Origin of the sequence: Nostoc paludosum FACHB-159, assembly GCF_014698835.1 — a bacterium.
Lineage (GTDB): Bacteria > Cyanobacteriota > Cyanobacteriia > Cyanobacteriales > Nostocaceae > Nostoc > Nostoc paludosum.
Map to the genome: position 1 here is coordinate 115,344 of NZ_JACJTU010000003.1, position 115,343 is coordinate 230,686.

General features: G+C 42.2%; 94 protein-coding genes and 1 pseudogene (2 of these 95 cut by a window edge). 42 read left to right on the top strand and 53 right to left on the bottom strand.

All coding sequences use genetic code 11. The annotated features are described in order from the left end of the window. Window positions 1-454, top strand: the 3' portion of a protein-coding gene (locus H6H03_RS04315) for a CoB--CoM heterodisulfide reductase iron-sulfur subunit B family protein (RefSeq protein ID WP_190953914.1). 452 nt of this gene lie to the left of the window's left edge; 454 of the gene's 906 nt are visible here — the last part of the coding sequence; the start codon falls outside the window, past its left edge; it ends in the stop codon at window positions 452-454. A 126-nt stretch (window positions 455-580) separates the two neighbouring features. On the opposite strand, the gene H6H03_RS04320 is transcribed toward H6H03_RS04315, so the two are convergent. The 3 genes from H6H03_RS04320 to lpxD form a co-directional block, all read right to left on the bottom strand. Further along, complete coding sequence (locus tag H6H03_RS04320; RefSeq protein WP_190953915.1) at window positions 581-1,015, bottom strand: hypothetical protein; 435 nt, start codon at window positions 1,013-1,015, stop codon at window positions 581-583. A gap of 111 nt (window positions 1,016-1,126) precedes the next feature. Next, window positions 1,127-4,495, bottom strand: coding sequence for an Ig-like domain-containing protein (locus tag H6H03_RS04325; RefSeq protein WP_190953916.1), 3,369 nt, complete (start codon window positions 4,493-4,495; stop codon window positions 1,127-1,129). Window positions 4,496-4,947: 452 nt separating this feature from the next. Continuing rightward, window positions 4,948-5,994, bottom strand: a complete 1,047-nt coding sequence (lpxD, locus tag H6H03_RS04330) for a UDP-3-O-(3-hydroxymyristoyl)glucosamine N-acyltransferase (protein WP_190953917.1) — start codon at window positions 5,992-5,994, stop codon at window positions 4,948-4,950. Window positions 5,995-6,253: 259 nt separating this feature from the next. Here lpxD and H6H03_RS04335 point away from each other — a divergent pair, with 259 nt between their 5' ends. Beyond that, window positions 6,254-6,976, top strand: coding sequence for a hypothetical protein (locus tag H6H03_RS04335; RefSeq protein WP_190953918.1), 723 nt, complete (start codon window positions 6,254-6,256; stop codon window positions 6,974-6,976). Window positions 6,977-7,045: 69 nt separating this feature from the next. Here H6H03_RS04335 and H6H03_RS04340 read toward each other — a convergent pair whose 3' ends face one another. The 3 genes from H6H03_RS04340 to H6H03_RS04350 form a co-directional block, all read right to left on the bottom strand. Then, on the bottom strand, window positions 7,046-7,933 hold the full coding sequence (locus H6H03_RS04340) for a hypothetical protein (protein WP_190953919.1): 888 nt from the start codon (window positions 7,931-7,933) through the stop codon (window positions 7,046-7,048). Window positions 7,934-7,981: 48 nt separating this feature from the next. Continuing rightward, entirely contained in the window at window positions 7,982-8,491 is a 510-nt protein-coding gene (locus H6H03_RS04345; protein WP_190953920.1) for a hypothetical protein, read from the bottom strand. Window positions 8,492-8,675: 184 nt separating this feature from the next. Next, a complete protein-coding gene (locus H6H03_RS04350) occupies window positions 8,676-9,329 on the bottom strand; it encodes a class I SAM-dependent methyltransferase (protein WP_190953921.1) in 654 nt (217 codons plus the stop codon). A gap of 445 nt (window positions 9,330-9,774) precedes the next feature. Between H6H03_RS04350 and H6H03_RS04355 the strand changes: the two genes are divergently transcribed. The 7 genes from H6H03_RS04355 to H6H03_RS04385 all read left to right on the top strand — a co-directional run bounded on the left by H6H03_RS04355 (window position 9,775) and on the right by H6H03_RS04385 (window position 17,429). Then, entirely contained in the window at window positions 9,775-11,436 is a 1,662-nt protein-coding gene (locus H6H03_RS04355; RefSeq protein WP_190953922.1) for an ArnT family glycosyltransferase, read from the top strand. A gap of 15 nt (window positions 11,437-11,451) precedes the next feature. Continuing rightward, window positions 11,452-11,595, top strand: coding sequence for a hypothetical protein (locus H6H03_RS04360; protein WP_190953923.1), 144 nt, complete (start codon window positions 11,452-11,454; stop codon window positions 11,593-11,595). Window positions 11,596-11,635: 40 nt separating this feature from the next. Continuing rightward, window positions 11,636-12,103, top strand: coding sequence for a MarR family winged helix-turn-helix transcriptional regulator (locus tag H6H03_RS04365; RefSeq protein ID WP_190953924.1), 468 nt, complete (start codon window positions 11,636-11,638; stop codon window positions 12,101-12,103). A gap of 176 nt (window positions 12,104-12,279) precedes the next feature. Further along, on the top strand, window positions 12,280-13,737 hold the full coding sequence (locus H6H03_RS04370; protein WP_190953925.1) for an HlyD family secretion protein: 1,458 nt from the start codon (window positions 12,280-12,282) through the stop codon (window positions 13,735-13,737). A 128-nt stretch (window positions 13,738-13,865) separates the two neighbouring features. Further along, on the top strand, window positions 13,866-15,116 hold the full coding sequence (locus H6H03_RS04375) for an MFS transporter (protein ID WP_190953926.1): 1,251 nt from the start codon (window positions 13,866-13,868) through the stop codon (window positions 15,114-15,116). 87 nt (window positions 15,117-15,203) lie between these two features. Further along, window positions 15,204-16,799 carry a DHA2 family efflux MFS transporter permease subunit gene (locus H6H03_RS04380; RefSeq protein WP_190953927.1) on the top strand — a complete coding sequence of 532 codons (1,596 nt, stop codon included), beginning with the start codon at window positions 15,204-15,206 and terminating at the stop codon, window positions 16,797-16,799. Window positions 16,800-16,847: 48 nt separating this feature from the next. Then, window positions 16,848-17,429, top strand: coding sequence for a Uma2 family endonuclease (locus tag H6H03_RS04385; protein ID WP_190953928.1), 582 nt, complete (start codon window positions 16,848-16,850; stop codon window positions 17,427-17,429). On the opposite strand, the pseudogene H6H03_RS04390 reads toward H6H03_RS04385, so the two are convergent. The 3 genes and pseudogenes from H6H03_RS04390 to acs form a co-directional block, all read right to left on the bottom strand. Beyond that, window positions 17,426-18,205, bottom strand: a pseudogene (locus H6H03_RS04390) (Uma2 family endonuclease). The gene H6H03_RS04385 and the pseudogene H6H03_RS04390 overlap by 4 nt on opposite strands. Window positions 18,206-18,524: 319 nt before the next feature. Beyond that, window positions 18,525-19,193: a tetratricopeptide repeat protein gene (locus H6H03_RS04395; RefSeq protein ID WP_190953929.1), complete on the bottom strand. Its 669-nt coding sequence runs from the start codon at window positions 19,191-19,193 to the stop codon at window positions 18,525-18,527. 87 nt (window positions 19,194-19,280) lie between these two features. Then, on the bottom strand, window positions 19,281-21,254 hold the full coding sequence (gene acs / locus H6H03_RS04400) for an acetate--CoA ligase (RefSeq protein ID WP_190953930.1): 1,974 nt from the start codon (window positions 21,252-21,254) through the stop codon (window positions 19,281-19,283). Between the two features lie 302 nt (window positions 21,255-21,556). Between acs and H6H03_RS04405 the strand changes: the two genes are divergently transcribed. The 4 genes from H6H03_RS04405 (at window position 21,557) to H6H03_RS04420 (ending at window position 24,368) form a co-directional block, all read left to right on the top strand. Further along, window positions 21,557-22,204, top strand: coding sequence for a restriction endonuclease subunit R (locus H6H03_RS04405; protein WP_190953931.1), 648 nt, complete (start codon window positions 21,557-21,559; stop codon window positions 22,202-22,204). Window positions 22,205-22,231: 27 nt separating this feature from the next. Beyond that, window positions 22,232-22,981, top strand: coding sequence for a Uma2 family endonuclease (locus H6H03_RS04410; protein WP_190953932.1), 750 nt, complete (start codon window positions 22,232-22,234; stop codon window positions 22,979-22,981). 187 nt (window positions 22,982-23,168) lie between these two features. Next, on the top strand, window positions 23,169-23,861 hold the full coding sequence (locus tag H6H03_RS04415; RefSeq protein ID WP_190953933.1) for a hypothetical protein: 693 nt from the start codon (window positions 23,169-23,171) through the stop codon (window positions 23,859-23,861). Window positions 23,862-23,930: 69 nt separating this feature from the next. Then, window positions 23,931-24,368, top strand: a complete 438-nt coding sequence (locus H6H03_RS04420) for a hypothetical protein (RefSeq protein WP_190953934.1) — start codon at window positions 23,931-23,933, stop codon at window positions 24,366-24,368. A 234-nt stretch (window positions 24,369-24,602) separates the two neighbouring features. On the opposite strand, the gene H6H03_RS04425 is transcribed toward H6H03_RS04420, so the two are convergent. Then, entirely contained in the window at window positions 24,603-24,872 is a 270-nt protein-coding gene (locus H6H03_RS04425; RefSeq protein WP_242057723.1) for a DUF5615 family PIN-like protein, read from the bottom strand. Further along, window positions 24,869-25,105: a DUF433 domain-containing protein gene (locus tag H6H03_RS04430; protein WP_190953935.1), complete on the bottom strand. Its 237-nt coding sequence runs from the start codon at window positions 25,103-25,105 to the stop codon at window positions 24,869-24,871. Before H6H03_RS04430 ends, H6H03_RS04425 begins: the two co-directional genes overlap by 4 nt. A gap of 449 nt (window positions 25,106-25,554) precedes the next feature. On the opposite strand from H6H03_RS04430, the gene H6H03_RS04435 reads away from it, so the two are divergent. Further along, a complete protein-coding gene (locus H6H03_RS04435; protein ID WP_190953936.1) occupies window positions 25,555-26,280 on the top strand; it encodes a TerC family protein in 726 nt (241 codons plus the stop codon). A gap of 100 nt (window positions 26,281-26,380) precedes the next feature. On the opposite strand, the gene ndk is transcribed toward H6H03_RS04435, so the two are convergent. Beyond that, on the bottom strand, window positions 26,381-26,830 hold the full coding sequence (gene ndk, locus H6H03_RS04440; protein ID WP_190953937.1) for a nucleoside-diphosphate kinase: 450 nt from the start codon (window positions 26,828-26,830) through the stop codon (window positions 26,381-26,383). 333 nt (window positions 26,831-27,163) lie between these two features. Between ndk and speA the strand changes: the two genes are divergently transcribed. Next, the gene (gene speA / locus H6H03_RS04445; protein ID WP_190953938.1) at window positions 27,164-29,182 is read left to right on the top strand and encodes a biosynthetic arginine decarboxylase; all 2,019 of its coding nucleotides are present in this window, start codon (window positions 27,164-27,166) and stop codon (window positions 29,180-29,182) included. A gap of 283 nt (window positions 29,183-29,465) precedes the next feature. Here the strand turns inward: speA and H6H03_RS04450 are convergent, their stop codons facing one another. The 3 genes from H6H03_RS04450 to H6H03_RS04460 all read right to left on the bottom strand — a co-directional run bounded on the left by H6H03_RS04450 (window position 29,466) and on the right by H6H03_RS04460 (window position 32,149). Then, entirely contained in the window at window positions 29,466-30,635 is a 1,170-nt protein-coding gene (locus H6H03_RS04450) for a sugar phosphate nucleotidyltransferase (RefSeq protein WP_190953939.1), read from the bottom strand. A gap of 218 nt (window positions 30,636-30,853) precedes the next feature. Beyond that, a complete protein-coding gene (locus tag H6H03_RS04455) occupies window positions 30,854-31,699 on the bottom strand; it encodes a segregation/condensation protein A (protein ID WP_190953940.1) in 846 nt (281 codons plus the stop codon). Window positions 31,700-31,954: 255 nt separating this feature from the next. After that, window positions 31,955-32,149 (bottom strand): hypothetical protein, encoded by a 195-nt coding sequence (locus H6H03_RS04460; protein WP_096536363.1) that lies wholly within the window; start codon window positions 32,147-32,149, stop codon window positions 31,955-31,957. Between the two features lie 467 nt (window positions 32,150-32,616). Between H6H03_RS04460 and H6H03_RS04465 the strand changes: the two genes are divergently transcribed. Beyond that, window positions 32,617-33,174 (top strand): SRPBCC family protein, encoded by a 558-nt coding sequence (locus H6H03_RS04465; RefSeq protein ID WP_190953941.1) that lies wholly within the window; start codon window positions 32,617-32,619, stop codon window positions 33,172-33,174. Between the two features lie 183 nt (window positions 33,175-33,357). Here the strand turns inward: H6H03_RS04465 and clpB are convergent, their stop codons facing one another. Continuing rightward, window positions 33,358-35,976 carry an ATP-dependent chaperone ClpB gene (gene clpB / locus H6H03_RS04470; protein WP_190953942.1) on the bottom strand — a complete coding sequence of 873 codons (2,619 nt, stop codon included), beginning with the start codon at window positions 35,974-35,976 and terminating at the stop codon, window positions 33,358-33,360. A gap of 268 nt (window positions 35,977-36,244) precedes the next feature. On the opposite strand from clpB, the gene H6H03_RS04475 reads away from it, so the two are divergent. The 3 genes from H6H03_RS04475 to H6H03_RS04480 are packed head-to-tail and all read left to right on the top strand — an operon-like array spanning window position 36,245 to window position 37,025. Beyond that, window positions 36,245-36,619 (top strand): hypothetical protein, encoded by a 375-nt coding sequence (locus H6H03_RS04475; RefSeq protein ID WP_190953943.1) that lies wholly within the window; start codon window positions 36,245-36,247, stop codon window positions 36,617-36,619. 26 nt (window positions 36,620-36,645) lie between these two features. Then, window positions 36,646-36,774, top strand: coding sequence for a histidine kinase (locus tag H6H03_RS39745; RefSeq protein ID WP_199338740.1), 129 nt, complete (start codon window positions 36,646-36,648; stop codon window positions 36,772-36,774). After that, entirely contained in the window at window positions 36,771-37,025 is a 255-nt protein-coding gene (locus H6H03_RS04480; protein WP_190953944.1) for a TIGR02450 family Trp-rich protein, read from the top strand. The genes H6H03_RS39745 and H6H03_RS04480 overlap by 4 nt, the downstream gene beginning before the upstream one ends. A gap of 213 nt (window positions 37,026-37,238) precedes the next feature. On the opposite strand, the gene H6H03_RS04485 is transcribed toward H6H03_RS04480, so the two are convergent. The 4 genes from H6H03_RS04485 to H6H03_RS04500 all read right to left on the bottom strand — a co-directional run bounded on the left by H6H03_RS04485 (window position 37,239) and on the right by H6H03_RS04500 (window position 40,588). After that, complete coding sequence (locus H6H03_RS04485; RefSeq protein ID WP_190953945.1) at window positions 37,239-37,964, bottom strand: Uma2 family endonuclease; 726 nt, start codon at window positions 37,962-37,964, stop codon at window positions 37,239-37,241. A 181-nt stretch (window positions 37,965-38,145) separates the two neighbouring features. Further along, window positions 38,146-39,723 (bottom strand): photosynthetic/respiratory NAD(P)H-quinone oxidoreductase subunit D1, encoded by a 1,578-nt coding sequence (gene ndhD1, locus H6H03_RS04490; RefSeq protein WP_190953946.1) that lies wholly within the window; start codon window positions 39,721-39,723, stop codon window positions 38,146-38,148. 491 nt (window positions 39,724-40,214) lie between these two features. Further along, window positions 40,215-40,400 (bottom strand): type II toxin-antitoxin system HicA family toxin, encoded by a 186-nt coding sequence (locus H6H03_RS04495; protein ID WP_190953947.1) that lies wholly within the window; start codon window positions 40,398-40,400, stop codon window positions 40,215-40,217. Further along, on the bottom strand, window positions 40,397-40,588 hold the full coding sequence (locus tag H6H03_RS04500; RefSeq protein ID WP_190953948.1) for a type II toxin-antitoxin system HicB family antitoxin: 192 nt from the start codon (window positions 40,586-40,588) through the stop codon (window positions 40,397-40,399). Before H6H03_RS04500 ends, H6H03_RS04495 begins: the two co-directional genes overlap by 4 nt. Before the next feature lie 328 nt (window positions 40,589-40,916). Between H6H03_RS04500 and H6H03_RS04505 the strand changes: the two genes are divergently transcribed. Continuing rightward, on the top strand, window positions 40,917-41,201 hold the full coding sequence (locus H6H03_RS04505) for a hypothetical protein (protein ID WP_242057724.1): 285 nt from the start codon (window positions 40,917-40,919) through the stop codon (window positions 41,199-41,201). 39 nt (window positions 41,202-41,240) lie between these two features. Here H6H03_RS04505 and H6H03_RS04510 read toward each other — a convergent pair whose 3' ends face one another. Beyond that, on the bottom strand, window positions 41,241-41,399 hold the full coding sequence (locus H6H03_RS04510) for a hypothetical protein (RefSeq protein ID WP_190954094.1): 159 nt from the start codon (window positions 41,397-41,399) through the stop codon (window positions 41,241-41,243). A 12-nt stretch (window positions 41,400-41,411) separates the two neighbouring features. Between H6H03_RS04510 and H6H03_RS04515 the strand changes: the two genes are divergently transcribed. Continuing rightward, window positions 41,412-41,579 (top strand): hypothetical protein, encoded by a 168-nt coding sequence (locus tag H6H03_RS04515; RefSeq protein ID WP_242057725.1) that lies wholly within the window; start codon window positions 41,412-41,414, stop codon window positions 41,577-41,579. A gap of 44 nt (window positions 41,580-41,623) precedes the next feature. Here H6H03_RS04515 and H6H03_RS04520 read toward each other — a convergent pair whose 3' ends face one another. The 5 genes from H6H03_RS04520 to H6H03_RS04540 form a co-directional block, all read right to left on the bottom strand. After that, complete coding sequence (locus tag H6H03_RS04520; protein WP_190953949.1) at window positions 41,624-41,920, bottom strand: type II toxin-antitoxin system RelE/ParE family toxin; 297 nt, start codon at window positions 41,918-41,920, stop codon at window positions 41,624-41,626. Next, window positions 41,917-42,147 carry an addiction module protein gene (locus tag H6H03_RS04525; RefSeq protein WP_190953950.1) on the bottom strand — a complete coding sequence of 77 codons (231 nt, stop codon included), beginning with the start codon at window positions 42,145-42,147 and terminating at the stop codon, window positions 41,917-41,919. The genes H6H03_RS04520 and H6H03_RS04525 overlap by 4 nt, the downstream gene beginning before the upstream one ends. A gap of 178 nt (window positions 42,148-42,325) precedes the next feature. Then, window positions 42,326-44,425, bottom strand: coding sequence for an NAD(P)H-quinone oxidoreductase subunit 5 (locus tag H6H03_RS04530; protein WP_190954081.1), 2,100 nt, complete (start codon window positions 44,423-44,425; stop codon window positions 42,326-42,328). A gap of 239 nt (window positions 44,426-44,664) precedes the next feature. Next, on the bottom strand, window positions 44,665-45,051 hold the full coding sequence (locus H6H03_RS04535; RefSeq protein WP_190953951.1) for a thioredoxin family protein: 387 nt from the start codon (window positions 45,049-45,051) through the stop codon (window positions 44,665-44,667). A 644-nt stretch (window positions 45,052-45,695) separates the two neighbouring features. Next, window positions 45,696-46,418 carry an NnrU family protein gene (locus tag H6H03_RS04540; protein ID WP_190953952.1) on the bottom strand — a complete coding sequence of 241 codons (723 nt, stop codon included), beginning with the start codon at window positions 46,416-46,418 and terminating at the stop codon, window positions 45,696-45,698. Window positions 46,419-46,631: 213 nt separating this feature from the next. On the opposite strand from H6H03_RS04540, the gene H6H03_RS04545 reads away from it, so the two are divergent. The 3 genes from H6H03_RS04545 (at window position 46,632) to H6H03_RS04555 (ending at window position 50,483) form a co-directional block, all read left to right on the top strand. Then, window positions 46,632-47,645 (top strand): LysR family transcriptional regulator, encoded by a 1,014-nt coding sequence (locus H6H03_RS04545; RefSeq protein WP_190953953.1) that lies wholly within the window; start codon window positions 46,632-46,634, stop codon window positions 47,643-47,645. A 356-nt stretch (window positions 47,646-48,001) separates the two neighbouring features. Continuing rightward, window positions 48,002-49,393 (top strand): serine/threonine-protein kinase, encoded by a 1,392-nt coding sequence (locus H6H03_RS04550; RefSeq protein WP_190953954.1) that lies wholly within the window; start codon window positions 48,002-48,004, stop codon window positions 49,391-49,393. A gap of 28 nt (window positions 49,394-49,421) precedes the next feature. Beyond that, window positions 49,422-50,483 (top strand): PstS family phosphate ABC transporter substrate-binding protein, encoded by a 1,062-nt coding sequence (locus H6H03_RS04555; RefSeq protein ID WP_190953955.1) that lies wholly within the window; start codon window positions 49,422-49,424, stop codon window positions 50,481-50,483. Between the two features lie 54 nt (window positions 50,484-50,537). On the opposite strand, the gene H6H03_RS04560 is transcribed toward H6H03_RS04555, so the two are convergent. After that, window positions 50,538-51,695 (bottom strand): extracellular solute-binding protein, encoded by a 1,158-nt coding sequence (locus H6H03_RS04560; RefSeq protein WP_190953956.1) that lies wholly within the window; start codon window positions 51,693-51,695, stop codon window positions 50,538-50,540. Between the two features lie 354 nt (window positions 51,696-52,049). Between H6H03_RS04560 and H6H03_RS04565 the strand changes: the two genes are divergently transcribed. Continuing rightward, window positions 52,050-52,424, top strand: a complete 375-nt coding sequence (locus tag H6H03_RS04565) for a hypothetical protein (RefSeq protein WP_190953957.1) — start codon at window positions 52,050-52,052, stop codon at window positions 52,422-52,424. Between the two features lie 266 nt (window positions 52,425-52,690). Here H6H03_RS04565 and H6H03_RS04570 read toward each other — a convergent pair whose 3' ends face one another. From H6H03_RS04570 to H6H03_RS04580, 3 genes are all read right to left on the bottom strand, one after another. After that, window positions 52,691-53,947, bottom strand: a complete 1,257-nt coding sequence (locus H6H03_RS04570; protein ID WP_190953958.1) for a nicotinate-nucleotide--dimethylbenzimidazole phosphoribosyltransferase — start codon at window positions 53,945-53,947, stop codon at window positions 52,691-52,693. Window positions 53,948-54,018: 71 nt separating this feature from the next. Further along, window positions 54,019-54,756 carry a DUF2232 domain-containing protein gene (locus H6H03_RS04575; protein WP_190953959.1) on the bottom strand — a complete coding sequence of 246 codons (738 nt, stop codon included), beginning with the start codon at window positions 54,754-54,756 and terminating at the stop codon, window positions 54,019-54,021. Window positions 54,757-54,770: 14 nt separating this feature from the next. Continuing rightward, a complete protein-coding gene (locus H6H03_RS04580; protein ID WP_190953960.1) occupies window positions 54,771-55,436 on the bottom strand; it encodes a Crp/Fnr family transcriptional regulator in 666 nt (221 codons plus the stop codon). A gap of 1,033 nt (window positions 55,437-56,469) precedes the next feature. On the opposite strand from H6H03_RS04580, the gene H6H03_RS04585 reads away from it, so the two are divergent. After that, the gene (locus tag H6H03_RS04585; RefSeq protein ID WP_190953961.1) at window positions 56,470-60,432 is read left to right on the top strand and encodes a hypothetical protein; all 3,963 of its coding nucleotides are present in this window, start codon (window positions 56,470-56,472) and stop codon (window positions 60,430-60,432) included. 395 nt (window positions 60,433-60,827) lie between these two features. Further along, window positions 60,828-61,475 carry a sugar transferase gene (locus H6H03_RS04590; protein WP_313931787.1) on the top strand — a complete coding sequence of 216 codons (648 nt, stop codon included), beginning with the start codon at window positions 60,828-60,830 and terminating at the stop codon, window positions 61,473-61,475. 120 nt (window positions 61,476-61,595) lie between these two features. On the opposite strand, the gene H6H03_RS04595 is transcribed toward H6H03_RS04590, so the two are convergent. The 7 genes from H6H03_RS04595 to H6H03_RS04625 form a co-directional block, all read right to left on the bottom strand. After that, window positions 61,596-62,432 (bottom strand): carbohydrate ABC transporter permease, encoded by an 837-nt coding sequence (locus H6H03_RS04595; protein ID WP_190953962.1) that lies wholly within the window; start codon window positions 62,430-62,432, stop codon window positions 61,596-61,598. A 316-nt stretch (window positions 62,433-62,748) separates the two neighbouring features. After that, entirely contained in the window at window positions 62,749-63,762 is a 1,014-nt protein-coding gene (locus H6H03_RS04600) for a catalase family protein (RefSeq protein WP_242057726.1), read from the bottom strand. A 39-nt stretch (window positions 63,763-63,801) separates the two neighbouring features. Then, entirely contained in the window at window positions 63,802-64,377 is a 576-nt protein-coding gene (locus H6H03_RS04605) for a 5-formyltetrahydrofolate cyclo-ligase (RefSeq protein WP_190953964.1), read from the bottom strand. 115 nt (window positions 64,378-64,492) lie between these two features. Beyond that, on the bottom strand, window positions 64,493-65,437 hold the full coding sequence (locus H6H03_RS04610; protein WP_190953965.1) for a GDP-L-fucose synthase family protein: 945 nt from the start codon (window positions 65,435-65,437) through the stop codon (window positions 64,493-64,495). Between the two features lie 23 nt (window positions 65,438-65,460). Next, a complete protein-coding gene (gene gmd, locus H6H03_RS04615) occupies window positions 65,461-66,540 on the bottom strand; it encodes a GDP-mannose 4,6-dehydratase (protein ID WP_190953966.1) in 1,080 nt (359 codons plus the stop codon). Window positions 66,541-67,123: 583 nt separating this feature from the next. Then, window positions 67,124-67,882: a sugar transferase gene (locus tag H6H03_RS04620; RefSeq protein WP_190954083.1), complete on the bottom strand. Its 759-nt coding sequence runs from the start codon at window positions 67,880-67,882 to the stop codon at window positions 67,124-67,126. Window positions 67,883-67,982: 100 nt separating this feature from the next. Beyond that, window positions 67,983-69,137, bottom strand: coding sequence for a glycosyltransferase (locus H6H03_RS04625; protein WP_190953967.1), 1,155 nt, complete (start codon window positions 69,135-69,137; stop codon window positions 67,983-67,985). A gap of 76 nt (window positions 69,138-69,213) precedes the next feature. On the opposite strand from H6H03_RS04625, the gene H6H03_RS04630 reads away from it, so the two are divergent. From H6H03_RS04630 to H6H03_RS04650, 5 genes are all read left to right on the top strand, one after another. Further along, a complete protein-coding gene (locus H6H03_RS04630) occupies window positions 69,214-69,369 on the top strand; it encodes a hypothetical protein (RefSeq protein ID WP_190953968.1) in 156 nt (51 codons plus the stop codon). A gap of 29 nt (window positions 69,370-69,398) precedes the next feature. Next, window positions 69,399-70,343, top strand: coding sequence for an NAD-dependent epimerase/dehydratase family protein (locus tag H6H03_RS04635; protein ID WP_190953969.1), 945 nt, complete (start codon window positions 69,399-69,401; stop codon window positions 70,341-70,343). A 668-nt stretch (window positions 70,344-71,011) separates the two neighbouring features. Further along, window positions 71,012-71,896 (top strand): SMP-30/gluconolactonase/LRE family protein, encoded by an 885-nt coding sequence (locus tag H6H03_RS04640; RefSeq protein WP_190953970.1) that lies wholly within the window; start codon window positions 71,012-71,014, stop codon window positions 71,894-71,896. 153 nt (window positions 71,897-72,049) lie between these two features. Next, window positions 72,050-72,412 (top strand): hypothetical protein, encoded by a 363-nt coding sequence (locus H6H03_RS04645; protein WP_190953971.1) that lies wholly within the window; start codon window positions 72,050-72,052, stop codon window positions 72,410-72,412. Window positions 72,413-72,978: 566 nt separating this feature from the next. Continuing rightward, the gene (locus H6H03_RS04650) at window positions 72,979-76,860 is read left to right on the top strand and encodes an nSTAND1 domain-containing NTPase (RefSeq protein ID WP_190953972.1); all 3,882 of its coding nucleotides are present in this window, start codon (window positions 72,979-72,981) and stop codon (window positions 76,858-76,860) included. 303 nt (window positions 76,861-77,163) lie between these two features. Here the strand turns inward: H6H03_RS04650 and pgsA are convergent, their stop codons facing one another. Next, entirely contained in the window at window positions 77,164-77,685 is a 522-nt protein-coding gene (gene pgsA / locus H6H03_RS04655) for a CDP-diacylglycerol--glycerol-3-phosphate 3-phosphatidyltransferase (RefSeq protein WP_190953973.1), read from the bottom strand. Between the two features lie 20 nt (window positions 77,686-77,705). After that, window positions 77,706-78,269: a Uma2 family endonuclease gene (locus tag H6H03_RS04660; protein WP_190953974.1), complete on the bottom strand. Its 564-nt coding sequence runs from the start codon at window positions 78,267-78,269 to the stop codon at window positions 77,706-77,708. A 365-nt stretch (window positions 78,270-78,634) separates the two neighbouring features. Here H6H03_RS04660 and H6H03_RS04665 point away from each other — a divergent pair, with 365 nt between their 5' ends. Beyond that, a complete protein-coding gene (locus H6H03_RS04665; RefSeq protein ID WP_190953975.1) occupies window positions 78,635-80,050 on the top strand; it encodes an aspartate ammonia-lyase in 1,416 nt (471 codons plus the stop codon). A gap of 78 nt (window positions 80,051-80,128) precedes the next feature. On the opposite strand, the gene H6H03_RS04670 is transcribed toward H6H03_RS04665, so the two are convergent. Beyond that, the gene (locus H6H03_RS04670; RefSeq protein WP_190953976.1) at window positions 80,129-82,876 is read right to left on the bottom strand and encodes a cation-translocating P-type ATPase; all 2,748 of its coding nucleotides are present in this window, start codon (window positions 82,874-82,876) and stop codon (window positions 80,129-80,131) included. A 174-nt stretch (window positions 82,877-83,050) separates the two neighbouring features. Between H6H03_RS04670 and H6H03_RS04675 the strand changes: the two genes are divergently transcribed. Next, entirely contained in the window at window positions 83,051-84,133 is a 1,083-nt protein-coding gene (locus H6H03_RS04675) for an ATP-binding protein (protein WP_190953977.1), read from the top strand. Between the two features lie 50 nt (window positions 84,134-84,183). Further along, complete coding sequence (locus tag H6H03_RS04680; RefSeq protein WP_190953978.1) at window positions 84,184-85,155, top strand: DUF362 domain-containing protein; 972 nt, start codon at window positions 84,184-84,186, stop codon at window positions 85,153-85,155. Between the two features lie 694 nt (window positions 85,156-85,849). On the opposite strand, the gene H6H03_RS04685 is transcribed toward H6H03_RS04680, so the two are convergent. From H6H03_RS04685 to H6H03_RS04705, 5 genes are all read right to left on the bottom strand, one after another. After that, complete coding sequence (locus tag H6H03_RS04685) at window positions 85,850-87,184, bottom strand: lamin tail domain-containing protein (RefSeq protein WP_190953979.1); 1,335 nt, start codon at window positions 87,182-87,184, stop codon at window positions 85,850-85,852. Between the two features lie 264 nt (window positions 87,185-87,448). Next, window positions 87,449-88,444 (bottom strand): endonuclease/exonuclease/phosphatase family protein, encoded by a 996-nt coding sequence (locus tag H6H03_RS04690; RefSeq protein ID WP_190953980.1) that lies wholly within the window; start codon window positions 88,442-88,444, stop codon window positions 87,449-87,451. 369 nt (window positions 88,445-88,813) lie between these two features. Beyond that, window positions 88,814-89,041 (bottom strand): hypothetical protein, encoded by a 228-nt coding sequence (locus H6H03_RS04695; RefSeq protein WP_190953981.1) that lies wholly within the window; start codon window positions 89,039-89,041, stop codon window positions 88,814-88,816. Between the two features lie 106 nt (window positions 89,042-89,147). Further along, window positions 89,148-90,035: a 16S rRNA (cytosine(1402)-N(4))-methyltransferase RsmH gene (gene rsmH, locus H6H03_RS04700; RefSeq protein WP_190953982.1), complete on the bottom strand. Its 888-nt coding sequence runs from the start codon at window positions 90,033-90,035 to the stop codon at window positions 89,148-89,150. A gap of 407 nt (window positions 90,036-90,442) precedes the next feature. Then, entirely contained in the window at window positions 90,443-92,353 is a 1,911-nt protein-coding gene (locus tag H6H03_RS04705; RefSeq protein WP_190953983.1) for a M48 family metallopeptidase, read from the bottom strand. 556 nt (window positions 92,354-92,909) lie between these two features. On the opposite strand from H6H03_RS04705, the gene H6H03_RS04710 reads away from it, so the two are divergent. The 4 genes from H6H03_RS04710 to H6H03_RS04725 all read left to right on the top strand — a co-directional run bounded on the left by H6H03_RS04710 (window position 92,910) and on the right by H6H03_RS04725 (window position 97,086). Next, on the top strand, window positions 92,910-94,094 hold the full coding sequence (locus tag H6H03_RS04710; protein ID WP_190953984.1) for an NAD(P)H-quinone oxidoreductase subunit H: 1,185 nt from the start codon (window positions 92,910-92,912) through the stop codon (window positions 94,092-94,094). Between the two features lie 489 nt (window positions 94,095-94,583). Further along, complete coding sequence (locus H6H03_RS04715) at window positions 94,584-95,363, top strand: hypothetical protein (protein WP_190953985.1); 780 nt, start codon at window positions 94,584-94,586, stop codon at window positions 95,361-95,363. A gap of 574 nt (window positions 95,364-95,937) precedes the next feature. After that, window positions 95,938-96,474 carry a GAF domain-containing protein gene (locus H6H03_RS04720; RefSeq protein ID WP_190953986.1) on the top strand — a complete coding sequence of 179 codons (537 nt, stop codon included), beginning with the start codon at window positions 95,938-95,940 and terminating at the stop codon, window positions 96,472-96,474. A gap of 222 nt (window positions 96,475-96,696) precedes the next feature. Then, a complete protein-coding gene (locus tag H6H03_RS04725) occupies window positions 96,697-97,086 on the top strand; it encodes a VOC family protein (RefSeq protein WP_190953987.1) in 390 nt (129 codons plus the stop codon). A gap of 23 nt (window positions 97,087-97,109) precedes the next feature. Here H6H03_RS04725 and H6H03_RS04730 read toward each other — a convergent pair whose 3' ends face one another. Further along, window positions 97,110-97,553 (bottom strand): type II toxin-antitoxin system PemK/MazF family toxin, encoded by a 444-nt coding sequence (locus H6H03_RS04730; RefSeq protein ID WP_190953988.1) that lies wholly within the window; start codon window positions 97,551-97,553, stop codon window positions 97,110-97,112. Continuing rightward, entirely contained in the window at window positions 97,547-97,789 is a 243-nt protein-coding gene (locus tag H6H03_RS04735; RefSeq protein WP_190953989.1) for an AbrB/MazE/SpoVT family DNA-binding domain-containing protein, read from the bottom strand. Before H6H03_RS04735 ends, H6H03_RS04730 begins: the two co-directional genes overlap by 7 nt. Window positions 97,790-98,126: 337 nt before the next feature. Here H6H03_RS04735 and H6H03_RS04740 point away from each other — a divergent pair, with 337 nt between their 5' ends. Both H6H03_RS04740 and H6H03_RS04745 read left to right on the top strand, forming a co-directional pair. Next, on the top strand, window positions 98,127-99,374 hold the full coding sequence (locus tag H6H03_RS04740) for a class I SAM-dependent methyltransferase (RefSeq protein ID WP_190953990.1): 1,248 nt from the start codon (window positions 98,127-98,129) through the stop codon (window positions 99,372-99,374). A 419-nt stretch (window positions 99,375-99,793) separates the two neighbouring features. After that, complete coding sequence (locus H6H03_RS04745) at window positions 99,794-100,672, top strand: NAD(P)-dependent oxidoreductase (RefSeq protein ID WP_190953991.1); 879 nt, start codon at window positions 99,794-99,796, stop codon at window positions 100,670-100,672. Window positions 100,673-100,832: 160 nt separating this feature from the next. Here H6H03_RS04745 and H6H03_RS04750 read toward each other — a convergent pair whose 3' ends face one another. Both H6H03_RS04750 and hslO read right to left on the bottom strand, forming a co-directional pair. Then, the gene (locus H6H03_RS04750) at window positions 100,833-102,899 is read right to left on the bottom strand and encodes a chromosome segregation ATPase (RefSeq protein WP_190953992.1); all 2,067 of its coding nucleotides are present in this window, start codon (window positions 102,897-102,899) and stop codon (window positions 100,833-100,835) included. A gap of 152 nt (window positions 102,900-103,051) precedes the next feature. After that, window positions 103,052-103,957, bottom strand: a complete 906-nt coding sequence (hslO, locus tag H6H03_RS04755; protein WP_190953993.1) for an Hsp33 family molecular chaperone HslO — start codon at window positions 103,955-103,957, stop codon at window positions 103,052-103,054. Between the two features lie 192 nt (window positions 103,958-104,149). Here hslO and H6H03_RS04760 point away from each other — a divergent pair, with 192 nt between their 5' ends. Beyond that, a complete protein-coding gene (locus tag H6H03_RS04760) occupies window positions 104,150-104,536 on the top strand; it encodes a hypothetical protein (protein WP_190953994.1) in 387 nt (128 codons plus the stop codon). A gap of 310 nt (window positions 104,537-104,846) precedes the next feature. On the opposite strand, the gene H6H03_RS40105 is transcribed toward H6H03_RS04760, so the two are convergent. The 4 genes from H6H03_RS40105 to H6H03_RS04780 all read right to left on the bottom strand — a co-directional run. Next, complete coding sequence (locus H6H03_RS40105; RefSeq protein WP_190953995.1) at window positions 104,847-108,911, bottom strand: DNA-directed RNA polymerase subunit beta''; 4,065 nt, start codon at window positions 108,909-108,911, stop codon at window positions 104,847-104,849. A 97-nt stretch (window positions 108,912-109,008) separates the two neighbouring features. Continuing rightward, window positions 109,009-110,886 (bottom strand): DNA-directed RNA polymerase subunit gamma, encoded by a 1,878-nt coding sequence (locus H6H03_RS41135; RefSeq protein ID WP_190953996.1) that lies wholly within the window; start codon window positions 110,884-110,886, stop codon window positions 109,009-109,011. A 123-nt stretch (window positions 110,887-111,009) separates the two neighbouring features. After that, the gene (rpoB, locus tag H6H03_RS04775; RefSeq protein WP_190953997.1) at window positions 111,010-114,309 is read right to left on the bottom strand and encodes a DNA-directed RNA polymerase subunit beta; all 3,300 of its coding nucleotides are present in this window, start codon (window positions 114,307-114,309) and stop codon (window positions 111,010-111,012) included. A gap of 768 nt (window positions 114,310-115,077) precedes the next feature. Beyond that, a protein-coding gene (locus H6H03_RS04780; protein ID WP_190954084.1) for a TatD family hydrolase crosses the window boundary here: on the bottom strand, window positions 115,078-115,343 show its final stretch. Its footprint extends 520 nt past the window's final position; 266 of the gene's 786 nt are visible here — the last part of the coding sequence; its start codon lies off the right edge, out of view; its stop codon occupies window positions 115,078-115,080.

A 115,343-nucleotide genomic window follows, 5' to 3' on the forward strand; every position in this document is an offset into this window, starting at 1 on the left:
ATTAACTGGATTAAAATGCGCGGCTTTTTATGGCTGTTATCTTCTGCGCGCTCAAAAGTCCATGCCTTATGACGATCCTTTCCAACCAGAAGCGATGGAAAATGTTTTTCGGGCGGTGGGTGCAACACCAATTTATTACCGAGGCCGGACACAATGTTGTGGTTGGCCGCTTTCTAGTTATGCCACTACCCAATCTTTCAAGATGGCGGGGATGCATATTCAAGAAGCCTTAGCTTTAGGTGCTGACTGTATGGTTACACCTTGTCCTTTGTGCCATTTAAATTTAGATTCCCGCCAGCCAGAGGTAGAAAAGGTAATCGAACAAAGGCTAGGTTTACCAGTGTTACATTTACCCCAGTTGATTGCTTTAGCTGTTGGAGTCAGTCCAAAAGAACTGGGTTTAGAACGTCACATTGTTTCTACAAAGCCAGTGTTAGAGAAATTGGGTTTTTAGTTGAAAATTGTCCAAGTTTCGAGTTCTAAACTTTAATTGTCGAATTCAGAACTTGAATGTTGCTGTTTTTGTTTAAATTAAAGATGGGCTATGGTAGCACAGCTGTGCTACCATACTAAACCGCAATTAATCCGCACCGAAGCGATCGCGGAACTCATCAGCTAAGGCATCACCAGCAGCCCCCACCAGTTTACCAACAATGGGATGAATTACAACCCCAGTTACTGCCCCCGAAAGGCTGGGCAAGTTCTTAATAAACCATTTTTTGACGTATGCCATTGTATCTAAATCGGGTTGTTTGGCAGTGACGGCTTCTTCTAGTTCTACCACCCGTTGTAAAGCAGCTTCTTTTTTTTCTGGGGGTGCTTCTGACTCTACTTGTCCTTTGACGTTAGCCAGTAACCGCCGCAATACGGCTAAATCATCTTCTGTGACTTCTGGCTGTGGTACAGAAGTGATAGTTTGGTCTTGACTGATTTGTTTGCCTACGGCTACTTGTCCGCTAACACCACCGGAGATGTTAGCACTGATATTGTCTCCAGCTTTTTGTTCTTCATTCATGGTGTTTTACCTGCAAACTCAAAGTGTTTTGTGATTCTCTAATACCAAATCCCGTTCTGTAACCCCTGTTTCTTCTCTCCCTGGCTTCTGTGCTTTTTTAAAACAGACCAGTCAATTAGGAATTTCTATAATCTCGGTTGAACTGATTTTCACGGTAACCGTAGCCTCATCAGTTGCGCCATTAGCATCCTGAATTTTGTAAGTAAATGTATCTGTAACGTTGGAAACTTTAGGATTTACTATATAACCCAAAGTTCCATTTTTATTTCCACGGACAACTTTGCCATATTGACCTTGAGTGAATTCAATAATTCTGAGTTGCTGTGGATTACCACTAGGTTCAATGTCATTACTTAGCACATCGATACTAACTATACCATTAGGTTTTGTGTCTCGTTGGTCGTCAACTGCTTGGAGTTTTGGTCTAGATGGTGCTACCGTCACCTGCACAGTAGCCGTTACCGTGGCACCTCTAGCATCGCGAATGGTGTAAGTGAAAGTATCTTCACCAGAAAAACCGCGATTAGGCTGATAAATCAGGCTTTTCGGGTCATCTGCACGTGAGATTCTGCCATTAGTTCCTTGTGTAAAACTAATAATGTTAATGGCATCGCCATCTGGGTCGCGATCGTTATTTAATACAGGAATAGTAACTCGCTCAAAGTAGCCAGTCTGTGATGTATCGGCATTTGCGACTGGAACTTGGTTAGCCTGTTGTCCTACTGTCACCTTCACTGTAGCCGTTGCCGTTGCACCGTTAGCATCCTGAATCGTGTAAGTGAATGTATCTTCACCAGAAAAATCACGGTTTGGCTGATAAATCAGGCTTTTTTGGTCATTAGCGCGTGATACTCTACCATTACTTCCTTGTGTAAAATTACTGATGTTAATCACATCGCCATCTGGGTCGCGATCGTTATTTAATACAGGAATAGTTACTGGTTGAAAGTAGCCAGTCTGGGATGTATCGGGATTTGCGACTGGAACTTGGTTAGCCTGTTGTCCTACTGTCACCTTTACAGTAGCCGTTGCTGTAGCATCGTTAGCATCCTGAATCGTGTAAGTGAATGTATCTTCACCTGAGAAACCACGACTGGGCTGATAAATCAGAATTTTTGGGTCATCAGCGCGTGATACTCTGCCATTAGTTGCTTGCGTAAAATTACTGATATTAATGGCATCGCCGTCTGGGTCGCGATCGTTGTTTAATACAGGAATAGTTACTGCTTGAAAGTAGCCAGTCTGTGATGTATCGGGATTTGCGACTGGTGCTTGGTTTGGCTGTTGTCCTACCGTCACCTGCACAGTAGCCGTTGCTTTAGCACCTTTAGGATCTTCAATAGTATAAGTGAATCTATCTTCACCAGAAAAACCACGGTTGGGCTGATAAATCAGACTTTTTAGGTCATCTGCGCGTGAGACTCTGCCATTCGTTCCTTGTGTAAAATTACTGATGTTAATCACATCGCCATCTGGGTCGCGATCGCTGTTTAATACAGGAATAGTTACTGCTTGAAAGTAGCCAGTCTGGGATCTATCAGGATTTGCTATTGGTGCTTGGTTATTTGAACTAAAACCCTCACCCGTTAGCTGCACAAGATGTGGTTTATCAGTGGTATTGTCAGTAATACTGAGGTTAGCATTACGCTTGCCGATATCTGTAGGTTGAAAGCTGATGCTGAGAGTACAGTTTGCTTGCGGTTGGATAGAATCTTGAGAGCAGGTGTTATTGGCAATTGTAAAATCATTAGACTCACTGCCAATGATTTCAATTTTTCTTGTGATTTTTAACAGTCCTGAGCCGCTGTTTTGAAGGGTAAGAGTTTGCGGTTGGCTAGGAAGTTTCACCTGTTGACGGCCAAAGTTGAGGTTATCGGGGCTAAGGCTGAGGCGGGGTGTCGGTCGAAACAACAAAGACCAAACGAACCATCCTGTTAAGCCCACGAGCAAAAGGGCGAGGAAAGTTTTCAGCCAAAATGAAGTTGCTTCAATCTGCGGTGATGTAGTTGGTATTGTAAGGAGATTGAGATTGTGACGGGTCACAGCTGCGCCAATTTCATCACCCAAGGACTCGCGGATTTGTAAGGCTTGAGTCAGGTAATTTTCGGCTGTGGTCGTATCCTCTAAACAGAGGGCGCGACTACCCAATTGATGCAAAGCCCAAGCTTCGGCCGCTTTGTCCCCCATTGCTTGGGCTGCTTGCAGTCCCCATTGCAATAATTTTTCCCATAAACCCCATTGCTTACTCAAAGCAAAAGCGCCCTCTACAGCTTTCACTAACTGCAAAATCTCTGCCCACCGCCCAACCCCAACCGCCCAGATCAAGGTTTGGAAAATTGCATCGGTTTCAGCTAACAAAAGACTATGTGCTGTTTGATACTGCTGTGTCCAATGTCTGAAATATTCAAGAGCGTTCTCTCGCCACGGCGTTAAATCCCAGTCTTGTTGTATAGCTTCAACTAGGCTTTGATTGAGACTGTAGCGATCGCCTTCCATTTCAACCAAATTCGACTTGACTAAGGTCTTCAAAATCACCTCAGTATCCGGTAACTTACTCATAGCTGCGGCCTGTGTCATCAACAGCGCTACACCACCCAAGGCAGCTAAAACCGCTAATATCACCAATTGCGGCTTTGTTTGTAATTTTAAAATCTGCTTGATTAGCGAGTTACTTCGTTGAGAGGACTGGAGTTGCTGGACTACCTCGCTAAGCGATCGCTGTTCTTCTTGCACAGTTGCGATCGTTAGAATCAATTGTAGAGGATGCCCCTCTAAAACAGTGCAAAGAGTTTCTGCTAGCTTTTGTTCTTGAGTGGTTAGCTGGCGTTGCAGTTCCCTTTCAACCAAGGTGATAGCATCTTGAATTGGCAGTCCTACCAATTTCATTCCTTGTCCCTCTCCCCAGAGGTGACGTTCTGGAGAAGCTAACAGAAAGGTGCAACCAGGAGTAGCATCGAGCAGTTCTGCAAGATCCTCCCGTGTTAATTTTTGATCGTCGAGGATGATTAAAGCTTGTTTATTTTGTAGAGCTTGGCGGATTTGGGTATTAGTTGGTTTGTAGGCAATATCGGTTTCGTAGAATGCTTCAAAAAAACATTGCAGTAGGTCAGCTACAGTTTGATGACGTACAGTAAAACTGATTGCCCCATCAGCAAAAGCCCCACTAATTTGGGGATGATAAGCTAAATAACGCAGCAGAACTGACTTGCCTAAACCAGCTGCGCTGTAAAACTCTACCGATTGCCTAGATTCTAGAGTAGCGATCGCACTTTTTATCTCATCCTTGCGCCCAATCAACTCTGGAAAGGGACGCGGTAATAAAAAGACTGGTGTCGCAATAGCTTTTTGCCGTGGTTGCTCTTGTGGTGAGGCAATGTTCACTACACCGCCGTGGACTGAACCAATCTGAATAATGCGACTCCCAACGGCTATTTGACCACTAATTTCTCCTTGAATTTGGGCTGTAATATTAGAAGTCATCGAAGAAGCTTAATTTATTATTTATCTACCGCGTGACAAATAGCAAAATTAGAAAATTAACCTAAAAAGATTAAGATACTCAATCTTAGATGACTTATATTTTGGCAGTTTTTACATACTGTGGAAGTACCCTAGAGGGTACTTTATTTTTCTTTTGAGAAAGATATTTTATGAATTTAGTTTTGGTTAAAGGGTAAATATTTTTCTTTCTATTCGCTTTGCCCTTTTGCCCTTAAGGGATTACCAAAAAAATTATCCAATCTTGTGGGGTGGGCGTCTTGACCCACCCTATAAGAGGAGTTGAATGTTTTTTATTTGCAAACCCCTAACCGACAACTATTGAGTCAGAATCCAGAATATTGGGAAAATCAAGCTTGCTATAATTTCCTAATTTTCTAAAAAATTAAGTTTGCATATCAAAATATTCTGAATTCTGAATCCCTAATTCTGGCCTAGCTATTGTTCAATTTACGTTGCAATTGTTTTAACGATTGATAGATATCTGGCAGGCGATGGTAAATAGCAGATGCCTTAAGATACACTTTATGGGGCATTGCGGGAGTTCCTGAGACAATTTCTCCGGGTGCAACATCACTGAGAATTCCAGTTTGGGCAGATACGATCGCCCCATCTCCCAACTTCACTTTATTGGCGATTCCTACTTGTCCAGCTAAGATAACGCGATTCCCCAGTTTGACACCTCCAGACAAGCCGGCTTGACCTGCGATCGCACAACCAGCACCTATTTGAGAACCATGACCGATTTGCACTAAGTTGTCAATTACTGTGTTGCGTCCTACTCGTGTTTCTCCCACCGCTGGACGGTCAATGGCGCTGTTGCAGCCAACTACCACACCATCTTCTAACACGGTATAGCCGGATTGTTCCATTTTTAACCAACCAGTGCGGGTAGGAACAAAACCAAAGCCTTCTGCACCGATGACAGCGCCACTAAAAATTACGCAATCTGCGCCGATGTGGGTGCGTTCGTGGATGGTGCAATTGGCGTGTAAGATGGTGCGATCGCCTATTTTGACATCTGGATAAACCACCACATTGGGATGAATAATTACACTATTACCAACTTCTACCCCTTGTTCAATGACAACGTGAGGGCCAATATAAACATCACTACCAACTTTCGCCGTAGGGTGAATTACAGCGCTAGGATGAATTTCTGGAACTGGGCGATATGGTTGGTAAAAAATTGCGATCGCTTTAGCAAACAACAATCGCGGTTCTGGAGTGCTTAGCCAAACGATACCACGTTCTTGTGCAAGTGCCTGTAAATTTTCATCCTGGGGCAAAATTAAAGCACTCGCATTGGTCTTAGCGATGGAAGATCCAAATTTTGCTCCCTCCACGTAGCTGAGATTACCGTTATTAGCCTCATCAATAGCCGCTACTCCGCTAATCTCTGGATCGTGGTTGGGATTCACACTTAGGCTATTAGCTGTAGCTGCGTCGCCGAATTTCTGTAGGATTTCGCTGAATTTCATTAGTAAAAAACGCAAATCAAGTTCTAGGATTATTACATCAGTAACACGCTAAGATACCATTGCGTTTGTCAATCCAGTAAAACTAATAGAACCTAAATGTATAGCAGTTAAAGCAGAGTTTAAGACAAAAGCCGATCGTAAAATCGACGCAATAACAGACTTTCTTTGCCTGTCGCCTATTCACTGTCGTATCTAATTTAATTACGAATTACAAATTATTTCATCATTGTATAATCCTTAGCTTTAAATTTTTACGAAAATGTTACGACTTTATCATTTAATACTAGGTTTGATGTTGGCGCTATTAATACCACTGGGAGCAAAATTTCTTCTCCCACGGCTTTCTCCAAAAAAACCGCCAAATCCACCTGCTGTGTCAAAACTTGCCAACCCTAGCGAGGGGAACGTCTGGCAGAAAATTCTTGGAAATACTCCTGCTCCAACTAACTGGCAAGTTGCTGTTTGTAATGAAAATGCAGCCTTGTTGTGTATTTCCTCTAAGGGAAAAGTTTTAGGTACAGTTGAGATTAACGTTTATCCACTAGAAAAGATTCCAGATTTTCAAAAGAAACTTGCAGTTGCGGGTGTTCCTACTAATTCTCCAGTTGACTACCAAAATTCTAAATACCAAACTCAGGTATTGACAGCCCTCAAGGCTTGGGTAGCAGACAAATATGCTACTGTTGCCAAAGACCGTCAAGCCCAATATGGAAGGGACATTATTTTCTCAGACTACCCAACACAACCAGTATCAGTTGGGAAACTTCAGGGAATCCGCTATGGCTTTGCTGGACTTAACCAACAAGGTGGAGTACAAGAGCAACATATCGGTCATGTTGCCTTTGACGGGGCTAGACTTTACGTAATTACGACTGCCTTTGATTCAGCTACGCAAACAGGTAAGTTTGAAAAACTGGAAAATTTAGCTATTTTTCAACCTTATTTATACGCGATCGCCGCAGATTTGCGTTTACCGCAATAGGGATTGGGGACTGGGGATTGGGGATTGGGTCTTGAGTATTAGAAAAACAGGCCCCAGTCCCCCATCACCTTAAATCTCAGCCACCGCCCGTTCAATTAAGCGACGTGCCAAAGTTTGCGTACCTGTATGTTCGTAATAATTAGTTGATACATCTAAGAACGCGGCTAGGTAGTCTAACTTGTCATCGGCAACATCCACAAAATTTTGTAAGTGATGGGCAACTTTTTGTGGTGTTAAATTATTAGCGTCAACTAATCCGCTCATCCAACCTTTAACTGAGTCAAAACTTTCGCCGATAAAGTTAAGTTTACTGCCAGCATTGTTACCTGGAATCACATCTTTGATGTTTTGGAAAGTTGAGTTTTGCTCTAACTCTTGCGGATTTGTTTGATTCAATCCAGATATTGCTTTGCTGATGAAGTCTGGGCCTAGAGGTATCAAACCATCAACGCAAACTAATGCCACCATACGGATGAGCGACTCACCGCTATATTCTCCCAAAGAGGCAACAAAGTCGCCAATACTATCTCCAGGAATGCCATTAATTTGGCAGAAAGCAATTAATTCAGCGACTAATTTTAATGTCAAATCGATGGTTTGGGCTTTGTCAGCTTTAGGAGTGACGGAGTTTAAAAAACCCAACAAAGGAATTTTCTCACCAACTTTGTTAGCTAAAGCTGCTGCACCAAGGGCTTTATCTGTATTATCAACGGTTTGATATAGCCACAAAGCTGTTTGATATCCCTGAGATTTATCGTTGAATAGATAAATTGCTCGTTCGCCAATTTGTTGAATTAAATCTTCGTCAGTTTCAAGAGTAACTGTTTTAATAGTGTTAACAAAGCCGACAGTATTTTGCCACTGGCCAGGAGCAACAAAATCGAGGGAATTTAACAGCGAAACAGTTAAGCCCCCGGTTGGTAATTCATCAACTAACTGAACAATCGATTTGCTCACAAAAATCTCCTTATTTCACGTTTGTTATGCTGATGTTGGCAATGCGGCTCAATTGAGTTTGGCTAGACCTTTGAGATTAAATTTTTCTATCCAATCTGCGCGATCGCTAGCTGTAAATGACGGATCGCGGGAAAGGACTTTTACTTGGTATTTACCTACTAAAATTGCAGTTTGCGTGTTACCTAGTTCGACTGCTGGATAACCCCCAATTTTTTTGGTGCTTTTCGAGAACTTTGCTGCTGTTGCTGGTACGCTACTGGTATCAGAAACAGATAGCAACGCGATATCTTTACCGCCTTTTTTCAACTTCGCTTCAGCAAAACCTTTTTTCTCTTGGGTATAGACGCGCTGGTAACCATCACTAGCATCTGGGAAAAATTTGTTAAATTCGCTACCTTGAGTTGCAGTTTTCGCCACTGCTTGACCGCTTTTTTGCTTAGTGCTATCTTGTTGTGCCTGGTCAAAACGTCCCGGTGTTTTTGCACTACAGGACGTTGTTAGTAATATTACTGACAGCAGTAACGCAGCCAAAACTCTACGCCCACGGTGTAAAACCATTTTTAGATTCTCCTGATACTTGAGCTTTGAGGCAATTATCTGCGGTGCTAGCGATTTTGACTCAGAAAATTTACTTTTTGATAATGATTGCTCAAGAGGCAATGGGCAATGGGCAATAGGCAATAGCCAATGAAAGTCTTTTGATGTCAGGGTTTTACAATCGGTTTATGTTCTAAAATTTGCTTCAACTGCTAGAACTGCGGTAGGCAATAACAGCATAAAACGGATCTCCTCCGGGTGCGCCTAGCCACTGTAAAAAATTCGGTACTGTTGATTTCTGAACGATAACTTCTGGGGTGGTAAATCCCGGTACTGCGGCGAAGTAACTCTTGACTAATTCCACTCGTTGTGATTCTGAAGCGTCCCGCCAGGCTTGAATTGCCTTTTGGAAGAACATCCGGTTAGAAAAGCTGATAATGGCGACACCACCGGGTTTGAGGATGCGGTGAATTTCAGAAAATATCGCTTCTGGATATTGGATATATTGCACAGATACGCAATTGAGAACCGCATCAAAATCTTCATTTGGCAAAGGAAGCTGGGGATTTTCGTTGATATTTTGCACAAAGTAACGATCGAAGCGGGGATTGCGTGCTAGTTCTTCGGCGTTGAGTCCGTGTCCCTCTATATGAGAAAATTGAATGTCTTCTGGCAGATGGGAGACCCAGCTGCTCATCATATCAAAGATGCGGGTGTTGGGTTTGAGGCGATCGCGATATAAGTCTGTTAGCTGTTGAATAAATCCTTCATCTACATGGGTGACGAAGCGAGGATAAGCATAGAATAAGCGATCGTCTGTGTCGTCTAATTTTAGGCGTTGATTTGGTTTTAACTGCATAAGTCTCTCGTGTAGATAACTTTTTTCCAAAATTGGGGCAATTTCAGGTATTTTTAAACAAGCACTCTGTAACATATTTTAATAATAGTAAGAAGCATACGGCAGAATTCAGAATTCAGAATTCAGGACTCAGAATGGCCTACGCGCCGCTGCGCTAACAGAACTCAGAAGTAAAACAAGTTTTATGTCTGGCTTTTAGGGCTAGTTTGTGGTAAGAATTCAGGAGTTAGGAGTTAGTAGGAGGTAGTGTGGTTTTGGGGGTTTATATTATGAGAAACTGCTGTTTAGAATAGTTGAAAAATCAATGATTATATACATATTTGATTTTTATTAAATTATCGAGTTTGAGTATTTAAACTTTAATTAATTCTAATACTCTTACAGCAAATTTTAAAATATATCATCAATCAATCCAGATTGCAGCATCTATTTTTGATAAATTTCAATGTTCTACAAATTACATTTCTTACAGTATATCTGGCGAAAAATCCTGCTTTTAGCAGCATCACCCTATTTCAGTTTGTTAGTTTGGATACTACCTTTATTAATATTCAGTTCTGGTTATAGCAGCCTAATAGCACATGATGAAGCGCTTTACGCTTCACGGGCACGTCTGATGTTCGATTCTGGGAATTGGATAGCACCTTGGGAAAAGGCACATCATAAAACTCCTGGCCCTTATTGGTTAATTGCCAGTTTCTATGAGCTATTTGGTATCAATGATATTAGTGCGCGTCTTCCTAGTATGATTACAGGAATTTTGTGCTTATGGATTGTATATGAAATTGGCAAAATTATCCTGGGTAAAAAATTAGCTTGGCTAGCCGCTGCAATTTTAAGTGTGGAATTTCTCTGGTTGCAATCTTGTCGTTTAAGTACACCTGATGTACCTCTAGTTTTATTGGTACTTTTAGCTATTTGGTCTTTGATAAAAGCAGAAATAAATCCTAGAAAACGCCAATTTTGGAGTTTTATTGCTGGTTTAAGTTTAGGTTTAGGCTTCTTAATGAGAAGCTTTATGATTTTTATACCAATCATAGCTTTATTGCCTTATTTAATTGGCGATCGTAGGCGTCACGGTCATCTGAGTAACCCGATTTTATATTTAGGGTTTTTCGTCGGTTTAATTCCTAGTTTTGTTTGGCTATGGCTTTGTTGGTTACATTATGGAAATCAAAGTTTTGAAGAGTTGTACAAGTTTGTTATATATCAAAGTAGTAATGGTAATGATAATTATCACACGAATTTTTTATTCTATGTATGGAATATTCCTCTCAAAGCATTTCCCTGGGCTTTTTTCGGAATTCTAGGACTATTTTTGGCTATCCGTCGCCCCTTTCGCTACAAATTGTTATTAGTTGGATTTCCAATTATCTTATTTACTGAAATTAGTATTTTTACGACTCGTTTCTCTCACTATAGTCTTTGCCTTTATCCCTTCGTTGCCTTGTTTGCAGCCGTGGGTTTAAACTGGCTGGGCGAAATTTACCAGCTAGGAATTCCCTCTCAATCCACTGTTCAAAAACGTAAAAAAAATATATTAAACTTTTTTGCCAAGCAGAATCTTCCGCGAAACCTAAGTTATGGCTTTGGCGGGTTCGGTGTTTTACTTATCATCGCCAGTATTGTAATTTTTGCTTGGGGTAGTTCTGATATCCGCAAGTATGCAATTATTGGCTTGGCTATGGGATTAGGTTGGTTAATTTTACCTGTAGTGTGGATTGGTCGTTATCACTTTGGTAAAAAGTTTCTCACAACTGGTTACTGGGTTGCAGGTTGGTTAATTCCCTGTTGGTTAGCTTTAGCCGCGATGGGTAGCACAGGTATGTTAAGTGACTATAATCCGGCTTTAAGAATTTTTCTGCAACAAAGTGCGATCGCTTCAATTTTGAAAACGAATCCGATATACTTTGTGCAAATAGATGATAAAGTCCAAGTACTGCTCGATTTCTATATTGCTATTGACGACAAACGAGTAGTCTCATTTTCTCAAGTACCAGCTTTTAGCTATGCTTGGACTGATCAAAATCAATCCCCTAAATTATCCAGACCTCACCGCATTCTGGGTACTGTCAAAGAATATCAGTTTATTCAAGTACTTAATTAATGGGCATGGGGAGGTGTGGGAGGTGTGGGAGGTGTGGGAGGTGTGGGAGGATGGGGAAGAAATCTTTCCCCCCACGCTCCCCACACTCCCCCATCTCCCCACACTTCCCCATCTCTCCAGTCCCCAAAAAAGAGCTATTGCAAAAATACTGGAAATTAGATAGTATATAAATATTACGTATACTAAATAAATTTTTCAAATGATTTCTACATCCAATCAATCCCCAACTTTAGAGTCGTGGCAGCAAAATCTGGCACCATACAATTTAGGATACAGAATTAAATTACTCTCGCAACTACTTAGCCGCAGGTTTACTGATAGACTAGAACCCTTTGGATTGACGCCATTTCACTGGTTGGTGTTGTGCTGTCTTTGGCAAGAGGATGGTTTGCCTACTTCTAGTATTGGGGACAAACTCAAACAAGTAGGCGGTACTTTAACTGGGGTATTAGACCGTATGGAGGAACGCGGCTTGGTACGTCGGGAACGGGACACTCAAGATCGCCGCATCTGGCGAATCTGGCTAACGGATGCAGGTAAGGAACTACAAATTGTCCTACCTCCAATCGCCGCAGCAGTGCGGGATGAAGCAATGGATGGTATTTCCGTTGCCGATCGAGAATTCTTTTCCCAGATTTTGAATCAGGCGATCGCTAACCTCTCTTAGCTAACCTCTGTTAAATATTCTCCCACAATCACCCAAGCGGGGGAGGCAACATTAAGTTTTATTTTGAGATAATACTACGCATACTAAATAAAAGATGAGCAAAGGCTCGTAACTAAATATTACGCATTCTAAATAAACAAGAGTGAATCGAATTATTCTGCAAGGAGTTGAAAATTATGGCCGCCAATACTTTAAACGGACGCAAGGATAACAAAACCCCAGTTTTAGAACCAGAATTGCTTACAGATTCAGAGACTTTAGAAGCTGTGACTACAGAGACAGCACAAGCACCTGTTGTCACTCCCAACACAGAGAAAGAAGTTCCACCGAAGCGTAAAAAACCGATTGGTTTAATTTTGGCAGGATTGGGTGTAGGTGCGATCGCCGCAGGTGCTTTTGGTTATAACTACTGGCAATATTCCTCTACCCACCAGGAAACAGATAACGCCACCGTTGTAGGAAACATTCACCAAGTTAGTAGCCGCATTCCCGGAACCGTCACTCAAGTGTTGGTGGATGATAATCAACTGGTGCAACCGGGACAGTTGTTAGTGAAGTTAGATCCGCGGGACTATGAAAGTAAGGTACAACAAGCGCAAGCAGCCTTAGAAAATGCCCGTGGTCAGGCGCAAGCCGCCCAAGCAAATATCGCCCTAGCTTCACAAACCACCACTGGTAAGACAACTCAGGCGCAAGGGGATGTCAGCAATGCTGTGGCAGCAATTTCTACTGCCCAAGCAGCAGTCCAAGAAGCGCAAGCGGGGATACCTGCGGCGCAAGCAGAGGTGAAATTAGCCCAAGCCGGCATTCCCGCAGCCCAAGCTCAGGTAGCCCAAGCAAATGCCAACTTAGAAAAAGCCCAAGCAGATTACAATCGTTACAACGAATTGTATAGATCGGGTGCGATCGCTCGTCAGCAATTAGACACAGCCAAAGCAGCGTATGATGTAGCTGTAGCGCAGAAAAATGCTGCTGTTCAAGGAGTAGAACAAGCCCAAGCCAGATTAGCCTCAGCCAAAGTTGGTGTCGCCAAAGCCCAATCTCAGCTAGCACAAGCCCAAGAAAATGTAATCAGCGCCCAAGCGAAACTGGCTGCATCCAAGGGAGGATTGCAACAAGCCACAGCCGGGGGACAAGATACAACAGCAAAACGCAGTCAATACGAAGCAGCAAAAGCAGCGATCGCTCAATCAGAAGCATCTCTTAAAGATGCTCAATTGCAACTATCCTACGTTAATATTACCGCTCCTAGTGCCGGACGAATAGGCAGGAAAAACGTGGAAGTTGGTAACCGAGTTGCAGCGGGAACACCGTTAATGGCGATCGTAGATAATCAGAATTGGGTAGTTGCAAACTTCAAAGAAACCCAATTAGAAAACATGCGGCCGGGAGAATTAGTAGAAATTAAACTGGATGCCTTTCCTCATCATAGTTTTGTTGGTCGTGTTGACAGTATTTCGCCAGCTTCCGGCGCTCAATTTGCCTTATTGCCACCAGATAATGCTACAGGTAACTTTACCAAAATTGTACAGCGCATCCCGGTCAAAATAGTTTTTGACCAAAAGAGTATTCAAGGATACGAATCGCGGATTACTCCTGGGATGTCTGCGGAAGTTGCAGTGGAAGTTAAGTAATACCAAATTGTCTGTAAATAGATGAAAAACCTCTTTCTAACTATGACTTCTCCTACATCTATGGAGAGGCGTATAAAGATGAGGTCAGATGATATCTATGAAAGCAGATTGGTATAAAAAAAACTGACATGAAAAAACCGCTGCTCCCTGCATTAAGGTCAAAAAACTACCAGCTGTTTTTTGCCGGACAAGGTATTTCCCTGATTGGGACATGGATGACGCAACTCGCTACGATTTGGCTAGTTTATGACTTGACTCACTCTGCTTTAATGTTAGGAGTTGTCGGGTTTTCTAGTCAAATTCCGAGCTTTTTTTTAGCTCCCTTTGGCGGAGTATTTGTAGATCGCTTTTCGCGGTATCGTACCTTAATTGGCACGCAAATCTTGGCGATGATCCAGTCATTAACATTAGCAGCACTGGCGTTGACTGGTGTGATTCAGGTATGGCAAATTATTGCTTTGAGTTTGTTTCAAGGATTTATTAACGCCTTAGATGCACCAGCACGGCAAGCATTTGTGCCTGAATTGGTTGAAAGTCGGGAAGATTTAGCCAATGCGATCGCCATTAACTCTACAATGGTTAACGGTGCGCGATTAATTGGGCCGGCCATCGGGGGTTTACTAATTGCTGGCGTTGGCGTTGCCTATTGTTTTTTAATAGATGGTTTGAGCTATATTGCCGTCATCGCTGCTTTATTGGCGATGAAAGTTAAACCTTGGAAAAATTCAGTAACAGATGGTAATCCCTTGCAAAAAGTCAAAGAGGGATTTGTATATGCCTTTAGCTTTCCGCCGATTCGAGCAGTTCTATTGCTATCAGCTTTAGTTAGCCTTCTTGGACTACAAAATACTATTTTAGTACCAATTATTGCAGAAAAAGTTCTCAAAGGTGGCGCAGAAACTTTAGGATTTTTGATGGCCGCGTCTGGAGTTGGAGCCTTATCTGGTGGTATTTATCTCGCTACACGCCAAACAATTTTGGGAATAGGTAAATTCATAGCTTTAGCTCCGGCAATTTTAGGAATTGGTCTGGTTAGCTTTTCCTTATCCCGATTTTTGCCACTTTCTTTGTTTAGTATGTTATTTGTTGGTTTAGGAACAATTCTGCAAATTGCTGCTAGCAATACATTTTTACAAACAATTGTTGAAGAAGATAAACGCGGAAGATTGATGAGCTTATACACAATGTCATTTTTGGGAATGATTCCTATAGGTAATTTATTAGGAGGTGTATTAGCAAATCATATTGGTGCTACTAACACTTTACTGTTTGATGGTATAGCTTGTATTGTCTTTTCTATAATTTTTAGCAGACAGTTGCCCGCTTTAAGACAAATAATGCGACCCATTTATGAGCAAAAAGGCATCTTTAATAAGTAATAAAACTTAGGATCGATAACGCGCATAAATGTATAAAATGCAATTGCAAAATCTTTTTACTACTTAACCTTGAGTTGAAACAACGCTATGGCTAATACAGGTGTAATTCGTCAGCCAGGGCAAAATCCTGCTCTCCCACCAGATCGTGTACCGCTAAGAACTTGGATTGGTGTATTGGCAAGTATGCTTGGTGCATTCATGGCGGTATTAGATATTCAAATAACTAATGCTTCTCTACAAGATATTCAAGCAAGTTTAGGGGCAACTTTAGAAGAAGGTTCTTGGATTTCTACCGCCTATCTCGTTGCAGAAATTGTAGTCATCCCTCTAACAGGATGGTTATCAAGGGTCTTTTCTCTGCGACGTTATCTGTTAGTAAATACTGCACTATTTATTTTATTTTCTATATGCTGTGCTTGGGCGTGGAATTTGAATTCTATGATTATGTTCCGCGCCTTACAAGGTTTTAGTGGAGGAGTATTAATTCCCACCGCTATGACAATTGTTTTAACGACCTTACCGCCGTCTAAACAATCAATAGGATTAGCAGCGTTTGGTTTTAGTGCAGTTTTCGCTCCATCAATTGGCCCGACATTAGGAGGTTGGTTAACTGAAAATTTTGGTTGGGAATACAACTTTTATATCAATATAATTCCAGGGGCATTAATGCTAGCTGGTGTTTGGTATGGAATTAAGCAAGAAGCATCCCAAATTAGTTTATTAAAACAAGGTGACTGGTGGGGAATTATTGCAATGGCCATCGGATTAGGTTCCCTGCAAGTTGTTTTAGAAGAAGGTAGCCGCAAAGATTGGTTTGGTTCGGCGTTAATTGTGCGCTTAACTGTAATTGCAGTAATTTTTTTAGCAATATTTTTCTTTATAGAATTAACTCGTAAACAACCATTTATTAATTTGCGGCTGTTGTTTAGGCGTAACTTTGGTTTAGCCAGTATTGTGAATGTATCTTTGGGAGTAGGATTGTATGGCTCGATTTATATTTTACCGTTATATCTTGCCCAAATTCAAAAATATAATGCCCTACAAATTGGTGAAGTATTGATGTGGGCTGGGATTCCACAATTATTTATTATTCCTTTTATACCCAAATTGATGCAACGTTTTGATGTGCGCTTCATGGTGGCTGTTGGGGTGACTTTATTTGCCGTGAGCGCATTTATGAATTCTGGAATGACTAATGAAACAGGATTAGATCAATTACGCTGGTCACAATTTGTGCGTGCAATGGGACAACCTTTAATTATGGTACCGCTGAGTTCTATTGCCACTGGTGGTTTAAGTCCAAAAGAAGCAGGTTCAGCTAGTGGTTTATTTAATATGATGCGGAATATGGGCGGTTCTATTGGTATTGCTTCTTTAGCAACTTTATTAACGAATAGAGAACAATTTCACTCGAATAGATTGGGTGATGCAGTATCTTTATACGACCCAACAACTCAACAGCGAATCGACCAAATGACACAATATTTTATCAGCCGAGGAGCAGATTTAAGTACAGCACAAAATCAGGCGATCGCATCTATATCAAATATTGTCCGTCGGGAAGCATTTGTCATGGCTTTTAACGATTGTTTCTACTTTATTGGCATTGCGTTGTTACTGAGTGGAATTGCTATTTTATTCTTTAAAAAAGTTAAAGCAAGCGGTAGTGCTGTCGCTCATTAAAGTTATTGGATGAGTTAAAATATTTGATAAAACTACTCAGGTACTAACATGGTCATTAGCCAAAATGAGTACTATATCTCCCCAGAAGAATATTTAGAAGGCGAGAAAGTAAGTGAAATAAAACACGAGTATATTGATGGGCAAGTCTATGCTATGGCAGGGGCGAGCGATGGTCATGTTACAGTTAGCATGAATGTATCTATGTTGCTACGAAACCATCTCAGGGGTAGTGGTTGCCGTGTCTACATGTTAGATATGAAAGCCCGAATTGATGTCATAAATCGCTATTTCTATCCTGATGTGATAGTTACTTGCGATACACGAGATAGAGAATTTGAATATTTTAAGTGCTATCCTTGCTTAGTGGTGGAAGTGCTTTCTGAATCAACAGAAGGCTATGACAGAGGTAAAAAATTTGCTAGTTACAGACACTTAGAATCATTACAAGAATATGTGCTAATTTCCCCAGACCGAATGAGTGTCGAATGCTTCCGTCGTAATGAAGAAGGACATTGGGTACTTTACCCTTATGAAAAAGGAGAAGAAGTACATTTAGCTAGCGTTGATTTTCGTTGTGCGATCGCAGCAATATATGAAGATGTATCATTAGCAGACGATAATAATTTTTAATCCAACATTTCTGGGTCAATTCCTAAAGCATTGAGTTGTTCCACAGAAAGATTACGCAATTTCTCTGTAATTAATAGCCGCTTTTGTCGCTCAACTTCAGCACGTTCTTCACCTGTTAAGAGTAAATTTCCTTGTGCATCCCACCACCGCAACCAAGGTAACTCTGCATTCTGATACAAACCCTGCCAAATTCCCAACTCTACCCCTAAAGGAGCGATCGGGTAATGTCCTCTTTCATTGGGTTTCATCAGTTGATAGGTAAAATCGATGAGGTGATATACCTCAACCTGGGCTTTTGCTACTTCATAAATTCCATAATAAGGCACTCGAATTGCCTGTTCATAAACCCAAAATTTGCCAACATTTCCACCTTCTGCTTGTGATGGCGGCGTTTTATCTCGTTCTTCTGAACCATCTCCAGAGACAAATTCCAAGACAATTAAAGGTGCAACGTACTCCTTCCACAGCACATAAGAACGTCGCATTTTACCATCGAGAGTAGGCGGTACATTCGGTACATAAAACCAATCTGGTGCCTCGGCACCCTTTTCAGGAGGATCTGTTAATCGCCAGTAAATACCAGAATCTTGTCCAATACAATATTGTCCATCAGGATGGCGTTGTTCTAGAACAGGTTTAATTGAATCTGTAATTAAAATACTTTGTGGATGCTCCTAAAGATTTTTGCCTCCGGCACGCTTCGCGAACACGAATGTACCATCTGAATCTGGTAACTGGATATGGCCAGGTAAAGTTAATGCCGATAAAGAAGTCATAGGCTTTAACCAAGTGTTGATCTGAACTATTATTGTAGATTGCTATTTTTTACAGATGCAAGAGTAAGCAGCAACCTCTGAATAATCTTCTTCAGAGATCGCATTTTTGGCAAAGCATCCCGAAAGTAAATCTTGTTAACTTTTCTCTCGTGATAAATCAATACGGTTCAGTTAAGGACAGGACTTAGCCAAAATTAAGAAATAACGAACCGCAAAGGGCGCAAAGAACACGAAGGAATAAGAGCAAGAGAGAGTTTTTGCACAAGTCCTGAAAGGTTTTTGGCGCTAACTGAACTGTATTGCGTGATAAATTTGATTTTCAAGAAATACTAGGATCGTCTGTTTTTTTGATTTCTTCCAAGATTTTTTGAACTTGATTAACTTTTTCTTTTCTATTCTGTTCTTTGAAGATATTTAAAGCTTTTTCTAAATAAGATATTGCCTCATCTTGTTTGTTTGTTTGCCACATTGCTAAAGCAAAATTAGTCATTGCTTCGGCATAATTAGGATTAATTTCTAAGGCTTTCTGATATTCAGTAATAGCTTCTTGCCAGCGGTTTTCGCTAGCATAGACCATACCGATCGCATTGTAAGCTAGAGCATATTTTGACTGGAGGCGAATGGCTTCTCTGTAGGCGCTAATTGCTTCCTCTGATTTCTTTTGCCGAAAAAGTACGTTTCCCAGTTGAAAGTGTCCAAAGGCATCTTTAGGGAATTGTTTAATTAATTTGCGTAAATTTTCCTCTGCACCTTTCATGTCTCCTTGATTGTACAAAGCATTGGCTTGTTGGAGAATCTGCGATCGCTCTGATGGCCCTTGGTCTGAAAATTGCGCTAGTTTCTCTACTTGTCTTTGAGTATACTGTTGAGGCGAATGTAAAGAAACTGCTAACACCGATGGTGATAGACCAATGGCAGCGATCGTACTCAGTGCTATGCAGCTAAAAGGTTGAACAAATGCTGATTTCAGTTTGCTGTTCAGTTTCATCGCCCTGAATGCCTCAATAGTGTTCTAATACTTATGATAAATTGCGGGTGCGTTACGGTGTAACGCCCCACGATTTATCTAAAATTGCTACGCCCCTTCCCGCAGTTTATCCAACACGCTTCTATCTTCTAAGGTTGAAGTATCTCCAGATACTTCTTGCCCAGCAGCCAAATTTCGCAATAATCGCCGCATGATCTTACCAGATCGCGTTTTCGGTAAAGCGTCGGTAAAGCGAATTTCTCCGGGACGGGCGATGGCACCGATTTCTTTGACGACGTGTTGCTTGAGTTCTTTACTCAATTCTTCACTGCCTTGATAAGTGCCTTCTAATGTCACAAAAGCAACTACTTCTTCACCTTTGAGTTCATCTGGCTTACCCACTACCGCTGCTTCTGCAACTGCTGGATGGGAAACTAAGGCTGATTCTACTTCCATTGTACCGAGTCGGTGGCCTGATACATTGAGTACGTCATCGACCCGACCCATTACCCAAAAATAACCATCTTCATCGCATCTAGCGCCATCACCCGCAAAATAAGTATAGTTACCATCTTTGGGGGGGATGTGTTCCCAATAGGTGCGGCGGAAGCGTTCCGGATCGCCGTAGACTGTCCGCATCATTCCCGGCCAGGGATGGCGGACTGCTAGATAACCGCCTTCGTTGTTGGGTACGGTGTTTCCTTCCAAATCCACGACATCTGCGATAATTCCAGGGAAGGGAAGAGTTGCGGAACCTGGTTTCGTGGGAATTGCCCCTGGTAGCGGGGTAATCATGATACCGCCAGTTTCAGTTTGCCACCAAGTATCGACAATTGGACAGCGATCGCCACCAATTACTTTGTGATACCACATCCAAGCTTCTGGGTTAATAGGTTCGCCGACGGTTCCCAGCAATCGTAAGGAAGACAAGTTTCGCGCGTTGGGATGTTGTTCACCCATCTTTATAAATGCCCGAATTGCCGTAGGTGCAGTATAAAAAATATTGACGCCGTATTTTTCAATTACATCCCAGAAACACCCAGGATTAGAAGCACGGGGCGCACCTTCATACATCACCGTGGTTGCACCGTTAGAAAGCGGCCCATAGACAATGTAGCTGTGTCCAGTAATCCAACCCACATCTGCGGTACACCAATATACATCTGTGTCTTGCAGGTCAAAGATCCACTTGGTGGTCATGTGGGTATACAAATTATAGCCAGCAGTTGTATGCACCACACCCTTTGGTTTGCCTGTACTGCCGGAAGTGTAGAGGACAAACAGCATATCTTCGCTGTCCATTGGTTCGGCGGGACAATCAGCGGATGCATCTTTTTGTAGATCGTGCCACCAATGGTCGCGTTCCCCCAACTGCATATAAGTTTCTTGTCCAGTGCGCTTGACAACCAGGACATTTTCTACACTGGGAACAGCGCCATCAGCTAAGGCTTTATCTACCTGTTCCTTCAGGGGAACGATCGCATCTTTGCGCCAACCACCATCTGCTGTAATTACCAACTTGGCTTTGGCATCAATTAAGCGATCGCGCAAAGCTTCGGCACTAAAACCACCAAATACCACACTGTGAGGTGCGCCAATTCTCGCACAGGCTAACATGGCAATGGCAGCTTCGGGAATCATCGGCATATAAATACCAACGCGATCGCCTTTTTGTATGCCTAGTTGCTTCAACACATTGGCAAACTGGCAGACTTCCCGATGTAGTTGGGCGTAGGTGAGGGTACGCGAGTCTCCTGGTTCTCCTTCCCAAATCAATGCAGCTTTATTTTTGCGCCAAGTAGTGAGGTGTCTGTCAAGGCAGTTGTAAGAAATATTCATCTTACCGCCAACGAACCACTTAGCAAAAGGCGGTTGCCAATCTAGTACTGTATCCCATTTTTGGAACCAAGCTAATTCTGTAGTCGCCAAATCTGCCCAAAATTGCTGCGGATCGGCTTTAGCTTTGTCGTAGAGGCGCTGATAGTCTTCTAAGCTTTTGATATGGGCGTTTTGTGAGAATTCCGAACTAGGATGGAAAAGGCGATTCTCTTGTAGGATCGATTCTATGGTTGGTTGAGACATAGTTTATAAGCGCGATCGCTATTGTTACTAAAAACTATTCTTAGCCCAGTTACGCTGTACTGTGTTTAGATTTTCATTAAGCTGGGTGGAAATTGCCCAGTCATCTCCCGATTGGTGAATTTCGGGCGTTGCTGATTGAAAATATGAATTTGTCTCACGCAAAGTCGCAAAGGCGCAAAGGTACAAAGAAAAGGAAAGGTAATTTTGGCATTTCATATTCTGATTCAGCAACGCCGAATTTCGACTACGCGGTAATCGAGCGAAGTCGAACCACATCTCCCTCACTCCCTTTTCCAAAAACTATGCCACTTATTCTCGAAGCCAGTAGTTTATCTCTCAACGATGTTCATCGCTTTCTCAAACTCGAAAAGCTTCTCAATGGTTTATTTACAAACTTCTTAAATCTAGAACCACTCTCTGAGTTTGAACAGCAGGATTTATTGCGAATCAGAAATGACTTTGATCGTTACTTAAGCGCAGGTAAAATTTCTGAAGGGTTAGTTAAATTTTTGACTATTGCGCCATTAATGCGGTTAGCAGGATTTTATGATGTGCCGATTCGGTTGACAATGGAAGATAGCGTGGCGATCGCTGTCGAAGATGAAGACAAAAGAATTACCGGACGCATGGATATTTTAGCACTCAATAATCCTCAAACTAATGCTGCATCAACTTTTTGGATTTTAGTAATTGAAACGAAAAATAGTGCGATCGAAGTGGGTGAGGGTTTACCTCAATTACTCACTTATGCTTTTAAAAGCTTAGAACAACAATCATCTGTTTGGGGTTTGGTAACTAACGGGCTGCGTTATCAATTTGTTTATTTAAGACACCAACAACAGCCAACTTATCAATTAATGCCATTATTAAGTCTCAATCAATCTCCCGATGCAATTGAGTTATTACAAGTTCTTAAAAGCATCTGCAAGTTAGTCAATTTTCAGGAATAATGAATGTAAATTGCGGGGCGATCGCTTATGTCTGAACCTGCTACTTTAGAATTTATCTCTGATAATACCTCAGAAGATGAAGTTATTTTTCCTCCTGGCGATATACTGAGTGACGAACCACCCTTGGAAAGTGACCTACACCGAGACCAAATCGATTTGCTGATTCGCCTACTGAAATCGTGGTGGCGAGAAAGACAAGATTTTTATGCTTCTGGAAATTTGACAATTTATTACAGTCCCAACCAGAAAAAATCAGAATACTTCCGAGGCCCAGACTTTTTTGTAGTTTTGGGAACCGAGAAAAAAGACCGTAAAAGTTGGGTAGTTTGGCAAGAAGACGGCAAATATCCAAATGTAATTGTGGAGATTTTGTCGAATTCAACAGCAGCAGTTGATAAAGGCTTTAAAAAAGAAGTTTACCAAGATACTTTCCGCACACCCGATTATTTCTTGTTTGACCCCATAACAATGGAATTACAAGGATTTCATCTTGTAGATGGTAAGTATCAAAATATTCAATCCACTACTGATGGACGTTTATGGAGTCAGCAGTTAGAACTTTATTTGGGAGTTTATGAAGGTAAATTAAGATTCTTTACTGCCGAAAATCAATTGATACCATCATCAGAAGAACTAGCCCAACAGGAAAGTTTACGCGCCCAACAGGAAAGTTTACGCGCCCAACAAGCAGAAGAACGCGCCCAACAAGCAGAACAAGAAATTGCTAGGCTGCGTGAACTTTTGCGTACACAGGGGATTAACCCTGAGAATATTTGATGAGATGGGCAAATTTACATAGACACTTTACAGGTAAAATTGGAGAAGAATACAAACTTCAGAATTCACAATTGAGAATTCAGAATCAATTTATTCATACCCCAGGCACACAGAATGAAATCCGGACTCCTGACTCCTGAATTCTTTCTTATTAAAAAAGCGTTAGTATCTGAAAGTAGGGCCTCGTTTGCAAGCAAAAGAGATTAAGGATAAATTGAAATCCCTCATCGAGCAAGCTTCCTCGATAGATCCTAATCTAGCGAGAAGATTAGATGAAATCAACCGTTGGGTAAAAAATATTAAACCGGGTTCCCTGACGGCTAAACCTTTTGTCCTTGCTTTTCTCTTAGAAGTAATTACGGATTCGACAATTTGGTTAATAATAAAATCCTCACCTTCACAAGAAGAACAAAAAGCCAAATTTGAGGAAATGACACCCATTGAAAGATATTGGTATGGTTACCTTTTTCCCAAATGGATTAATGCAAATGATTCCAAGTTTTATATTTGGAAACAAAAATTAATGGCAGGTGAGTTTAATCAGGGTGATGATGATATTATTAGAAATATAGCCCAAGATGTTGTTCAGCGAGAAGGTAGTTTTTGGCAGCGTTATATTGCCGACCTATCAATGGCAACGGATTTAATTGTTAGTAGTCGTAACAATCAACCACTCTGCATTCAAGTTACCAGTGTCAGTGAAGAACTCAATCAACAAAAGTACCAAGCTTGGCAAAATACACTGCGATCGTGGGAAATAGAGAGAGGATTGTTCCTAAGTTACAATCCCAAGGATACTAATTTTGTTAACCAGTTAGTCAACGTGGCACTGTATAACAGTGATTACCTCTCTGGTGGGAAATATTTAAAATTTTCCTGATTATTTCTGGATTTGGATGTACAAGATTTGTATTCTAGCCTACATACTTACCTGCTCATTACAGCTTTTATGGCTCACAAAAGAGAAACTCACACCTGCAACAATGTTAATTTTGCCGAAGCTTTAGCAACAGCTAGACAAATGCAGCAGAACTGGTTAACTTACGGCGTTGATTTTGTGAATTTTTATGTTGAAGATGTAAATGGAGACTGGTTAGAAACCTGGGGAAATGATGAAATCTTAGGGAATTCTCGATTAGATGCTATTAAAGAATTTTTGGTAAGTGATGATAATGTAGCTGTAAAAGTTAGAGAGTATTTAGGAGAGCGATCGCTGTTCGATTTTGCAGTAAGTTTAGAAGAATATTGGAGAAGTCCTGAAGTAGACGACAGGTTAATTGCTGTGACAAATCTATTAGCTGGTGGTGAAAATATTGTTGATACAGATGATATTAGCTTAGTAGATTTAGCAAATAGTCTGTTGGTGAAGTTGGCAGATATTTTATAAAATTTTGAATCACTCCAGATTTTAGCCTAATTGAATACAACGTTTGTAGGGTAGTACAATTGTGCTGCCCTACACTTATCTCAACATTTAAGAAATTAAAATAAAAATTAAGCGATGAGCCTACGTGTGATCTTAGGAATTTTTATAGAGACTACTGATGCACAATAATAGCTTCTCGATTTATTTCAATATAGGAATGCTGCTTAAACAATTCAACTACAGATTGGAAGTTTCCTATAAATAGTGTTTCCATTCTGAGTTTTTAATATTGCCTGTCGTAATTAAAAGTAGTTTATAAGGTTGCTGAATTGTTAAAAAAGAGTTGACAAAATCCACATCTTTAGTAATTAAAATTCGATCTTCTGCAATTGATATGACATTAATCTCATTATCTGGAGTGGCATTTTGGCTTGGTAAGTCTCTAGTGTGGATTGCATCGTAACCTGAAGCTTTTAGAAAACGAGCAAGACGAACAGGTAACTGAGCATCGACAAGAAATTTCATGAGGCAATCCGATGAATACTTTTGACTTGGCTGAGTCGAGCAGCAAACAACAAGACAGCGAAAATATCTTCAGATTCTAAGTCGTCATAATCTGCCAATATTTCCTCATTAGTCATACCAGAACTCAGCAGTTCTAAAATCAATTCAACTGGATAACGAAGTCCTCTAATACATGGTTTGCCGTGGCATATATCTGGATTATGAGTAATGCGTTGTAGAAGTGTGTTATCCATAAAAAATATTCATGAATTATTACTTTACTGTGCCTGAGTTTTTCTCATAGGTTGGTTCTTTTGACGTAGTTGCTATTGTATATTTAAAAAATTATTTTTTCGAGAACGGCTTTAGGTTTACTTATAGAAAAACGAAAATTTCCAGCAAAAATCTCCAAAGCATAAATAAAACTTAGATGTTATTTATAACTAATTATAGTTTACTTATTAAAGGATGAGTTTTTGTAAGCGATCGCCTTAAGACTTCCCAAAAACGAATATTAAAACTTTTGGTGTATTGACTTACACGGCAAATACCCCAGTAGTAGGGCAATCGCACCAACTCAACCCTCTTCAGAATGCACCAGAACCACGTTAAGCTGGATCAAAGTGGCAATTTGCTGCGCTCTTGAATAAGAAAATCTCTGTTAGAGTCAAATTTTAACTTTTTCCTGCTTGAGAAACTTGGAATGCTAGACCGAATTTTTGATTACCTCCACTTTCATTTCAGCGTTGAAGCCCCGATAGTCTTGCTGATACTAATATTTTTAGAGGCGGTGCTATCTGCTGACAATGCGATCGCCCTCGCAGCCATCGCCCAAGGGCTAGAAGACAAAGAACTTGAGCGTAAAGCTTTGAACTTTGGTTTAGTAGTAGCCTACGTGCTGCGAATCACCCTAATTCTAACCGCCACCTGGGTACAACAATTCTGGCAATTTGAATTATTGGGCGCTGCCTACTTGCTATGGCTGGTATTCCAACACTTTACCTCAGAAGAAGGCAACGACGATCATCATCACGGGCCGCGTTTTAATTCCTTATTGCAAGCCATCCCCGTGATTGCATTTACAGATTTGGCATTTTCCTTGGATAGTGTCACAACTGCGATCGCAGTTTCTCAAGAAAAATGGCTAGTGCTAACGGGTGCCACAATTGGTATTATCACACTGCGATTCATGGCGGGATTGTTTATCCGTTGGCTAGACGAATATGAAAATCTAGAAGATGCAGGCTATATAACTGTTGCTTTTGTGGGTTTGCGACTCTTATTAAAAGTAGTGAACGATAGTTTAGTCCCACCAGAATGGCTAATGATTACAGCCATCTTCCTAATTTTAGGCTGGGGATTTTCCAAACGCGTTGGCGCCCCCGAATTACCCCAAGTAGAACCGGAAAAAACAGAAGTACCCAAGTAAGAAGAGGGGCATTGGGAGGTGTGGGAGGTGTGGGACGATGGGGAAGAAATCTTTCCCCCCACACTTCCCACACTCCCCACACTCCCCATTCCCTAATTTCTTACTCGCGCAACCAGGGTGTTAAATGCGGTTGCCAATTGACTAATTCTTCATCCTTAAACCACAGGGCTACTTCTCGTTGGGCGGTTTCTGGAGCATCGGAACCGTGAATTAAGTTACGACCAATATTAACGCCAAAATCGCCGCGGATTGTTCCTGGTTCGGCTGATAAGGGGTTCGTTGCACCAATGATTTTTCTCGCAGATGCAATAACGCCATCTCCTTCCCAGACCATCGCTACTACGGGACCAGAGGTAATAAATTCAACTAAGCTTCCAAAGAACGGACGTTCCCGGTGGACATCATAATGTTGTTCGGCTAGTTCCCGACTGACTTGCAGGAATTTTAAACCAACTAGGGTAAAACCTTTAGTTTCAAAGCGACGAATAATTTCGCCTACCAATTTGCGCTGTACGCCGTCAGGCTTAATTGCTAAGAATGTGCGTTCCAAAGCTATCTCCCAAAACTTAATAAAGTTTTTATCTAGTCAATTGTCCATTGTCTTTTGTCGTTTGTTCAAGGGTTTTGCACTCATGACTGATGACAAATGACATGACAAATATAGCGGTTCAAGCATAGTTTAGGATATAAGCTGACCGTAAAATCCAGATAGCAAAAGACTTTCTTTGCCTATTGCCTGTTGCCTATTGCCTATTGCCTGCCATAACACATGACTCTTGACCAATCAGAGTTTATCTCAGAAATTAACCTTGGGTGCATATCGGTTATGAAACGAATGCGCTAAATTGTTAATTCGTGGGTGAAACACAGAGGTTAGGAAGAAATGGGTGTTGAGTCAACTGCTACATCTGACGAGGTGGTACTACTACCGTCCAATGGACAGAAATCTGAAGTGAAAAAAAATCAACAAAAAAAGCTGTTACCACCAAGTACTACCACAGGAGATTTACCTCGCTCCTGGAAAATTGAGGATAGCGAAACACTATATCGCATTGAAGGTTGGGGACAACCTTATTTTTCCATTAATGCTGCTGGTCACGTTACCGTTGCCCCCAAAGGCGATCGCGGGGGTTCTCTAGATTTGTTTGAATTAGTCAATGCCTTGAAGCAGCGCAATTTGGGACTACCCTTGCTGATTCGCTTTTCCGATATTTTAGAAGACCGGATTGAGCGGTTGAATGCTTGTTTTGCCAAAGCGATCGCCCGTTACAACTACCCTGGTGTCTACCGTGGTGTGTTTCCTGTCAAGTGCAACCAAGAACGCCATTTAATTGAGGATTTAGTCAAATTCGGCAAGCCTCATCAATTTGGTTTAGAAGCGGGTTCCAAGCCCGAATTAATGATTGCTCTGGCTATTCTGGATACACCAGGAGCATTGTTAGTTTGCAATGGCTACAAAGACCAGGAATACATTGAAACGGCAATGTTAGCCCAAAGACTAGGGCAAACACCAATCATCGTCTTAGAACAAATTGAAGAGGTGGATTTGGTGATTGCAGCCAATCGCCAGTTAGGGATTAAGCCGATTTTGGGCGTGCGCGCGAAACTCAGCACCCAAGGTATGGGACGTTGGGGAACTTCCAGTGGCGATCGCGCTAAATTTGGCTTGACTATGCCTGAGGTCATCGAGGCAGTTGACAAGCTACGGGAAGCTAATCTGCTGGATTCTTTACAGTTGATGCACTTCCATATCGGTTCGCAAATTTCTGCCATTAATGTAATTAAAGATGCCATCCAAGAAGCCAGCCGCATTTACGTAGAATTGGCAATGCTGGGGGCAGACATGAAATACCTCGATGTCGGTGGCGGTTTGGGTGTAGATTACGACGGTTCCCAAACCAACTTCTACGCATCGAAAAATTACAACATGCAGAACTATGCCAACGATATTGTGGCAGAGTTAAAAGATACCTGTGCTGAACGGCAAATTCCCGTACCAACACTGATTAGTGAAAGTGGAAGAGCGATCGCTTCCCATCAATCAGTGCTGATTTTCGACGTTCTCAGTACCAGTGATGTCCCCCTCGATCCGCCAGAACCGCCCCAAGAGGGAGAATCCCCAATTATTAATTACCTCTGGGAAAGCTACCAATCCATCAACAAAGAAAATTACCAAGAACTGTACCACGACGCGGCACAATTCAAAGAAGAAGCCATCAGCCGCTTCAACTTGGGAATTTTACGCCTCAGAGAACGAGCCAAAGCCGAACGGCTCTACTGGGCTTGTTGTCAAAAGATTTTAGACATTACTAGGCAGCAAGAATACGTACCGGATGAACTGGAAGACCTAGAAAAAATCATGGCTTCCATCTATTACGTCAACATGTCAGTGTTTCAATCAGCACCAGATTGTTGGGCGATCGACCAGTTATTCCCCATCATGCCAATCCACCGCTTGGATGAAGAACCAACGCGGCGGGGAATTTTAGCAGACCTCACCTGTGACAGCGACGGTAAAATCGACCGCTTTATTGACCTGCGCGATGTCAAATCTGTTTTAGAACTCCACCCCCACAAAGCAGGAGAACCCTATTACTTGGGTATGTTCCTCAATGGAGCTTACCAGGAAATCATGGGTAACTTGCACAACTTATTTGGCGATACCAACGCCGTTCACATCCAATTAACGCCCAAAGGCTACCAAATCGAACACGTAGTCAAAGGCGACACCATGAGTGAAGTGGTGAGCTACGTTCAATATGACTCCGAAGATATGGTGGAAAACATCCGCCAGCGCTGCGAGAAAGCTTTAGAAGAAAAGCGTATCACTCTAGCAGAATCTCAGCGACTTCTACAAACCTACGAACAGAGTCTCAGAAGATACACTTATCTAAATAGTTAGGATTGAGGAATGAAGATAAGAGTTAAGAGATGAGAGATGAGAGATGAGAGTTGAGAGTTAAGAGTTAAGAGTTAAGAATAAAAATCATAATTCCTAACTCCTAACTCCTCATTTTTAAATAGTTAAGAGTTAAGAGTCAAAACTCCTAACTCCTAACTCCTAACTCCTAACTCCTAACTCCTAACTCCTAACTCCTAACTCCTAACTCCTAACTCCTAACTCCTAACTCCTAACTCCTAACTCCTAACTCCTAACTCCTAACTCCTAACTCCTAACTCTGATTTTAATTCGCGCTTGTCCCCAATAATTCCTCTATCGCTTGTCGCTCAAGAGGAGTATGGGATGGTACTGTCTGACGAGCATCGGTAATTAGCCAGTCTAAAGCTGCGGCTTGAACATCAATTGCAGCACCGGTTTTATCGACGCAATAACGTCCAAACACTAGCTTATCCACTAAGCGGACGCCCGGACCGAGGCGTGACCATTCAAAAATGACGCTGTTTTCTACAGTTGCGCCACTACATATCCAACAATTGGGGCCAATCATCGCTGGGCCGACGATTTTAGCTCCGTCTTCTATTCTTGTCATCCCACCAATGTAAACTGGGCCTGTGATATCCACTTTGTCCCAATTGACCGCAACATTTAAGCCAGTGTAGATACCAGGGGCGACTTCATGGCCAGGAATTTGTACATTTTTGATTTCACCCAACAGCACACCGCGAATCGCCCGCCAATAGTCTGGTACTTTACCAATGTCTACCCATTCAAAGTCCATAGGAATGGCATAAAAAGGAGCTTTGATTTCCACTAGTTTGGGGAACAATTGGCTACCAATGTCGTATTCGACGCCAGAGGGGATATAGTTAAATACCTCTGGTTCAAAGATATAAATACCGGTGTTGATGTTGGTACTGAGGGCTTCTTCAGTTGAAGGTTTTTCTTGGAAAGCTTTAACCCGACCATCTTCGTCGGTAACAACCACACCGTAGCTAGAAACTTCTTCTTTGGGGACAGTTTTCGTAATAATAGTAGCGATCGATCCTTGAGCTCTATGCCATTTAACTGCCGCAGTTAAATCCAGGTCAATCAAAGCATCACCGCACAATACAACGAAAGTGTCATCAAAAAACGGTGAAAAGTCTTGAATGCGGCGCATTCCTCCAGCTGAGCCAATGGCTTCACCTACCAGTTTACCGTCGTCGTCTATTTTCCCTTCAAAAGAATAGGCAATTTGTACGCCAAACCGCTGACCATCACGGAAATAGTTTTCTATTTCCTCAGCCAAGTGACTCACGTTGACCAGAATCTGGTCAAATCCATGTTGGCGTAACAGTTCCAGCAAAAACTCCATCACTGGCTTTTGCAGGATGGGCATCATCGGTTTGGGCATAGTGTACGTAATTGGACGCACGCGAGTACCCTTGCCAGCCGCTAGAATCATCGCTTTCATAAAAGTTTATTCCTCAACCACAAGCCAGTTTACTTTCTTTAGAGTGATACTTAATCATCAGTTTTTATTTCTGCTCTAAGTTATCCCTCCAAACAGGGATAACAATAATTTAGTGGTTATTGCAACCATAGGTACACTTAGATGACAAGCGATCGCTTATCTTTTCAATTTACTCGGATTTGGAAGCTGACGCAAAACTGTCTCAACTATCTGTAAAGCTAGTTTTGACTTGCTGAGTTAATTGGCTGCTCACAACCTGGGGAACTGTTAGCTGAATCTGTGAGTAAGCGAACTTTAATCTCATCGTAAAATTCCTCTTGAGATAGCTCTACTTTGGATTGAGCCGAGAGTAGTAATAGCGCCCAGAAAACGCTAACTAGATGACTGTGTTCAGACTCGTGTCCAGACCCATTTTGAGATGATTGCCTCCTCTGAGTCCACAATTCGACGAGTTGTTCTAAATTCAACCAATTTTGTTCTAAACATAGTTCTTTTGCGGATAATTTCAACACCTGCTCTAGTTCTTTTGCCACTTCTGTCAGATTTTCTTGGTGAGCCAACTCTAGAGCCTGCCGCAGACTTTGAATGCTAGGCTGACGCTTGGGACGTACAGGTTTGCTGGTTTTCTCTACGAGTTTGAGCTGGTTCGCCATAATCTGTAATTGCTCAATTAACTCTTGTAGAGTTACCCGGCGTTTTGGCGGTGGCATTGCTGCTGGACGACGACGCAATTGTCGTTCTAATGGTAGCCGAGGGCCATGGTGGAATGCACCATCTTCATCTGCCAACAAAGCATCATCTAATACACCATCCTGTGCATCTTCTACTGTTGACAATTGCATTAAAGTATTAGCTTTGAACAATACCAGCATTGATGCTGATAAAAAGGCTTGCCCAGATTGAGATAAGTCTGTTTCATAGCCTTTCCTTATTGCCTCTGGTGCCATCAGTTCTAAGTAACGGTCAATCACCTCAATCACTTGCACATCCCAAGGGTCAATTTCCCCCTGCTGGGCTTGATGAATCAGGAGTGTAATTGTTTCTAACAGCTCGGAAGCTTCCATCAGCAGGTACTAAGTTAATTAAATGGGGCATGGGGCATGGGGCATGGGGCATAGGGCACTTGTACTGAGCTTGTCCTGAGCGTAGTCGTTGGCGCAGCCTCTCGTAGAGAAGGGCGCAGCCGTTGGCGCAGCCTCTCGTAGATAAGTATGGGGCATTAGATATGGGGAGATGGGGAGACAAGGGGAAGGGGACAAGGAGGACAAGGGAAGGGGCAATTTTTCTCTCTTGTTTTTTTATTGCCCCATAGAGAATAATTAAAAACGCCACCAAGTTCTTTGAGCATAACTAATAATCCCGATCGCGATCGCCCCCAGTAATAGTAGCCAAATAATTCCACCCGGAATAAAAGTCAGAATACCAAAGCCTCGGAGTATCCAAACCGCGAAACTGATACCAAGAAGGATTCCGAAAATCTGAATTAATCTACGATTTAAAGATGATTGACTCACTTCAGTTTTCCTCTCAACTCAACAGACATTAGACTTAGTATTGATATTCAAGTATGAAGATACGGTAAAGTTTCACTTTAATCAGAAATAATACGCAAAAATTCGCAGATGTTAATTACTAAAAGTCCATAAAGTAGACACAGTGATTACCGTGAAAACTTCTAGAATAACTCTTGGCACTTGATATTAGTTGGTGTTTGTGCCATTTTAGCTGTTAAAAAGTTGATTTTTTATTTATGAGTATTGCTTTGATAAATTTTTACTTAAGTGTTGATTGTGTTAATTGTGTTCAGAAATACAGTTTTCCCAGTAAAGTAACTGAAATAATTATCGAAAAATGAGTATTTCCGGAAAGAACAATTACTAAACTGGAACTAAAATTGAGTGGGTTAGAGTTGAATCAAGTTTTGATAGCTTGTAGTTTCAACATTTTTAGGTGGATGAGTTGAGGAGTTACTGAAATCATTATGTCTGCGTCTCATATTTTAAGCTCAATTATTGCAGGTTCAGATATGGCTTGGAGTCAAGACAAGCAAAGTTTACTGGTACAGGGCGAAATTTTAGTAGAAACCCGATCGCATAAGGCGTGGGGTGGCGCTGTCACAGCTTGGATGTATTTGCCGATGGTGCGATCGCAAGTCTGGCAGCAATTAACTGATTACCCACGCTGGGTACAATATTTTCCCGATATTACCAAAAGCGAAGTAATACATAGAGGCGAAGCCAAGCGCCTGTACCAAGCAGCACAAAAAGCCTTTCTGTTTTTCACGGCTCAAGTGGAAATTTACCTCAATGTTGTAGAAGTACTGGGGCAACAAATCCAATTTCGTATGGAAAAAGGAACTTTTGAGGATTTTGACGCTCATTTAGAACTCAAAGACTGCGGTAATGGCACTTTACTCGCTTATACTGTGCAAGCTACACCTAATATCCCGATTCCATCAATTTTCATTCAACAAGCAATGAACTTTGAATTACCAGCGAATATGCGTAAGATGCGACAAGTACTTTGTAAAGGTCAGTAGGTATAACAGGCAATAGGCAATAGCCAAAGAAAGTCTTTTGGTATTACAGTTTGACGGTAAGCTTATGTCCGAAACTACGCTTCAACCGACATCCTAAAAAAATATTTCATAAAAAAACGCAAAGAAGCTTTAGCCTAACTTTGCGTTTTTGCAATGTACACTTTTTGAGAATCCAAAATCCGATCAACTGCTAAAGATCTCAACTGGTAAACGGCTAAAGGAAAGACGCTCATTTTGCACATCGACAAAAATGGTGTCACCGTCGTTGAATTCGCCACGCAAGATGGCTTTGGCAATTTGCGTTTCTAACTCGCGCTGAATCGCTCGTTTCAATGGACGCGCCCCAAACACTGGGTCATACCCTACTTCTGCTAAAAAGTCAAGAGCAGCATCGGAGAGTTTGAGAGAAATCTTGCGATCGCCCAGTCTTTGCCGTAATCTTTCTACCTGCAATTTTACAATTTGACGTAACTCCTGCTTGTTCAAACCGTGGAAAATGATGATTTCATCAATCCGGTTCAGGAATTCTGGACGGAAGCTATTTCGCATCGCCTCCATCACCCGACGGCGCATTTCGTCATAGTGGGCATTATCGCCAGCAATATCGAGAATATACTGAGAACCGATGTTGCTGGTCATGATGATAATAGCGTTCTTGAAGTCCACGGTATGACCTTGGGCATCGGTAACGCGACCATCATCGAGAATTTGCAAGAAGATATTGAATACATCGGGGTGCGCTTTTTCGATTTCGTCGAAGAGAATCACCGCATAAGGACGACGACGGATTGCTTCAGTTAATTGTCCGCCTTCTTCATAACCTACGTATCCTGGGGGTGCACCGATAAGTCTTGATACGGCGTGTTTTTCCATATATTCCGACATATCGATTCTTACTAGCGCCTCTTCAGTGTCGAACATGTAAGCCGCCAAGGCCTTCGCCAATTCAGTTTTACCGACACCTGTGGGCCCCAGGAAAATAAAACTAGCAATGGGACGATTTGGATCGGCTAATCCAGCACGCGATCGCTGAATTGCATCGGCTACAGCTGTGACTGCTTCTTCTTGTCCAATCACGCGACGGTGCAATTCATCTTCTAAATGCAGCAGTTTTTCTTTTTCTGATTCCACCAACTTGCTAATGGGAATTCCTGTCCATTTAGAAATCACTTCGGCAATATCACCTTCGGTTACTTCTTCACGTAACAGAGATTTTCCAGTTTTTTGGGCGTTTGCTAATTCGCTTTCTGCTGCTTCTAATTTGCGATGCAAATCTGTTAATTTACCATACTTCAATTCAGCAGCCCGGTTGAGGTCGTAATCGCGTTCTGCTTGCTGAATCTCCAAATTCACCCGTTCAATTTCTTTTTTAACGGACTGAATTTTGTTAATGATATCTTTTTCAGATTGCCATTGAGCATTGAGAGTACTTTGTTCTTCTTTGAGGTCAGCAATTTCTTTTTCTAGTCTTTCAAGACGTTCGCGGGAAGCTGCATCACTTTCTTTTTGTAGTGATAGCTTCTCCATTTCCAATTGCAGAATCTTGCGGTCAATTTCGTCGAGTTCTTCTGGTTTAGAGGTAATCTCCATTTTTAACCTAGCGGCGGCTTCATCTACTAAGTCAATGGCTTTATCTGGTAAGAAGCGATCGCTAATATAACGACTCGATAATATGGCCGCTGCAACTAAAGCACTATCGGAAATCTTCACCCCGTGGTGGTTTTCATAGCGTTCTCTCAAACCGCGCAAAATCGAAATTGCGTCTTCGACACTCGGCTGATCGACATAAACTTGTTGAAAACGTCTTTCCAGTGCCGCATCTTTTTCGATATATTTGCGATATTCATCCAAAGTTGTCGCCCCAATACAGCGCAATTCGCCCCGCGCCAACATTGGTTTTAACAAGTTACCAGCATCCATCGCCCCTTGGGTAGCGCCAGCACCGACAACGGTGTGAATTTCATCAATAAATAAAACAATATTACCGCCAGATTCGGTGACTTCTTTTAATACTGCTTTGAGACGTTCTTCAAATTCACCCCGGAATTTTGCCCCGGCAATTAAAGCACCCATATCTAATGCAATTAACTTGCGGTCTTTCAGGGATTGAGGGACATCACCGGCAACAATGCGCTGTGCTAATCCTTCGGCGATCGCAGTTTTACCAACACCTGGTTCGCCGATTAATACTGGGTTATTTTTTGTACGGCGAGAGAGAATTTGTACAGTCCGACGAATTTCATCATCTCGTCCAATCACTGGATCTAGTTGACCTTTTCGGGCTGCTTCTGTGAGGTCACGCCCATATTTTTCCAGTGCTTCGTATTTGCCTTCTGGATTTTGGTCGGTCACTTTTTGGCTCCCACGAATTTGTTTAATAATATTTTTTAGTTTGCTTTCATTTAAAGCGAATTCTTGAAATAAAGCTTTGCCAAAGCGGTCATCTTTAGCATAAGCCAGCAATAAATGTTCAATTGAAATATATTCGTCTTGAAATTCCTGGCGATATCCGTTGGCGCGGTCTAGGAGTGTATCTAAACTGCGTCCCAAGTACACGGAGGTGCTGCTACCAGAGACTTTCGGCTGACGTTGGATAAATTGCTCGGTGCGATCGCGGAGTTTTTGCAAGTTAACACTGGCTTTTGTTAAGACACTGCTAGTTAGCCCATCTTGTTCTAGCAGTGCTTTCATCAAATGTTCGCTTTCAATCTGCTGTTGTTGATATTGTTTAACAATATCCGGCGTATGGGCGATCGCTTCCCAGGCTTTTTCCGTAAATTGGTTAGGATCGGTAGGTTGCATAAGCTATTCGATAAACCACTTGAGGGCACAAGGCATACAGAGCAATATTCTCTGATAAAAACATTGTAAAAATAGGTAAGCAGCTAGTTGGATCGGTCATCACGTCTTCCTAGAGTAGTAGTATTACCGCCTTTGATGGTTTTTTGTCTTCTGTTGCTTGGCAAGTTAAGAATTCTTTTCCTTGCCCCCCTTATCTCCTCCGCCCCTTTGCCCTCCCTGTCCCCAGACAGAGTTACCATAATTCCAGGTCGCCTAGTGGACGCTGAAAATGATTGACCCCTACGACTTTGAGGATGATAACTTTGACTTTGAGGATGAGGATTTATTTGAAACAAAACCCATCAGCAAGATGACTGAAGGAGAAAAGCTACAGCGATTTAAGCATTTCTTCGACAGCAGTAGCCGTGCTATGTTGCAAGACTGCCTATTTCGCATCATTGATCGCGAAGATGGTTTCGGTACTTTGGAAATTCTTTGCCCTAATGAAGTTGTAAGGCAACGCCTTTCTAAAAAAAAGCGCAAAATTACCAACAATATCAACACCTGTTGGAGTCATATCAGATGGTTTTCCCTATGTATACAGCAAGATGGTGAATTGGATTGTCAAAAGTTTACCCGCAACGGTAATTTAGTAACGCGTTAAGTAAAGCCAGTGGAAAGATTAGGAAAATGGGGCAGAGGCGTACAAGGGAAGTTGCAATGAGTCTTTCCCCTCTACCCTCTATCACCTTGGCTCCCCATGCCCAATGCCCCATGCCCAATGCCCAATGCCCAATGCCCAATGCCCAATGCCAATGACTAAAAAACAAAAATTTCCTTATTTACTCGGTTCTAAGTGGACAGCACAACAAAAAGTTGATGGATGGAGACACTTCCAAGTTGTCAACCGTAAAAATCAGGGTAAGTGGGTATACGCTGAAATGGTGGCTGCTTGCGATCCTAAAGTTCGTTTCTGGATAAATGCCAAATTATTACAAGATAACTCCCAGTGGCAAGCGGGGTGGCAAACATTACAGCAAATCGAGGAACTAGAAGATGATGTGTCTTGATTGCCTCAAATAGATAAACTCAAATGAATCTCAAGTAATATATCCCTTTAGTTACTTGACATTTGGCCTAGTATTTTGATTTGACATTAACAATCAAATTTAGGCGATCGCACACCAAATTTCAAGTTGGTGAAGCATACAAATTAAGTCCAATAACCAGGAATAAAGCCCAATTTAATCTGAATTATGACTTGGAGAATTCTGCTGTAAATTTTACATTAAAGTTTCTGGATCGACACCAAAGGCTTTTAACCTTTGTGCCAAAATTTCTGCCCGTTGTTCTTCAAAAACTGCGCGTTCTTCCAGTTCCTGGATGCGTTCTTCTGGTGTCAGCAATCTCTGTCCTTCTTGGTCATACCAATATAACCACTCCCGCGCTATACCTTGATAAATTCCTTGTTCTCGCCCAATTCCTAAACCAATTTCTGGTAACCAAACGGGATTTCCCGACATGAGAAGATATTCTCCTTCAACCAAGTGATAGACTTCCAAGCTCGGTTTTTTTCGCCGCAGGGGATTGTATATAACGTAGTATAAAATTCCTAATTCTTTGGCATAGAATTGCTGCTTGGTGCTATATTCTCCTCGATGGATTTGGGAAACAACTTCTAGTACCAAAATTGGCAACTTTTTTTCTTCCCACAATACATAACTCAGGCGGAAGTCTAATCCTTGGGAGAAGGCTCTGCCTACATCAATGAAACGTTGTACTCCTAAGCTGAGAAAACCATCGGGGACAATAGCTGCTTTATCTGGGTGATAATAAATACCCATATTAACGCCAAAGAACCAATCCCAGCGATCGCACCAAGCTAAAGCCAGTATCGTTTTCAGCAAACCAGGAATTGAATTTTGTAGTTCATTATCCACAGCAGTATCATCTGAGTCTAGTAGTTCTTCGGAAGAAGGCAAGCAGTGGAGCAGATTGTAGTTTAACATGAGCTATTTTGCTACATCTGATTTTAAATTGTAGAAAATCTGTTGATGTGCGATCGTATATCTGGAGATAGGGCATGGGGAGATGAGGGAGATGAATTAATAACCAATGCCCAATGTCTAAAAAAAGGCAGGTACAAAACCCGCCCTCAAAGCAATATTAATTGAAATTAGCGATCGCTATCTAATTAGCAATTTCCGGCGCACTCAAAGAAACTTTTGGTGCTTCTGGTTTTTGTTGCGCTAATGTCGGCACTGAATTACGCAGTCTTGCGGTCAATTGTACAGTTGTAGAGTCGTACATTTGAGTGAGCAATTTTGGATAGAAACCAATACCAATAATTGGCACTAACAAACAAGCAATGATAAATACTTCACGGGGTTCGGCATCTATCAAAGCTTGATGAGAAACTAATTCTTCGTTTTCTTGACCGTAGAAAATTTCTCGCAACATCGACAGCAGATAAATCGGAGTTAAAATCACCCCAACTGCCATCAAGAAAACTACAATAACTTTGAAGGTAGAGCTATAAGCATCGCTAGTAGCAAAGCCAACAAATACCATTAATTCTGCTACAAAACCGCTCATTCCTGGTAATGCCAAAGATGCCATTGAACAGGTGGTGAACATAGCGAAAATTTTCTGCATTCTCTTACCGACACCGCCCATTTCATCTAACATCAGGGTGTGTGTTCGGTCATAAGTTGCACCTACGAGGAAGAACAAACTCGCCCCAATTAACCCGTGGGAAACCATTTGCAATACTGCTCCACTTAAACCCAAATCGGTAAAGGAAGCAATCCCAATGGTAACAAAGCCCATGTGAGAAATTGAGGAGTAGGCAATTTTTCGCTTCAGGTTGCGCTGGGCAAAGGATGTTAGGGCGGCGTAGATGATATTTACTACCCCCAAAACCACCAACACAGGTGCAAAATAAGCGTGGGCGTCAGGCAACATTTGGGCATTCATCCGAATCAGAGCGTAACCGCCCATTTTCAGGAGAATACCTGCTAGTAGCATGTGTACAGGGGCTGTAGCTTCACCGTGGGCATCCGGTAGCCAGGTGTGCAGGGGAATAATCGGTAGCTTAACGGCGTAGGCAATTAGGAAGCCAGCGTAAACCAAAAGTTGGAAATTGAGGGCGTAGTCTTTTAGTCCAAGCGATCGCATGTCAAAAGTGACTGTATCGCCATAAAATGCCATTGTCAAAGCACCGACCAAAATAAACAGCGAACCGCCAGCGGTGTACAAAATAAACTTGGTCGCTGCATATTGCCGCTTTTTGCCTCCCCAAATTGCCAGCAGCAGGTAAACCGGAATCAACTCCAATTCCCATACCAGGAAAAACAGCAGCATATCCTGGACGGCGAAGACGGCAATTTGACCGCCATACATCGCCAACAGCAAAAAGTAAAATAGCTTCGGCTTGAAGGTCACAGGCCAAGCTGCTAGAGTCGCTAGGGTGGTAATGAATCCAGTCAAAATAATCAGAGGCATGGACAAGCCATCAGCCCCTACTGACCAATTCAAATCGAGCTGTGGTACCCAGGGGTAACTCTCCACCAACTGCAAATCTGGATTGGAGAAATCGTACCCAGTATAAAAAGCGTAAACAATCAGTGCAAAATCTATCAGCCCGATAACCAGGGAGTACCAGCGCACTGTTTTGCCATCTTTATCTGGGATGATGGGAATCAGTAGTGACGCCGCTATCGGAAACAGAATAATCGTCGTCAGCCAGGGGAAATTAGCTGTATTCATCGCAATTCGTCTGCTATCAAAATCATGTTTGGCAAAAAGTCACTAGTTATTAACTAACAGCTTTTTGGAGATTTGGTCTTGCTCGTTAGGTTGATTTAATTAAATTCCCAATCCCCGATTTTTCTCTTGGGAGTCTTTTTTGACACTTGGAGATGCGGAATGTGGGTAGGATACTCCGAGTCAAGTCAAAAATTTACCCAAAAAAAGCCGCTAAACTAGGGTTTTAAAGATGCGATCGCCTAGTCTAACCCAGGGGTCGCTAAAAATACACTATGTTGTTTGGTGGTTGTCGAAAAAGCGATTTGGTGCAATAAAGCATGATATGAGAAACAACCCTATGATAATGGCACAAATTGAAAATCAGATTCGTTATGTCACAAACGTGGATTAAGAAACAACAGACGTACTCATCCCTATAAAACTTTGGCAACAGCTTATCAGTTCTATAAATTCTGATAATACCAGTGGTTTAACTTGGCTTTAACGCACTGTTACCCTGCTTCATCGCTAAGCATCTTAATAATATGTTTGGCAAGTTGCTCGTTGATTTCTCTATGTCTGGGAACGGCTTGAGAAATTTTTGTTATTGGATTTTGATACCAATCATGTTTGCCACCATGACGAATGAAGATACAACCCATTTCTTCAAGCTTACTGATTAAGTCTCTTCGTTTCATGAGACTTCAAGTTCTGCAACTCTGCGAATATTTTGGATAGTTCCACTTGTTAATTCACTATAAATATCGAGTAGATTTTCTCTTAGCTCATCTTCTGTTTCACCCTGAGTCCAATAATCAGGATATTCTTCGAGATAACCTAACCACATATCATCATCTTGCCAGTAAATGTATTTCTTCTTGATCATTCGCCTATTCGCTGCCTTTTTCTGAACTAGGGAAATTTAACCTACTGATGCTTAGATCCTCTATTGTTAGATTACCTCATCGATCTTAAATGACGATTAAATTCTTTAAACCAACTTTTTTGTCAAGTGGCCTTGGGGCATGTAGCTTGCTTCTTCAAAGGAGTACTGAAATAATCTAAAATCTGCACGGTTAAGTCAAAAATTTACCCGAAAAAAGCTGCTAGGCTAGACTTTTAGGGATGCGATCGCCTAGTCCAACCCAGGAGTCGCTAAAAGTACACAATGCTGTTTGCTGGTTGTCGAAAAAAGCGATTTGGTGCAAAAAAGCATGACAGGAGAAACAACAATAATGATAATGGCACAAATTGAAAATCAGATTCGTTATGTCATTAACGCAGATGGAGAAACAACAGACGTACTCATCCCTATAGAACTTTGGCAACAGCTTATCAGTTCTATAAATTCTGATAACGCTAGTGGTTTAGCTTGGATTGATGAACAAGAGCCAAAAGCACAAATACTAGCCGATTTGCAAGAGTCTGTGCAACAACCAGCAGCAGGACAAACTTCCCCCGTTTCAGACTTTTGGGACTACAGTAGGCGATTTGATTGAGTTTTTTTTAGTAAAATAAACTACATATCTAATAATCTCCTATTCTGCTCTATTATTAACAGCTAACTCTGCTTTTTCTAAAACCTTTTCCGTAACTGCATCACTTAAATAATATTCACCGAAGTTATCACAAATTTCTGATGGAAATTTTTTTAATAGAATAATACATTCATCTCTTTCTAACCAGTTATTGCCCAAAATCATCCTTGGGTGATAGTAAAAACTGTAGTTATTACCCAATCTCACACTGTCGCCCGTTTTGCTAACCGCCAAGATGCAGACGACCATTTAAGATTTTTGCGTCGAACTATTCCCAATGGAGGTTTTGATATTATGTTTGAACCGCCAGATAATGTAAAAAAAGACTTGAATATTTAACAAAATTTAGGGGGTTTAAATCCCCTACTATTAATTTCTGAATTCTATTCTCGACTAATCCAGTACAGAGGCTTACGTTTGTGATGTGCTATGGCTAGAATCCGAATTAAATCATCATCAACAACACGGTATAGGAGTGAATAAGGAAATTTAGGCAAAATCAGCCGACGAACAAATCCTTGAACCACTACACCAGCAGCAGGGTAACGCATAAGGAGATTGACTGCATTTTCTACTTCTGTTAGGAAATCTAGCCCAAGCCCCTGATTTTTTTCTTCATAATAATTTGTGGCATCAACCAGTTCTTGCTCTGCCGATGGATGAAATACAATTCTTATCATTGTAAAGATGCACGAACTCGTCGAAATACTTCTTCAGCGGCAATACCAGTAATTTGATTTGTGTTCATAGCTTCATCACGCTTCTTAGCTTCTTCTGCCCAAATAGCTGCGATTTCTTGATCTATTTCACTTTCTTGACCCAATCGTTCAAGTAATCGTGCCAATAAAATTACTTGAGCATCTTTTGGAAGTGCAAGAACTTCGGCTTCCAGTTGTTCAAGAGTCATAGTGGTTCTCTAATAAAGTAGTTATTATTTTACTGGAAATAAACATCATAAGACTTCTTGTTAATTCTAAACAATTCAGATATTGAATTACTGAACTATTAGTCAAAAAAAAGGAGTCTAATTTAGACTCTCAAAGTTGAAAAACTTAAGGGCGGACAACCGCCCACCCCTATGAAAATCAAGTCACACCAAAAACGATCGCTAAACCCAAAACAGCCCCAAACACAATTAAGGCATAGAATTGAGCGCGACCGTTTTCTAAATATTTCAAACCTTCGCCGCTGACAAGGGTGAAGAAGCCTGTGAGGTTAACTGCACCATCGACAACGCGGAAGTCAACTTCCATAACTTGTCTGGCTACGCGACGCAAGCCGAGGACAAAAACGCGGTGGTAAATGTCATCAAAGTACCACTTATTGAGGGATAACTCGTAAAGTGGTTTGATTTTAGCTGCGATCGCCGCCGGGTCAATTTTACCCCGCAAGTACATTAACACAGCCAAGGTAATGCCCACCACAGAAATTGCCACTGAAGCACCCGCCATAATATAAAACTCTGTCGGGTCGAACTCGGCAGTTTTTTCTAGAACTTCTGAGAGGGTTTCGCTTGGTGGAAAGATAAACTCCTCGAAGTAATTGGCAAAGGGAGTTCCTAGCAAACCAATCAAAATCGAAGGTATTGCCAAAATTGCTAATGGCAGAGTCATTGTCCACGGCGATTCGTGGGGAGAATCGCTGTGATGTCCGTGGGAATCATGGGAGTGATGGTGGTCGCCAGTTGCGGCCAATTCTCCTTTTTTCATTGCCCCAGGGCCATAATTCGGGACTGGTTCTTCTGACTCTAACTCTAGGACGATTGTCGCCGCCTTCTTGAGCTTTTCCTTGATTTTCTCGTCAGTTCCCCGGAATTTGCCTTCAAATGTCATGAAATACATTCTGAACATGTAGAAAGCAGTAATACCGGCGGTTACCCAGCCAATTAACCAGAGGAATGGGTTAGCTTGAAAAGCTTGTCCCAGAATTTCATCTTTTGACCAGAAACCAGCGAAGGGGGGGATACCAGAAATTGCCAAGCAACCAATTAAAAAGGTAGTTGCTGTGACTGGCATATACTTCCGCAGTCCGCCCATCATCCGCATATCTTGGGCTAAAGCTGGGTCGTGACCGACGACACCTTCCATACCGTGAATTACTGAACCTGAACCCAAGAACAGCATCGCTTTGAAATAGGCGTGGGTCATCAGGTGGAATAGTCCAGCACTGTAGGAACCTATTCCCATTGCCATCACCATGTAACCGAGTTGGGAAATGGTGGAATAAGCCAAGCCTTTTTTGATGTCGTTTTGGGTAATGGCGATGCTTGCCCCCAAAAACGCCGTAAATGCCCCAGTAAAGGCAATAACGGTCATTGCTGCTGGAACATGTTCAAATACTGGGTACATCCGGGCTACGAGGAAAACACCCGCTGCCACCATTGTTGCCGCGTGAATTAAGGCAGAAATGGGGGTGGGGCCTTCCATTGCATCTGGTAGCCAGACGTGCAGAGGGAATTGGGCAGATTTGGCTACTGGGCCCAGAAAAACTAAAATCGCAAACAGGACAGCGAGAAAATTGCTGATAGAACCTGTTTCTACGAGTTGGGCGAGGCGATCGCCCATAATATTAAAATCAAAGCTTCCTGTTGCCCAGAACAGCCCTAAAATCCCCAACAAAAGACCAAAGTCGCCCACGCGGTTGGTTACAAATGCTTTTTGTGCGGCATCTGCGGCTGACTTGCGATCGTACCAAAAGCCGACCAGCAAGTAGGAACACATCCCGACAAGTTCCCAGAATATATAAATCTGTACTAGGTTGGGGCTAAGCACCAAACCTAACATTGAAGAGCCAAACAAACTGAGATAAGCATAAAACCTCACGTAACCGGGATCGTGAGCCATGTAGCCATCGGTATAAACCATGACTAATAAGGCTACTGTTGTCACAATCACCAGCATTAGGGCTGTCAGGTGGTCAACAGTGTAGCCCATGCTCAGGTGAAAATTGCCTGCCGCAGCCCACTCCAGGGTATGGGTATAAGTCGGATGTCCTTGAACTTGACTCCACAACAAGGCAAACGATAGCGCCATAGCAGCTCCCATTAGGGAGATAATTACTACAGCGTTCAACTGCCGCAGGCCGTTTGTCACCTGATTCAACGATATTAACCCTAGACCGACCAGCATTGCCCCGAAAAGAGGTAATACCGGAATCAGCCAGGCATACTGATAGATTACTTCCATCACTGACGCCTACTTTTAGAATTCTTGACTAGCGTGTCGGAACTGTTAACAATTGTGACACACACCCTTTAGGATAAAATAACCCACCCAAGGCTTATTGGGTGGGGTATTAAGCATGGTTTTAGATTTGGGCATGGGGCATTGGGCATAGGGCATTGGGCATAGGGTATGGGGCGGCATTTGTCTGTTGTGCTTTTTCTGCCCTCTGTGCCCCTTTGCCTCTAATCTCCCCATTCGCCTCAAGCTGACCAATACTCTAAGTCGGCCGTTTTAGAACCCTTGTAGATTTTAGGGCAACTGGTGTAGCTGACTTTGATGTCTTCTAACGCCAGACGTAAATCTTCTCGGCCGCGAAAACCTTCTAAGCGGTGTCGAATGCTGCCATTTTCAATCAAAAGTAAAGTCGGCAGTGACTTGAGCCTATAAGCTGTAGACAATTTAAAATTTTGATCTGCATTAACCACCACCAATTTAATTTCCTCCCCGCATTGGGCTTGAAATTGCAATAAAAGTGGGTGGATAATCCGACATAACCCACACCAAGGGGCTTCAAAATTAACTAAAACAGGAATTGGAGATTCTAAAACTTCTTGAGTAAATGTCCGCTCACTAACCGACAACACCATGACGCCTCTTGGATTATAGGGTTTTATATCAAACTAGCTATTTGCAATGAATTCAGTAGTGCTGGATTTCGAGTCCTGAGGAGCCACTGCGGTCATTTGGCCTCCAAATGTGGAGTCAGTGGCGTTGCTGAGTGGAATTCCATACTAAATTGTTTTTGTTTACGACTCAAGTGGGGGCTGGGGACTACTTGCCAAGTAATAAATAATATTGTGATTTTTTTAACACAGTATTTAATATTCATTGCTTGGCACAGGTTCGCTGAAAGATTATCAAGCCGATAAATTGCGTTGGCAAAGTTCAACCTAGACATTGCTGCTTTGAGGACACAAATTCCAAGACACAGAGTGATTTACATATAACTTAGCGGGTTTATGTGTCTGCGATGGAAAAGCTAGCACAACTTTTAAGGTGGCTTTTTTGGATATTCAATTTCCCATTGCCTTTGCTGTTTGGGAATTGAGACTCAATTGGGTATTTACTCCCCAGATTGGCAACTGGCCAACACCTACCGATATCAAATTTCAATTTGACTGAATGTACCCCCACTGAATAAATGTTTGAATTTATCGTACATTGATTCGGGGGCAATTGATAAGCTGAAATTTTCATCGACTTTGAATTTTATGTTGACACTGGGGATCGATTAAAATTCCCATTTTATCGTACCAGTTGCTTCCAGCAATAGAGGGTGCGACCACCAAAGCAAAGCCACAAAAATCGCAACTCCTAAATAGGCAGGGCGGAGAAATTCCTGCCATTTGATAGATTGACGGCCGTCAAGAATTGCTTTAAAGGGAATAATTGAAGTTCGCTGTTTGGCCATTTCAAAGGCTGACCCATAGCGCAAGCCCAAACGGCGATCGCCATGCCAAACCCCGAACAAGTGATGCAATACTAAGCCAATGGAGGTCACAAGGGTAAAGGTAGTACCGAGCCAGAGAGTGTGGGCCATACACCAAATTATTTGTCCTACCATCTGGGGGTGACGAGTAACCCGAATAATTCCTGTTTCATAAAGATGAACTTCAGGCTTTTGAATAGCTGCAATTTCTAGTAGATTGAAGGTAGCAGGATACAAAAACAAAAACGAGATTGCTGACAGCAGCCAAACAAGTTCTCGCACTCCCGGTACACCCTGTACCTGCCAAAGTTGCAAACCATCATAGCGATGGCGAAAAAAGTAAATAATTAAGATCGTAGCCAATGGTAGGCTGACTAATGCAAAAATAATACGATAAAGCCTCGGCCCAATGTATTTTTCTGCCCAAGGGCGCAAAGCAGCGCCTCCACTGTGAGCGATCGCAAAAACTATTTCTAACCCCAGTATGACAAAATGACTGGGTGTCAACCAAGAAATCGGCATCATAATACACGGGTGAAGTAATTTAAAGAAAACTGAATTCAGTACAACCAATACCACAAAGTATTCAAAAGGGGACTTTAGTCAACATGTTGTGCTACTGTCTTTTTCGAGTCAAGCCGTCAAGTTTAAGATGCAACAAATCACGCCCAGCCAATTGCTGGTAAAGGTGAAAAGTTGCTCCCATCCGCTCCTTTCAAAGTTTGTGGGTTGAGCCTTATGTCTGACCTTCCTTTCACTTTAGATCAGTTACGTATTCTCAAAGCGATCGCTGTAGAAGGGAGCTTCAAGCGCGCTGCTGATAGTCTTTATGTCTCCCAACCTGCCGTCAGTTTGCAAGTGCAAAATCTCGAACGGCAGCTCGATGTCCCTTTATTTGACCGTGGAGGACGACGCGCCCAGTTAACCGAAGCTGGGCATTTACTCTTAAGCTACGGCGAAAAAATCCTCAGTCTGTGTCAGGAAACCTGCCGCGCCATTGAAGATTTGCAAAATCTCCAAGGCGGTACTTTAATTGTCGGTGCTTCTCAAACCACTGGCACTTATCTTTTGCCCAGAATGATTGGTATGTTCCGCCAAAGATATCCAGATGTAGCAGTGCAATTGCACGTCCACTCTACTCGACGGACTGCTTGGAGTGTCGCTAACGGACAAGTCGATCTCGCCATTATCGGTGGTGAGATTCCCGGCGAACTAGCAGAATCGTTGGAAGTTATTCCTTACGCTGAAGATGAACTAGCGCTGATTTTACCCGTCTTTCATCCCCTAGCCAAACTTGAAAAAATCCAAAAAGAAGACCTATATAAATTACAATTCATTGCTTTAGATTCCCAATCAACAATCCGCAAAGTAATTGACCAAGTGTTAGCACGTTGTGAAATTGATACCAGGCGTTTTAAAGTTGAAATGGAACTCAATTCCATTGAAGCCATTAAAAATGCTGTGCAATCTGGTTTAGGAGCTGCATTTGTCTCCACTAGCGCCATCGCTAAGGAACTGCAAATGGGCGTTCTTCACTGTGCCAACATTGAAAACGTTGTTGTCAAACGAACGTTATGGCTGATTTTTAATCCCAACCGTTATAGATCCAAAGCGGCAGAAGCCTTTAGTCAAGAAATTCTGCCCCAGTTCGCTAACCCTGGATGGAACCAAGATGTGTTAACATTGACACAAAAAAACATAGTTCTAACTACATTGGATATAGCAACGCCCACCCCCCTCGGCGAAGACTAAAATCTGGTCATTAGTCCTTATCTTTACCTACAGGACGCTTGTCTGCCACACGCTGTGCGAAGGCGGAGCTTGCTTCGACCCAGAAGTACGAAAAGCCGCCCTTCCAGCGTCCATGTCCTTTGTTTTTTGTCAATGACCAAATAATTCGTAATTCGTAATTCGTAATTCGTAATTCGTAATCATTAACCCCAAGTGCTGTAGACAAGTTAGGGATTTGACATAAAGAAAAATTTTCCTGTTCTTGATAAAGAAATTTAGTTTCTCTGTAAGCTGAAATAGTTAGGAATTACGTTAGCGTAGCGGGGCGTAGCCCATTATCAATTACGAATTATTTTGACCAATGACTAATCACGAAAATGGAAGTTTATTGTACTCGCCCACGTTGCCCACGCCCACAAAACTATTTTGCCGATTTAGATGATATTACAACGCTAAAAACAACGCAGCAAAAGTACTGTATTAGTTGTGGTATGCCACTGTTGCTTGATGGTCGATATGTGACCATGAAATTGTTGGGAAGAGGTGGATTTGGAGCAGCATTTTTGGCACGCGATCGCCGAATTCCGGGAATGCGTCAATGCGTTGTGAAGCAGTTTCAACCAGCGGGAAATTTAACCTCAACTCAACTGCAACAAGCACAGCTAATGTTTGAGAGAGAGGCAGAAGTTTTAGCCCAGATAGGCAACGAACACGAGCAAATTCCTGATTTATTTGCCTTTTTTCCAGTGATACTTAATAGCTTGCAACCAGGACAGCAAGATCAATTTTTTTACTTAGTACAAGAATATATTGATGGGCAAAACTTAGAAGAAGAATTAACTCAACAGGGGCAGTTTTCTGAACAAAAAGTCTCAGAAGTATTGCAAGAAATTCTGAAGATACTTAAGTTTGTTCATGAGAGAGGCATTATCCACAGAGACATCAAACCTTCTAACATTATGCGTCGTCGTGATGGAAAACTCTTCTTGCTAGATTTTGGTGCAGTCAAGCAAGTAGCAAATGTAGCATCAGGCGCAGCGTCTTCCACAGGAATTTATTCTCTGGGATTTGCACCACCAGAACAAATGACTGGCGGCCAAGTATTTCCATCTACGGACTTATACGCCTTGGCTGTCACGGCCATTACCTTGTTGACAGATAAAGAAGCAACTCAACTTTTTGATGCCTATAGCAACCAATGGAAATGGCGGGGGCAAGTTAATGTCAGCCCCCGCCTTGCTGATGTTTTAGACAACATGCTTCTACCCGCTGCCAATCAACGCTTCCAATCAGCCCAAGAAGTCCTAGATGCGCTTAACTCACCGTCTTTAGCCTCAACACAAATTAATTCACCCTCTGTAACGCCCCAATCATCTCAAAGCCCTAGTCATCCTGTTCCCCAGACTCCAGTAACTCAACCGATGTTTTCGACATTGGAATTATTGGGTGGGGCAGCTTTTAGTGGATTTGAGGGTGCATTAATAGCGATCGCCCTCTTCAGTTTAGTAAAATCACCAATCATTACTTTAATTGTGGCATCCGTCATTTTGGGGTTGCTGATATTTGCCCAAACCAGGCGATGGATTGAAAAGTTTGATTTATTAATTATTCCGGCAATTACTTTTGCTATTATTTTTTTCCTACCCTTTTTACAAGGTGGTCTTGATATTCAGTCAGTAGTTCTTTTAGCAGTTGCAGCTAGTTTAGTCGCCATTTCCCTAACAGCTGTATTTCGACTTATTTATAAATTACTATCTCTCATACTTTAAAAAAGCTCTTGGTGCTAACACCTAACTTATGTCTCAGAAAAATGAAACGGTTACTCTTTTATTAGCCATTATCATCACCACTGGCTTAATTTTTGGTGGCTTATGGTTTTTTATGGAACGGTGGGCGCAATTAAATAAACCTATCGCGAATCAATCGGTAAATAACAATTCCAGAGATGTTATTCCTGTTCCTAATTCTACAGAAACTAACAATCGTAAATGTGACCTGCCAAACTTACCACAGGGGACATTTAATTACGGTGGAAGCACAACCTGGGCACCTATTCGTAAAGACGTAGACTCCGTATTGCCAAGCCTATGTCCTCAATTTAGTTTACGTTACACTCAACCGATTAATCAAAAGCCAGGATCTGGTACTGGTATTAAGATGTTAATAGCTAATCAATTAGCTTTTTCTCAATCTTCTCGTTCAGTTAAAGCCGAAGAAAATACAGAAGCTCAACAAAAAGGATTTAGTTTAAAAGAAATTCCAGTAGCGATTGATGGAATTGCGATCGCAGTTAATCAGAATCTGAATATTCCTGGTTTAACTGTCGCCCAACTCAAGGATATTTACACAGGTAAAATTACTAACTGGCAACAAGTGGGCGGAAAAAATTTACCAATTACAGTCTACTCCCGTAGCAAAGAAGCTGGCGGAACAGTGGAGTTTTTTGTGGAAAATGTTCTTAACAAAGATGATTTTGGTGTCAACATTAATTATATTGGCACTACTACTGAAGCGCTGCGAAAATTAGCTGCAACTCCCGGCGGAATCTACTATGGTTCTGCTCCAGAAATTGTACCCCAGTGCACGATTAAGTCGCTACCGATAGCACGCACAAGTAATCAATTTGTGGCTCCCTATCAAGAACCTTTCGTCTCTCCATCTGAGTGTCCTAATAAACGGAATCAATTAAATAGTCAGGCGTTTCGTAGTGGTGAATATCCCATTACTCGCAATTTATTTGTCATCGTTAAGCAGAATAATCAAACAGATCAACAAGCTGGAGAAGGTTATGCAAACTGGCTGCTGACATCTCAAGGTCAAGAACTCATTGAAAAGGCTGGATTTGTCAGAATAAAATAATCATTTTCAGGAGTCAGAATTCAGAATTCACTTACCCATGCCCTGTTTGGTCAATTAAACCTTAATTTTGGCAAATAAAGATTCGTATTCTTTGGTTGCTGAGGGAGATAAAGGAAGTAAAAATTCGCTTTTATCTAAAACTGAGGAATCACTTTGCAATAAATTTCTTAAAGGCTTCTGGATATCAGAAGCCGTAATATTTGTAGAAATTGGCGAATTACTTTTGGTTAGTAAAGAAATTTGCTCAGCAATGCTTGGTTGCCAACAAAAATCAATCCATTGTTCTGATAAATTATTTGTAGTAATACCTACGGGACTTACCCACAAATCTGCCCAAATTGCAGTTCCTGACTGGGGAATAACTGCTACAAGTTGCGGGTAGCGTCCTAGAATTGGTAGTATATCGCTTGACCAACCAACTGCTACCCAAGTATCACCCATAATTAGAGGTTCTAAGTAATTAATAGAACTGTAGAACTTCACTTGTTGGTTTAATATCTGTAATTCTTTTTCCAAGTCTGGCACTTGGTCGAGATTTTCTGTGTTGTAAGATTTTCCTAGTTTCTTTAAAGCCAAACCAATAACTTCTCGTGATTGATTGAGTAGGGAAATACGTCCCTTCAACCCATCGCGCCACAAATCACTCCAATCTGTAGGCGTCCATCCTAATTCTTGTAACTTGTCACGGTTATAAACAATCGCTGTAGTACCCCAGCGATAGGGCGCACCCCACACCTTTCCTTGAGCATCCAGGTTACCTTGGTCGTTGCGCGTTACCAGTTTTTTCCACTTTTCATCTAAACTAGACCATTGTTTTAGTTGGTTTCCTTGTAACTGTTGCAGTGGTTGAATCAATTTCTGCTCAATAGCTGCTTTTAGCCAATAATCTCCCAATGTTACTAAGTCAGCTGGAGGAGTTTTTTCAGCTTGGCTAAACGGTATAAAGCGTCTCCATCCCTGCTTATCAGTGGCTATTGGTTTCTGTTGCCAATTTTGTAATTGCTTAAATAAATCCTGTATCTGCTCCACAGGAGCAAACTTCAGTTCCACCTGCTGCTGCAAACCTTTGTGAAATTCATTAACTACCTGGCCTGGTATGGAGCCTTTTAATAACTGTACTTTTAATTGAGTCTGCTTGTTTCCACTACAGCCAAAAAGCAGTTGTGAAATCGTCAGTGTACTTGTGCCTAGCAAAAAAGACCGTCGATCCATTGATTTTGGATTTGAGATTTCTGATTATACCTATATTTAGCAGAGATTTACAGAGACTGGCTGTCTCAAAAGTAGAGTTCTAAAATTTTCAGCATTTTTTGTTGGTAATGTCGATAAATTTGAACATTTGACTCAAATTGCCTAGCTTTTATGCAAATAACTACGTCCAGATTAATCTTTCTCAATAATTTTCCTTAGTTGTACTTGTGCTAAATCTTTACTTAATATTTAGAAGTGATGATTTAAATGTCACATTGCCACAAAAAATATGAATACTTAAATAATTCATAAGTATAGTTAAGATTATCAGTAAATTGAATAACATATAAATTAATGTGCCGATGAGGGTATTGAATGGAGCCATTACAAAAGCAAATCCTGATTCTGAGCCAAAAACTGGATGCCCTCTGCCAAGTAATTGAGCAGCTTGACATTAAAGTCGCTCAAGCTTTTTCAGAGTGTTCCTTAGCGAATACACAAGCAAGGGACAATTATCAGGAAAATAGCGGTATTGGAGGGAACCAGTTAAGAGGACGTATCAGTTCAAGTCCAGAAATGGAACACAAGGATGTATTAACAGATGGCATTTATATAGATATGCATCGTCAGGGTGGAGATAATAACTTAACACCAGAAATTCAAATACAACGACTAACAGCGCAATTAACAGCAGCATACAATCGCATTGCTGCCTTGGAAGAGCAATTACTTAGAGAAAGAATTCATTAAAAGAGAAGTCATAATTCACCAATTGAGAATTCAGTAATGCTTGAAGTTGCGGGTTTATACCCACCAACTAGAAGCACCACGAAATTTAAAATTTGGTGTGGTGCTTCACAGTTGTATTCTTAGAACGAAGCAGGCTAGATTCACCAGCCGTACTCCAATTTAATTTCTTTTTATGACTGCTGAACCCTGAATTCTTTATTGCTAATTTAGTCAATATTGATGAGTTCAAAGATAAACCGGGACTTTATAAGTTTCCGGTTTTGTTATTAGTAATTGGCCAAGCTCAGTCGTTCGAGTTGGGCTTCGATGGCTGTTAAAAGTTGGTGTTGCTGCCAATCTTGACTCAGATGAGCAGCTATGCAAGCTGCTCCAGCACCCATGCCTTCTTTAACAAAGCCCTGCTCATAAGCTCTCAATTGGGGATAACGAGAATCAGTAAAGTTAAGAGCAGTTGCTAATAGAGGGGGAGTTGCTGAAATTTGAGTTGAACTGGCTTTACTTAAGCTTAGGGCTAAGTCAACAGTAGCGCCAGTAGAATCTTCTGCCACCCAGCGCGTTGTACCCACAACTACTTCTTCTGGTTGCCATGATAGAGCGTTAGCTTGAGCGATCGCACTCATTAGCGCATAAACCGCTAGCATTTGCGTTCCTCCAGCCAGCAGAACACCACACCTGCGACTAGCAGCGATCGCCATTCCAGCCACTACCACTTGCATGGGATCGCCGACTGCGGCAACAAGTTTTAAGGGATCAAATAAAGACACGGGGATGCGGGGATGGGGGGATGCGGGGAAATAACTCTCTGCGTCTTCCGAAGTTCTGTTCGCTGCAATCCAGCGCTCAGATTTCTCCCCGTGTCTCCGTGTCTCCGTGTCTTTGTGTCTCTTCATCCTTTGCAGCCCAGCTTGCACTAGTGCCCACTTTTGGGCATGGTTACAAACAGGATGGCTACTGTTGACTTTTCCAGCAGCTTCTATGCCTAAACCAGTTAAAATTGCCTGAGCAGTTGTAGTACCTCCAACGACGCACTCACCAATAATCAGATATCTTTGTTGGATATTGGCAGCAAGGCGTTCTCCCCAAAGTAATCCTTGTTCGAGCAAGTGGTGTACCGTTGTAATTTCCATTGCATTACCTCCACTTAAACACCTGGCAGGAGTGCCGGCCAAATCAATTACTGGCACAGCAGGAGTCTGGGGTAAGCCAGCATTAAACAAATGTACTGGTATTTTTAGTGACTCACAGACAGCACGAGAAATTAACACAGGCGAAGCGCCAGCCGCCAATGGTGGTAAGGGATATTGGGGTTTATGTTCCGGGCCATAGTACAAAAATTCGGCATCAGCACAAGCAGTGTATTTCCGATCCTCTGGAGTGCGACCAGCTGCTGAAATCCCTGGGATCAAAGCAGTTTCAGTAAATCCTAAAACACAGGCAAATACAGGTAGACAACCACGATACCGTCGCAGCCATTCCTCACCCTGTTGTTTTTTGGTATAAATGCGAATTTGGGAATTGGGCATGGGGCATGGGGCATGGGGAGATGGGGGAGATGAGGAGAATAATTAACTCCTACACTCAACATTCTTAATAACTACCCTTCATAATCCATAAGGACTTGCACCCAATGTGGTGGGCGGGGAATGGGGTTACCGAGGCGGTCGAAAAGCAACCATGCTGCTAGGTGTACAACAAAAAGGTAGATAAAGTTGTTGAGTATAATCAAAGCGATCGCGCCTATTTGAATCAAAAACACACTGGGAGTCGTCAATAAACTCAGCTTCAGAAATACCCACTCGATAAACTCACTCACCTGGGTAATGACATAAACCCAAAGGTCTTCACCTGATAAGACAGACAATAACCACAACCGAAAAAAGACTCCTAAAGTACCTAACAGCGTACCCAAGGTGATGGAAACCATCCAAGGAACACGACGACGATACCATGCCGCACCCAAAAGCACGCCCATAAACCCGTAAGGCATGACAAATAGCAAACTGCGGGCTGGGCCCATGAGTACCGTCAGCAATAATCCAGAAGTGAGTGCTGCCATCCATGCTGCTCGTCTGTCCCAACGGAGATAAACTAGAGCGATCGGTACTGGAAAAAATATCCGCAAAACTGGGCCTAAAGGAAAATAAAAATTAATAAACCAAATTAGGCTAGCAGTACTGGCTAAAAAAGCTGTTTCCACCATTCTCAACGGCGTATCAGCCTTGAGTTGAGGACGGGTTAACTCTTGTTTGTCTACCCAATGATTGCTAGGAGTTTGAGATTCCGGCGATGGTTCTTCCTCTGGCTCATCTGGTAGAGAATTTAAAATGCTCATATTTTGACAAGTTGTTAAACAATCATTCTTTCTAAGGCTGACATATCAGGAATACAGATAATATCTTGATCCCGTTTAATCAAGCCTCTTCTTTCCAGCCTTGTCAATACTCGTGTCACCGTTTCCCGTGCCAATCCGCTCAAACTACTCAATTCGCGATGAGGTAAATTTGGGATTTCGGTTCCGGTTTGCCCTTTTTTTCCCTGTCCTTCTGCCAAAAACAGCAATGTATCTGCCACCCGTGACTGACTATGAGATTCCCGCAAGCGTAATCGGCGATTCACTTGCTGTAAACGCTCTGCCATCAGTTTTGCTAATCTCAGTCCTGCCAAAGGTTCTATTTTTAGTAAATTGCTAAAATCTGAAGCAGGCATACTGCCAATTACCGTTGGCGTCAGGGTAATCACATCAGTAGTTCGGCGTTTTTCACTTAAAACCGCCATTTCACCAAACAATTCCTCTTTGCCAAGAATGTTCAGTGTTACCTCTTTCCCTTCTAAATTATAAGTACGAATTTTTACCCATCCTTCTCTGATAAAATATACAGCACCGCCCCAGTCATTTTCTAGTACGATCACTTGATTAGCTGGGTGAGTGCGGGTTACAAGATGGGTAAGGGCTGTTTCCACAACAGCATCTGGCAAACCCTGAAAAAATGAGGGCACATATCGGTCTTCCATCAGGACATTTTTATTCAAGCTGCTATATACACACGACATACAAGAGCATTTTTAAGCCTAAGCTATCAAAGCACAGCCACCTTTTAACAATAAAAATAACCCATAGTACACAAGAAAGTGAGAACAGGGGTTTTCTAAGCAATTTTTACCTATGGGTTTAGATAGGGCAAAAATTTTACAAAAACTAGTTAATAGCCTGCTTAAGTATTACTTAGGGGCTAACTGTACTGCAAACTTGATTACTCTTGATTACTTAAAAATATAGGCAAACAACATTCATCATACTCAAGCTAGTAAAGTACCTGCACTGATCTTAAGGTACAGTCTAGGTTTGCGGACTCATTCGCCATTGCCTGACTAAACCGATGTTTAATTTGGTCTAATACAGGGTCTGGAGGTCTTACGATTTTTATCTCCTCAAGGGAGAACACAGGCACAGCCGCCCATCTTTCATAGGCAGTTTAATTGTTTTGTGTACAACATCTCTTAGATTTACTGCTCTTGGCTACCAGCTAGATGTTTTTCCCGGATCTAGTGATGTGTCTGCGGCAAGTCTGACTATTTTGAAGTTAGCCTTTCTGTTCCATACAAGCGGGTAGGTCAACGACCATGTGTATTATATCAGACCAGACAAACGCTTCTAGAGATTTGTTCGTCTAGTGGCTGGTATTGTTCGTCTTGGTACGACCCAAGACGAACAATACCATTACTTATGTGACTCATAATTGATGAGGCAGGGTTAACAGAGGTTTCCTAACTTCTAGTGAATGCTGCCTCAATACTGACCGGCGCTGGTATGGTGTGAGTCTTCTTGCTGTTAAAGGTTAATTATTGCTCACATATTTTAGCGGTTTTGAGCAATCAAGCTAAGCTTGTTAAACAAACACTGACTGAAGATTGCCACTCCTCCCAGTAATCCATAACATAATGACAGTCACAAGTCCAAGTGACAGCTGTTGTCACTCAAAACTTCAATGACTGTAAAGTAATTGTCACATTAGTTGACATATTGTTGTAGCTAAGGTAAGTGAAAGTGACTTCCAGTGCAGATGAAATTCAAAAACTGATTGCAGACATTGACAACTTACTTGCCAGTGGCGGCAAGCGTCTGTCTCGATTTTTACCTAGTCAGGGGCAAGACCCGAAAGAGGTTTTAGAAGAAATTCGGGATTTTTTGGTGAGGCTACGAGAAAAAGAAGCATTAGAGGACGGCGTTGAAAATCAATTTCCCAGAGAACCGCGATCGCCTTTGTTAACAAAATTTATCGATGGAGATCGCAACCAGCTTTTACTGCCACCATCCCAACCCAATCAAGAATCTACTGCTGTTGAAGCAGGAGAATTAAAAACTGAATTTTCCAGATTGATGCAGCCGTTACGGGCGGAATTAGAAGGGCTATTGCAAGAAAGAGCCACTCTCGTCCAAGAAATTCGGCAGCTAGAACAAAAGCGATTGCAAAACTACTCCCTGGCACAGCAGTTGACAAACCAAGAACAGATGATTACCGAGTTTTTACAGGTACTCATGAGTCGGCTTGTACCAAATTTGACGCCACTGCTAGCACAAACTTTGGCCAATTCCTCCTTTTCTTCAGCAGGAATCGATCGCCCAAACTCAGAACCACTATCTTTTGCAAGCCAACCTTTTTTAGAGTCCCCAGAACGTGTAGAGCGATTAACGCAACTGGCTCAGGAGTTAGATCGACGCCTACTATCACTAGATGGGACTGTCAATGTTGTTTTTGAGGCATTACAACGCAACATTAATACGTATTACGAGTCTTTATCCCAAGCACTAGCAAGAATGCATAGCAAGGGAATCCAAGGCGAACAGCTGATAGCCAACTTTCTCAACAATTTGACGGAGTATTTGCAGCAACAATCCCCTAGTACCGAGTCATCTTTGTTAGAGGGAGAAGCCCAGACATTATCTGCATCGCCGACTCAGCCAACTGATATCAATGCTGAATTTCCACTTCCCCTTTTAGAACTGATACAGCCAGAAACTTCCTCAATTAATCCTGAGCCACAAACTACTACCCTCACAGAAGATTTAGATGCAGTACTGTTGCAACTTGGCTTAGACTCATCTGAATCTTCTGAAAGTCCAGCTGAATTACCACAAGAGATTTCTACGTTAATTGCTGATGAAGTAGATCAACTTTATGCGAGTTTGTTTGGTACTGTTAATGATTCACCAACTTCTGTTATAGCTTCTCCATCAACTTTGAATACCCCTGAGGAGACACCTGTTGTTCCTGCAACTGTGGATTCTGAGATTGCGACACCTGATACATCATTTGCAGAGCCAGACATCGATTTTTTCGATCTGAGCAATGCTCAGGCTACGGTAGAAACTACCGATTCAGGAGAAGAACTATTTTTTGCAGAGGATACTAACCTAGCCTCGCCACCAGAAATTTCGCCAGAAGACAGTTTGCTTGCAGAACTCAGCACTCAGCCAGAAGTTAATGATACAATTAGCACCTTAACTGATTTATTGCCTGAGGTAAGTACTGAGGAGAAACTTCTGGAAGTGCCTGTGATTAATGCTATAACTACACCACCAGTCACTCCAGAAATACCAGAAATTGAGTTAGCAAAGCCAAGGGAAGTTATCGCCACAGAGACTACAAGCGATCGCCAAGAATCTTCTTTAGAGAACTATATTCCAGCTTCACCACAAGAAAATCTACTTTCTCTAGAGTCAAATCAAGCTCCAGTCATCCCCGATATTTCCTTAGATGAAGAACAGTTGCAACAATTAGACCTGGATTTAGCTAATTTTGATCGCCAGCTAAATTCTGATGTGCAACCAGCTACAAACTTAGAAATTTCTCAGGAATCTGTTGCAAAAAGCCAAGAGATAATCCCCACAATTTCCCCTGAGCAACAACCAGAAAATTCCCAAATATTAACCAACGTTTTGCCAGTTTCCGAAGTAGAAACTAACTTATATTTAGAGACAAAAACTGAAAAAAAAAAGCAAGAGACAACTTCCGTTTCAGAAAGCTATTTACCTCCAAATTTCAACTCGATAAACAATACAGAAGTTTCAACCAACGTTCTCCAATCAGTCTGGTATTTAGGAATTGATTTGGGTACAACAGGAATTTCTGCGGCTTTATTAAATAGTTCCTCTTTAGTTGTACATCCTATCTACTGGTCAGCAGAAAGTTCACCGGGAACAACTTCTTTTCAGCAATCGTTTCGTTTACCAACAGAGGTTTATCTGCCTACAGCTTCTATACCCCAAAGTGAAAATGACACCATTGAAGCGCAGGAACAGACAGCACCCGCAGCTGTCGCCCAAGATAAGAATCCTACGCCAGCGACATCGGATGCAACAAACAATCTTTACTCAGCACAACTCAAGCCTTATTTACAAATAGCTATTCCCTATAAAAGTGAACGACAAAAATGGGAACCTGTTTTACAATTAAATGAATTTTCGGCAGGGCCATTAATTTGGGTTGTACGATCGCTCTCTAAATTACTGTTAACTCTTAAGTGCGATCGAGGTAGTACCACCCCTAGTTTAATTGCTGCTGCTGTTGGCATCAGCGAACAAAACTTTTCTCAGATTATTAATAATATTGCTGGTGTAATTTGTACTTGTCCATCTAGTTGGTCAGAACAATATCGCTTCAATGTCAGAGAAGCTGTACTCACTAGCAAACTTGTCCAACATCCCCAGCAGGTCTTTTTTGTCGAAGAAGCGATCGCCAGTCTACTCCCCGAACTCGATGCTGCTAACGGTGAGCAAATAAAATTAAAATTAAACGAAGATCGAGATTCTCATCCTGCAAAAACCAGCGAAAATTCCCTTGTGGGCAACACCCTTGTCATTAATATAGGGGCAGCTGCCACAGAAATGTTACTAGTCGATGTGCCAGAAACCCTAGCCCAATTGACATACAATGATTTCATGCTCCACAGTTTTGCTTATGCTGGCAAGGGAATTGAACAAGACATTATTTGTCAGCTGCTTTTGCCACCCAAATCTCGGCAACCACGTTTAGCAACCCAAAACGAAAGTAAAACTGCTACCACTAATCCCTGGCAATGGCAACCGTCGATTCCCGGTTTAGACCAAATGCATTGGCAGAGTTTAGGGTTAGAAGAATTACAACTACCTAGAGTCGGCGAACCAGATATCACCGCTCGGATTCGTCTCCAGCAGCGTCTAGAAAGTTCGTTGCTGGGACAGGCGATATTAGATGCAGCACTCGCTCTGAAGCTGATTTTACAACACCAAGACTCTTTTACCTTAGAGTTAGCCGATCAGCGATGGATTTTACGGCGGCGAGACTTAGAAAGCCAAGTATTTATCCCCTTTGTCCGCCGCTTGAACCGCGAACTCAACAAATTATTAGTAGCTCGTGGTATTCCCACAGAAGCCATTAATCAAGCTATCTTGACTGGTGGCGTGGCATGTGTAGGGACGGTGAATCGTTGGCTACGACAAAAACTCCCCAGCGCGAAAATTATCCAAGATTTATATCTCGGCGAAAACGGCGCTCCTAATTGCAGTCGAGTTGCCTATGGTTTGGCGATGCTACCTTTGCATCCCCAGGTATTAGATATACCTAGACAACAATACACTGATTATTTTCTATTTACAGAATTGCTGCGCCTGTTACCAGAGCGATCGTTATCTTTCGGGGAAGTTATCCAGTTATTTGAAGGTCAAGGTATCAACACCCGCACTTGTCAGCAACGCCTATTAGCTTTTTTGGAGGGTGAATTACCTTCGGGTTTGATACCTTCAGTTACAGACTCAACTTGGCTCACCCAGAGTTCTCAAGAAAATCCTGACTATGAAGCGATCGCCACTGCACCACTTTTTGAAAAACAAGGCAGTCTCACCTACCGCCCCAATTCCCAACAACTTTTGGCTTTGCGCCGCTATCTCAATGAGATCAAGGCTAGTAATCAGCAATCACTGGAGGAACCATTTATAGTAAATTTCGCCTTAGAGCTTCATAGTCATTAGGTATGGGGAATGGGGCATGGGAAGGGTGGGAGGATGGGGAAGAAATCTTTCCCCCCTGTCTTCCAACACTCCCTCATCTCTGGATCTCCCGACTCGCCAAATTAAATTTATTAAGAGCAGTCAGCTTGCGAGTAAAACTATTGTTTTTTTATAAAATTGATACCTAGTGATTATAGCAATTTTTCTTGTGTTTTACAGTATCTTACTGTAAATTTACAATATGGATAGTTAATTGAAAGATTTTGTAAACTTTAGGTCTTGAGTTTTTTTCTACTTGTGCTTTTGTGTATATTACTACTCAGTAGTGAAGATAAAAACATTAAAACTCTTATAAAAATTATGTCTATGTCTACACTACTGATGCAAAAATTCCTGTTGTAGATAATTTAGCTATTGTGATTTATTCTTATTCCCTTGATTGCTCGCAACAGCCTTCACATCCCTCAACTGTAAGCTTTGCAAAACGATTAATTGATATTATTGGAGCCATTATCGGGCTGATTATCACATTTTTGGTTGCGATTCCTGTAGGAATTGTTACCTTAATTTACGATCCAAATCCAATATTTTATTCCCAAATTCGCTGCGGTTTGAATGGAAAACCCTTCCGGATATGGAAATTCCGTTCTATGGTTATGGATGCCGATAAACTCAAGCATTTAGTTGATAACCAAGCCAAAGGTCACATCTTTAAATCTATTGACGATCCTCGAATTACTCCTGTGGGCAAATTTTTGCGGCGTACTAGCTTAGACGAATTCCCCCAGTTTTGGAATGTTTTGCTAGGCGACATGAGTTTAGTTGGCACTCGTCCACCCACCCTTGATGAAGTCAAGAATTACGACCCACACCATTGGGATAGGTTGCGAGTCAAACCAGGCATTACTGGAGAATGGCAAGCTAATGGTCGTTCGAGCATTACAGATTTTGAAACCATCGTCAAGATGGACATAGATTATCAACGTAAGTGGTCTGTAACTTACGACTTGAGTCTAATTATGAAAACAATCTGGGTAGTTTTGAAAAAGACTGGTGCTTATTAAATTGGGCATAGGTCATGGGGGAGCCACTGCGTTGGGCGGCTCTGCCGACTTGAAGCAAGTGGCGTCATTGGGCATTGGTTATTCCCCGCGTCGCCGCGTCTCTCACTCTCCGCGTCTTCTTCACCCCTTGACCCCGCTACCAGTTTCCGTGGGTACAATGTAACGTTGAAGAAACAAAAATAGTAATAATACTGGGGCGATCGCAATTACAGAACCAGCCGCTACCAACCGCCAATCAAGGGAAAATGTACCTGCTAGCTTGGCGACTCCCAAGGGAAGGGTGTATAAATTTTCATCTTGGATGACAATTAAAGGCCATAAAAAGTCACTCCAAGCACCAATAAATACAAAAATTGCTAAAGTTACTAATGCTGGGCGAATTGCTGGTAACATCACATACCACCACAAACCCAACTCCGAGCTGCCATCCATACGGGCAGCTTCTTCTATTTCTTTGGGAACGCTCATAAAAGCTTGCCGCAACAAAAAAATCCCAAATGCAGAAGCTAAACTCGGAAAAATCATCCCTAAATAAGTATTTCTCAAACCCAACTGGACTGTCAAAATATAAAGAGGAATCATTACGATTTGGAAGGGAATCATAATCGTAGAGACGACGGCGACAAAAATCCAGTCTCGCCCCACAAATGATAACCTTGCCAAGGGATAGGCAGCTAAAGCGCAAAATAGTAGATTTAAACCAACAGTCAGCACTGACACCAAGGTGCTGTTGTATAAATATTGTCCAAAAGGTAAAGATAGCCAAACACGAGAAAAGTTATCTAGTGTAGGTGACGCAGGCAACAACTGTGGCGGCGACTGTAAAATATTTTCTGTAGGTGATTTTAAGGCTGTACTGATTAGCCACAGCAAAGGAAAGAGCATCACCAGTGCGATCGCTCCCAATAGCGTATACATTAACAGAATTTGCGATCGTGATTTTTTCGAGTTCAGCATTTGATTAATAAATTTCAAAATTTTTAAATATTTTGCACTTGCTCAAATATTTGGTGGATGCTCACCCATTTTTGCCCACATTTTACGCACACGAATTAATTGCAGACGATTCATTAATGTGCCATTATATGTGATATTTCGTTGCGTTTTATCCTCAAACTATAAGCCTGGGGCTAGATAAACAAAGCCCACGTTTGTGGGCTGATTAGGCGCATCTTCATACAAAAATGGTATTAATTAATGCACCGCAATACATTTAATTTAGATAACATCTAATCAAGTAGGTTTGCTTATCATCCTACACTTAGAAATCAAATTACAGTGGTGAATCTCCAACCTCTGCATAAGGTTGTGGTTCCCGTAGGCGTTTGGCAATGTGTTCTCGCCGATGCTTTGCAAGTTCGCTATAAAGCTTTTTGCGAGAAAGATTCACACTGCCAACAGGCTCATGCTCTAGGAGTGTATGCCAAGGGCTAAACATAGTACCCTCATCTAAACGTTTGCGTTCTTCAAAGTCGAATTTCTGACTAGGAATGCGGATAGTTGCAACTTTAATAAATGGTGAATCTGCTTCTTGCCATTCTTTAACATGGTCTTCAATTGGCGTTTTTTCATCATCTATATAAAACTGAATCAGAAAGTCAAAATATGCTTCTCCAACAGCCAAATGGTTGACTATTGCTTCCCGCAGGTAGTTTTCAGATTCGGGAAGTGTTTCTGGAGGTTGTTCGATTTGTTGAGATTTTACAGATAATTTGACAACCCGATTGCCAAACTTAAAGGGAGCCATACTCCAATACTGAATCAAAAGTGGGTTGCCTACGTTCTTGCTAGTAATTTTTTGTAACAAAGCAAAGGCATAACCAAGTTCTTCTAAGCGTTCTGGAGTAAGTTGTCCGCTACCTGCTTTAAAGATATCAGCGTAATCGCGAATATCTTTAGTAAAAAAAGTAGGATAACTGTTGAGGATAAAATCTTGAGTTTTTTCTTCATCATCCAGTACTTTTTGCCCTTCTACATTCATCACCTTGATGGCGATACCGCGAACATCAGGTTGGGTGTCGGAGCGAAATTTCCCACGTGTTTCAGGTGCACCACCATTAGAGAAACGAATCCAAGCAGGATAGGTTTGGGGTGTTTTGAACAAACCTACTCTCAGGTCTTCGGGAAGATTGGGTTCAATAATAAACTCTCCCCAAAGGAGTCCATGACTTTTGCTATGAATTTGGCGCAGATCTGGGCCTGTTTGTTGTTGAGCTTGCAGGCTAGTTGCTACAATCTCATCGATCGTTGCTGATTGGTCGGTGGTAGATGATACTGGATTACTCATGAAAAATATTTGATGATGTTTCTTCATCATCCTCAACCTTTAGTCTTGGGGAGTCAACCCAGTTTCAGTTAAGATATTTTTTAACGGTTTATCCCAAGGTTCGATAGGTAGTTGGGGTAAATATGCAAAATCAAAAACAATTCCGATAGTGGGTTTTGTTAACCACTCTGGCGAACTGAGTAGGCGATCGTAATATCCTCCGCCATAACCCAGGCGATATCCTTGGTAATCGCAAGCTACACTGGGGGTAAGAATCAAATCAACTTCTTTCGGGTCTAAAGTTGGCGCATCTGGATGGGGTTCAGTAATGCCATAAGCGCCACTTTGAACGGAATCATCAATCTGCCAAATATGCCAAGAGAGGGATTGATTAACGCAGCGAGGAAATCCCCAACGGTATTTGGTGTTTGTAAATAATGGGCTGAGGTCGGGTTCTTGACGAAAGCTAAAGTAAGCGAGTATTGTTTTTGCTTGGTTAAACAAAGTAGAGTTTTGTAAATGAAAGCAAATGCGATCGCTTTTTTCTCTCCACTCCCAGATGGACATTGATTGACGTTTTTTGAGTAAAGTACGGCGTAATTGGGCTTTATTTAGTTGATGATTAACTGTGTCCACATTCAAAAACTTTGAGCCTGTTGTCTGTTGCTTGTTGCCTGTTGCCTATTGCCTGCCATACCACTAATTTTTGCTCAAAAAATCTCAGGTGGGCACTGCCCACCTTAATGTAAGATTATGCAGCGTGTTGACGATACCACTCAATGGTATTTTTTAACCCTTGCTCAAAGCTAACACCAGCAGTGAAATTAAAAGCAAGCTTGGCGCGTTCAGTATCTAAACGGCGTCTTGGCTGACCATTGGGCTTGTCAGTTTGCCAAACAATTTCACCCTTAAACTCCATTAATTGACAAATCAGAGTCACTAAATCAAGAATCGAAATTTCATCACCCGTTCCCAGATTCACTGGTTCTGATTCGTTGTAGAATTGAGTGCCCATGACAATTCCTCGCGCCGCATCTACAGAATAGAGAAACTCACGAGTCGGACTACCATCACCCCAAACGAACAGTTGCTTATCTCCTTGAATTTGGGCTTCGTGAACCTTGCGAATTAAGGCCGGAATCACATGAGAACTTCCCGGATCGAAATTATCTTCAGGGCCATACAAATTCACAGGCAGTAGGTAAATACCATTAAAGTCATACTGCTGGCGGTAAGCTTGTAATTGTACTAAAAGCGCTTTTTTGGCAATTCCGTAAGGGGCATTAGTTTCCTCTGGGTAGCCATTCCACAAGTCATCTTCTTTGAATGGTACCGGAGTAAATTTTGGATAAGCGCAGATAGTACCAACACAAACGAATTTTTCCACCCCCCCTTGATATGCAGCGTGAATTAGCTGGCTGCCCATAATCAAGTTATCGTAGAATAACTCTGCGGGTTTTTGCTGGTTGAGACCGATACCACCAACATGAGCTGCTAAATGGATAACGATGTCTTGTTGGTCAACTGCACGTTGGCAATTTTCCCAAACTCGCAAATCGCAATCACGCGATCGCACTACTGTAATCTTCTCACTATCAGCACCTGCTTGAGACAGTTGATCTATCACCTGACGACCGAGAAACCCTGACCCACCAGTGACAAGAATGCGTTTATTTTTGAGTTCTAAGGCGGTCATATTTTTATCCTCTGTAGACTCAATCAGAAGTGCAAAGCGCCAAGTTCTTGACGAAGAGTAGCAACGTCATGGGGAAATTGCGAACCATTGCCGTTGGGTGAAGTGTAACCCAATGCTTGCAGGTCTGCTTCTACCATTAGGGAAACTAGTTGTTCAAAGGTTACTGATGGTGTCCAGCCTAACTTCTGCCGTGCTTTGCCAGAATCACCAATCAACAACTCTACCTCCGCAGGACGCAGATAACGTTCGTCAAATTCGACATAATCTTGCCAATTGAGATTGACGTAATTAAATGCCAATTCGAGAAATTCCCGGACTGAGTGAGTTTCGCCAGTGGCAATCACGTAGTCGTCTGGTTGATCTTTCTGCAACATCAACCACATTGCTTTAACGTAATCTTTGGCATAACCCCAATCTCGCTTGGCGTCGAGATTTCCCATGTAAAGCTTTTTCTGCTTTTTGGCTACAATGTTGGCTACTGCCATCGTGATTTTACGGGTGACGAAGGTTTCACCACGACGGGGGGATTCGTGATTAAAAAGTATGCCGTTACAAGCAAACAAGTTGTAAGATTCACGGTAGTTAATTGTTTGCCAATGAGCGTATACTTTGGCGCAAGCATAGGGACTGCGGGGATAAAATGGCGTGGTTTCGCTTTGGGGGATTGCTTGTACTAATCCGTACATTTCTGAGGAACCCGCTTGGTAAAATCGCACTTGGATTCCGGTACGATGTTGGTAGTCTCGAATTGCTTCTAATAAACGCAGTGTCCCCATTCCCACTGAATCTACAGTGTATTCTGGTGAGTCAAAGCTGACTCTGACATGGGATTGAGCGCCGAGGTTGTAAATTTCTACTGGCTGTACTTCTTCTAAGATGCGTCGCAGTGTTGTTCCATCGGTCAAATCTCCGTAATGCAGGAATAACTGCACTCCTTCTTTGTGTGGGTCTTCGTAGATGTGATCGATGCGATCTGTGTTGAAGGTGGATGTCCGGCGAATTATCCCATGAACTTCATAGCCTTGTTCTAGCAAGTATTCGCTCAAATATGAACCATCTTGACCGGTAATACCAGTAATTAACGCTCGTTTGTTTTGCGTCATGCTCAACTATCCCTTATTCTCTTTGATTAAAATGTTACAGCCGATCTGATACAACCTAGCAGGTAATTGCTGAATTGCCTAATAGTGAACCTACTAGTTCTAACGGATAGTGTAACTTTTAAGTAAATAAATCTACTTAAGAACAGGTGACTTAACAAGTAAGACTTAACTTCTCAAGTTCAAAATTTTTTAATAATTATTTGGTAAGTATGTTACCATCTTTGATTTGTAAAAATTTTATAAATTAGCTGATTTTTATGAAGAGTTAATAAAGTTACTTCGTTCAATGAGCTTTTGCTCACTAGTCTTCTGATGGTTTGAAAATATGATTATCTAAAACTTTAGAATAAAAATTTATACAAAGTTATCTAGAAAAAAGCAAAGAAAACTTCTACGAATTTGAAACAAGAATGCAACAGAATATATGGGTGGGGGTACAAGTGTATGCCCCTAGAGCTAATTCCTTTGTTGCAAATCTTTTTGCAAGCAAATGGCTTATTTAACCAGTTTTATGTACCTGTTTTACACTAAAAATTAGTACTTAGGGGCATGGTTGCCCCCAGAATCCGCCCTAAGTAATTACTCAGTATGCGCCGTTATTTTTAGGCAAAATCACTACATCAACAGTTTTTAAGATGATCCATAAATCAAGCCAGAAATTCCTGAATTTTACGTAATGCAGGTCGATTTGGACTCGCCGGGGGTAGGGAATGTCATTACGCCCAGACACCTGCCACAAACCAGTAATTCCTGGACGGATCGTTAAAATCTCATCAATGTAACTACCGTATTTTGGGAGTTCTTCTGCTACTAATGGGCGAGGGCCGACTACACTCATATCCCCTTTTAAAACGTTCCAAAACTGGGGAAATTCATCTAAGCTAGTAATTCGCAAAAATCGACCAATTTTAGTAATCCGTGGGTCTTGCTTGAGCTTAAAACTGGTCTCAAATTCTTGTCGCAACTGGGGCGATGTTTCCATCATTTGCACGAGGATTTCGTCCGCATTGCTGACCATTGTTCGGAATTTAATACAGTTAAAAGGTTTGTAATTTTTCCCCACCCGTTCCTGAATATAAAAAATCGGGCCTTCTGAACTTAAAGCAATCAACAAGGCCAAGATTAAGTAGACAGGAAAGAATAAAATCAACACTGACAGCGAAAACACTATATCGAACAGTCGCTTGGCAAACTCTCCGTTTAAACCCTGAAAAGATAAACCTTTAGGTTTAACTCTAGGCGTCTTTGTTTTTTGACCGCGTTTTAGGAGAGTACGCCAAGACGCTTTAGTGTCTTGCCTTACGCCTCGCTTGCCGGAGAGGAGTGAGCTCTGGGCAGTCATCATACTCCTTAATAATCCACACCACACATAGTCCCAATCTTAAAGCCAAAATGAGATGCTTCTGGGGATAAATTGCCAAAAGCCTAAAAAATAAGTCCTATTAACCAAGACCATTATTCCAAAAAGGTCTTTTTTCGTTGCACTTGTTTACAAAATCTAGATAACGATCTGCAAAGACTTGCGGTGAAAACTGCGCGGCGTGCGATCGCATATACTCACAATTGAACGAACCCTGATATACTTCAAATTTTTCTACTGCCTCCACTAAAGCTGCCTCTGTTTGTGTCCTGAAGAATATACCTGTCCCTGTATCCACATCAGAGCGAATATCTCGCACTGTTTCTAGAGCACCCCCAGCACCGTAGGCAATTACTGGCGTACCACAGGCTTGTGCCTCCACTAGGGCAATACCAAAATCTTCACAAGCTGCGTACACAAACGCCTTAGCGCTAGCCATATATTTTTTTACCACATTATCGGGTTGCCATCCCAGTATTTGTATATTTGAGTTTGCCATCTCACGAATCTTTTTCATTTCATCTCCTGTACCGATTACTACTAATGGTCGTTTTAGTTGATTAAAAGCTTTGACAATCAACGATACTTGCTTATAACTCACTAGTCGAGAAACTGTTAGGTAAAAATCGTCTTTTTCCTGAAAAAATGGAAATTCGTCAATATTCACCGGTGGGTAAATCACTGTTGCTTCTCGCCGATAGCAACGCCAAATGCGCTTAGCTGTGTGGTGCGAGTTAGCGATGAAGTAATCAACACGATTGGCACTCAATACGTCCCACTGGCGTAAACGATGTAATAAATATCGGGTCACCCACCCAGGCAGACCATTACCCAGCTTGCTTTGGCGCAGATAATCAAAGGTCAAGTCCCAGGCGTAGCGCATAGGGCTGTGACAGTAGCAAATATGCAACTGATCTGGAGTGGTAAGGATTCCCTTGGCAACAGCATGGGATGAAGACAGAATTACGTCATAGTGCCGCAAATCCAGTTGTTCAATGGCCAAAGGCCACAAAGGCAAGTACTTTTGTATACCGTTATCGGCATAGGGAAAGTGCTGAAGGAACGTCTTGCCAATTTGACGTTTATACAAATAACTTTCAGGGTTTATGGATTCAAAATCGATGAGGGCATACAAATCAGCATCAATGTGATTCAAAATTTCCCGTACAACGAGTTCTGAACCACCTGTGGCTTTGGGTGTCAACCACTCATGAACCAGAGCATATTTCAAGGGCACAGCTAACTTGTAATGAATGGAAAATAGTTAGGCAACTTATGAGGTTAACTGAAAAGTTTCCCCTTGTGATTAATTAATGGGAAGCGCCCCAGATGAAAGCCAGAGACGCAATCTTTCCCTCACAGGTTCCAGATGGATGCTGCAACCTGATAACCTCAGATTGGGGCAAACAGGGGATTGGGAAAACTCTTCTTTAGTAGCTAGTCCCCAGTCCTTAGTCCTTGCTTCCTGAAAGAAAACTGATGTAGGAATGGGAAAGGTATGCGAATTCTAATTATGGGTGGTACTCGGTTCATTGGTGTCTACTTGACTCAACTATTGGTGGAACAAGGACATGAGGTGGTGCTGTTTAACCGTGGAAATCGACCAGCACCTTCTTTACAGGGAGTAGGACAAATTATAGGCGATCGTACCGATGCTGCCCAATTAAAAGCAAAATTGTCACAAGAAAATTTTGACGCCATTTTTGACAATAATGGGCGAGAACTCAGTGATACTCAACCACTTGCAGAGATTTTTCAAGGCCGGGTGCAACATTTTGTATATATGAGTTCGGCAGGGGTGTATCTCAAATCTGACCAGCTTCCCCATGTTGAAGGCGATGCAGTAGACCCCAAAAGTCGCCACTTGGGTAAGCATGAAACTGAAGCTTACCTCACTCAACTGGGATTGCCCTTTACTTCGATTCGTCCTACTTATATTTACGGCCCGCGTAATTATAATGACTTAGAAAGTTGGTTTTTTGACAGAATTGTCCGCGATCGCCCCATTCCTATCCCCGGAAATGGGTTGCATATCACCCAATTTGGTCATGTCAAAGATTTAGCAAAGGCAATGACTCAAGTTTTGGGCAATAAACAAGCAGTAGGACAGATTTATAACATTTCTGGCGATCGCTTTGTCACTTTTGATGGTTTAGCCCGTGCTAGTGCCGTAGCGGCTGGGAAATCACCCGATGCTATCAAAATTGTCCATTACGACCCGAAGAAGTTTGATTTTGGCAAACGCAAAGCTTTTCCCATGCGGGTGCAACATTTCTTTGCTTCGGTGAACAAAGCGCGAACAGAATTAAACTGGCATCCGGAATATGATTTGATTTCTGGATTACAAGATTCTTTGGAAAATGATTATCTCGCTTCTGGTCGAGATAAAGCTGAGGTTGATTTTTCTGTAGATGAGGAGATTTTACAAGCTGTTGAATTGTGAGGTTTGTTGACTGCTGACAGTGAACAGGAGCCAGTGCGCCCTTGCTGGTTCCCCCCGTTGTTCGCTTTTAGCGTTCCCGCAGGGTAGCAACTGGCTCTCAACAGTCAACACTACCATAAACCAATTAACTACTCCTCGTCAGGGTTAATGCCCAATTGTCGCAACTTTGCCGCTAACTTATCAGCACGTTGTCTTTCCTGTTCGGCTCGTTGCCTTTCTTGTTCGGCTCGTCGCCTTTCTTGTTCTAGCTGGGTAGAAATCCAATTTCCGGTTTCATCGTACCAGCGTAACCATAAGCGTTCTATACCTTAGAATCCTCAGGATATTCACTGGGAAGATCGTACATGGTGGGTAGGGTTTCTTTGGGAGAGAGAGGCGGGTCTGTTTGATACATAAGGGAAATCCTCAGCGACTAAATACTATTTTGGATTTTAAATTTTAGATTTTGGATTGATTCTACGGATAAATCCGCTTGCTCTATAGCATCAAGGAATCATTGGTCAAAATAAAAATATATTATTCTACTTGGGAAAGACGCGATAAATTGCGTCTTTAGTTTTTACTGGAACAGGAATGAAAATTTTATCTAATAGTCAGGTAAAGTTTTTTGATAATTGCCTCAAAGTTAGTAAAACTAGTTTCTGAAAATACTATTATTGGTTAATAAAATGAGCCAGGTTTTGCAATATCCACTCCACAATATTTTAGATGCTCGTGCCCGTTTGGGTGAAGGGCCAGTTTGGGACTCTACTAAAAAGCTGCTTTACTGGATAGATATTTTTAACCATCGAGTGCATCAACTTGACCCTGCAACGGGGGATAATCGATTTTTTGATGTCGGAGATGTGGTAGGTGCGATCGCAACAGCAGGTACAGATAGATTAATTATTACACTGCGTCGTCATCTGGCATTCCTCAACACCCAAACAGGCGAAGTTACACCCATTTTGGAAGTTGAAGCAAACATGCCAAATAATCGTATTAACGATGGCAAATGTGACCCCCAAGGTCGCTTTTGGTTCGGCTCAATGTCTGCTATCGAAAATCCCGATGCTAACCTCTATCGTTATGATGCTGATGGTTCATTACATCTAATGGAAACAGGATTGACTATTTCTAATGGCTTGGGTTGGAGTCCAGATCAAAAATTATTTTACCTAACTGATTCTCCTAAACAAAAAATATATGTTTATGATTTTAATTCAGTAACAGGTAATATTACTAATCGCCGGATTTTTGTTGATTTAACTCATGAATCTTTCTACCCAGATGGGTTGACTATAGATAGTCAAGGAAATATTTGGTCAGCTATGTGGAATGGATGGTGTGTAATTCGTTTCAATCCCAAAGGTGAAGAAATATTGCGAATCAAACTACCCGTTCCACTTATAACAAGTTGCACCTTCGGCGGCGAAGATTTGCAAACACTTTATATCACCACTGCTTCAGTTGGACTCAGCCAAGCTGAGATTGACAAAAGTTTCTACTCAGGTGATTTATTTGCTCTCCAAACTGATGTTACTGGATTACCTAGCGATAATTTTTATAAATGAAGTAGATAGACCATGTTATGGGAGTAGAAATGACTTACCTGATAAATCTCGCAAAATTAATTACGAGATAATCCGAAAAGTTAGAACTTGAGTTTGTAGAATAGAATATGCTATTCAGCCAAAAAACGCACCTAAATTTCAGGAGTTAAGTCTATGGAACCAGTTTCTCTGATTATTTCTGCATTAGTGACTGGTGCAGCAGAAACTATTGGTGGAAATGCTTTTAACAGTTTGAAGGATTTAATCAAACGTAAGTTTGCAGACAAATCAAAGGCAGAGATAATTTTAGCAAGGGATGAAAAGCAACCGGAAGTTTGGGAAGAATCCTTGAGAGCGGAATTAGTTAAAGTTGGTGCCGATCAAGATGAAGAAATTCTCAAGAAAGCTAAAGAGTTACTGGAGTTAGTGAAACATCAAGAAGTCGCAGGTACAAATAAGATTAATATTGGTCGTGATGCGAAAGGTGTTATTGCAGACACAATTCATGGAAATATAACTCAAGGCGATATTAGTTAGAATTGTCGATTGATTAAGCTGCAACATCTCAAATATTCGTAACTTACGCAACTGGCACATATATACTTTTGTTATAGCGGTCAAGAGTCAAAAATCCAAAAAATCTAGACTTTTTTTGACTCTTGACAACCTATACGAAATAAATATAGAATCAGGTTTAAAATTTAAACAAAATTAAGTATTTGTAAGTGTGTTTTGCAAAACGTACCATTGTTAAGGATTTGATGCCGTACTTTTTGTGCTAACACACCTTACTGGCGTGTCAAGGCTAAAATTTTGCAAAAAATTGTACATTGAGTTGACCGAGTGAGAATCCAGGTCGATCTCGGTGTTAGGTTTCGTTCATTAACCCAACTGCAATTTTTTTACAAGATTTCAGTCTTGCTACGCCCCTACGTGGATTTGAAAAATCAAATATGATTCCTATATGACACTTGCGTAACTATGGGTAACTATAAGTTAACCCAGTTTTATCAAGCTTACTAACTAAGTGATATTAAACCCTACGACTTTAATATTTTTATAACTAAATTAGAAAAAGTGGCTATAGAGAAGAGAAGATATATATGCTTAACAACAACTCTGAAAGTAACGTTAACATTAGTGGTGATGCCAAAGGTGTTGTTAGTCAAAACATTAGTGGAAATATAACTCAATACTTCATTTCTCAGAAATCTAAAACTGACATTCACAATCGCAAGCTTGTTAAAGTTTCTCCCTATGTAGGACTAGAAAAATTTCAAACTAAAGATAAAGAGAAATTCTTTGGACGCCAAGCATGGATTACGAAACTAAACGAACATTTAGAACAAAAGAATGTACTTCTACTTTTGGGAGCATCTGGAAGTGGAAAATCATCGTTGATTCGAGCAGGATTAATTGCAAATCTTGAAGATACTTGGGGTGCGTTTATTAATCTAACTTTCGAGCCAGATATAGATATTTTTAAATCTCTGTATAGTTCTCTTCAATTTAACAGATATAAACAGTCAGAACTGAATATTGCCCTGGAGGATAATAACCTAATTCAAGTTGTAAAACAATTGAAACACGATTCTCAGTGGCTGATCTTTATTGACCAGTTTGAGGAACTTTTTACGAGGACTTCCAAGGCAGAACGTGGCAAGTTTGTTGCTAGCCTGATGCAACTTATTGAAGAACAGGATAACTCTGTCAAGATTGTTCTAACAATGCGGGCTGATTTCCTGGATAGATTTAGTCCCTATCCTGAGCTTGGAAATATTCATGATAACTATAGTTATATGCTCACTGATATGAGTGATAGTGAGCTAAGATTAGCCATTGCTGAGCCTGCGGCTAGAAATGGAGTCACTTTTGAGGAAGATCTAGTTGACCAAATTATCTCTGATTTTCATCAACAAACTGGTTGTTTGCCACTTCTACAGTACACGCTGCGAAAAATGTGGGAGACAGAAGTAAATAGTGGTAGTATCTGCGATCGCACTTTGAAAAAAAGTACTTATCAAAAATTGGAAGGAGTAACTGGCGCATTACAACAGCAGGCAAACAAAGTATATCAAAGCCTTGCAGAAGAAGAAAAACAAGCAGCTAAAAAAATATTTCTTGAGTTAGTAGATATTGCAGATACTAAGCCTGTTGTTAGAAGAGTCGAGAAGACGGAGTTTGAAGATGGTGGAGTTTTAGAGAAGACACTCAATATACTAACTGACAACCCTAATCGCCTGCTAGTGGTGGGAAATGAAAAATCAACTTTTGAAAAACCCACAGTACAAGTAGCCCATGAAATCTTGCTAACCGCTTGGCCAATGTTGCAAGCCTGGATAAAAGAAGCGGAAGAACCTCTGTTTTTAAGAAGGCGTTTGCTCGAAGATGCTAGGCGTTGGAGTCGCTTACTAAGACAAAAACCTCAAAAAGCAGAAGAAGAGCTTTGGAAAGAATCTAAGCTTTGGCAAATACAGGAACTGATAAAAAAACAAATCATATTGGCTTTGAACGATGAGGCAAATAAATTTCTTGATGCTAGCATGTTGCGAGTTCAAGGAATAGAAGTACATAATTTCCTGAATCCTCAAGACACACAAAACGGTCTGGTTCTGGCAATTAAAGCAATAGATGAAAATTTGGGTAAATTGCCAGAGCAGATACTTGCTCCAATTCAGCTTGGTTTGTATAGAGCGATAAAAATATCCTCAGCTTCAATTTCCTTACTCGGACATCAAGCTCTTATCAGGTCAGTTGCCTTTAGCCCTAATGGGCAGGTGCTTGTTAGTGCCAGTGATGACTATACATTACGGTTATGGGATGTCTCTTCTGGCAAGCCCATAGGTGAACCTTTGCAGGGGCATAAAGCTCTTGTCAGGTCTGTTGCCTTTCACCCTGATGGTCAGATGGTTGTTAGTGGCAGTGATGACCATACATTACGTTTATGGGATATCTCTTCTGGTAACCCCATCGGTAACCCGTTGCAAGGGCATTTAGATGCTGTCGGTTCAGTTGTCTTTAGCCCTGATGGGCAAATGATTGTTAGTGGCAGTGCTGACAAGACAGTACGGTTATGGGATATCTCTGGCAACATCATCGGTAAACCGTTGGAGCGGCATAAGGCTGCTGTCACTTCAGTTGCCTTTAGCCCTGATGGGCAAATGATTGTTAGTGGCAGTTATGACAATACACTAGGGTTGTGGGATATCTGTGGCAACACTATCGGCGAACTGTTGCAAGGGCATTTAGATGCTGTCAATTCAGTTGCCTTTAGCCCCGATGGGCAAATGATTGTTAGTGGCAGTAATGACGGTACAGTGCGGTTGTGGGGCATTTACGGCAACCCCATCGCTGAATTTTATTCGAGAGATATAGCTAATAGTGCTCCTATCAATTCAGTTGCCTTTAGCCCCGATGGGCAGATAATTCTCACTAGCTCTAATGACAATGGATTACGGTTGTGTCATATCTCTGGCAAGTGTATCAGTGAACCCTGGTGGGTGAACAGCCCCAACGGACTCATTGGACCCATTGCCTTTCACCCTGGTGGGCGGATGATTGCTAGTGGTTGTGCTGATAGTACAGTGCGGTTGTGGGATATCTCTGTCAACTCAATTGGTCAACCGTTGCGGCAGCATGAAGGTCCTGTGTATTCAATCGCTTTTAGTCCCGATGGACAAATGATTGTCAGTGGCGGTGATGAGAATACATTACGGTTGTGGAATATCTCTGGCCAACCCATCGGCGAACCCTTGCAGGGGCATAACGCTGCTGTAAATTCAGTAGCCTTTCACCCCAATGGAGAGATGATTGTTAGTGCGAGTACTGACAATACATTACGTTTGTGGAATATCTCTGGTCAACCCATCGGTGAACCCTTGCAGGGGCATAACGCTGCTGTAAATTCAGTAGCCTTTCACCCCAATGGAGAGATGATTGTTAGTGCCAGCGATGACAATACATTACGTTTGTGGAATATCTCTGGTCAACCTATCGGTGAACCCTTGCAGGGGCATAACGCTGCTGTAAATTCAGTAGCCTTTCACCCCAATGGAGAGATGATTGTTAGTGCCAGTACTGACAATACATTACGTTTGTGGAATATTTCTGGTCAACCCATCGGTGAACCCTTGCAGGCGCATAACGCTCGCGTAAATTCAGTTGCGTTTAGCCCCGATGGACAAATGATTGTTAGTGGCAGTAATGACAATACATTACGTTTGTGGAATATCTCTGGTCAGCAAATCAATGAATTTTCTCTGAGAGTTATGCTTGAGGTTGCTGTGGGGTCAGTTAGTTTTAGCCCTGATGGGCAAATAATTATTAGTGGCTGTGCAGACGGTACAGTGAGGTTGTGTGATATCTCTGGCCATAAGATATATGAACCTTTTTGGGGAATTAACGGTCCTGTGTATTCAATCGCTTTTAGTCCCGATGGGCAGAAGATTGCCAGTGCTTGTGCTGATGGTACGGTGTGGTTGTGGCCAGGTGGTTGGCAAGCGTGGCTAGAAATTTGTTGCAACAGATTAGATTACTATCGTGCCTTGATAAATCCTAACGATAGCAGTGATGTCGAAGCCGCTTGCCAAATATGCCAAAAGTATGTTTGGAACTCAGCACCAGCTGATAAGTTCAACAAACAGGGTGTAGACAAGCGGGAACAAAAAGCTTTTCAAGCAGCATTTGATGATTTTAGTCGGGCAATTCAACTCAAACCCAATTACACAGGGGCGTACTATAATCGCGGCATAACTTGTATGGAATTGAAGGATTATTCGGGAGCGATAGAAGATTTTAAACGCTTAATTCGCCTGATACCAAACCATGCACCTGCTTACGAATATCTAGGACTTTGCTATATCAAGTTGGACAATAACAAGTCAGCAATTGAGAATTTTCAGAAAGCAGCTAACCTTTATCAACAACAAGGGCTACAGAAAAAGCACCAGGATGTATTGAAAAACCTTGAAAAAATTCAGCATTAGCTTCAGGATGATATAAACTCAAATGAAAAGTTTGCAGTCAAAGGTTCTGGTAGTGGTTTTCCTTGTGCTTGGTAATCTTCAATCAAAAGTTCCAGTACTTCTTCACCATTATTGAATTTCCATGAGTATGTGCATAAGGGCCAAACTCAGGTAGGCTGACAATATATAGCAGGAGGCAGAAGGCAGGAGGTAAAAGTCTTACTATGCCTAGCATTCAAGTTTTTAAAATGTCCTAACCTATGTGAGTACCGCTATACTTTTTATCTTCGACCGACCACTGAATTACAATACTATATTGCAGTTTTATTCCTGTTCAGTGGTAGCTTTTTGCGGTAAGAGATAAATACCGCCAGATATTAACGTAAAAGCAACAGAAATCCAAAATGTAATCAAAGATGGAATTTGCCAAACTTCAGGTAGTGGCGCAATCAAAAGTGCGATCGCCACTATTTGACTTACAGTTTTGAGTTTACCCCAAATGTTCGCCCCGGTAATTGTCGTTTGATTAACTCGCCAACCAGCGATCGCTAATTCTCGCGCTAAAATCAAAAACACTCCCCAAGCTGGCACTTTTCCCAGTTCAATCAACACCATTAACGGTGCAAGTACCAAAAATTTATCAACTAAAGGATCGAGAAACTTACCTAAATCACTAATTTGATTGAGTTTCCGCGCTAAATAACCATCTAACCAGTCTGTCAACGCCGCCACTAAAAAAATCGCCAAACATAACCACCTAGCCTCAGAGGTAGGGTTGTACAAACCGTATAGCAAAAATGGTACACCCAGCAGACGAGAAAAAGTAATCCAGTTAGGTAAAGTCATGATTTGGGTTGAGAAATTATCTATAACTTTAACCAAGCAAATAATTGCCCTAATGTCAAATGTAAATCACTGACTAAATCGGGTACTGGCAATATATCTTCTTCGTTCTCTAAATAGATTGGTTGTTGCTGAGGTGGATACGCTAAAACACCATATTCTTCTGGGTCAATTAACCAACCTAAGCTAGTACCATGATTTAAACAATGTAAAATATTTTTGGTAACTTTGGTGGTACTTTGTTCGGGCGAGAGAATTTCAATTGTCCAATCTGGATATGTATTAAACGCATTGGCAATATCACCTTTTTCATCTATAGGAATTCGTTGCCAAGCGAATACTGCAACATCTGGAACAGTGGAACCTCCCCCAAAGGTACAGCGTAATTCTGGAAAAGCTAGGGCAATTTTTGTAGGTTCTGTTACATGATTAATTGCAGTCATTAATCCACCTTGAAGTCTACTATGTTTACCTTGAGGCATAGGTTTTTGAATAATTTCACCATCTATATATTCACTGGCTGGTTTAGTTTCTGGTAATTGTAAAAATTCCTCTAAAGATAGACGGCGAGTTGGTGTTTTAATCATAATGTTTTCCTGCTCGTATTTAAACGTAAGTTTAGCTTAAATCAACTGGGTTGACAGAGCTTAGTACAGCTTTGCGTAAAATCGTAGCGAATTGAGGGTTTAAATTTAAACGCAAAGGAGCGCGGGGTAAGCGCAAAGGAACGCGGAGAATTAGCTAGGAATTAATGAAATATTGTACTTAGTTAGTTGCTGATTGTTGATTGTGCAAATTTGAGATTTCTGAGTGGTTTTTCTAAAAAATGAAACGATTATTTGATTTTTGAAAAGATTTTAGGCGAGGGGCTTTGAGTATGTTTTTTTGTAAAAATGGCGTGAGTATCATTTGCATGGCATGATCTGTATTTCAAGATCATCCAAACAATACTATGACTGACAATATAGATTTTCGTATCGAACGGGATTCGATGGGCGATCGCCAAATTGCTAGTAACGTTTATTACGGTATTCAAACGCTACGGGCAATCGAAAACTTCCCTATCAGCAGCATCAAGCCTTTGTCTACTTACGTAGATGCTTGTTTGCTAATTAAAAAAGCTACGGCAATTGTTAACGGAGAACTAAATTGCATTCCCCAAGATATTAGTCAAGCGATAGTGCAAGCAACTGATGAAATTTTAGCTGGGAAGTTGCGCGAACAATTCGTTGTGGATGTTTATCAAGCGGGTGCTGGAACTTCTCACCACATGAATGTTAATGAAGTTCTGGCAAATCGCGCCTTAGAAATTCTTGGCGACGAAAAAGGCAATTATAAACGCGTTAGTCCTAACGATCACGTTAACTATGGGCAGTCTACCAATGATGTGATTCCCACAGCAATTAGGATTGGTGGTTTATTGGCACTTTCTCACACATTACACCCAGCTTTGGAGGAGGCGATCGCTGCCTTAGAAAACAAAGCTGTAGAATTTCAAGATATCGTCAAATCTGGCAGAACTCACTTACAAGACGCTGTACCTGTGCGCTTGGGTGAAAATTTTCGAGCTTGGGCACAAATTCTCACAGAACATCAAAACCGGATTTACACCGCCTCTGGAGATTTGATGGTGCTGGGTTTGGGAGGTAGTGCAGCGGGAACGGGTTTAAATACTCATCCTTTGTATCGCGCCCGTGTAGTGGAAGTTCTCTCAGAATTAATTGATACTCCATTAGAACCTGCGCCGCACCTGATGGCAGCCATGCAGAGTATGGCACCATTTGTCAACGTTTCCGGTGCTTTGCGGAACTTAGCCCAGGATTTAGCCAAAATATCTCATGATTTGCGGTTGATGGATTCGGGGCCAAAAACTGGTTTGAAAGAAATTCAACTGCCGCCAGTACAACCAGGTTCCTCAATTATGCCAGGGAAATATAACCCAGTGATGGCAGAGATGACATCAATGGTATGTTTTCAGGTGATGGGTTATGACAATGCGATCGCTCTTGCTGCCCAAGCAGGACAATTAGAATTGAATGTGATGATGCCGCTGATTGCCTATAACTTAATTCACAGCATCGAAATTTTGGGTAATACTATTGCTGCACTTACAGAACGTTCCATCAAAGGAATTACAGCTAACAAAGACCGTTGTTTAGCATACGCTGAAGGTAGTTTAGCTTTAGTAACTGCACTCAACACTCACATCGGTTATTTAAATGCCGCAGCTGTGGCCAAAGAATCTTTAGAAACTGGTAAATCCCTACGGCAAATCGTCTTAGAACGAGGATTAATGAGTGAGGCAGATTTATCTACAGTGTTAAATCTAGAACAAATGAGTGCTATTTTACCTCTGAGTCGAGAATAAAAACAACGATTCTGCATGATATCAAAATCGTTGTAGAGAAGCAGCAGTTGTAGAGACGTAGCAGTGCTACGTCTCTACTTAATTTGGCGGATCAAAACGATTCACCACCGCAGCCCACAAAATCATTGGTGAACCTACCGTTAAACACAACAACCACTGCTGTAAATTTAACGGTGCTGTTTCAAAAACTTCATTAATCAATGGCACATGGGCAAAGACAATTTGCAAAAGAATTGCCCCTAAAATTCCAAATCCAATGGCGGGTATATCGATATTTTCTTTAATTGTGCCATCCATCTTAGCAATCAAATTCGGAATTAATTGACTAATGCTCAATAAATAGAATATCCTTCCGGCAATCAAAGAGTTAATCGCCATTGTTCTCGCTAAATCTATATTGCCTGTGGTTTGGCGAATATATTCAAATACCCCAAATATCACAATCCAGTTAAACAGAGAAATTGCCAAAATCCTTTTTAAACGACTGCCAGAAATTAACGGTTCATTGGCATGGCGCGGTGCTTGCTGCATTACGTTTTGCGCTTTTGGCTCAAAAGCTAAAGGCACTGTCATTGTGATGGAATTAAGCATATTTAGCCACAGAACTTGTAAAGATAAAATTGGTAAATCTCTGGCTAATAATGTGCTAATTAAAATCGTCATTGATTCGCCACCGTTCACTGGCAAAATAAAACAAATCGCCTTCAGCAGATTTTTATAAACCGCCCGTCCTTCTTCTATAGCAGCTTCAATGGAGGCAAAATTATCATCTGTAAGCAGCATATCGGCGGCTTCTTTGGCGACTTCTGTACCAGCACCACCCATCGCAATCCCAATGTCTGCTTGTTTTAAAGCCGGTGCATCGTTGACACCATCTCCTGTCATAGCGACGATTTCACCTTTTGATTGCAAGGCTTCAACTAAACGCAGTTTTTGTTCTGGGGCGACACGGGCAAAAACTACACCTTCTTCGGCAACTTGGGCGAGTTCTGTTCGATCCATTTTTGCTAGTTCTGTACCTGTGAAAGCCAGAACTGAACCATTTTTGTTGATGCCCATGCGGCGGGCGATCGCCTGTGCTGTGATAGCATGATCGCCAGTAATCATTTTGACTTGAATCCCAGCTTCTTGACAGGCTTGCACCGCCTTAATGGCACTCTCACGCGGCGGATCGATCATTCCCTGCAAGCCGATGAAAATTAACCCAGTAGCAATATCTGGATGATCCAGTGTATTTTGTCTATCGGGTACTGCTTTCTTCGCCAAAGCTAATACCCGTAAGCCTTGTCGTGCCATAATATTGACTTCCCGTTCGATGCTAGTTTGTCGTAATGTTTCTACACAATCTAACGGGCGGGGTTGTCCCTCAGTGTTCAACATCAAGGTGCAGCGCTGAAGAATTGCCTCCACTGAACCCTTAACATAGATAGTCTTACCTTGGGGTGTGGCGTGCAAAGTCGCCATGTATTGAAAGTCTGATTCAAAGGGAATTGCATCTAACCTCGGCATTTGTTTGGCTAAGGTTGGCTGACTAAAACCTGCTTTGTTTGCGGATGTAATTAATGCCCCTTCTGTAGGATCTCCTATAACTACCCACCTACCATTCTTCTTCTCTAAGTGGGAGTCGTTACACAACAACCCGGCAATTAAGCATTCTTGCAAACCCTTATCGCTGTTGAGGTTCACAGGTTTGTCATCTATCAAGATTTCGCCGTCTGGTGTGTAACCAATACCACTGACAGTATATTGGTGTCCCCCAGTATAAATTGCTTGTACTGTCATCTGGTTTTCTGTCAAAGTCCCAGTTTTATCGGAACAAATAACAGTTGCACTCCCTAAGGTTTCTACAGCTGGCAATTTGCGGATAATAGCGTTGCGTCGCGCCATGCGGGAAACGCCTATGGCTAACGTCACTGTAACTACTGCTGGTAATCCTTCAGGGATGGCACTGACTGTTAAAGCGACTGCTGCTTCTAAAGCTTCTTGAAAACCTCGAAAGCTTAATCCCACTACGAAGCAGAGGGTTGCCAAACCTAAGACCATATACAGCCAATTCTGGCTAAATTTATCGAATTTTCTGGTTAATGGGGTCGAAATATCGGTGTGCTGTTCCATTAACTGGGAAATCCGCCCGGTTTCTGTGGTCTTACCTGTGGCAACTACAACACCAGTACCTTGCCCAAAGGTAACGAAGCCACCCGCATAAGCCATGTTTTTGCGTTCGGCTAAAGGCGTATCTGGCTTGATAATTTGAGTATTTTTTTCTACCGCTACAGATTCACCAGTCAGGGCAGATTCATCTACTTGTAAATTTTTAACTTGAATCAACCGTAAATCTGCTGGAACTTTATCACCGGAAGTTAGTAATACAATATCTCCAGGTACTAACTCACTGGAAGAAATACGTATTTTTTGACCATCACGGATGATGGTGGCTTCTGTGGTGATGGCTTTGGCAAGGGCGGCGATCGCACCTTCAGCTTTCGATTCCTGAATAAACCCAATGATGGCGTTGGTGGTAGTCACGCCCCAAATGACACCAGCGTTCACCAAGCTGCCAGTTACAGCCTTGACTAAACCTGCACACAACAAAATAATCAGCAGTGGTTGGTTAAATTGCAGTAAAAATTTTAACCACCAAGGTTTGGTTTTCTTACCTGTGAGTTCGTTTGCCCCCACCTCAGACAATAGCTTTTTAGCTACTGCACTACTTAAGCCATTCTCAGCATCAGTATTTAAACGGGCGATCGCTTCGGGAATTTCCAATGTATGCCAAACTGCGGACTGTTTCTCTTGGGGTGTGATGGTAAATACTGCCTGTGCCATAACTAATAATTTTTTAGTGTTAATTATTTAATAGCACTAAAAATAAGTGCTAAATTAAAACAAGCACTAATAATATTTGATACAAATCATAGTTAGCTTCAATGGTTGCTCAGGAACCATTGAAGTGAGTATGCTTGCCATGATGGTGGGGATTAAAACCAAGGGCAAAAAGTAGTGAGTTTGGAACTGTCTACTTCTTTACAATTGATTGGGCGATCGCTGGAATTTCAGCGCATTGTCGAAGTGCTAGCGCAAGATGGAGACTTGCTGATTACTGGCGTACCGGGTAGTGGGCGGCGGACTTTAGTGCGAGTGGCTACCCAAGAAGTTGGGGCGATGGTTTTGGAGATAGATTGCATCCGGGCGATCGATGGGGAGAGATTTATTCAACTGCTAGCAGAAGCGATTAGTCAAAACTGGCAAGCAGCACAAATTCAAGATTGGGTAACTAACTTTGGCAATGAGTTTTTTGTCTTTCATCCAGAAGGCAAACTCAAGTTATTGCGTTCTCTGAACCAAAAGCAGCTATGGCAAGCATTTGAAATTTTGCTCAAGTTGCTGCAAATTATGGCTATTAGTTTGAATAAGCGTGTGGTGCTGATTTTGCAAAGTTTTCCGCATATTCGGTCTTGGGATCGCAATCATTTGTGGGAAGCTACATTTAGGCAAGAAATCAATGTGCAAACTCATGTCAGCTATGTTTTAGTAGCAACAATCGCTGAAACAAGTCATCAAACAGATGAAACAAATTATCCCTTAGAAACTATACAATTAGCGCCCTTAGCTAATGACGTTTTAGCATTATGGGCGAGGGAAATATTGCATACACAAAAACTGAAATTCGATCCTCGTTCTCAAGCACTGCAATTATTTTTAGATGCTGTACAAGGACACATTGGTGACGCTATGGCCATAGTTCGCCGCCTGCAAACTTTTTCTTATCCTGATGGTTTAATTAGTGAAGCAGCAGTGGAACAGGCAATAGAAGGATTGCTCAAAGATTTATCTTTAACATTTGAATCTTTACTGATGTTATTACCAGCAAATCAAGTGCATCTTTTGGAATCTTTAGCTTTAGATCCTACAGATAAGCCACAAAGTAAAGAATATATTCAAAAACATGGTCTTTCAAGAGGTGGTAGCCTTCAGGGTTCCCTGAGTGGATTACAGCACAAAGGTTTAATCTACAGTGCTGAACAAGGTTATCAACTGGCATTACCTTTATTAGCTTTGTGGTTACGGCAGAGGTTAAGTTAGTAAGTGACTAATGAGTGTTGGCGCTATTCACTACTCGTAACTTATTATCTATGCAGACTCAAAAACCATCTGTTAGTCTCATTCGGGCTACATCCTATGAACGAGAAGCCTTACGAGAATCTTTAGTGACACTGCTGGAACCTTTTGGAGGAATGGCAGCGTTTGTTAAAAAAGGCGATCGCGTTTTACTCAAACCCAATCTGCTCACAGGTGCGCGTCCTGGTAAAGAGTGTATCACGCGTGCAGAACTAGTTTACGCAGTTGCCCAAATGGTAATCGCAGTTGGCGGAAAGCCATTTTTGGGTGATAGTCCAGCTTTTGGCAGCGCCAAGGGTGTAGCAGTAGCAAATGGCTATCTGCCTATTTTAGAAGAACTCAACCTTCCCATCATCGATTTTCACGGACAGCGTTACCAAACCGTCAGCGATAATTTTAACCACCTGCGGCTGTCTAAAGAAGCGATGGAAGCAGATGTGGTAATTAACCTACCGAAAGTCAAATCCCATGCCCAGTTGACATTAACCTTGGGCGTAAAAAACTTGTTTGGTTGCGTTCCCGGCAAAATGAAAGCTTGGTGGCACATGGAAGCCGGAAAAGACGCCAACAGGTTTGCTGAAATGTTAGTAGAAACTGCTAGGGCAATTAACCCTAACTTAACCATATTAGATGGCATCATCGGTCATGAAGGCAATGGCCCTAGTAACGGTGAACCTCGCCAATTGGGCATTTTAGCAGCTGCATCAGATATATTTGCCCTAGATCGAGCAATGGTGGAAATCCTCAATGTTCCTCCCGAACAAGTGCCTACAGTTGCAGCTTCCCAAAGATTAGGAGTTTGTCCAGAACTTGCTGCCATAGAGTTTCCAAATTTAAATCCTGACTTATTAAAAATAGAAGATTGGCGGCTACCAGACAAATTAATGCCCATCGATTTTGGTATGCCCCGCGTCATTAAATCTACGTTTAAGCATCTTTACACCCGGTTTATCAAGGAACCAATGAGTGTTTACGCGAGAAACTAGGGAATAGGGACTGGGTAGTGTGGGGAGTAAGAAAATTTATGCTTCTGGCTCCTCCCACACCTCCCAATGCCCAATTTAAAATTGCAAACTTCGTTACAGCAATTTCATTTATTAGCAAAGTAATCTGTAATTACCCTCCGATTGCTTAACCAAACCGTCCTAGTTAATATAGTGGCGGTTTTTTTAATTGGTTAATACGAATTCGCAATACTCACAAAGGTAGGAAGCAACGCAATTTTTGAACTTTACATTGTATATGGTTTTTAAGGTTTGAATCTGTGAACGAGTTTTAGATAATTACTATAATTTATTTTTAGAAAGTTATCTTATATACATAAATTATTAATTGTTAAAAATACAGGCTTATGACACAGTAATACTGTGCCATAAGCCTTAAAAATCGCCACTCTAGCTTCAAATCATACTGAATTATTGCCGTTGCTAATTTTATGTATGAAAACGATTGTGCATGATATCAAAATCATTGTAGAGACGTTGCATTGCAACGTCTCTATGTGTCGATTCACATACCAACTCATACCAATTCTGTATGAAGATGCGCCAAAGTATATAAGAAACGAACCGCAAAGGGCGCAAAGGACACAAAGTAAAGAAAGAAAGAAGCAAGCCAAGAGAATTTGGCGCAGCCTCACAAAGAAATGGTATCAGGAACGCCGAATTCTGAATTCTTTAGTTATAAAAAGTTGATAACTTTCCCCTCCCCAGCTTTTTTATAAAACACCGAAGCAATGATTTCGCCATCTGGTTGATAAAGTCCAATCTGACCACCGGAATTACCGAGTTGCATAGATAGAGGGCTATTTGTCCGCACAATAAATTGTTTTTGCTCATCAGGCGCTAATGTTCCTTCCAATATCCGCCGCCGACCGGCTTTATCTGTGAGGAACCACCCATCTAACGCAATTGGTGTTGACGATATATTTTTTAACTCAACCCATTCCCCGGATTCCGATCTTTCTGGATTTGGGAGGGCTGCGGCCACAACTACTGGGCCGCTTTGCATTTGTACATCTTCAAGTGGACGCGAGATAGGGCCACTACCAGGACGTGGTAAAGGCTCAAAGTTTCCACCACCACGGAATTCTGGATAAAATGAGCGTATGTGTTTGCCCCGCTCTTTTTCTTTAGTTGTTTCGCGGTAAATTACCAAGTTATAATTTCCGCCTTGAATAGTCACAGCCCGCCGTTCATTTGTAGTCAAATTTTGAACGGACTCGTAGTAGGCTACAGTCCCCAGAGCAAAATTACATTCGGGACTAGTACCGACAAAAAAGCCTCCCCGTTCCTTAAAAATCTGGGCAACAGGATCGCCAGCCATATTACTTAATATCCAGGTCATTTGTAGCGTTACTACGTGGGGATTTTGCACCTCAGACACCCCAGGTAACTTATACTGCGTACCGAGAAAGTTTACTCGTCCCTTGGCTTCATCTAAATAAAACTTCACCCAGTTGTGATAACCACTAATCTCTCCCCAACGCGGGCCACCCCCTGGATTAAATTTACCCTCGCCAACAAATACATGTTCAAATCCAGAACAGTAGTTGAGAATATCATCTCCAAAATAATTGGTGAATGGTTCAAACCAGATTTGATTTATATCTCTGAGAAACTCATCTTTTGAAATCGGTTTTCTCAGACCATTGGTGATGTAATCATAGGCAATTTTCATCGGTTCAGTATCTAGTAACAGGTGAAGAAATTTATTAATTTCATCATTTTCCTGTTCTGTAAACTCTTCCGGGTCGCGGTAATTCACCAAATAATTATCAAACAATTGAATTAATGCTGCATAAGTACCATCTGCAAAACGTTCATCTTTAACTTTATGGAACAGAGGACGAACTGCCAAATCAGTCCATTTATCTCCTGCTGCTTTCACTTGATGATCGAGTAGGATATCGGCATCTGGGTCAACCCAATTTCCCTCGGCATCACGTACACTGACCGAAAAGCGATTAGTGTCAGCTTCCCAGATTTTATCGTAAATAGTTGGATCGGCAGCCATCTTATTTTTACTCCTATTTTTTGTTTTTTGACAGTAAAAACTTAGTCTCAAGCTTTCATTCTGATAAACAGAATTTAAGCTAAAACACATCGTTAAGAATTCAGTACTTAGCAATGGAATCAAAGACACTCCTGAATTCTTAGATCGCATCTATAATTGGATAATTATTTGATTCATTTGTCCCTTTTGATTGTTCATTTATAAATAAAAATGAACAATCAAAAATGACAATCTTAAGCATAAATATGCAAATATAATACATATTTACAAATCAAAAACTGCAATTATTGGTGCATGGTCTGACCCAGGTTTGCCCCGCCTTAAGTTTGGGTCATCGCTAACAGAAGGTAAACTATCCATAGCATCAATATAGCTGTCCACTTGGGGTAATTTGCGCGGTTGACCAGGTAACAACTCTTGACTAACAAAAATATGATCTATTAACTCTTTGTTGTTCTGAAAAATACGCGAGTATCGTCTTTTTTCATCAATCAAAGGAGCTAGATTAAATAGTCTGGTATCATCTCCTTTGTCTAACAAATTAAACCCACGTGTCCCAATTTCGCTACCACTTGGGCCATGAAGAATCTGAGTAGTAGCAGCAGATGGTACATCATTTAAATCTCCTAGAACAATCAGACCTTGGTTGGCATTATTTTCTAGTAACTTATTTGCTTTGACACGCAATGCAACTGCTTCTGCTGTCCGCTTTATAAGTGCTAAGCCAGCAACTAGACTACGCTCATTTTCATCTTTTGGAGCAAAACGTGGATTATTGTTTGTTGAAGAAAAAGTTAGCAGTTTAGACTTGAAGTGTGCATTGATAATATGAATAGAAATATTTTCTTGAGGTTTGACAAGAATTCGCAAAGCGCCCCGACCCATGCGGTTAACTTCAGTTAAGTTTCCTTCTGTGTCTTGACTGATGACTTTAGAAAAGCCACCTTCAGGAAAATTTATGATATCTTCCTGTTCAGCGATCGCTATTTTTGAAAAAAACCCAACCCGAATTCCACGAGGGTCTGGAAATGCAGATAAACATGTATGAGGATAGCGCCCTTCTAACAGTGCTAACAATTCTGTAAATGCCTTCAAATCCCCAACTTCTTGAACAGCTAGCACATCAGGATCGAGAGTCAGAATTACACTAGCTAAGCTATTCAATTTTTCTGTATATTCTGCTTCCGTTTTTGGGCTAAAATTATTACCCAAAGAGAATAAATTCTCTACATTCCAAGTCATGACCTTAAATATAGCCATACTTGCTCCAAATATAATAGATAAATTTTGGTATTGAACTTATTTCTACAAAGACATCTTACTGCAAAAAAAATTTTTCTGAATGAATATTTACTAAGTTTTAAAAAGCGAGCGAGTCACCTTGCCTTGTAGAATTAATATTTAATGTTTTTTTAACCAATATTTTAATTTTTCCAAGCTGATATTTATAGGTTTGCTCAATTCTGTTGTTATAAATTGATTTTCGACTGCAATTTTCAATTCTTCTAAAATGTAATTGTATTGTTGGTCGAATCTGGATTTGTTTTTAGACTTCAGACATTCTCTTAAATGTTTCAAATTAATCTCTAATTCTTCTACCTTATTTCTTGGCAGCCGCGATGTTATCAGTTATAGAAGATTTTTTATCTCGGCATTTTCATCCAGAACTGAGCTTTCATCTGTTAAAAACCGACCTGAAATTTTGACATTACGACCATTATCTAACTGTACTTGGTACTGTTTTTGAACATCGAAATAATCACTTACATGAGCAATTATTTTGCCATGCTGATTGTGGAGTTCTCCTTTTTCAGTCACAATCACGCGATCGCCGTTGTCAAAACCTGTCGTAATCATTAGAGTACTGAAGTTGAACTACAAACAAAACTACATCGCCATACTCGGCGATTCCAGATAAATTCAAGTACTCTAATTTTGGTAAACTATACGACTTAGTATATACCTACTCCTGTTTTCTTTCGGCTATCCTCAGCTTGGCCGATCGCGATCGCGGATTCTTACTAATTTCCTCTTCAGTTGCAATAATTGGCTTTTTTGTCAATACTTTTAATAAAGGTGAATTTCTCAAACCATGCTTCACCAAACGGTCTTCTAAACTGTGAAAACTAATAATTGCAATTCTGCCGCCAGGTACAAGGGCGTTTGGTGCTTTATCTAAAAAAGTTTCTAAGGATTTTAGCTCATCGTTAACGACAATTCGCAAAGCTTGAAAAACACGAGTTGCGGGGTGAATTCTACCATAACGGTATTTTGGGGGAACACAAAGTGCGATCGCTTCAGCCAGTTCAACAGTCGTGTGAAACGGACGCCGTTCGATGATGCGTCTAGCAATGCGCCGCGATAATCTTTCTTCGCCGTACTGAAAGAAAATGTTTGCTAATTCGGCTTCATCCCAATTATTGATCGCATCAGCAGCAGTTAGCGATCGCCCGCGATCCATTCGCATATCCAAATTCCCAGCTTGGCGAAAACTAAAACCCCTTTCTGGTTGGTCTAAATGGTAAGAACTCACCCCCAAATCTGCAAGAATACCATCGAAAGTGTTAGGGGGAAACTTGTAGGCAGCAAAATTACTATGAATAAATTGTACGCGATTGTTAAATTCAGCTAAGTTTTTCTGCGCCGCAGCCAAAGCATCCTCATCTTGGTCAATCGCCGTTACCCGCACATCCGCAGCAGCTTCTAAGATTAGGCGACTGTGACCGCCACCGCCTACCGTCGTATCAAGATAATGACCTCCCGGAGATACCGCTAGACCTGCGATAACCTCCTGCGGTAACACTGGGAGATGGGAAAATATCGGTTCTTCGATAGCTAGCTGACCATTCATGAGACTTAGGGCAAAAAACCACAGATGAACTTTTATTATGTATTCTTTTCGTTGTGTCTTTGTATAGTTCCTAGTTAAAAAATAGTTTTTGAACCTGGAATACATACATAAACCAAGGGAAAATAAATCAAAATCCTCCTATTTTAGGGGGATTTTGAATGATATATAGCAGTTGCTAAGCTCTTAGAGGATGTTTAAAAAGCGAATAGAATTCGCTATTACACAAAGCTTAGTCCACCTGCGTGGACTAACACAAAATCAAGGTTTTCAAACCCACGTAGGTGGGTTTCGTCTGTGTAGCCAAGCCACTGCGTTGGGCGGGTTCCCCGACTTGTTCGCTCTTAGCGTTCCCATAGGGTAGCAAGTGGCGCGCGATTTCCAATCGCTTTCCAGCCTGTTGCCTAGTGCTATTTTTTACTTTTCCTATCATAAACCATCGAATTTGGTATCAGTTTTAATTTTTTCTCCATATTTAAATGGTTATTTAAAATAAAAATAAATACATTACCAGGTAATTCATTTTCCTCTAACAAGCTGTTCACAAGTTTGGAATTATCGGCTTCAGAGTTGCCTTCTAACCAACTGAATTCTCGCTTGACAGCTATAATATAAAGTGGTTTTTCAGGAAGATATTGTAAACTTTTTTGAAACAAATAAGCACTTATTATATGCGGGTAACATGATAATTTTTTGCGAAGCTTGCTTACCTCAATATCTGAAATACCATGAGGTTCAAATTTATCATTTTCTCTCAAATCAGAACGCTCTTGGTGGGCTTTCAAAATTAAATCATAATAATTTTCTGCGCGTTTTTGATAAAGTTTTCCCTCATTGAGTTTTCCTTGTTTTTGAAGAAAAGAGTAAATTATTTGGCAACCTTCTATAACTATGCTTGAGTCCTGTTCTATAGCCATTTCAATATGTTCTATTCCAGTTGCATTTTGTTGTTTTAATAATATTTGTCCTAGTAAATAATTAGCTGATGCATGTTGAGCATCAAGCTGAATAATCTCTTTTAATAAAGGTATAGCCGCTTCTTCACCTTCAAACTGAAATGTTAAAAATGCTCTTTCAAGAGCTTCTGTTTGAGTTAGCTGTTGCTTCTTTGATTTCTTATTTAAATCTGCAAATCTAGCTATTGAATTTTGATGATTAACATATTTTTGCCTCCAAGATGCTGCTATTTCTTCTCGCCAAACTTGACTAAAATAGTCAATCAATTTATCTAAATTATTACCTAAAAATTCTTGTGCGGCGCTGATTTCAATGGGAGCAAATATAGCTGCTTCTTTCTGGGAATTGGAAGTGTATTCCAAGGACTTGAGTCTATCTGCCAAACAAGGATGAGTATCAGCATTGTTTGTTTTTTGTGTTAATGCTTCCATTAAATAAATACTTGTTATTTCCTGATGCAGCCTCTGACTTAAAGCTTGTTGCATAGCTGTATAAGTCATTTTTGGTGGTTCAATTTCTGACTCTACTTGTTTATAGATACTAGACCAAAAATATCTTTCGATAAATCTAGCTTTTACCTCCAGATTTATCAAAGTTTCAGCAGCATTTTGTTCTCCAGCTAAATCCACAGCACATCTATCTGCTTCATATTCATTGCTCCGTGCCAACACAAAAGAATAGGCATTAAAAAACGGGGCGTACCATGTTAAAAACCGCTCAAAAATAAACCATGATACTTCATTGCCACTTTCTCGCAGCCCTTTAATAATGCGATACCAAGTTTCACGTTGGCGATAAATCCAACCACTAAAACGGCTGTGATTTCCTGATAAATGCCCCAGTTCATGGGCTAAGACGGCACGAAATTGTTCGGGTGGCAGTGCCAACATTAACGGTAGACCCAAAATTAAATAATTTTGCTGCCATCCCAGCAAACCTAAGCGTGGTATTTGGACAACCCCTGCGTTAAAATGGTTGGTCAGCAAGATATGGTGAAACCGTGGAGCTTGTAGCTTCGATGAAATTTCGTTAGTTAAAGAATAGAGATTGGGTACATCTTTGGGTTGCAGTGGTAAACCTGTAGGTGGAGCAAAAGAAACCCAAAGCGATCGCACTAACACCAATACTAACGCCAGTAAAAACAAAATAGCTTTTATAGATGAGGCATGAATTGACTGAGCGTTCAGCATCAAAAAGACAATACCTACCAGCAGAGTCAACGTTACAGCTAAAACTAAAAATATATATGCGTAGCCTAAAGTAGCCAAAAAAGCAACGTGTAATTTATAAACATGCGGTTGTTTATTAGCTAAAACTTCTAACTTCTGAATTAGCCTATCAAAACGCTCTTGAGTAAAAGCCATAGATATGTACCAGCCTGATAAAACTGTAATATAGCTGACACAATATCCTTACAGCTTACGTAAAAACTCAGAAGTTAATCATTATTGAATAGGCATCTTTTTTTAACGCATTCCCGACTCTGCGTGTCTTCTTTAGTAATTAGCGATCGAATTATTCTCCGTATTCCTTTATCCCAGCGCCATGAAATGAAAAAATTCTGGTGCCTTAATTAAGTGCATATCGAGCTTCCATATAATAGTTGAAGAAGTGCAACAAAATGAAACATCAAGTAAAATCCCTCCTCTGTCACCCCCTCTCAAACTTACCCCTGTAGGCAATACATGTAGAGCAGTTTCTCTAAAAGTATTGCCTCTAAAAGGCTGTCAAATAGAAATTGACAGGTTTGGGTTGATGTCAGGACATGGAAAAACTTCATTCTCCGCGTCCCCCCATCTCCCCATCTCCGCGTCAATCCCTGACAGACCTTAACTTGATATGACAGACAAGATAAATTGGGTCTAGTTGGCATCTTGGCGGTTCGATTCAAAATTGTCACAACGGGAGAACACTAAATCTATGACCAGAATAGAAACCCGCACTGAACCGATGGTGCTAAATATGGGGCCACACCACCCCTCAATGCACGGGGTTCTGCGGCTAATCATGACTCTGGATGGCGAGGATGTCGTTGACTGCGAACCAGTCATTGGCTACCTCCACCGAGGCATGGAAAAAATTGCTGAGAACCGCACTAACGTGATGTACGTCCCCTATGTTAGTCGCTGGGACTACGCTGCGGGCATGTTCAACGAAGCCGTCACCGTCAACGCACCGGAAAAGCTAGCAGGTGTAGCTGTCCCCAAACGCGCTAGTTACATCCGCGTCATCATGCTGGAGTTGAACCGCATCGCTAACCACTTGCTGTGGTTTGGCCCCTTCCTCGCTGACGTTGGCGCTCAAACTCCCTTCTTTTACCAATTCCGGGAACGGGAGATGATTTATGACTTGTGGGAAGCTGCCACAGGTTACCGAATGGTGAATAATAACTACTTCCGCGTTGGTGGTGTAGCAGTTGATTTGCCTTATGGTTGGGTAGATAAGTGTCTGGAATTCTGCGATTACTTAATACCCAAAATTGATGAATACGAACGCTTGGTGACAGATAACCCCATCTTCCGGCGGCGTGTTGAAGGTATCGGTACTATCACCCGTGAAGAAGCAATTAACTGGGGACTTTCTGGCCCAATGTTACGCGCATCCGGCGTGAAATGGGATTTGCGGAAAGTTGACCATTACGAATGTTACGACGACTTCGACTGGGACGTACAATGGGAAACTGCCGGTGATTGCTTTGCCCGTTACGTGGTGCGGATGCGGGAAATGCGCGAATCTGTGAAGATTATTCGCCAAGCAATTAAAGGACTTCCTGGCGGCCCTTACGAAAATCTCGAAGCCAAGCGCCTAGCCGCGGGTAAAAAATCAGAATGGGACGCCTTTGATTATCAGTACATCGGTAAAAAAGTTTCTCCCACCTTCAAAATTCCCAAGGGTGAAATCTACGCCCGTGTAGAAAGTGGCAAAGGTGAACTCGGAATTTATTTGGTAGGCGATGATAACGTCTTCCCTGCACGCTGGAAGATTCGCCCTGCTGATTTCAACAATCTCCAGATTCTCCCACATTTACTGCGGGGGATGAAAGTTGCAGATATTGTGGTGATTCTCGGCAGTATTGATGTGATCATGGGTTCTGTGGATAGGTAGAAAATATCTGTCCAATAACTTTTAAAAGAGCAGTTGCACCAAGGTGTAACTGCTTTCTTCTTTATTACAGGGGACATTAGACCTGCCTTGAAAATAGGGACTGGGGACTGGTGACTAGGAAAGAAATATTTTCATTCCTTCGTTGGGAATTGTGTTCATGGAGTCTCTTGCAAAAGTCCTTCTTTGCGTTCTCTTCTCTGCGCCTTTGCGCCTGGAGCGTGATACAAATTCATATTTATGCAAGAGGTCTATTATATTTACAACCTGGGTTTGGTAGCCCCACATCAAGGCTGATTGACTTCAAAATTCTGTTGCATTCAGACCGTGTAAACACTGTTAGTTTATATGGTCAATTGTAAAATCAATCGTGTGAAGGCTCGAACAATTTTACGTAAAGTTACTTAGAAAATAAATTTTTATACTATTTTATTGGATACAATTGCGTACATGAATCACCAAAAATATTTAAATTAGGGGTATTAATTACAAATGAAGATTTCAACAGCAATTAAAAGCCTGTCAATGACCACTGTGGGAGCAGCAATAATTACTGTAGGACTCAACCCAGCTGTAGTGTATGCTCTTCCTACTCCTGTTAGCTCATCGTTAATACTTCAAGCTGATTCAGATGCTGGTGGTGGTCTGATTACGGATATTGATAGCGACAGTCAACTAGGCACTGTAAACCCGTTAAGTGCCTCAGTCAGTGCCTTCGCAACCTCAGGTGAAGCCAGCGTTCTTTCTCAAGCAAAAGGAACAGCTACATGGATAGATAGTTCTCAGGGTGTGGTTAATTTGACAGATATTGGTTGGAACACTGTTGCAGTTAACTCTGGTAGCGCCCAGCTATTTAACGGGTTGGACTGGAGCTACGAATTTATCTCTGATGCAACAGGGTTTTTCACCCTAGACTATGATATCAGTAGCTCTGGTACGGATACGTTTGGTCTGAATGGATTTCTCTTCAATTGGTCTGGCCCAGAAGGCGGCACATTTTTTGGTTCTAGCACATCTGGTACACTCCAGCGAGCAATTGTAGCAGGAGAAAACTACATTGTTACTATCAAAAATCAAGCCAATATTTCTGGCGGCTTAGGGACGCGAGAAGCCTTTATAGATGGTACTTTTAAATGGAAAATTGACACTGCCACTGCTAGCGTTCCTGAATCAAATACTGTATTAGGTCTGCTAGCTTTTAGCGTTTTCAGTGTTAGTTCATTGCTGAAGTACAAACCAAAAACAGTCAGAAGTATTGCAAGTGTCGAATAGTAAATAGCAAATTTATCTTTAGTTGAAGCAGGAATAACAGTAAGTTGTTCGGTGGGTTAAGCAGAAGTCTTGACCCACCACATCTTAACCAAATAATAATCTCCACTTATTTCGATTGGATGTAATCGTTAAAAGAACAAGCATTAGAAGCTTAGCGTAACTTTGTCCTAATCTTTGAAGACTCAGAAATAGTCTATCGTTACCATGCTCTGCATCAGAATTTAGGAATACTAATAGTATGACTAGTATGGCAAATATCTGTAACGAACAATACAAATTGACTTGTTACATTGCAGTTTGAAGTATACTTATCGCCTCAAACTATAGAAAAACTGAAGATATTATTTGAAAATTTTTAAATTTCTTAATTTTTAATTTATAATTTTTAACTTTCTCTAGTGTAAATGGAAAACTTGAGTTTCTTAATATTTTTTTTTAATTCACGCAAGAGGTTGACTAGTATTGTGTTCTGTTAAAATTGAATTGCTGCTATACATGCAAGAACGTATTTAAATAGGTCTAATAAATTACTATATAAATCCGGCAGCATTTACTTAATCGTAATTTTAGAACCGTGCAAATTCATCCTCACTCCGAATCTCACCAGAGCCACGATCGCCGCGAACAGGGTTTGGAAAAATTGCTCGCTCGCCTTGTCAGAAGCATACAGCGGGATGAGTTAGTCCGGGAAACGACGAATCAACTCAGAGAATTACTTCAGGTCGATCGCGTGGTTTTGTATTATTTTTATGGGCAGTGGCAAGGGCAGGTGACTTTTGAATCTTTGAGTTCTCCAGAATTCTCAATACTTGGTTCCACTGGGCCAGATAATTGTTTTAACAACGAGTATGCTGGTTTATATTTGGCAGGACGGATAAGAGCGATCGCTGATATTGAATTAGAACCAATGGAGTCTTGTCACCGAGATTTTCTTCGCAGTCTGCAAGTTCGCGCCAACCTTGTAGTACCAATTTTGATACCTAGAGGACTATGGGGATTATTAGTAGCACATCACTGCCAAGGGCCTCATCATTGGTCACAATCAAATATGGAAATGATGCAAGCAGCAGCCCAAACTCTAGCAACAGACCGTAATATTGTTGAAAGTTAAGCCAGAATCATTGGTAATTACAATCAGTGCGAACCAATAACTCTCCACTGTCTTATTAACCGCTAAATTTGTAATTTAGTTATCGGCTCTCTACCCCTTTTGGAATTACGAATTACGAATTACGAATTAGTAATTATTTGGCCACTGTGCATTCAAATCGCATACAGTGAAGTAGCAAAGATATTCACCAACACTGATTCTTCTAAACAAGGAGAAAAAACTGTGAAATTTGGTTACACGGTAATCTGGGTAGACGATGTAGTTAAGACCGTTGAGTTTTACGAAAAAGCATTTGGTCTGGTTCGTCGCACCCTTCAGGATCATGGACAGTTTATCTGGGCTGAAATCGAAACTGGAAACACCACATTGGCTTTCTCTTCCACTAGCGAAGCACAGAAATTATTTCCCGGCGGCTTTCATCCCAACGACGCCACACAACCACCGGCGTTAATCCAAATCTCATTCATCACTCCTGATGTTGGTGGCGCTTACATGAAAGCCATAGGAGCAGGAGCAAAACCACTAGATCCTCCGAAAACCCAACCTTGGGGACAAACAATAGCCCGCGTCCGCGACCTCAATGGCGTGCTAGTATCCTTGGTAACTGGGTAGTAGCGATCGCTATTAAAATTGTTTTACAAAATTAATGTTTCGAGCTTTGCCTGCACTTCTTCTATTAAATCTTGTGCAAAACTTTCAACAAATTTTACCCTTCTAGCTCTCCAATCTAGTGTTTTAATTTGGTCGGATAACACAACTCCTTTTGTTTGCATTCCCTCAAGAAGAGGAACTTCAAAACTAAGCCCTTTTGGATTGCTAGTTATGGGACAAACTAAAACCAAAGAAGCCATTCGATTGTATTTAATTGGAGATATAACAAGAACAGGGCGGTAGCCAATTTGCTCCCGCCCTTGTTGTTGTAATTCATTATTTAGTGTCCTAGCAATTTCATCAAATGACATTCCTGATGTTTGAAGGGCAAATGCACGCCGAATCGAATCAGCCGTAAACTGCTGTGCATCTCCAAATTCTAATTTGACAATATCTCCTCTGTCAGGAAAGTACGGATTAACTACCAATCTTCTTTCCCCACAGTATTGCCGATATCAAATTCAGGATGAAATTTATCAGAAGTCATACCTTCAAGCAACTCATCAAGCGTATACTTTTTTCTTTTTTGTGGTGTAATTACAATACTGTTACCTTCCACGCTAAAATTTATAGCTGTCCCTTCAGTTATGTCTGCTTGTTCAGCTACCGATTTGGGAATCCGAATAGCTAAACTGTTTCCCCATTTACCAATAACTCCTGCCATAGCTATCTCCAAATATTCTGTTAGAGATCGAGACGCCTAAAGTTCAAAATTTGGCAGCAAAACGCTCTTAACATTTCTCGCTTAATGTATATACTTTGAAGATACAAATTTATCTGGCGGGTGTCAACACTCGGTTGTAAATTTGGTGAGAAAATATGCCAGTAATCACAAAGAGGCTTAATGCTCCTTGATACCTTGAAATTACTTTGTCTGCACTATCAGATTGAGCCTTGGCATAACTAAACGGCAGGTTGCAATTTTTACACTTCGATTAAATTGATTGTGCTCTTGCCAAGCATTTACGATCTCTAGTTCGCAATCTCAAACCTCAAATTCTATGAATTCCAATCCTTTGCTGCGTGCAGCGATCGCTGATCATATTACCACCAGTCCGCAACAGCGAATTACTTTCGCCGAATTCATGGATATGGCGCTATATCACCCCGAACATGGCTACTATTCCAGCGATGCTGTGAAAATTGGCTTTCAAGGTGGCGATTTTTTCACTTCTCCCAACCTCAGCGCTGACTTTGGCGAATTACTTGCAGAACAATTTTTGCAAATGTGGGAAATTTTAGGGCGGCCTGTGCCCTTTTCTCTGGTAGAAATGGGAGCAGGTCAAGGATTGTTGGCATTGCATATCCTCAAGTATTATCAGCTACAATACCCGGATTTTTTTACTGGCCTGGAGTATGTAATTATTGAAAAGTCGCCAACTTTAAGGCAAGAACAGCAACAACGCTTACAAGATTTGCCTGTGCGTTGGTGCAATCTAGAGGATATCTCATCAAATGCGATCGCTGGCTGTTTTTTTTCTAATGAGTTAATCGATGCCTTTCCAGTCCATCAATTCACCCTCGAAAACGGGGAACTGCGAGAAATTTATGTGACAACTCAGGGAGATGAGGGAGACGCGGAGAGTGGGAGACGCTCTGACGCGGAGAATTCTTTCACCGCGTCAGAGCGTCCCGATGTCCCCGTGTCTTCTACACCATTTATCGAAGCCACAGGCGAACCCTCCACGCCCCAACTAGCCGAGTATTTCGACTTAGTGGGAATCGATTTAACCTCAGGTGCATACCCAGATGGTTATCGCAGTGAAATTAATTTAGCTGCTCTTGACTGGTTGAGTATAGTAGCAGACCGCTTGCAGCGCGGCTATGTGCTAACAATTGATTATGGCTACCCTGCTACTCGTTACTATAATCCCAGGCGATCGCAAGGAACGCTACAGTGCTATTATCAACATCGTTTCCATGACAACCCTTATATCAATATTGGAAAACAAGATATCACTGCCCATGTTGACTTTACAGCTTTGGAAGTTTGGGGCGATCGCTGCGGTTTAAAAAACGTTGGTTTTATCCAGCAAGGATTATTTTTGATGGCTTTGGGATTAGGGGAACGAATTGCTGCTGTTTCCTATCAAAAGCAACCCCTCTCGCAATTACTACAGCGACGAGAAGCACTACATCAGCTTTTAGATCCCACAGGATTGGGTGGTTTTGGAGTCTTAATTCAGAGCAAAAATCTGGAAAAAACAGAAATTTCTCAACCACTAAAAGGATTGACTCTGCCAGAGTAAACCTAAATTTGAAAAGTTAAAACTCTATTTAAGAATGCAGTATTAGTTTTATTTGGACTAGCATAGCAGTGATTACTGTAAAGTTAAACACAATTGGAAAGTAACAATTATGTCAGCCCATGACCTATTAATGTTAGTAACACTACTTACCCCAGGAATTTTGCTCTCAGTTTTGATTATGGTGACTTTTGCCGCTGGTGGCTGAAGCGATCGCTGTTTACTAATAACTGATAATACTGCTATCTTGCACTATTCTCCATAACTGGGTAGGCATTGCCAACACAAAATAAGGGTTTGAAGGAATGTTAGGCAATGTCCACCCAATAAAAATTGCGATCGCTTAACTACTGCAAGATGTCAAAATAGACACGCAAACTGACGAAAGACTAGGCCTACGCTGTACCAAAAGGAACGTAAAAATGAAGGTGGCATTTCTGGGAACTGGACTGATGGGACTACCAATGGCTCAAAGGTTATTAGCCGCAGATATACAGCTAGTTGCCTATAATCGCACCCCAGAAAAATTAGCACCACTACAAGCAGGTGGGGCTGAAATTGCCACACATCCCCGCCAGGCCATTCGTGCTGCTGAGTGCGTAATTCTCATGCTTACTAATGCGCCAGCCATCTATAATGTGTTGCTTTCAGATACAGCTTGGCAAACTCTGAAAGGGCGCACTATTATCCAAATGGGAACAATTACTTCCACTGAAAGCCGAGAAATTAGAGATGCAGTTGTTGGAGGTGGCGGTGAATATATAGAAGCCCCTGTGTTAGGAAGCATCCCCGAAGCAAAAGCTGGCAAGTTAATTGTTATGGTAGGCGCAGAGCCAGAACAATATCAACGCCACTTAAAGTTACTGCAAAATTTTGGGACAGAACCTTTACTTGTCGGCCCTGTGGGAACTGCGGCGGGGCTGAAATTGGCACTCAATCAACTAATAGCTTCCCTAACAACTAGCTTTGCTCTGAGTCTGGCTTTTGTCCAACGTCAAGGCGTCGATGTAGATGTGTTTATGCAAATCTTACGCGACAGTTCACTTTATGCGCCTACCTTTGACAAAAAGCTACAACGGATGTTGGATGGCAATTTTGCCAATCCCAATTTCCCCACAAAACACTTGCTCAAAGATATAGAATTGTTCATCTCAGAAGCAAAATCTGCGAGTTTAGACCTTAGCAGCATTAAAGGAGTGCGACAAATCTTGCAAACAGCTGCAAAAATGTCATTTGCTGATGATGATTATTCATCATTATTTGCTGTGATTAAAGAATGGGGTGAAGCGATCGGTGATTGAGCATTAAAAATTGGTCATGGGGCAAGCAGGGAGTGTGGGAGGATGGAGAAGAAATATTTCCGCCCTCTCTCCCCATCTCCCCACTCCCTATATTCCTTAAGAAAGTGTTTCTGAACTTAAGAGGCTTTTACACCTATTGCCTGTTCCCTACTATAGATAATCATTGACCAATAATAGTCGTTGATGGCGACGATTGTGGAGACTCTAGTGGCGGCGAAGGTTCTGGTCGAGGAGGATTGAGAAATTCTTGCCAAGTTCTAATTTGGTCTTGTGCTGCATTGTAAGCCGCACTACCGCGGGGAATGGACTTGGCAATCTGAATTCCTCTGGGAATATCAGACTGACCTTGAGTACGTGCTATGTCTAATAATTGCTGACTCCATTGGTCAATGGCGAGATTGGCATCCATGCGTAAGATGCTATTATTTGAAACCCGATCTGCTAACCGTATTGCCTCAGCCAAGGCTTCTGGCGTACCAGCCGCCGCAGTTTCCTGGGCTTGTCTCCAGGTTTCTTTGGTGCGAATTTGCCCTTGCCAATCATCAATAGCAGCCTGGGCTTCGCCAGCAAGTGCCCTTCCTGATGATGCAATTTGCCCAGCTGCGCTAATGGCGGCGGGGAGATTTCCACTTAAAGCCAGTTCTCGTGCTTGATCTAAGTAGGGTTGGTCTTCGATTCGCTGAATCTTTGCTGCCCAGGTGTTGATTTTTCTGCGTGCTTCTGGGTATAATGCACGACCTCTACGGATTTGGCTAGCTTGGTCGATCGCAGCTTGCAATGAGTTAATATCGTCAAATATTGCTATCTGTTCGGCGCGTTCCAAGTAAGGTTGGTCTTCGATTGTCTCTACTTGGGCACGCCAACGACTTATTTCTTCCCTAGCTTCTGTGCCTCTGGGGTTATTAGCAGGGATGAGTTGTACTTGAGCGATCGCTGCTGTTAAATTATTGACTGTTCCTTGGCTAGCCAATACTCTCGCTTTTTCCAGATGGGCAACATCTTCGATTTCCAACTGCCAACGAGCAATTAACTGCTGTGCTTCCTCATATATTGGTCTTGAAGGATCGATTTGTTGTGCTTGGGCGATGGCTGCTTCTAAACCAGAAATATTACCTAACCAAGCACTTCTTTTAGCGTCAGCTATGGCGATAAAGTCATCTGTTTCGGCTTGTAGCTTGGCACTTTCAGGAATTTGTCTAGCAATATCCAGTGCTTCATCAGCATCTCGCTTATCTAACTTCGCCTGTGCCAACTCCAACATTTTACGTCCAAATGCCGGAACCGCCTCCTGAGCTTTTTGGTAAAGATAACTTTCCTGACCGATGGACTCGGCTAGCTTGATAGCTTCTAGTAAATTATCAACAACTTGACTTCTTGCTAAAATTTCGGCTTTTCCTAACTTATCGCCGTCTTCGCGGGCTGTGGCGATGAGTTTATTCAATTGGTCGTATTTAGTACTCGCCCAGTATTCATTGTCTACGCGTAACATTCTGGCCGAGAGCATGAATGCCGATTGCCAGCGTCGTTCCCGGACTTCGGCGATGGCATTGTTGTAAATGCCTTCTGCCTTCGACCAAGTTGTTTGCCATTTGTCAATTTGCTCGTCTACTAATTTATAAGCCGCGAGATCTTCTGGTATCTTACGAGCAGTAGCGATCGCTTCTTCTAAATTTCCTGTTTGGAAACTGCGATCGGCTAACTGTAAAATATCCCGCGACCATTCTTCTGTAAAACGATTAATTTCTGCATGTAACGGGTGATTTTCTGGTAATTCATTCACCAGAGCGATGGCTTGCAGCAGGTCATTCACCGTATTTTTAGAAGCCGCCAATTGAGCGCAGTGCAACCGCACTGAGGCACTAGCTAGAGGCCAGAAAATCGCTGGGCAATTAGGGGCAGCTGGTAACTTCAGCAGCATTGCCGTTGCTAAGAATGCCACGCTACCAGGAATCAAAGTTAGCAGTAACGACCAGAATATCCAACTTCTCATCCAGCGTGGCAATTTCCGAGAACTTTTACTGGCTTGGGTAGTTTCTTGTGAATGACTATCTTTGCCAACGGAATTGTTTTTTTTTCGCTGCTTCACTGACTTAGAGCTAGAACCAGTACCTGGGACATCAGATGGTTGAGTTTCACCGAATTGCTCTGTTCGGGATAATCTGGTATTTTGATCTGGCTCTCTTGCTCTGGCTCCTGACCAACTGTCTGGAATATCCCGCTCTGTCATCTCTCACACCAAAATAATTGAATAGCTTTCTGTTTTAAATCGATAATTCCATTGTTGCCATAGTAACTTTGTCATAATTAAAAAGCTACTTTTTGATTATCTCTCTCCACAGATACCATTAAAAGTCTCAAACTTCAGTGGTGTTTTATACTTTATCCGGAAATAGTAGATTCAGCTTGTAAATCGGCAATTAGCTGAGCTAAATGGTCGCTACTTGCCTGATAAACGTTGCCGCAAAAATCGCAAGTTGCTTCAGCACCATCATCTTTAATAATCATATCTTGGAGTTCAGCTTCTCCCAAAATTTTGAGTGCCCCTAAAACGCGATCGAAAGAACAACCGCAGTGGAAGCGGAGCATTTGCCTTTCGGGAAAGATTACTAGCCCCATATCTCCTAGCAAGTCGTTAAATATTTCAGGTAAAGTTTTCCCAGCTTGCAGCAATGGCGTAAAACCTGCTAAAGCAGCCACCCGTGATTCTAGCTTTTCTACTAGGGCTTCATCTCTTGCAGCTTTGGGTAATACTTGTACCAGTAATCCTCCAGCAGCAGTTACTCCAGCTGCCCCCACAAACACACCCAAAACCAAAGCAGAAGGAGTTTGTTCGGAATTCACCAGATAATGAGCGACATCATCACCAATTTCCCCAGAAACTAGTTCTACAGTACTAGAGTAAGGGTAACCATAACCGACATCCCGGACAACATACAAAAAGCCGTTACCCACTGCACCGCCAACATCTAGCTTACCTTTGGCATTGGGGGGTAATTCCACAGATGGATTCGCCACATACCCGCGTACCGTACCATCCAGACCTGCATCTACCAATATGCCACCCAAAGGGCCATCGCCCTTGATGCGGACATTGATCCTCGACCCAGTTCGCTTCATGCTAGAAGCCATCAATAAACCCGCCGCCATAGTCCGTCCTAGTGCTGCCGTTGCTACATAGGAAAGCTGATGCCGCCCCCGTGCTTCTTCTGTTAAACGTGTGGTGATTACGCCTACCGCACGAATCCCACCTTCGGCTGCTGTTGCACGAATTAACTGATCCGCCATGAATAACCTTACATTTCTTAACAAGTCCACCTTTCTATTCTAAGTTCTGTGCTGGTACAAAAGTAACTTAGTGGGGCATTGAGCATGGGGAGACAAGGAAGGCAAGGAGAATAACTCCTAACTCCTCACTTACTAATAACTAATGACTAAATTAGAAATAACGATGTCTCACCTTTAGGTAATCCTGAAAAAATGCTGGGTAATTTTCAACAAAGCCAACTGCGAATCGAAATCGAAGCACCAACAGATGCAATTCATGACAGTCTAGTGCATCCAGCGCAACTTGCAAAATGGCTTGTAGGGCAACGCTTTGCGCCAGGAATGCCAGAAGAATTGCTTCCTGGATTTGAATTTACTACCTGGACTGGGCCTGTTCCTATTTATCATCATGTGGATGTTGTAAAATCCAATTGCCTCCGTTTGCTGCTATCCGGAGGTATTGACGGCTTTCACGAATGGTACTGGGGAGAAGGTTGGGTACAGTCCCGCTTGGAAGGAGTTTCAGTTTTGCCCTTAAATTTGGGTCAAACCTTGAGTTTGTTGAGCTTGCGTCAGTTTTTAGCAACTCAAAGACGTTGAATTAGGGATTGGGGATTGGGTATTAATTATTTCTTACCCAGTTCCCAATGTTATCGTGGGCAATGATTAGCGATCGCACTTAATTTTCAGCAGATAAGTAAACGAACATAACTAAATGTAAAATACAACTCAGCGAAACCCTTTAATATTGAGGGTTTTACCTTCTGCCTTCTGCCTTCTGCCTTCTGCCTTCTGCCTTCTGCCTTCTGCCTTCTGCCTTCTGCCTCCTACTATAAATCTATTTTTTGAAAGCAAATAAAAAAGGCAAAAGTAGATTTTCTTTTGCCTTTTTATATTTTAGATTTGAGTTTTATTCGTCGTCGAAATCGTCTTCATCTTCGTCGTCGTCTTCGTAATCTTCTTCGTCTGCAACTTCATCGGCGATTAAGTCATCATCGTCATCTAAAATTGACCTTTCTGCACGTCTGCTTCCATAGGTAGGCTCTCCCAGAGTTGGAGAATCTAAATTATAGTTGCGAGCTGTGCGGTCATCTAAGACCATATCCAGGGGGTCATCAACTTCATCTAAGACACTACTGCTAATATCAGTAGCATAGTCATCGATCGCACTGGTTTCTTCATAAGTATTGTAACCAGTACCAGCCGGAATCAATCGCCCGATAATCACGTTTTCCTTTAATCCGCGCAGCCAGTCAGATTTCCCTTCAATAGCTGCTTCGGTAAGTACCCGTGTTGTTTCTTGGAAGGATGCAGCAGAAATAAAGCTGTCAGTGTTCAAAGATGCCTTAGTTATCCCCAATAATACTGGGGTATACTGTGCCTTTGCACCACCTGTAATTGACATTGCTTCGTTCACCTGCTCAACTTGGCGCAGTTCCACCAATTCGCCGGGAAGCATTGTGGTGTCACCACCATCATCAATCCTGACTTTGTTGGTCATCTGGCGGACAATGACTTCAATGTGTTTATCGGAAATATCAATCCCTTGAGACTGATACACCATTTGCACTTCGTTCACTAAGAATGTCTGTACTTTCTGCAAAGCGTGGCTAGCACAAGCATAAACTCCGTCTTCGGAACCCAAGCTAAAGAAGATTTCCAAAATTTCATGGGGGTTAGATGGGCCATCGGTCAACGGTTGTCCGGCTGACACATGAGAGCCATCTGGCACAATTAAATTTTGTCCTGGGCCTAGAGGATAATCTGTGACTACGCCATTTGATTCTACGACCTTAATGGCGATCGCTTCATCACCATCACCATAAACTACCTTGACTTCTCCTGCCCGACGTGTTAAAATACACGCCTCTTTAGGTTTCCGAGCTTCGAGCAATTCTTCAATCCGGGGCAAACCTTGAATAATGTCTCCAGTTTTGGCGCGTTCAAATACTAACAGCACCAAGTTATCACCCCGTTGTACCAGATCGCCGTCTTCTATTTGCAAGACAGCGCCAGGGCTGACTCGGTAAGGACGACCGACACGGATAGTAATGGCGTAATTCTGAGTGCTGAGTGCTGAGTCCTGAGAATTTTCTGAACTCAGCGCTTTAGATTCAGCGCTAGTTAATTTTTTAACATCCATTACTTGCCCAGATTCCTCAGCAAAAACTCCAGCGGCAACTTCTGTACCTGCTACGAGCAAGTCACCCGCTTTTACTTTCGGCTGGGTACTGGTATTTACGGTAATCATGTCAGTTTCCCGCAACACCAAGCAGCGACGGACATTTTCGGTTCCCTTTTGCACGCCTCGGACTATCCCGCCTTCTTTAGACAAGATTTGGGTACGTGCGACGACCGAACCAGGGGCGATGGTTAGCCCATCTTGAACTTCCAGCGTTGTCTGGGTGCTACCTTGGGTAGCATCAGCGGTAATGTCTCGACGAATTACCAAGGACTCCAAAATCACCAGCTGCAAGCGTTGAACTTCCTCGTCTTCGGTATCCTGTACCAATTCGATATCTGCTGCTAGAGGGGAAGCGTTGTGATCTTGTTCGCCTTCTTGCTCAATTTCCAGTACTAACTGGGTTCGCAGCAGTTCCACACCTTCTACGGATTTCACTCTTTCGGAATCCTTGTAAGGCAGTCGTTGTACTGCGCGTAACTGAATGGAACGCCCAGTTTGTTGACTTACCGATGTGGTTGATGGCACGTCGGGATTGTTCGGTACGGCGAACTCGACTACTGGACGGCTTAACAGGGCTGGGCCTTCTGGTGTCTCCACATATTGGATATAGCGTAATTCGGTGGCGACACTGCCTTGAAATTCTTCGCCTGGTTGGACGAAGGTGTTATCTCGTCCCATAACTGCTTCGGGATCGTCCACCATTAGCAGTTCCCCTGGCTTGACGACCACTTCCCGCAGGATGTCGTTTTTCTGGGTAACTTCGATGACACCGCTGTTTTGACAGAAGATATCCTTCACAACTTCGGTGCCAGCTTCTACAAACTGACCGTCTTCTACCAACAGCAAGGAGATATCTTTATTAACTTCGTGGGTTTCTTCCGGAATCCACAACAGCGTACCGCCTTGGACAACTTCGTAACCCAGTTTGGCTTTGCCTTTTTTCTGGACTTCCACGCCTGCGAATTTCAGGAATCCACCAGTGGTTGTGCGATAGCGGTCATCAATTAACTCAGCTACCACTTGACCATTTTGCACTTTTGTGCCTGGTGTGGCGCGGAGGTTAAATACTTGGTTGTTGCCAGTGGAGACTAGGTAGTTATTGCGACCTTGGGAACTTTGGACTGTTACTGTTGCCTGGTCTAAGACTACAGAAGCGGTGATAATTTCAATTTCCCTGGTACTCTTCCCTGGGGTAGCTTCGGGCAAGCGCACCACACCACCGTGCAGAGTAGTTAATTTGGTTTCTGCTAATACTCCATTAGAAGCGATCGCGTCCCCATTTTTCACCACCAATTCAGCACCAGGCGGCAAGTTGTAAACTTCCCCAGACAAAATCCAAATCAAACCACCCCGTGCGGCTGTGGTTGTGGTGTTGCCTTGACGGTCAGTTTTTTGTTCTGGAACGACTTCAGCAAATTGCACTTCCCCTGCTAAGTCAGAAGCCACATCTTTAACGGCTTTTTCTGTATTAGTCCGAGTTGTGCGTCCACCAAGTGCGACTTCTGCCAACAACTGGCCTTGTTTTACCTGATTGCCGTCAAATACATATAATGTAGAACCTTGAGTCAGCTGCACCTCTTGGTTAGCTGGGGTACTGTCACCTTCTTTCTTTGGCTCTAAAATTAGAACGCCGTTGGCCTCAACATACAAGGCATCTTCACCGTGGCGGGTACGGTATTGTCTTGTCCGCAACTTGCGGGGAATTTTCACAGTCCCATCGATTTTAGAACGGACTTGTTGCGCCACTTCCCCGGTAAACACACCACCTGTGTGGAATGTCCGCATGGTTAACTGAGTACCGGGTTCGCCGATACTTTGGGCAGCAATGATCCCCACAGCTTCGCCCAAGTCGACCATCTTGGCGTGGGCTAAACTCCAGCCGTAGCAATGTTGACAGACAGAACGTGCAGCTTCACAAGTTAAGGGACTCCGCACTACAACCTCTCCCACCCCAGACTTGCCAATTTCCTTCGCCAAGTCGTCAGAAATTGGGGTGTTGCGTGATGCAATCACTTCTTTTGTGATTGGATGCACTACGTCTTCGCCAATTACCCGTCCCATCAAGCGGTTTGCCAGAGGAATCAAAGTTTTGGCGCCTTCTGTCATTGGTCGAATGGGAATGCCTCTGGTGGTGCCACAGTCAAATTCCCGAATAATCACATCCTGGGATACATCCACCAAACGCCGGGTGAGATAACCAGAGTCAGCCGTCCGTAAGGCGGTATCCACCAATCCTTTTCTCGCACCGTAAGACGAAATAATGTATTCGGTTACAGTGAGTCCTTCGCGGAAGTTGGTTTTGATGGGCAAGTCGATAATTTCCCCTTGGGGATCTGCCATCAGCCCCCGCATTCCCACCAACTGCCGGACTTGGGAGATGTTACCCCGCGCCCCGGAGAATGCCATCATGTACACGGAGTTAAGGGGATTAGTCTTCTTGAAGTGAACAACTACCTCATCTTTGAGGGCTTCACTGGTACCGTTCCAGGTATCAATTACCTTTTGGAAACGTTCTACTTCAGTGATTTCACCCCGTTGGTAACGAGCTTCGGTGGCGCGAATTTCTTCTTCGGCTGCTTCTAGGAGCGATCGCTTAGTTGGAGGCACCATCAAGTCATCTACACTGATGGAAACCCCTGCTTTGGTGGCGTAGCGAAAACCTAAATCTTTCAGTTTGTCCGCCATGACTGCGGTTCGCGCCGTACCATAATGCGTAAAGGCCCAAGAAATCAAATTTCTCAGTTGACCTTTATCCACCACCCGATTGCGAAAAATCATTTTTTCAGTCATTAGTCATTAGTCCTAAGTCATTAACATAATTCGTAATTCGTAATTCGTAATTCGTAATTAACTCTTCAATTACGAATTACGAATTAGAAATTACGAATTAACTTGCTAGTGCTTCCTGAATCGCTTTATTGTAAATAACCCGACCAGGGGTTGTACGTATATACTGTGAAAGGAGATTTCCTTGAGCATCTTCTCTGACTCTGCGGAACTTATACTTTAATGTCCGGCTGCCATCCTCGTTTTCTATGACTTCCACAGGTTCTGTATCCGGTTGGTCTGATTCCATTTCGCCGTCAAACCGCACATAGATATAGGCGTGCAAGTCGATTTCCTCTTGCTGGAAAGCCATAATTACGTCATCTAAGGAAGCAAAATACTTGCCTGCCCCTTTGGTAGCGCCGGGATTTTCTGCTGTTAAGTAGTATGCTCCCAACACCATATCTTGGCTAGGTGTGATAATTGGTTTACCTGTGGCTGGTGACAAAATATTGTTAGAAGCCAACATCAACAACCGCGCCTCAGCCTGACTTTCTAACGACAGCGGTACGTGTACCGCCATTTGGTCGCCATCAAAGTCGGCGTTAAATGCCGGACACACCAAAGGATGCAGCTGAATTGCTCTTCCTTCCACCAAAATTGGTTCAAAAGACTGAATACCCAAACGGTGCAACGTCGGTGCCCGGTTAAGTAGGACTGGGTGTCCTTCAATTACTTCTTCCAGTACATCCCAAACACTAGGGTCATTACGCGATATCAGCTTTTTCGCAGCCTTGATGTTATTCACCATGCCACTGCGAATTAGGCGATTAATCACAAATGGTTGAAATAGCTCAATTGCCATTTCTCTGGGCAAACCGCACTGGTGAATTTTCAGCTTTGGCCCCACCACAATTACCGAACGTCCAGAGTAGTCAACTCGTTTACCTAACAAGTTTTGTCTAAAACGTCCTTGCTTACCTTCAATAATGTCGGACAAAGATTTCAGGGGTCGGTTATTTGCCCCCACTACAGTCCGTCCGCGACGACCATTGTCAATCAAAGCATCTACCGCTTCTTGCAGCATCCGCTTTTCGTTCCGCACAATAATCTCTGGCGCCAAAATTTCTTGTAGCCGTGCCAAACGATTATTCCGATTAATTACGCGCCGATATAAATCATTCAAATCGCTGGTAGCAAAGCGTCCGCCATCTAGCTGCACCATTGGGCGCAAATCGGGGGGAATCACGGGAATAACTGCCATGACCATCCACTCTGGTTTAGAACCAGTAGCGATGAAGTTGTCAATTACCCGTAGGCGTTTAATTAACTTGGCTCGTTTTTGTCCTTTTGCGTTGCCAATTTCTTCCCGCAGGCTTTCAGCTTCTTGCTCCAAATTGATATCCGCAAGCAAGCGCAGCAGTGCTTCGGCACCAATGCCTACCTCTACGCCTTGTAGCTGAGAATCTTCACTATAAATTTGGTCTTCAATTTCCAGCCACTGGTCTTCACTCAGTAGCTGTTTGTAAGTTAAAGTTTCGGCATTGCCTGGACTTAAGACAACATAAGAGTTGAAATAGACAATTTGTTCCACATCCCGCAAGGGCATATCCAGCAGGATGGAAATATAACTAGGAATGCCTTTGAGATACCAGACGTGAGCTACTGGTGCGGCGAGTTTAATATAGCCCATACGGTGACGACGCACCCGTGATTCGGTAACTTCTACCCCACAGCGCTCACAAACAATCCCTCTGTGACGGACTCTTTTATACTTGCCACAATGGCATTCCCAATCTTTCGCAGGACCAAAGATGCGCTCACAGAATAAGCCATCCATCTCTGGCTTGAGAGTCCGGTAATTAATCGTTTCTGGCTTGGTAACTTCACCGACTACCTGACCATTGGGCAACGTCCTCTCGCCCCACTGGCGAATGCGTTCTGGTGATGCTAAGCCGATTTTTACGTAGTCAAACTGATTAGTTTGGGCAGGTCTCATATTTAATTCGTAATTCGTAATTCGTAATTCGTAATTAACAATTTCTAATTCGTAATTAACAATTTCTGATTCGTAATTCGTAATTGAAGAATTAATTACGAATTACGAATTATCAATTACGAATTATTCGTCGTCTTCCAGCGATTCGCGGGAAAGAGATTCGTATGTTGGCCTGGGAGGTGTACGGCGAGCTGATTGGTCTGCCATCAAATCGACTTCCACATCTAAGGAACTACCGTCTGCTTGGGTTTCTACCTTGTGTACGGCAATATCTAACCCCAAGGATTGTAGTTCGCGCATTAACACCTTAAAGGACTCTGGTGTTCCGGGTCGAGGAATTGCCTTACCTTTAACGATCGCATTTAACGCTTCATTTCGTCCTTGCATATCGTCGGATTTCACTGTCAGTAACTCTTGTAAGGTGTAAGCTGCACCAAAGGCTTCCAATGCCCACACTTCCATTTCCCCAAACCGCTGACCACCTTGTTGGGCTTTACCACCCAAGGGTTGCTGGGTTACCAGTGAGTACGGGCCTGTGGAACGGGCGTGGATCTTATCGTCTACTAAATGCACCAGCTTCAGCATGTAAGCCACACCAATGGTGATTGGTCGGTCAAAGGGTTCGCCTGTGCGCCCATCAAACACCATGATTTTACCTGGGTCATCTGGGTTATATACCCAGTCTTTGCCTGTTTCATCCCGTGCTTCTTGCAATTTGCCATGCACGATTCTCCGAGATGACTCTTCACCATACATTTCGTCAAAGGGAGTAATTTTAAATCGCACTCCCAATGTATGACCAGCCCAACCCAAGAGACACTCAAATACTTGTCCGACGTTCATCCGGCTGGGTACGCCCAAGGGGTTGAGTACGATGTCCACTGGCGAACCATCGGGTAAATAAGGCATATCTTCTGCTGGCAATATCCGAGAAATAATCCCTTTATTGCCGTGGCGTCCTGCCATTTTGTCGCCAACTTGGATTTTGCGTTTTTGCGCGACATACACCCGGACTACCATATTGGCTCCTGGTGGCAATTCATCGCCTTGTTCGCGGGTAAATAAGCGCACGTCAACTACGCGTCCTTTTTCACCGTTGGGTACTCGCAGAGAATTGTCTCGCACATCCCGCGCTTTTTCACCGAAAATCGCCCGCAAGAGTTTTTCTTCTGGTGGTTGGTCAGATTCACCTTTTGGTGTCACTTTACCCACCAAAATATCTCCAGCTTCTACCCATGCCCCAATGCGGATGATTCCTTGTTCGTCTAACTGACGCAATGCGTCTTCCCCGACGTTAGGAATTTCTCTGGTGATTTCTTCTGGCCCTAGTTTTGTCTGTCTAGCCTCAATTTCATATTTTTCAATGTGAATTGAGGTGTAGATATCATCCTGCACCAGTCGTTCAGAAATTAAAATTGCGTCTTCGTAGTTGTAGCCTTCCCAAGGCATGTAAGCAACGACGATATTTTGTCCTAGCGCCAATTCACCACCTTCAGTGGAGGAGCCATCAGCTAATACCTGACCTGCCACAACTTTTTCGCCAATGCGGACGAGGGGCTTTTGGTTCAAACAAGTATCTTGGTTTGAGCGTTGGTACTTTGAAAGTGGATATCTAATTTCTGAGGTGTTAGGTTTTGGACGCACCCGAATTTCTGTAGCATCTACATAGGTGACATCGCCATCAGTACGCGATACAATTACCATCCCTGAGTCTCTTGCACCTTGGGCTTCTAAGCCTGTACCCACTAATGGACGCTCTGGTTTGAGCAGGGGTACTGCTTGCCGTTGCATGTTTGACCCCATCAGCGCTCGGTTAGCGTCATCATGCTCCAAGAAGGGAATCATGCTAGTAGCAACCGATACAATCTGTACGGGGGACACCGCTACGTAGTCGACTTGCTCTGGCGTTGTAGTCGAGAATTCCTGACGATAGCGTACTGGCACTTGCGGTCCAATAATGTGACCTGTTTCATCTACAGGAATATCTCCAGGAGCAACCCGCAGGTCGTCTTCTTCATCGGCTGTCATGTAGGCTGGGGGCAAATCAAATCTGACTCGCCCATTTTCTACAGGTCTAAATGGTGTTTCTAGGAACCCGTATTGGTTGACTCGTGCATGGGTCGCCAAGGAGCCAATCAACCCAGCGTTGGGGCCTTCTGGTGTTTCAATGGGACAAATACGTCCGTAGTGGCTAGGATGAATATCCCGCACAGCAAACCCCGCACGTTCGCGAGTTAAACCACCGGGACCGAGGGCACTCAAGCGGCGTTTGTGAGTCAGTTCTGCTAAGGGATTGGTTTGATCCATGAACTGACTTAATTGGCTGGAACCAAAGAATTCTTTAATTGCTGCTACTAGCGGTTTGGGGTTTACCAAGGAAGCAGGTGTTAAAACTTCGGCATCGGATACGGTCATCCGTTCCCGAATAATTCTCTCTAGACGGTTTAAGCCTACTCGCACTTGGTTTTGCAGCAATTCCCCGACGCTTCTCACACGACGGTTACCTAAGTGGTCAATGTCATCGATGTTGCCGATGTCATACTCTAGGTTAATTAGATAATCTACTGCTGCCAAAATATCACTGGAGGTCAGCACGCGCATGGTGTCGGGCACAGAAAGGCGCAATTTTTTGTTGAGCTTATACCGACCAACGCGACCCAAGTCATAACGTTTCGGGTCAAAGAAACGGGAGTCTAGGAGTTGTTGTCCCCCTAAGACTGTGGGTGGTTCGCCAGGACGCAATTTGCGATATAACTCCATCAGGGCTTCTTCTTCAGAAAATTGCCCTTCTTTTTCGATGGTTTTTTGGAAATATTCTGGATGGCGTAAGGCGTCAAAAATTTCGTTGTCTGATAAGCCTAAAGCTTTTAATAGTACCTGGGCTGAGAGTTTGCGGGTTTTGTCGATGCGTACCCACACGAGATCGTTACGGTCTGTTTCAAATTTCAGCCATGCCCCCCGGTTGGGAATTAAGCTAGCAGAATAAGTACGCCGACCGTTTTTATCGATTTCGGATTTGTAATAAACTCCTGGCGATCGCACTATTTGATTAACAATTACCCGCTCGGCTCCGTTGATAATAAAGGTGCCGCGATCGGTCATCAAAGGCAAATCTCCAATGAATACCTCTTGCTCTTTGATTTCCCCGGTTTCTTTATTAATCAAACGTGTGGGAACATACATTTGGACAGCATAGGTACTATCCCGCCGTTTGGCTTCTTCAACGCTGTACTTTGGCTCTTTGAGTTTGTAATTCTGACCCAAAAAGTGCAGTTCTAGTTTGCCCGTATAATCTGTGATCGGACTAAAGGAGTTCAGTTCTTCTATCAGCCCTTCTTCCAAAAACCAGCGGAAGCTTGAACGCTGGATTTCAATCAAGTCGGGCAATAGAAAGGCGGGTTCCATATATGTTTCTTTAGTCATGCCTCTACCTTTGTCAACCTGGTTAAATTTTCCCTTGGACACTGCTGTTTAATGCTTCCCACTGCTAGCCAGTGTCCGAACTGTTTGGGAACTTTTCTCTATACACCTAACTATTTTCAAATGTGGACAAACGCAGCTATGAAAGCGGGAATGAGCGATTTTACCAAGGGGTAATCGCCTGTAATGGAGAGTGGGGAGTGGAAGTGCGGATTGGGAAAACTCTTCCCTTGTCCCCAGTCCCTAGTCCCCAATCCCCAATTAAAATATTGCTGAATTCGATTTACTTTCCTCACTTCCCCTCCAAAAAGCGCGTTAAGTGAGCTTACGCAGCTCTACACGGTGTGGTTGAAATCCGCCCCGCTATTTATACCCTCAGTGATATCCTAGATATCCTAAGTTTGAGGAAACTATCCGCATTTTGTCGGCTTGGAATCAGAATCACTTTATTTTGCTGGATTGTAATCACAAGGCAATTTCATTTAACGATTTTGTATAGGTTAAATACACAGCAAGCCGATGCTGTGCATAATTACGGCTCAACCTGATTTGTTTCGGTCAGTCATGTGTCGAGAGCATCCGATTGTAGAGATTTGGAGGATGGCCAAGCCGAATAACAGCACGGTAAATTAAACTTAGAAGTTTTACGTTCCTTCCTTTATCATTATGACGCAAGCAAAATGTTTTGGAGGGAATGATCTTAGCATATTTTTGTCCTCCTAAGGTTTTATTTCTTTGTAAGCAATTGGATAAAATAGACTAAAGAACACTTTATATCGACAAACCGAATAATTTACAAGCATTGTCGGTAGTAGCTTGGGCGATTGCTTCGACAGTTTCCTGACGCAGTTTCGCCACTTGCTCTGCAACGTAACGAACGTAAGCAGGTTCGTTACGCTTCTCGCCGCGTTTGGGAACTGGAGCTAAAAAAGGGCAATCTGTTTCAATCAATAGCCGATCGCTACTTACCATCGCTGCTGAGGATTGGATATCTTTAGCGTTTTTGAACGTTACTGTTCCGCTAAAGCTGATGTAAA

Bases quoted from the DNA above. Each gene is read 5' to 3' on its own strand.
- H6H03_RS41135 (WP_190953996.1), bottom strand. From the start codon at position 110,886: ATGAGACCTGCCCAAACTAATCAGTTTGACTACGTAAAAATCGGCTTA.
- H6H03_RS04370 (WP_190953925.1), top strand. From the start codon at position 12,280: ATGGCCGCCAATACTTTAAACGGACGCAAGGATAACAAAACCCCAGTT.
- H6H03_RS04760 (WP_190953994.1), top strand. From the start codon at position 104,150: ATGCTGGGTAATTTTCAACAAAGCCAACTGCGAATCGAAATCGAAGCA.
- gmd (WP_190953966.1), bottom strand. From the start codon at position 66,540: ATGACGCAAAACAAACGAGCGTTAATTACTGGTATTACCGGTCAAGAT.
- H6H03_RS04685 (WP_190953979.1), bottom strand. From the start codon at position 87,184: ATGGCTGCCGATCCAACTATTTACGATAAAATCTGGGAAGCTGACACT.
- H6H03_RS04680 (WP_190953978.1), top strand. From the start codon at position 84,184: ATGCAGACTCAAAAACCATCTGTTAGTCTCATTCGGGCTACATCCTAT.
- H6H03_RS04600 (WP_242057726.1), bottom strand. From the start codon at position 63,762: ATGAGTAATCCAGTATCATCTACCACCGACCAATCAGCAACGATCGAT.
- H6H03_RS04375 (WP_190953926.1), top strand. From the start codon at position 13,866: ATGAAAAAACCGCTGCTCCCTGCATTAAGGTCAAAAAACTACCAGCTG.
- H6H03_RS04565 (WP_190953957.1), top strand. From the start codon at position 52,050: ATGGAGCCATTACAAAAGCAAATCCTGATTCTGAGCCAAAAACTGGAT.
- H6H03_RS04560 (WP_190953956.1), bottom strand. From the start codon at position 51,695: ATGGATCGACGGTCTTTTTTGCTAGGCACAAGTACACTGACGATTTCA.
- rsmH (WP_190953982.1), bottom strand. From the start codon at position 90,035: ATGAATGGTCAGCTAGCTATCGAAGAACCGATATTTTCCCATCTCCCA.
- H6H03_RS40105 (WP_190953995.1), bottom strand. From the start codon at position 108,911: ATGACTGAAAAAATGATTTTTCGCAATCGGGTGGTGGATAAAGGTCAA.
- H6H03_RS04535 (WP_190953951.1), bottom strand. From the start codon at position 45,051: ATGGTGTTGTCGGTTAGTGAGCGGACATTTACTCAAGAAGTTTTAGAA.
- H6H03_RS04365 (WP_190953924.1), top strand. From the start codon at position 11,636: ATGATTTCTACATCCAATCAATCCCCAACTTTAGAGTCGTGGCAGCAA.
- hslO (WP_190953993.1), bottom strand. From the start codon at position 103,957: ATGGCGGATCAGTTAATTCGTGCAACAGCAGCCGAAGGTGGGATTCGT.
- H6H03_RS04455 (WP_190953940.1), bottom strand. From the start codon at position 31,699: ATGGAAGCTTCCGAGCTGTTAGAAACAATTACACTCCTGATTCATCAA.
- H6H03_RS04595 (WP_190953962.1), bottom strand. From the start codon at position 62,432: ATGCTGAACTCGAAAAAATCACGATCGCAAATTCTGTTAATGTATACG.
- H6H03_RS04705 (WP_190953983.1), bottom strand. From the start codon at position 92,353: ATGGCTTTTACTCAAGAGCGTTTTGATAGGCTAATTCAGAAGTTAGAA.
- H6H03_RS04405 (WP_190953931.1), top strand. From the start codon at position 21,557: ATGCCACTTATTCTCGAAGCCAGTAGTTTATCTCTCAACGATGTTCAT.
- H6H03_RS04420 (WP_190953934.1), top strand. From the start codon at position 23,931: ATGGCTCACAAAAGAGAAACTCACACCTGCAACAATGTTAATTTTGCC.
- acs (WP_190953930.1), bottom strand. From the start codon at position 21,254: ATGTCTCAACCAACCATAGAATCGATCCTACAAGAGAATCGCCTTTTC.
- H6H03_RS04630 (WP_190953968.1), top strand. From the start codon at position 69,214: ATGGGAAGCGCCCCAGATGAAAGCCAGAGACGCAATCTTTCCCTCACA.
- H6H03_RS04345 (WP_190953920.1), bottom strand. From the start codon at position 8,491: ATGGTTTTACACCGTGGGCGTAGAGTTTTGGCTGCGTTACTGCTGTCA.
- H6H03_RS04620 (WP_190954083.1), bottom strand. From the start codon at position 67,882: ATGACTGCCCAGAGCTCACTCCTCTCCGGCAAGCGAGGCGTAAGGCAA.
- H6H03_RS04525 (WP_190953950.1), bottom strand. From the start codon at position 42,147: ATGACTCTTGAACAACTGGAAGCCGAAGTTCTTGCACTTCCAAAAGAT.
- H6H03_RS04740 (WP_190953990.1), top strand. From the start codon at position 98,127: ATGAATTCCAATCCTTTGCTGCGTGCAGCGATCGCTGATCATATTACC.
- H6H03_RS04575 (WP_190953959.1), bottom strand. From the start codon at position 54,756: ATGAGCATTTTAAATTCTCTACCAGATGAGCCAGAGGAAGAACCATCG.
- lpxD (WP_190953917.1), bottom strand. From the start codon at position 5,994: ATGAAATTCAGCGAAATCCTACAGAAATTCGGCGACGCAGCTACAGCT.
- H6H03_RS04735 (WP_190953989.1), bottom strand. From the start codon at position 97,789: ATGGCAGGAGTTATTGGTAAATGGGGAAACAGTTTAGCTATTCGGATT.
- H6H03_RS04660 (WP_190953974.1), bottom strand. From the start codon at position 78,269: ATGATTAAAACACCAACTCGCCGTCTATCTTTAGAGGAATTTTTACAA.
- H6H03_RS04425 (WP_242057723.1), bottom strand. From the start codon at position 24,872: ATGAAATTTCTTGTCGATGCTCAGTTACCTGTTCGTCTTGCTCGTTTT.
- H6H03_RS04450 (WP_190953939.1), bottom strand. From the start codon at position 30,635: ATGAAAGCGATGATTCTAGCGGCTGGCAAGGGTACTCGCGTGCGTCCA.
- H6H03_RS04610 (WP_190953965.1), bottom strand. From the start codon at position 65,437: ATGACCGCCTTAGAACTCAAAAATAAACGCATTCTTGTCACTGGTGGG.
- H6H03_RS04435 (WP_190953936.1), top strand. From the start codon at position 25,555: ATGCTAGACCGAATTTTTGATTACCTCCACTTTCATTTCAGCGTTGAA.
- H6H03_RS04335 (WP_190953918.1), top strand. From the start codon at position 6,254: ATGTTACGACTTTATCATTTAATACTAGGTTTGATGTTGGCGCTATTA.
- H6H03_RS04355 (WP_190953922.1), top strand. From the start codon at position 9,775: ATGTTCTACAAATTACATTTCTTACAGTATATCTGGCGAAAAATCCTG.
- H6H03_RS04750 (WP_190953992.1), bottom strand. From the start codon at position 102,899: ATGACAGAGCGGGATATTCCAGACAGTTGGTCAGGAGCCAGAGCAAGA.
- H6H03_RS04580 (WP_190953960.1), bottom strand. From the start codon at position 55,436: ATGGAAGACCGATATGTGCCCTCATTTTTTCAGGGTTTGCCAGATGCT.
- H6H03_RS04485 (WP_190953945.1), bottom strand. From the start codon at position 37,964: ATGTTAAACTACAATCTGCTCCACTGCTTGCCTTCTTCCGAAGAACTA.
- H6H03_RS04505 (WP_242057724.1), top strand. From the start codon at position 40,917: ATGACAGGAGAAACAACAATAATGATAATGGCACAAATTGAAAATCAG.
- H6H03_RS04500 (WP_190953948.1), bottom strand. From the start codon at position 40,588: ATGATCAAGAAGAAATACATTTACTGGCAAGATGATGATATGTGGTTA.
- H6H03_RS04530 (WP_190954081.1), bottom strand. From the start codon at position 44,425: ATGGAAGTAATCTATCAGTATGCCTGGCTGATTCCGGTATTACCTCTT.
- H6H03_RS04640 (WP_190953970.1), top strand. From the start codon at position 71,012: ATGAGCCAGGTTTTGCAATATCCACTCCACAATATTTTAGATGCTCGT.
- H6H03_RS04495 (WP_190953947.1), bottom strand. From the start codon at position 40,400: ATGAAACGAAGAGACTTAATCAGTAAGCTTGAAGAAATGGGTTGTATC.
- H6H03_RS04465 (WP_190953941.1), top strand. From the start codon at position 32,617: ATGTCTGCGTCTCATATTTTAAGCTCAATTATTGCAGGTTCAGATATG.
- H6H03_RS04550 (WP_190953954.1), top strand. From the start codon at position 48,002: ATGGAAGTTTATTGTACTCGCCCACGTTGCCCACGCCCACAAAACTAT.
- H6H03_RS04410 (WP_190953932.1), top strand. From the start codon at position 22,232: ATGTCTGAACCTGCTACTTTAGAATTTATCTCTGATAATACCTCAGAA.
- H6H03_RS04695 (WP_190953981.1), bottom strand. From the start codon at position 89,041: ATGATTACGACAGGTTTTGACAACGGCGATCGCGTGATTGTGACTGAA.
- H6H03_RS04690 (WP_190953980.1), bottom strand. From the start codon at position 88,444: ATGGCTATATTTAAGGTCATGACTTGGAATGTAGAGAATTTATTCTCT.
- speA (WP_190953938.1), top strand. From the start codon at position 27,164: ATGGGTGTTGAGTCAACTGCTACATCTGACGAGGTGGTACTACTACCG.
- H6H03_RS39745 (WP_199338740.1), top strand. From the start codon at position 36,646: ATGGGGCAGAGGCGTACAAGGGAAGTTGCAATGAGTCTTTCCCCTCTA.
- H6H03_RS04710 (WP_190953984.1), top strand. From the start codon at position 92,910: ATGACCAGAATAGAAACCCGCACTGAACCGATGGTGCTAAATATGGGG.
- H6H03_RS04430 (WP_190953935.1), bottom strand. From the start codon at position 25,105: ATGGATAACACACTTCTACAACGCATTACTCATAATCCAGATATATGC.
- H6H03_RS04670 (WP_190953976.1), bottom strand. From the start codon at position 82,876: ATGGCACAGGCAGTATTTACCATCACACCCCAAGAGAAACAGTCCGCA.
- H6H03_RS04545 (WP_190953953.1), top strand. From the start codon at position 46,632: ATGTCTGACCTTCCTTTCACTTTAGATCAGTTACGTATTCTCAAAGCG.
- H6H03_RS04570 (WP_190953958.1), bottom strand. From the start codon at position 53,947: ATGCCCAATTCCCAAATTCGCATTTATACCAAAAAACAACAGGGTGAG.
- H6H03_RS04635 (WP_190953969.1), top strand. From the start codon at position 69,399: ATGCGAATTCTAATTATGGGTGGTACTCGGTTCATTGGTGTCTACTTG.
- ndhD1 (WP_190953946.1), bottom strand. From the start codon at position 39,723: ATGAATACAGCTAATTTCCCCTGGCTGACGACGATTATTCTGTTTCCG.
- H6H03_RS04745 (WP_190953991.1), top strand. From the start codon at position 99,794: ATGAAGGTGGCATTTCTGGGAACTGGACTGATGGGACTACCAATGGCT.
- H6H03_RS04540 (WP_190953952.1), bottom strand. From the start codon at position 46,418: ATGATGCCGATTTCTTGGTTGACACCCAGTCATTTTGTCATACTGGGG.
- H6H03_RS04645 (WP_190953971.1), top strand. From the start codon at position 72,050: ATGGAACCAGTTTCTCTGATTATTTCTGCATTAGTGACTGGTGCAGCA.
- rpoB (WP_190953997.1), bottom strand. From the start codon at position 114,309: ATGACTAAAGAAACATATATGGAACCCGCCTTTCTATTGCCCGACTTG.
- H6H03_RS04520 (WP_190953949.1), bottom strand. From the start codon at position 41,920: ATGATAAGAATTGTATTTCATCCATCGGCAGAGCAAGAACTGGTTGAT.
- pgsA (WP_190953973.1), bottom strand. From the start codon at position 77,685: ATGACTTTACCTAACTGGATTACTTTTTCTCGTCTGCTGGGTGTACCA.
- H6H03_RS04715 (WP_190953985.1), top strand. From the start codon at position 94,584: ATGAAGATTTCAACAGCAATTAAAAGCCTGTCAATGACCACTGTGGGA.
- H6H03_RS04325 (WP_190953916.1), bottom strand. From the start codon at position 4,495: ATGACTTCTAATATTACAGCCCAAATTCAAGGAGAAATTAGTGGTCAA.
- H6H03_RS04555 (WP_190953955.1), top strand. From the start codon at position 49,422: ATGTCTCAGAAAAATGAAACGGTTACTCTTTTATTAGCCATTATCATC.
- H6H03_RS04385 (WP_190953928.1), top strand. From the start codon at position 16,848: ATGGTCATTAGCCAAAATGAGTACTATATCTCCCCAGAAGAATATTTA.
- H6H03_RS04650 (WP_190953972.1), top strand. From the start codon at position 72,979: ATGCTTAACAACAACTCTGAAAGTAACGTTAACATTAGTGGTGATGCC.
- H6H03_RS04665 (WP_190953975.1), top strand. From the start codon at position 78,635: ATGACTGACAATATAGATTTTCGTATCGAACGGGATTCGATGGGCGAT.
- H6H03_RS04480 (WP_190953944.1), top strand. From the start codon at position 36,771: ATGACTAAAAAACAAAAATTTCCTTATTTACTCGGTTCTAAGTGGACA.
- H6H03_RS04350 (WP_190953921.1), bottom strand. From the start codon at position 9,329: ATGCAGTTAAAACCAAATCAACGCCTAAAATTAGACGACACAGACGAT.
- H6H03_RS04395 (WP_190953929.1), bottom strand. From the start codon at position 19,193: ATGAAACTGAACAGCAAACTGAAATCAGCATTTGTTCAACCTTTTAGC.
- H6H03_RS04320 (WP_190953915.1), bottom strand. From the start codon at position 1,015: ATGAATGAAGAACAAAAAGCTGGAGACAATATCAGTGCTAACATCTCC.
- H6H03_RS04380 (WP_190953927.1), top strand. From the start codon at position 15,204: ATGGCTAATACAGGTGTAATTCGTCAGCCAGGGCAAAATCCTGCTCTC.
- H6H03_RS04475 (WP_190953943.1), top strand. From the start codon at position 36,245: ATGATTGACCCCTACGACTTTGAGGATGATAACTTTGACTTTGAGGAT.
- clpB (WP_190953942.1), bottom strand. From the start codon at position 35,976: ATGCAACCTACCGATCCTAACCAATTTACGGAAAAAGCCTGGGAAGCG.